General features: G+C 71.3%; 99 protein-coding genes, 3 rRNA genes, 1 pseudogene and 1 riboswitch (2 of these 104 only partly in view). Of the genes and pseudogenes, 34 read left to right on the top strand and 69 right to left on the bottom strand.

All coding sequences use genetic code 11. The annotated features are described in order from the left end of the window. Positions 1-291: the 5' portion of a 6-pyruvoyl trahydropterin synthase family protein gene (locus OIU81_RS32625; RefSeq protein WP_329153595.1), read on the bottom strand. 108 nt of this gene lie to the left of the window's left edge; 291 of the gene's 399 nt are visible here — the first part of the coding sequence; the start codon lies at positions 289-291; the stop codon falls past the left edge of the window. Positions 292-365: 74 nt separating this feature from the next. Then, positions 366-1,352 (bottom strand): zinc-dependent alcohol dehydrogenase, encoded by a 987-nt coding sequence (locus OIU81_RS32620; protein WP_329153593.1) that lies wholly within the window; start codon positions 1,350-1,352, stop codon positions 366-368. 166 nt (positions 1,353-1,518) lie between these two features. Here OIU81_RS32620 and OIU81_RS32615 point away from each other — a divergent pair, with 166 nt between their 5' ends. Continuing rightward, entirely contained in the window at positions 1,519-2,253 is a 735-nt protein-coding gene (locus tag OIU81_RS32615) for a CDP-alcohol phosphatidyltransferase family protein (RefSeq protein ID WP_329153592.1), read from the top strand. Here OIU81_RS32615 and OIU81_RS32610 read toward each other — a convergent pair. Continuing rightward, entirely contained in the window at positions 2,222-2,626 is a 405-nt protein-coding gene (locus OIU81_RS32610) for a hypothetical protein (RefSeq protein ID WP_329153590.1), read from the bottom strand. The genes OIU81_RS32615 and OIU81_RS32610 overlap by 32 nt on opposite strands. A 77-nt stretch (positions 2,627-2,703) precedes the next feature. Continuing rightward, positions 2,704-3,084, bottom strand: a complete 381-nt coding sequence (locus OIU81_RS32605; protein ID WP_329153588.1) for an ArsR/SmtB family transcription factor — start codon at positions 3,082-3,084, stop codon at positions 2,704-2,706. Positions 3,085-3,470: 386 nt separating this feature from the next. On the opposite strand from OIU81_RS32605, the gene OIU81_RS32600 reads away from it, so the two are divergent. From OIU81_RS32600 to OIU81_RS32590, 3 genes are all read left to right on the top strand, one after another. Then, positions 3,471-3,845: a VOC family protein gene (locus tag OIU81_RS32600; protein WP_329153586.1), complete on the top strand. Its 375-nt coding sequence runs from the start codon at positions 3,471-3,473 to the stop codon at positions 3,843-3,845. Between the two features lie 537 nt (positions 3,846-4,382). After that, positions 4,383-5,492, top strand: a complete 1,110-nt coding sequence (locus OIU81_RS32595; protein ID WP_329153585.1) for a right-handed parallel beta-helix repeat-containing protein — start codon at positions 4,383-4,385, stop codon at positions 5,490-5,492. A gap of 7 nt (positions 5,493-5,499) precedes the next feature. Then, entirely contained in the window at positions 5,500-6,528 is a 1,029-nt protein-coding gene (locus OIU81_RS32590; protein WP_329153584.1) for a methyltransferase, read from the top strand. Positions 6,529-6,641: 113 nt separating this feature from the next. Here the strand turns inward: OIU81_RS32590 and OIU81_RS32585 are convergent, their stop codons facing one another. From OIU81_RS32585 to OIU81_RS32555, 7 genes are all read right to left on the bottom strand, one after another. Continuing rightward, entirely contained in the window at positions 6,642-6,974 is a 333-nt protein-coding gene (locus tag OIU81_RS32585; RefSeq protein WP_329153583.1) for a TcmI family type II polyketide cyclase, read from the bottom strand. A 56-nt stretch (positions 6,975-7,030) separates the two neighbouring features. Then, positions 7,031-7,504 carry an SRPBCC family protein gene (locus tag OIU81_RS32580; protein WP_329153582.1) on the bottom strand — a complete coding sequence of 158 codons (474 nt, stop codon included), beginning with the start codon at positions 7,502-7,504 and terminating at the stop codon, positions 7,031-7,033. A 1-nt stretch (position 7,505) separates the two neighbouring features. Then, positions 7,506-7,775 carry an acyl carrier protein gene (locus OIU81_RS32575; protein ID WP_329153581.1) on the bottom strand — a complete coding sequence of 90 codons (270 nt, stop codon included), beginning with the start codon at positions 7,773-7,775 and terminating at the stop codon, positions 7,506-7,508. Between the two features lie 15 nt (positions 7,776-7,790). Next, positions 7,791-9,041 carry a beta-ketoacyl synthase N-terminal-like domain-containing protein gene (locus OIU81_RS32570; protein WP_329155520.1) on the bottom strand — a complete coding sequence of 417 codons (1,251 nt, stop codon included), beginning with the start codon at positions 9,039-9,041 and terminating at the stop codon, positions 7,791-7,793. Further along, entirely contained in the window at positions 9,041-10,306 is a 1,266-nt protein-coding gene (locus tag OIU81_RS32565; protein ID WP_329153580.1) for a beta-ketoacyl-[acyl-carrier-protein] synthase family protein, read from the bottom strand. Before OIU81_RS32565 ends, OIU81_RS32570 begins: the two co-directional genes overlap by 1 nt. After that, on the bottom strand, positions 10,303-10,737 hold the full coding sequence (locus OIU81_RS32560) for a cupin domain-containing protein (protein WP_329153578.1): 435 nt from the start codon (positions 10,735-10,737) through the stop codon (positions 10,303-10,305). Before OIU81_RS32560 ends, OIU81_RS32565 begins: the two co-directional genes overlap by 4 nt. A 66-nt stretch (positions 10,738-10,803) precedes the next feature. Then, on the bottom strand, positions 10,804-11,922 hold the full coding sequence (locus OIU81_RS32555) for a SchA/CurD-like domain-containing protein (RefSeq protein WP_329153576.1): 1,119 nt from the start codon (positions 11,920-11,922) through the stop codon (positions 10,804-10,806). An 867-nt stretch (positions 11,923-12,789) separates the two neighbouring features. Between OIU81_RS32555 and OIU81_RS32550 the strand changes: the two genes are divergently transcribed. After that, a complete protein-coding gene (locus OIU81_RS32550) occupies positions 12,790-13,101 on the top strand; it encodes a hypothetical protein (protein ID WP_329153574.1) in 312 nt (103 codons plus the stop codon). Further along, on the top strand, positions 13,061-13,549 hold the full coding sequence (locus OIU81_RS32545) for a glutathione peroxidase (protein ID WP_329153573.1): 489 nt from the start codon (positions 13,061-13,063) through the stop codon (positions 13,547-13,549). The genes OIU81_RS32550 and OIU81_RS32545 overlap by 41 nt, the downstream gene beginning before the upstream one ends. 92 nt (positions 13,550-13,641) lie before the next feature. Here the strand turns inward: OIU81_RS32545 and OIU81_RS32540 are convergent, their stop codons facing one another. Beyond that, a complete protein-coding gene (locus OIU81_RS32540) occupies positions 13,642-14,028 on the bottom strand; it encodes an STAS domain-containing protein (RefSeq protein ID WP_329153572.1) in 387 nt (128 codons plus the stop codon). A 630-nt stretch (positions 14,029-14,658) separates the two neighbouring features. Between OIU81_RS32540 and OIU81_RS32535 the strand changes: the two genes are divergently transcribed. After that, on the top strand, positions 14,659-16,107 hold the full coding sequence (locus OIU81_RS32535; RefSeq protein WP_329153571.1) for a GAF domain-containing protein: 1,449 nt from the start codon (positions 14,659-14,661) through the stop codon (positions 16,105-16,107). Between the two features lie 9 nt (positions 16,108-16,116). On the opposite strand, the gene OIU81_RS32530 is transcribed toward OIU81_RS32535, so the two are convergent. After that, positions 16,117-16,383 carry a mycothiol transferase gene (locus tag OIU81_RS32530; RefSeq protein WP_329153570.1) on the bottom strand — a complete coding sequence of 89 codons (267 nt, stop codon included), beginning with the start codon at positions 16,381-16,383 and terminating at the stop codon, positions 16,117-16,119. A gap of 209 nt (positions 16,384-16,592) precedes the next feature. Here OIU81_RS32530 and OIU81_RS32525 point away from each other — a divergent pair, with 209 nt between their 5' ends. The 3 genes from OIU81_RS32525 (at position 16,593) to lnt (ending at position 20,797) form a co-directional block, all read left to right on the top strand. After that, entirely contained in the window at positions 16,593-18,548 is a 1,956-nt protein-coding gene (locus tag OIU81_RS32525) for an ABC transporter ATP-binding protein (RefSeq protein WP_329153569.1), read from the top strand. A gap of 73 nt (positions 18,549-18,621) precedes the next feature. Further along, positions 18,622-19,107 (top strand): nuclear transport factor 2 family protein, encoded by a 486-nt coding sequence (locus tag OIU81_RS32520; RefSeq protein ID WP_329153567.1) that lies wholly within the window; start codon positions 18,622-18,624, stop codon positions 19,105-19,107. 118 nt (positions 19,108-19,225) lie between these two features. After that, on the top strand, positions 19,226-20,797 hold the full coding sequence (gene lnt, locus OIU81_RS32515; RefSeq protein ID WP_329153565.1) for an apolipoprotein N-acyltransferase: 1,572 nt from the start codon (positions 19,226-19,228) through the stop codon (positions 20,795-20,797). Here the strand turns inward: lnt and OIU81_RS32510 are convergent. From OIU81_RS32510 to fabG, 5 genes are all read right to left on the bottom strand, one after another. Then, on the bottom strand, positions 20,766-21,674 hold the full coding sequence (locus tag OIU81_RS32510; RefSeq protein ID WP_329153563.1) for a Gfo/Idh/MocA family protein: 909 nt from the start codon (positions 21,672-21,674) through the stop codon (positions 20,766-20,768). The two genes, lnt and OIU81_RS32510, sit on opposite strands and share 32 nt — an antisense overlap. A gap of 116 nt (positions 21,675-21,790) precedes the next feature. Then, positions 21,791-22,327: a hypothetical protein gene (locus OIU81_RS32505; RefSeq protein ID WP_329153562.1), complete on the bottom strand. Its 537-nt coding sequence runs from the start codon at positions 22,325-22,327 to the stop codon at positions 21,791-21,793. 191 nt (positions 22,328-22,518) lie between these two features. Continuing rightward, the gene (locus OIU81_RS32500; RefSeq protein ID WP_329155518.1) at positions 22,519-23,187 is read right to left on the bottom strand and encodes a uracil-DNA glycosylase; all 669 of its coding nucleotides are present in this window, start codon (positions 23,185-23,187) and stop codon (positions 22,519-22,521) included. 342 nt (positions 23,188-23,529) lie between these two features. Beyond that, on the bottom strand, positions 23,530-24,300 hold the full coding sequence (locus OIU81_RS32495) for an SDR family oxidoreductase (protein ID WP_329153560.1): 771 nt from the start codon (positions 24,298-24,300) through the stop codon (positions 23,530-23,532). Positions 24,301-24,329: 29 nt separating this feature from the next. Next, the gene (gene fabG / locus OIU81_RS32490; protein ID WP_329153558.1) at positions 24,330-25,091 is read right to left on the bottom strand and encodes a 3-oxoacyl-ACP reductase FabG; all 762 of its coding nucleotides are present in this window, start codon (positions 25,089-25,091) and stop codon (positions 24,330-24,332) included. Between the two features lie 524 nt (positions 25,092-25,615). Here fabG and OIU81_RS32485 point away from each other — a divergent pair. Further along, complete coding sequence (locus OIU81_RS32485; RefSeq protein ID WP_329153557.1) at positions 25,616-25,969, top strand: putative quinol monooxygenase; 354 nt, start codon at positions 25,616-25,618, stop codon at positions 25,967-25,969. A 44-nt stretch (positions 25,970-26,013) separates the two neighbouring features. Here the strand turns inward: OIU81_RS32485 and OIU81_RS32480 are convergent, their stop codons facing one another. Both OIU81_RS32480 and OIU81_RS32475 read right to left on the bottom strand, forming a co-directional pair. Further along, positions 26,014-26,622: a restriction endonuclease gene (locus OIU81_RS32480; protein ID WP_329153556.1), complete on the bottom strand. Its 609-nt coding sequence runs from the start codon at positions 26,620-26,622 to the stop codon at positions 26,014-26,016. A 127-nt stretch (positions 26,623-26,749) separates the two neighbouring features. Further along, entirely contained in the window at positions 26,750-26,959 is a 210-nt protein-coding gene (locus OIU81_RS32475) for a hypothetical protein (RefSeq protein ID WP_329153555.1), read from the bottom strand. A 318-nt stretch (positions 26,960-27,277) separates the two neighbouring features. Between OIU81_RS32475 and OIU81_RS32470 the strand changes: the two genes are divergently transcribed. Further along, on the top strand, positions 27,278-27,439 hold the full coding sequence (locus OIU81_RS32470) for a hypothetical protein (protein WP_329153554.1): 162 nt from the start codon (positions 27,278-27,280) through the stop codon (positions 27,437-27,439). A 57-nt stretch (positions 27,440-27,496) separates the two neighbouring features. Here OIU81_RS32470 and OIU81_RS32465 read toward each other — a convergent pair whose 3' ends face one another. Next, positions 27,497-29,254, bottom strand: coding sequence for a sensor histidine kinase (locus OIU81_RS32465; RefSeq protein WP_329153552.1), 1,758 nt, complete (start codon positions 29,252-29,254; stop codon positions 27,497-27,499). Between the two features lie 932 nt (positions 29,255-30,186). Between OIU81_RS32465 and OIU81_RS32460 the strand changes: the two genes are divergently transcribed. Both OIU81_RS32460 and OIU81_RS32455 read left to right on the top strand, forming a co-directional pair. Next, entirely contained in the window at positions 30,187-32,340 is a 2,154-nt protein-coding gene (locus tag OIU81_RS32460) for a prolyl oligopeptidase family serine peptidase (RefSeq protein ID WP_329153551.1), read from the top strand. A gap of 269 nt (positions 32,341-32,609) precedes the next feature. After that, the gene (locus tag OIU81_RS32455; protein ID WP_329155517.1) at positions 32,610-33,113 is read left to right on the top strand and encodes a Rieske (2Fe-2S) protein; all 504 of its coding nucleotides are present in this window, start codon (positions 32,610-32,612) and stop codon (positions 33,111-33,113) included. A gap of 106 nt (positions 33,114-33,219) precedes the next feature. Here the strand turns inward: OIU81_RS32455 and OIU81_RS32450 are convergent, their stop codons facing one another. Next, positions 33,220-34,572 (bottom strand): hypothetical protein, encoded by a 1,353-nt coding sequence (locus OIU81_RS32450; RefSeq protein ID WP_329153549.1) that lies wholly within the window; start codon positions 34,570-34,572, stop codon positions 33,220-33,222. A gap of 362 nt (positions 34,573-34,934) precedes the next feature. Further along, positions 34,935-35,708, bottom strand: a complete 774-nt coding sequence (locus OIU81_RS32445; protein WP_329153547.1) for a hypothetical protein — start codon at positions 35,706-35,708, stop codon at positions 34,935-34,937. A gap of 403 nt (positions 35,709-36,111) precedes the next feature. Between OIU81_RS32445 and OIU81_RS32440 the strand changes: the two genes are divergently transcribed. Further along, positions 36,112-37,125 carry an alpha/beta hydrolase gene (locus tag OIU81_RS32440; RefSeq protein ID WP_329153545.1) on the top strand — a complete coding sequence of 338 codons (1,014 nt, stop codon included), beginning with the start codon at positions 36,112-36,114 and terminating at the stop codon, positions 37,123-37,125. 643 nt (positions 37,126-37,768) lie between these two features. Further along, positions 37,769-38,389, top strand: a complete 621-nt coding sequence (locus OIU81_RS32435) for a class I SAM-dependent methyltransferase (protein WP_329153543.1) — start codon at positions 37,769-37,771, stop codon at positions 38,387-38,389. Positions 38,390-38,420: 31 nt separating this feature from the next. On the opposite strand, the gene OIU81_RS32430 is transcribed toward OIU81_RS32435, so the two are convergent. The 12 genes from OIU81_RS32430 to OIU81_RS32375 all read right to left on the bottom strand — a co-directional run bounded on the left by OIU81_RS32430 (position 38,421) and on the right by OIU81_RS32375 (position 50,595). Further along, positions 38,421-38,621, bottom strand: coding sequence for a hypothetical protein (locus tag OIU81_RS32430; RefSeq protein WP_329153542.1), 201 nt, complete (start codon positions 38,619-38,621; stop codon positions 38,421-38,423). Beyond that, positions 38,599-40,506, bottom strand: a complete 1,908-nt coding sequence (locus OIU81_RS32425; RefSeq protein WP_329153541.1) for a carbamoyltransferase family protein — start codon at positions 40,504-40,506, stop codon at positions 38,599-38,601. The genes OIU81_RS32430 and OIU81_RS32425 overlap by 23 nt, the downstream gene beginning before the upstream one ends. A 1-nt stretch (position 40,507) precedes the next feature. Continuing rightward, a complete protein-coding gene (locus OIU81_RS32420; RefSeq protein ID WP_329153540.1) occupies positions 40,508-40,693 on the bottom strand; it encodes a hypothetical protein in 186 nt (61 codons plus the stop codon). 11 nt (positions 40,694-40,704) lie between these two features. Continuing rightward, positions 40,705-41,622 (bottom strand): SGNH/GDSL hydrolase family protein, encoded by a 918-nt coding sequence (locus tag OIU81_RS32415; RefSeq protein WP_329153539.1) that lies wholly within the window; start codon positions 41,620-41,622, stop codon positions 40,705-40,707. Positions 41,623-41,743: 121 nt separating this feature from the next. After that, complete coding sequence (locus OIU81_RS32410) at positions 41,744-42,679, bottom strand: NAD(P)/FAD-dependent oxidoreductase (RefSeq protein WP_329153537.1); 936 nt, start codon at positions 42,677-42,679, stop codon at positions 41,744-41,746. A gap of 3 nt (positions 42,680-42,682) precedes the next feature. Then, complete coding sequence (locus tag OIU81_RS32405) at positions 42,683-44,023, bottom strand: MFS transporter (RefSeq protein ID WP_329153535.1); 1,341 nt, start codon at positions 44,021-44,023, stop codon at positions 42,683-42,685. Continuing rightward, entirely contained in the window at positions 44,016-44,918 is a 903-nt protein-coding gene (locus tag OIU81_RS32400) for a phytanoyl-CoA dioxygenase family protein (RefSeq protein ID WP_329153533.1), read from the bottom strand. The genes OIU81_RS32405 and OIU81_RS32400 overlap by 8 nt, the downstream gene beginning before the upstream one ends. A 151-nt stretch (positions 44,919-45,069) precedes the next feature. Beyond that, positions 45,070-46,968, bottom strand: a complete 1,899-nt coding sequence (locus OIU81_RS32395; RefSeq protein WP_329153531.1) for a carbamoyltransferase C-terminal domain-containing protein — start codon at positions 46,966-46,968, stop codon at positions 45,070-45,072. A 108-nt stretch (positions 46,969-47,076) separates the two neighbouring features. Continuing rightward, positions 47,077-48,660, bottom strand: a complete 1,584-nt coding sequence (locus tag OIU81_RS32390; protein WP_329153529.1) for a radical SAM/SPASM domain-containing protein — start codon at positions 48,658-48,660, stop codon at positions 47,077-47,079. 197 nt (positions 48,661-48,857) lie between these two features. Beyond that, positions 48,858-49,025 (bottom strand): hypothetical protein, encoded by a 168-nt coding sequence (locus OIU81_RS32385; RefSeq protein ID WP_329153527.1) that lies wholly within the window; start codon positions 49,023-49,025, stop codon positions 48,858-48,860. A 350-nt stretch (positions 49,026-49,375) separates the two neighbouring features. Next, positions 49,376-49,612 carry a hypothetical protein gene (locus OIU81_RS32380; RefSeq protein WP_329153525.1) on the bottom strand — a complete coding sequence of 79 codons (237 nt, stop codon included), beginning with the start codon at positions 49,610-49,612 and terminating at the stop codon, positions 49,376-49,378. Between the two features lie 248 nt (positions 49,613-49,860). Then, positions 49,861-50,595 (bottom strand): DUF4232 domain-containing protein, encoded by a 735-nt coding sequence (locus tag OIU81_RS32375; RefSeq protein ID WP_329153524.1) that lies wholly within the window; start codon positions 50,593-50,595, stop codon positions 49,861-49,863. 406 nt (positions 50,596-51,001) lie between these two features. Here OIU81_RS32375 and OIU81_RS32370 point away from each other — a divergent pair, with 406 nt between their 5' ends. Next, positions 51,002-52,531 (top strand): transcriptional regulator, encoded by a 1,530-nt coding sequence (locus tag OIU81_RS32370; protein WP_329153523.1) that lies wholly within the window; start codon positions 51,002-51,004, stop codon positions 52,529-52,531. A gap of 53 nt (positions 52,532-52,584) precedes the next feature. On the opposite strand, the gene OIU81_RS32365 is transcribed toward OIU81_RS32370, so the two are convergent. Further along, positions 52,585-53,112, bottom strand: a complete 528-nt coding sequence (locus OIU81_RS32365; RefSeq protein ID WP_329155516.1) for a GNAT family N-acetyltransferase — start codon at positions 53,110-53,112, stop codon at positions 52,585-52,587. Positions 53,113-53,279: 167 nt separating this feature from the next. After that, the gene (locus tag OIU81_RS32360) at positions 53,280-53,927 is read right to left on the bottom strand and encodes a cysteine hydrolase (RefSeq protein WP_329153522.1); all 648 of its coding nucleotides are present in this window, start codon (positions 53,925-53,927) and stop codon (positions 53,280-53,282) included. 190 nt (positions 53,928-54,117) lie between these two features. Between OIU81_RS32360 and OIU81_RS32355 the strand changes: the two genes are divergently transcribed. The 3 genes from OIU81_RS32355 (at position 54,118) to OIU81_RS32345 (ending at position 57,902) form a co-directional block, all read left to right on the top strand. Further along, positions 54,118-54,609: a pyridoxamine 5'-phosphate oxidase family protein gene (locus OIU81_RS32355; RefSeq protein WP_329153520.1), complete on the top strand. Its 492-nt coding sequence runs from the start codon at positions 54,118-54,120 to the stop codon at positions 54,607-54,609. A gap of 364 nt (positions 54,610-54,973) precedes the next feature. Beyond that, positions 54,974-56,434 carry an acyl-CoA synthetase gene (locus OIU81_RS32350; RefSeq protein ID WP_329153518.1) on the top strand — a complete coding sequence of 487 codons (1,461 nt, stop codon included), beginning with the start codon at positions 54,974-54,976 and terminating at the stop codon, positions 56,432-56,434. A gap of 49 nt (positions 56,435-56,483) precedes the next feature. Beyond that, positions 56,484-57,902 carry a carboxyl transferase domain-containing protein gene (locus OIU81_RS32345; RefSeq protein ID WP_329155515.1) on the top strand — a complete coding sequence of 473 codons (1,419 nt, stop codon included), beginning with the start codon at positions 56,484-56,486 and terminating at the stop codon, positions 57,900-57,902. Positions 57,903-57,933: 31 nt separating this feature from the next. On the opposite strand, the gene OIU81_RS32340 is transcribed toward OIU81_RS32345, so the two are convergent. Continuing rightward, positions 57,934-58,842: a LysR family transcriptional regulator gene (locus OIU81_RS32340; protein ID WP_329153516.1), complete on the bottom strand. Its 909-nt coding sequence runs from the start codon at positions 58,840-58,842 to the stop codon at positions 57,934-57,936. A gap of 74 nt (positions 58,843-58,916) precedes the next feature. Here OIU81_RS32340 and OIU81_RS32335 point away from each other — a divergent pair, with 74 nt between their 5' ends. After that, a complete protein-coding gene (locus tag OIU81_RS32335; RefSeq protein WP_329153514.1) occupies positions 58,917-59,993 on the top strand; it encodes a DMT family transporter in 1,077 nt (358 codons plus the stop codon). Between the two features lie 177 nt (positions 59,994-60,170). On the opposite strand, the gene OIU81_RS32330 is transcribed toward OIU81_RS32335, so the two are convergent. Beyond that, the gene (locus OIU81_RS32330) at positions 60,171-61,502 is read right to left on the bottom strand and encodes an aminotransferase class I/II-fold pyridoxal phosphate-dependent enzyme (protein ID WP_329153512.1); all 1,332 of its coding nucleotides are present in this window, start codon (positions 61,500-61,502) and stop codon (positions 60,171-60,173) included. Between the two features lie 35 nt (positions 61,503-61,537). Between OIU81_RS32330 and OIU81_RS32325 the strand changes: the two genes are divergently transcribed. Both OIU81_RS32325 and OIU81_RS32320 read left to right on the top strand, forming a co-directional pair. Then, positions 61,538-62,203, top strand: a complete 666-nt coding sequence (locus tag OIU81_RS32325; RefSeq protein ID WP_329153510.1) for a pyridoxamine 5'-phosphate oxidase family protein — start codon at positions 61,538-61,540, stop codon at positions 62,201-62,203. A 10-nt stretch (positions 62,204-62,213) separates the two neighbouring features. After that, positions 62,214-62,876 (top strand): FMN-binding negative transcriptional regulator, encoded by a 663-nt coding sequence (locus tag OIU81_RS32320; protein ID WP_329153508.1) that lies wholly within the window; start codon positions 62,214-62,216, stop codon positions 62,874-62,876. A 79-nt stretch (positions 62,877-62,955) separates the two neighbouring features. Here the strand turns inward: OIU81_RS32320 and OIU81_RS32315 are convergent, their stop codons facing one another. The 3 genes from OIU81_RS32315 to OIU81_RS32305 form a co-directional block, all read right to left on the bottom strand. After that, on the bottom strand, positions 62,956-63,942 hold the full coding sequence (locus OIU81_RS32315; RefSeq protein ID WP_329153506.1) for a DMT family transporter: 987 nt from the start codon (positions 63,940-63,942) through the stop codon (positions 62,956-62,958). 178 nt (positions 63,943-64,120) lie between these two features. Continuing rightward, positions 64,121-65,296, bottom strand: coding sequence for an EamA family transporter (locus OIU81_RS32310; protein ID WP_329153505.1), 1,176 nt, complete (start codon positions 65,294-65,296; stop codon positions 64,121-64,123). Positions 65,297-65,345: 49 nt separating this feature from the next. Next, positions 65,346-65,876 carry a Clp protease N-terminal domain-containing protein gene (locus OIU81_RS32305; RefSeq protein WP_329153504.1) on the bottom strand — a complete coding sequence of 177 codons (531 nt, stop codon included), beginning with the start codon at positions 65,874-65,876 and terminating at the stop codon, positions 65,346-65,348. Positions 65,877-66,169: 293 nt separating this feature from the next. Here OIU81_RS32305 and OIU81_RS32300 point away from each other — a divergent pair, with 293 nt between their 5' ends. Next, positions 66,170-66,598, top strand: coding sequence for a type II toxin-antitoxin system Rv0910 family toxin (locus tag OIU81_RS32300; protein ID WP_329153502.1), 429 nt, complete (start codon positions 66,170-66,172; stop codon positions 66,596-66,598). Between the two features lie 65 nt (positions 66,599-66,663). Here the strand turns inward: OIU81_RS32300 and OIU81_RS32295 are convergent, their stop codons facing one another. The 4 genes from OIU81_RS32295 to OIU81_RS32280 form a co-directional block, all read right to left on the bottom strand. Beyond that, entirely contained in the window at positions 66,664-67,290 is a 627-nt protein-coding gene (locus OIU81_RS32295; protein WP_329153500.1) for a PadR family transcriptional regulator, read from the bottom strand. A gap of 1,564 nt (positions 67,291-68,854) precedes the next feature. After that, positions 68,855-69,874, bottom strand: a complete 1,020-nt coding sequence (locus tag OIU81_RS32290; protein ID WP_329142837.1) for an ATP-binding protein — start codon at positions 69,872-69,874, stop codon at positions 68,855-68,857. Then, a complete protein-coding gene (locus OIU81_RS32285) occupies positions 69,871-71,955 on the bottom strand; it encodes a Mu transposase C-terminal domain-containing protein (protein WP_329331443.1) in 2,085 nt (694 codons plus the stop codon). The genes OIU81_RS32290 and OIU81_RS32285 overlap by 4 nt, the downstream gene beginning before the upstream one ends. Beyond that, positions 71,952-72,668, bottom strand: a complete 717-nt coding sequence (locus tag OIU81_RS32280) for a TnsA-like heteromeric transposase endonuclease subunit (protein WP_443073916.1) — start codon at positions 72,666-72,668, stop codon at positions 71,952-71,954. Before OIU81_RS32280 ends, OIU81_RS32285 begins: the two co-directional genes overlap by 4 nt. Before the next feature lie 265 nt (positions 72,669-72,933). On the opposite strand from OIU81_RS32280, the gene OIU81_RS32275 reads away from it, so the two are divergent. Then, positions 72,934-73,347 carry a hypothetical protein gene (locus OIU81_RS32275; protein WP_329153498.1) on the top strand — a complete coding sequence of 138 codons (414 nt, stop codon included), beginning with the start codon at positions 72,934-72,936 and terminating at the stop codon, positions 73,345-73,347. Between the two features lie 42 nt (positions 73,348-73,389). Here OIU81_RS32275 and OIU81_RS32270 read toward each other — a convergent pair whose 3' ends face one another. After that, entirely contained in the window at positions 73,390-74,808 is a 1,419-nt protein-coding gene (locus OIU81_RS32270) for a cellulase family glycosylhydrolase (RefSeq protein WP_329153496.1), read from the bottom strand. A 281-nt stretch (positions 74,809-75,089) separates the two neighbouring features. On the opposite strand from OIU81_RS32270, the gene OIU81_RS32265 reads away from it, so the two are divergent. Next, on the top strand, positions 75,090-75,911 hold the full coding sequence (locus OIU81_RS32265) for a PhzF family phenazine biosynthesis protein (protein WP_329153495.1): 822 nt from the start codon (positions 75,090-75,092) through the stop codon (positions 75,909-75,911). 69 nt (positions 75,912-75,980) lie between these two features. On the opposite strand, the gene OIU81_RS32260 is transcribed toward OIU81_RS32265, so the two are convergent. Beyond that, positions 75,981-76,790 (bottom strand): CPBP family intramembrane glutamic endopeptidase, encoded by an 810-nt coding sequence (locus tag OIU81_RS32260; protein ID WP_329153493.1) that lies wholly within the window; start codon positions 76,788-76,790, stop codon positions 75,981-75,983. Positions 76,791-76,998: 208 nt separating this feature from the next. On the opposite strand from OIU81_RS32260, the pseudogene OIU81_RS32255 reads away from it, so the two are divergent. Next, positions 76,999-78,756: pseudogene (locus OIU81_RS32255) on the top strand (substrate-binding domain-containing protein). A 30-nt stretch (positions 78,757-78,786) separates the two neighbouring features. On the opposite strand, the gene OIU81_RS32250 reads toward OIU81_RS32255, so the two are convergent. Further along, entirely contained in the window at positions 78,787-80,340 is a 1,554-nt protein-coding gene (locus OIU81_RS32250; RefSeq protein WP_329153492.1) for a glutamate-cysteine ligase family protein, read from the bottom strand. A gap of 566 nt (positions 80,341-80,906) precedes the next feature. On the opposite strand from OIU81_RS32250, the gene OIU81_RS32245 reads away from it, so the two are divergent. Next, on the top strand, positions 80,907-81,494 hold the full coding sequence (locus OIU81_RS32245) for a hypothetical protein (protein WP_329153490.1): 588 nt from the start codon (positions 80,907-80,909) through the stop codon (positions 81,492-81,494). Positions 81,495-81,859: 365 nt separating this feature from the next. After that, positions 81,860-82,051 carry a DUF5999 family protein gene (locus OIU81_RS32240; protein WP_329153488.1) on the top strand — a complete coding sequence of 64 codons (192 nt, stop codon included), beginning with the start codon at positions 81,860-81,862 and terminating at the stop codon, positions 82,049-82,051. Positions 82,052-82,127: 76 nt separating this feature from the next. Here OIU81_RS32240 and gcvP read toward each other — a convergent pair whose 3' ends face one another. Continuing rightward, positions 82,128-85,013 carry an aminomethyl-transferring glycine dehydrogenase gene (gcvP, locus tag OIU81_RS32235; RefSeq protein ID WP_329153486.1) on the bottom strand — a complete coding sequence of 962 codons (2,886 nt, stop codon included), beginning with the start codon at positions 85,011-85,013 and terminating at the stop codon, positions 82,128-82,130. A gap of 189 nt (positions 85,014-85,202) precedes the next feature. Continuing rightward, a riboswitch (glycine riboswitch) is annotated at positions 85,203-85,299 on the bottom strand. Between the two features lie 114 nt (positions 85,300-85,413). On the opposite strand from gcvP, the gene OIU81_RS32230 reads away from it, so the two are divergent. Then, complete coding sequence (locus OIU81_RS32230; protein WP_173909917.1) at positions 85,414-85,800, top strand: PRC-barrel domain-containing protein; 387 nt, start codon at positions 85,414-85,416, stop codon at positions 85,798-85,800. Here OIU81_RS32230 and OIU81_RS32225 read toward each other — a convergent pair. The 13 genes from OIU81_RS32225 to OIU81_RS32165 all read right to left on the bottom strand — a co-directional run bounded on the left by OIU81_RS32225 (position 85,707) and on the right by OIU81_RS32165 (position 101,156). Next, positions 85,707-87,167 carry a DNA polymerase IV gene (locus OIU81_RS32225; protein ID WP_329153484.1) on the bottom strand — a complete coding sequence of 487 codons (1,461 nt, stop codon included), beginning with the start codon at positions 87,165-87,167 and terminating at the stop codon, positions 85,707-85,709. The two genes, OIU81_RS32230 and OIU81_RS32225, sit on opposite strands and share 94 nt — an antisense overlap. 66 nt (positions 87,168-87,233) lie before the next feature. After that, positions 87,234-87,839, bottom strand: coding sequence for a MerR family transcriptional regulator (locus OIU81_RS32220; RefSeq protein WP_329153483.1), 606 nt, complete (start codon positions 87,837-87,839; stop codon positions 87,234-87,236). 187 nt (positions 87,840-88,026) lie between these two features. Next, a complete protein-coding gene (locus tag OIU81_RS32215; protein WP_006606439.1) occupies positions 88,027-88,500 on the bottom strand; it encodes a bifunctional nuclease family protein in 474 nt (157 codons plus the stop codon). 56 nt (positions 88,501-88,556) lie between these two features. Beyond that, on the bottom strand, positions 88,557-89,303 hold the full coding sequence (gene ftsR / locus OIU81_RS32210; protein WP_329153481.1) for a transcriptional regulator FtsR: 747 nt from the start codon (positions 89,301-89,303) through the stop codon (positions 88,557-88,559). A 17-nt stretch (positions 89,304-89,320) separates the two neighbouring features. Next, a complete protein-coding gene (locus tag OIU81_RS32205; protein WP_329153479.1) occupies positions 89,321-90,169 on the bottom strand; it encodes an FHA domain-containing protein in 849 nt (282 codons plus the stop codon). 118 nt (positions 90,170-90,287) lie between these two features. After that, positions 90,288-91,301 carry a DUF881 domain-containing protein gene (locus tag OIU81_RS32200; RefSeq protein ID WP_329153477.1) on the bottom strand — a complete coding sequence of 338 codons (1,014 nt, stop codon included), beginning with the start codon at positions 91,299-91,301 and terminating at the stop codon, positions 90,288-90,290. Positions 91,302-91,306: 5 nt separating this feature from the next. Next, the gene (locus OIU81_RS32195; protein WP_003984969.1) at positions 91,307-91,639 is read right to left on the bottom strand and encodes a small basic family protein; all 333 of its coding nucleotides are present in this window, start codon (positions 91,637-91,639) and stop codon (positions 91,307-91,309) included. Then, a complete protein-coding gene (locus OIU81_RS32190; RefSeq protein ID WP_329155514.1) occupies positions 91,636-92,568 on the bottom strand; it encodes a DUF881 domain-containing protein in 933 nt (310 codons plus the stop codon). Before OIU81_RS32190 ends, OIU81_RS32195 begins: the two co-directional genes overlap by 4 nt. Positions 92,569-92,643: 75 nt before the next feature. Beyond that, positions 92,644-95,139 carry a mannose-1-phosphate guanyltransferase gene (locus tag OIU81_RS32185; RefSeq protein ID WP_329153476.1) on the bottom strand — a complete coding sequence of 832 codons (2,496 nt, stop codon included), beginning with the start codon at positions 95,137-95,139 and terminating at the stop codon, positions 92,644-92,646. 121 nt (positions 95,140-95,260) lie between these two features. Further along, complete coding sequence (locus tag OIU81_RS32180) at positions 95,261-95,869, bottom strand: CDP-alcohol phosphatidyltransferase family protein (protein ID WP_329153475.1); 609 nt, start codon at positions 95,867-95,869, stop codon at positions 95,261-95,263. 146 nt (positions 95,870-96,015) lie between these two features. Beyond that, positions 96,016-96,132 (bottom strand): 5S ribosomal RNA (rrf, locus tag OIU81_RS32175). 74 nt (positions 96,133-96,206) lie between these two features. Beyond that, a 23S ribosomal RNA gene (locus OIU81_RS32170) occupies positions 96,207-99,325 on the bottom strand. A 302-nt stretch (positions 99,326-99,627) separates the two neighbouring features. Next, positions 99,628-101,156, bottom strand: a 16S ribosomal RNA gene (locus OIU81_RS32165). Together the 16S, 23S and 5S rRNA genes form the textbook arrangement of a ribosomal RNA operon. Positions 101,157-101,747: 591 nt before the next feature. Between OIU81_RS32165 and OIU81_RS32160 the strand changes: the two genes are divergently transcribed. Together OIU81_RS32160 and ptsP are read left to right on the top strand one after the other, a co-directional pair. Continuing rightward, positions 101,748-102,197, top strand: a complete 450-nt coding sequence (locus tag OIU81_RS32160) for a PTS sugar transporter subunit IIA (protein WP_329153473.1) — start codon at positions 101,748-101,750, stop codon at positions 102,195-102,197. A 77-nt stretch (positions 102,198-102,274) separates the two neighbouring features. Then, positions 102,275-103,945, top strand: a complete 1,671-nt coding sequence (gene ptsP, locus OIU81_RS32155) for a phosphoenolpyruvate--protein phosphotransferase (RefSeq protein WP_329153471.1) — start codon at positions 102,275-102,277, stop codon at positions 103,943-103,945. 99 nt (positions 103,946-104,044) lie between these two features. Here the strand turns inward: ptsP and OIU81_RS32150 are convergent, their stop codons facing one another. Together OIU81_RS32150 and OIU81_RS32145 are read right to left on the bottom strand one after the other, a co-directional pair. Next, positions 104,045-104,974 carry a hypothetical protein gene (locus OIU81_RS32150; RefSeq protein WP_329153469.1) on the bottom strand — a complete coding sequence of 310 codons (930 nt, stop codon included), beginning with the start codon at positions 104,972-104,974 and terminating at the stop codon, positions 104,045-104,047. Between the two features lie 155 nt (positions 104,975-105,129). Beyond that, complete coding sequence (locus tag OIU81_RS32145) at positions 105,130-107,163, bottom strand: acetoacetate--CoA ligase (protein WP_329153467.1); 2,034 nt, start codon at positions 107,161-107,163, stop codon at positions 105,130-105,132. A gap of 321 nt (positions 107,164-107,484) precedes the next feature. On the opposite strand from OIU81_RS32145, the gene OIU81_RS32140 reads away from it, so the two are divergent. Both OIU81_RS32140 and OIU81_RS32135 read left to right on the top strand, forming a co-directional pair. Then, positions 107,485-109,881, top strand: a complete 2,397-nt coding sequence (locus OIU81_RS32140) for a glycoside hydrolase family 31 protein (RefSeq protein ID WP_329153465.1) — start codon at positions 107,485-107,487, stop codon at positions 109,879-109,881. Positions 109,882-109,938: 57 nt separating this feature from the next. Continuing rightward, positions 109,939-110,751: a M15 family metallopeptidase gene (locus OIU81_RS32135; RefSeq protein WP_329153463.1), complete on the top strand. Its 813-nt coding sequence runs from the start codon at positions 109,939-109,941 to the stop codon at positions 110,749-110,751. Between the two features lie 177 nt (positions 110,752-110,928). Here the strand turns inward: OIU81_RS32135 and OIU81_RS32130 are convergent, their stop codons facing one another. From OIU81_RS32130 to OIU81_RS32115, 4 genes are all read right to left on the bottom strand, one after another. Continuing rightward, entirely contained in the window at positions 110,929-111,741 is an 813-nt protein-coding gene (locus OIU81_RS32130) for an ABC transporter permease (RefSeq protein ID WP_329153461.1), read from the bottom strand. Positions 111,742-111,764: 23 nt separating this feature from the next. Continuing rightward, entirely contained in the window at positions 111,765-112,613 is an 849-nt protein-coding gene (locus tag OIU81_RS32125; RefSeq protein ID WP_329153459.1) for an ABC transporter permease, read from the bottom strand. 13 nt (positions 112,614-112,626) lie between these two features. Beyond that, on the bottom strand, positions 112,627-113,805 hold the full coding sequence (locus OIU81_RS32120; RefSeq protein WP_329153457.1) for an ABC transporter substrate-binding protein: 1,179 nt from the start codon (positions 113,803-113,805) through the stop codon (positions 112,627-112,629). Between the two features lie 138 nt (positions 113,806-113,943). After that, positions 113,944-114,933: the 3' portion of an ABC transporter ATP-binding protein gene (locus OIU81_RS32115; protein ID WP_329153455.1), read on the bottom strand. It continues 111 nt past the right edge of the window; 990 of the gene's 1,101 nt are visible here — the last part of the coding sequence; its start codon lies beyond the right edge, outside the window; the stop codon is at positions 113,944-113,946.

Here is a 114,933-nt window from a genome sequence, read left to right as displayed (position 1 = left end):
GTCGGCGAGCCGGTCGGCGATGACCTTGGCCAGGGCCTCCGTCGAGGTGTTGATGCCGGCGAAGGCGGGCTCGTCGTCGAGGTTGCGGTAGTTCAGTTCCCCGACCACGGCGCCGAGTTCCCGGGTGGCCAGGCCGATGTCGACGACGATGTTGTCCTCGTCGAGCTCCGGCCGGCGGAAGGTGGCGTCCACGAGGAAGGTCGCGCCGTGCAGACGCTGCGCGGGGCCGAAGACCGCGCCACGGAAGCTGTGGGCGATCATCAGGTGGTCGCGGACAGTGATGCTGAACAAACCGTTCCTCCGGTGTGATGTCGGTCTCAGTGACGGTGTCGCAAGAGGGCGGATGCGGGCCGGCCCGGGGGCCGTCAGCCGTCCGCCGGGGTGTACCGGATGCGGTGGCAGAGCGCGGGGAGGTCGCCGGAGGCGAGCCGGGGCATCACCCGCGGCAGGTCCTCGAAGGCGGATTCACCGGTGATCAGCGCATCGAAGGCCGGGTCGGCGAGCAGGTCGAGGGCGAGCGCCAGCCGGTCGGCGAAGGTCCGGCGGGCGCGCCGGGCCGGCGAGACGGCGCCCACCTGGCTGCTGCGGACGACCAGCCGGCGGGAGTGGAAGGCCTCCCCCAGCGGCAGGCTGACCTGCCGGTCGCCGTACCAGCTCAGCTCGATGACGGTGCCTTCCGGCGCGAGGAGTTCGAGCGAGCGGGCCAGCCCCGCCTCGCTGGCGCTGGCATGCACGACGAGGTCGCAGTCGCCGAGGGCGTCCGGCGGCAGCGCGAAGTCCACCCCCAGCGCCGCGGCGGTGGCGGCCCGCGCCGGGTCGGCGTCGACCAGCTGGACCCGGACACCGGGGAAGCGGGCGAGGACCGCGGCCACACTGCAGCCGACCATGCCCGCGCCGACCACCGCGATCCGGTCCCCGACCAGCGGCGCGGCGTCCCACAGGGCGTTCACCGCGGTCTCCACCGTGCCCGCGAGGACGGCACGGGAGGCGGGGACGGAGTCCGGTACCGGGGTGACCGCGCTCGCCGGGACGACATAGTGCGTCTGGTGCGGATAGAGACAGAAGACCGTGCGGCCCAGCAGGGCGGACGGGCCCTGCTCGACGACCCCGACGTTGAGGTAGCCGTATTTGACCGGTGCGGGGAAGTCGCCATCCTGGAACGGTGCCCGCATCACGGCGTGCTGGCTCTCGGGAACGCCGCCACGGAAGACGAGGGTCTCTGTGCCGCGGCTCACACCGGAGCAGACCGTACGCACCAGAACCTCGTCCTCACGGGGCTCCGGCACCGGCACCGTCCGGATTTCGCCCTGGCCTGTAACGCTTAGCCAAAAGGCACAAGCGACGCGCGGCATGGGGATCCTCCTGGACGCTACACGGATGGTTCATCAATGCTGGGGATCATGGGGACGCCGTCACGATACGCAACACCCTTCGACTCCGCCACACATCACGGGAGGCCTGGTGGCCGTACAAGAGCGCTACGACACAAGGCCGTTCGGACCGGACATTACGGCAGGAATGGGCCTTCAGCTGTTGTTGCTGGAGGTGCTGTGCCGCGCGGTCGGCCTGAGCGTCGTGGGCTGGCTGACGGGTCTGGTCTTCGCGGTGGCCACCTGGGCCGTACTCACCGTCGCGGTGCGCCGGTCGTGGACCCTGACGTTCGGACCGGCCAATCGCGTCACGCTGGCCCGCACCATCCTGGTCGGCGGGGTGACGGCGATGGTCGCGGACTCCTTCGGCCGGCATGTCCCCGGCGCGGTGCTGATCGCCTTCGCCTCCGTGGCGCTGGTGCTGGACGGGGTGGACGGGAAGGTGGCGCGGCACACCGGAACGGCGAGCCCGCTCGGGGCGCGCTTCGACATGGAGGTCGACGCCTTCCTCATCCTGGTGCTCTGCATCCACCTCGCCGTGCCGCTGGGTGCCTGGGTACTGGCCATCGGTCTCATGCGGTACGCCTTCGTCGCGGCCTCCTGGGCGCTGCCGTGGCTGCGCGGGGCGCTGCCGCACAGCATGGCGCGCAAGACCGTGGCGGCGCTGCAGGGCGTCGTACTGGTGGTGGCTGCGGCCGGGATCCTGCCGAGGGCCTCGGCGGCCGCCGCGGTGGCGGTGGCGCTGGGGCTCCTGGTGTGGTCGTTCGGGCGTGACGTCGGGTGGCTGTGGCGGGTCCGGGAACGGGCGGGCGCGGCGGACGGCGGCGGACGGCATGTTCCCGCGTGGTCCGTCACGTCCCGGCGTGCCGCCCCAGATAGATGACCATCGCGAGGAAGAGCAGCAGGAGCTGGGTCACGACGATCTGGAGCAACACCCGTCGCCACAGGCTGCGTCGGGGGGTCCGGTGGGTGAGCAGCACCGCGCCGGGCAGCCGCGCCAGCTGGGCTCCGGGCCGGACCGCGGCCGTACGGGGGCGCAGGATGCCGCAGCGCGGCGAGGTGGTGTGACGGGTGGCGCTCTCCGGGCAGGCCCGGCCGTGGCCGGGTGCGGTGCGCAGCGGTCCCCGTCCGGGGGGCCGCCCGCGGCAGGGGTGGCCCCCCGGACGGGGACCCTGCCCGGAGGGCGTGGGTATGCAGGTACGGGAGCGGACCGCCCGCCAGGGCGGCGGTCCCTTACGCCTTGCTGCGCCCGACATCAGCGCTCACCCTTTTCCGGCACGTGACGAGCGGAGCGTTCCCGTCCGGCCACCGGGCCGGGAACGGCGCGGGCGGATCACGAGGCCGCCCCCACGCTTTCGGCCGCGGGCAGTGCGCCGGCCTCGGCCTGCCGCAGCTCGGCCAGCAGCGCGTGCTGCCCGCTGAGCACCTCGGTGAGGACCCGGCGGGCGGCCCGCAGCAGCTCCGCGACATCGCCGCCGGCCAGCTCGTAGACGACGGTGGAGCCGCTGCGGGTGGCCGTGACCATCCCCGAGCGGCGCAGCACCGCCAGCTGCTGGGAGAGCGCGGACGGCTCCACCTCGATCGCGGAGAGCAGGCCGCGCACCGGCATCGGTCCGCTCTGGAGGAGTTCCAGTACCCGGATGCGGACCGGATGGCCGAGCATCCGGAAGAACTCGGCCTTGGCCTGACACAGCGGAACCCAGGCGCCGTTCACCCTCGCACCCCGCCCCCGGGACGGGGCGCGGACCGCGTCACGCGCACTCGTTCCCTCACCGATTCGGCGAAACCGCCCACGCATGTCCTCCGCGTTCAGGCCGACCGGCCGTCGCGTCATCTGTTGAATTGCGGAATTCTGCAACTGTAGACGACGGGGACGGGCGATTTGAACGGGTGTACCGGACGAACCCCGTACCCGGGACCGTCCCGGGGCCCGGGTGCGCCCCCGCCGGGTCACCGTCGGCCACAGCCCGGCCCAACGGCTCCTGGCCCCATGGTAGTTGCGCAACGCGCACGCCGGAGCGCATTTCGGGGGGCGTTCGGCGGCGCCTGCCCGGAGACTCCGCGTGGACAGCGCCGCCCCTCAACCGCATAGTGACGTCCATGACTTCACGGGTACGGCACACCACCATCGACTGCGCCGACGCCTACCGCCTGGCCTGCTTCTGGGCACAGGTGCTGGACGGCTCGCTGGCCGGGGACGACCTGCCGGGCGATCCGGAGGCCCTGGTCACGGCCGCGGGCGGGGCGCTGCTGTTCGTCACGGTGCCCGATGCCAAAACCGTGAAGAACCGGATGCATCTGGACCTGCAGCCGCAGGACCGGACCCGGGACGAGGAGGTCGAGCGGCTGCTGGCGCTCGGCGCGACCCTGGTGGCCGACCACCGCAGGGCCGACGGGAGCGGGTGGGCGACGCTGGCCGATCTCGAGGGCAACGAGTTCTGTGTGGAGCGCAGTGCGGCGGAGCGGGCGGGCTGACCTGCGGGGCAGTGGCCTGCCGGGGCCCGGGCGGCAGTTGCCCGGCGTGCCCGGCCGCCGGGCGTGCCCGGCGGGGGCGGCCCCTCCCCCGCGGCCGTTGGGGTGATCAAGCGGCCCGCTGCTCCCGGGCCGGTGTCGTCCGCCGGGCCTGGCGCGTTGTTCCACCGTGACCGTCTTCCGTGCCCGACCGTGGTTTCTGCCGACCAGCCTCGCGGCATTCCTGACCGAGGCGTGGCCGGACGGGCCGGCTGATGCCCCGTCGGACCCCGCCCCCGAGGCCCGCTCCGACGCGCCGTCCGACACCCGGCCCGATACCCGGTCAGCTGATTCCGGGCCCGGCGCTTCCCGGCCGTGCGGCGGTCCCTCCCCCACGGGCGAGGCGAGCCCGCGCGGCCGCGCTGACCGGCCCTGATGGGCGGTCCGGTGCCCGGCCGGGCACCGGACCTGACGGCGTGTCGCACGCCGGCCGCCGTACGCACCGTCATCAACGGGTCACCACATGTGGCGAGTGGGCATGATCGCCCATAGCTTCGCCTCATGGCGCTACGACAGATGAAATACCTGAGCTGTGTCGCCGCGATGCTGGTCGGCGGACTGGGCGCGGCCGCACCGAGCGAACCGGCGGGACGCCTCGTCGTCCACCCCGGCGAATCGATCCAGCGGGCGGTGAACCGGGCCCGGCCGGGCGACACCGTCTTCATCCGGCCCGGTCACTACCGGGAGAGCGTGCTGATCACCAAGCCGCGGCTGCGCCTCATCGGCGCGGGCCGCCGCACGGTGATCGGGCCGTCCGGCAAGCGGGCCCGCAACGCCTGCGGGCGCAGCGGCAACGGCATCTGCGTCCTCGGCAGGCGGGGCAGGCCGCTGCGGGACGTCACCCTCCACGGGCTGACCGTCCAGGGCTTCGAGAAGTCCGGCATCTGGGCCTCCGGCACCGACCGGCTGACCGTGCACGACGTGACCTCGCGGAACAACGGCGTGTGGGGCATCGCCCAGGAGCGGTCCACCCGCGCCTCGATCCGGGACAACACCGTCACCGGGAACCGCGACTCCGGCATCTACCTCTCGAACGTCGTCAAGGAGGAGGGCGGCGCCACCGACAACCGGGGCGCCACGATCCTGGGGAACCGGCTCTTCCGGAACCGGATCGGCATCACCCTCCAGCGCGTCAGAAACCTGACGGTCGCCCACAACGACATCGGCGGGAACTGCGGTGGCATCTTCATCGTCGGCGACGAATCCCGGCCCCGGGCGGGCGCGCTGACGGTGCGGGACAACAGCATCATCAGGAACAACAAGCACTGCCGCGCCAACGGCCGCCTGCCGTTCATCCAGGGGGTCGGGGTCCTGCTCACCGGCACCGAGCAGGCGCTGGTACGGCACAACCTGATCCGTGAGAACCGCGGTGCCTCGCCGTTCTCCGGCGGCGTCGTGCTCTTCCCCAGCTTTGTGAAGTCGCTCAACGAGCGCAACGTCATCAGCGACAACATCGTGCTGCGCAACAAGCCCGTGGACCTGGCCAACCGGGACCGCGCCGGCCGGCACAACCGATTCCTGCGGAATGTGTGCCGCACCTCGCAGCCGGCCGGACTGTGCCCACGGCCGCACCGGGTGCACCGGGTGCACCCGTCGTCAACGGGAGAATAGAGGCGGAATGACCACCGTAAGTCCCACCCCCCAGCCGGCCATGCAGCTGCGTGAGCTGATCTTCGGTGCCGCGTGTGCGGCGGCCGTGCGGGCGGCGGCGCGCCTGGGCGTCGCCGACGCGCTCGGTGAGAAGCCCACCACCGCCGAGGAGCTGGCCAGCGCGGTGCGGGCCGAACCCCGGCCGCTGGACCGGCTGCTGCGCACCCTGTCCTGCTACGGAATCTTCGCGGAGACCGACGACGGGAAGTACGTCCACACGGACATGTCGCGGCTGCTGCGCGAGGACAACCCCCACAGCCTGCGCTACATCTCCCTGTGGTGCACCGAGCCGTGGACCTGGGATGCCTGGCCGCGGCTCGACGAGGCGGTGCGCTCCGGCAGCAATGTCTTCGACGGCCTCTACGGCAAGGGGTTCTTCCAGTACCTCCACCAGGACGCACCGGAGTCCGCCGAGGTCTTCGACCGGGCGATGACCACCTCCAGCAAGCAGTCGGCGCAGGACATCGCCCAGCTGCTCGATCTGACCGGGGCGTCGTCGGTGGCGGACATCGGCGGTGGCCAGGGGCACGTCCTCGCCGGCTTGCTGGAGAAGTACCCCTCGATGAACGGCACGCTGCTCGATCTGCCCACGGTCGTGGCGAACCCGGACCCCCGGCTGCGGGACGGCGGCGCGCTCGCCTCGCGGGTGCGGATCGTGCCCGGTGACTGCCGGCAGGAGATCCCCGTCCAGGCCGATGTCTACATCATCAAGAACATCCTGGAGTGGGACGACGAGAGCACCCGCCGCACGCTGCACAACGTCGTCGGGGCCGCCCGCCCCGGCGCCCGCGTCGTGATCATCGAGAACCTCGTCGACGACAGCCCGTCGATGAAGTTCACCACGGCCATGGATCTGCTGCTGCTCCTCAACGTCGGCGGCGCCAAGCACACCAGGGCCAGCCTGGTGAGCCGGATGACGGACGCCGGCCTGAAGGTCGGCGAGCTCCGGGTCGTCAACCCGTACCTGCACGCCTTCGAGTGCACCGTCCCCGAATGACCTCTGGGAGGCACGGCAGGTCGCCCGGTGAGGAGGCTCCTCCTCGCCGGGCGACCTTGCCCCTGCCCTGGCCGACGCGGAAGCCGGGGGGTCACCCCGGCTCCGCGTACGTGTCAGGCGCCGCTCTCGCGCTGCCAGCTGTAGAACTGCTGGGCCTGCGCGTCCTTGGGGCTTCGCCAGGTCTTCGGGTCGTAGGCGCTGACGAAGGCGGAGAGTCGCTCGCTGACGGCGCGGAACTCGGGGTGCTCCGCCACCTTGGCGATCTCCGGGCCGGGCGGCCGGTCGGATTCGATGAGGTGCAGATACACCTCACCGAACTGGAAGAGCGTGCGCCGCTTGACCCCGACCAGGTGGGGCAGCTCCGTACGGTCGGAGGCCTGGAAGACCTCGGCGATGTCCGGGGCGGAGCCGGGTGCCATGCGGGCGACGATCAGAGCGTGATGCATCAGGAGGGTCCCTTCGTTGCCGCCGGGTGGCGGTCCGGGCACGGCCTGGCGGGCCGTCAGCCGGCGGTGACGGAGCGGAGCTCGCGGTCACGCTGTTCGATCTTGTCCCGGATGAGCTCCATCTGGATCCGGGAGTTGCGGTTGATCAGCTCGGTCATGCCCTTGTCGTCGATCGGGGCATCGGGCTTCATCGCGAAGTCCTGGGTCCAGTGCATCGAGGTGCCGCCGGGGATCTCGGCATACTTCCAGTGGATGTCCATGTGCGCGAAGGGACCGGTCTCCACGCGGCGGGCGCGCACCGTGCGGCCCTGGCGGTCGACGGTCCGCTCGGAGACCCAGCTCCAGACGGTGCCGTTGTCGTCCGGGTGCATCGTCAGGCGGAAGGTGGTCTTGTCGCCTTCCCTGGACAGCACCTCGACCGAGGCGTACTCGCTGAACAGCTGCGGCCAGTTCTCGATGTCGTTGGTGAGGTCCCAGACGAGGTCGAGGGGCGCCGCGATGGTGATGTCGTTCTCGGTGTGGCCGGACATGTCAGGCTCCTGTCGTGGGAACGGATTCGGGGGCGGTGTTGACGAGGGCGAGGAAGTCGCGGGGCGTCTTGCAGCGCTCCGCGTCGGTGGGCATCGGCCGGCCCTGCCGGTTCTCCAGCTCGCCCACGATGCCGAGGAGGCCGAGCGAGTCGAGGCCGAACTCGGCGAAGGTCGCGTCGGGCCGGTTCGCCAGCTCCTTCGGGTCGACGGTGAGGCCGGCGGCGGACTTCATCAGCGCGGCCAGCTCAGTGAGCGTCAGTTGAGCGTTCATGCGGTGTTCTCCTTCTCACGAGGGGGACCCGGAGCCCTGCCGCAGCACCATTGCCGCGTTCGAGCCCATCAGTCCCCGGCTCAGCACCAGCGCCGTCCGCAACTCGCCGGGACGGGCCCGGCCGGTCACCACGTCCAGGTCATGGCAGACGTCGACGACGTTGGGGGTGGGCGGCACGACGCCGTGCTCCATGGCGAGCACCGCGGCCGCGGCGTCCAGAACGGGGGCACCGCAGTACGCCCGGCCGGTACCGGTCTTGGGTGCCGTCACCGGGACCCGCGCGGCGTGCCGTCCCAGGGCGTCCGCGAGCGCCAGCGCCTCGGCCCGGTCGGCCGCAGGCACACCGAGCGCATCGGCGAACACCACGTCTATCTCTTCCGGGGCGCACCGCGCGTCCTGCAGTGCGCCGCGGATCGCGTGCGCCAGCCCCTCCCGGGACTCCTCCCACAGGGAGGCCCCGGTGAAGGTCGCGGCGTGCCCGGCCAGTACCGCCCGGACGGACGCCCCGCGGTCGACGGCCGCCGTCTCCTCCTCGACGATCAGCATCGCGCCGCCCTCGGCGGGCACGAATCCGCACGCGGCGCTGGTGAACGGGCGGTAGGCGCGGGCCGGATCGTCGAGCCGGCTCAGATCGTCGTAGCCGAGCTGACAGACGACGGAGTAGGGGGCCAGCGGTGCCTCGGCGGCGCCCACGACGACGGCATCGGTGCCGCGCCGGATGGTGCGGGCGGCATGCGCCAGCGCGTCCAGGCCGCCGGCCTCGTCACTGGCCACCACGCCGCACGGCCCCTTGAAGCCGCCGCGGATGGAGATCTGGCCGGTGCTCGCCGCGTAGAACCAGGCGATGGACTGGTAGGGGCCGACGTACCGGGAGCCCTGGCCCCAGAGCCGTTGCAGCTCCCGCTGGCCGAACTCACCGCCGCCCGAGCCGGCGGCCGTGACGACGCCCACCGCGAACGGCGAGTCGTTGTAGTCGGCGCGGCCCATCCGGGCGTCATCCAGCGCGAGGTTGGCCGCCGCCATGGCGAAGTGGGTGAACCGGTCGGTCTGGACGAGGTAGCGCTCCTCGATCAGATCCGCCGGGTCGAAGCCGCGGACCTCGCCCGCGACCCTGAGCGGAAGATGCTCACACCCCTCGCGGGTGACGTGGTCGAGGACGCTGATGCCCTCGACCGTCGCCTTCCAGAAGGTCTCGGTGCTCACCCCGTTGGGGGCGATGACGCCGATACCGGTGACGACGGAGCGACGTTCCTTCGGGGAGCTCATCATGCCCTCCCACCCTGTCGGGTCAGTACCACCGCTGACTGGAAACCACCGAAGCCGCTGCCGACCGAGAGCACCGAACGCAGCGGTAGCTCCCGTGCCGTCTTGGGCACGTAGTCGAGGTCGCACTCCGGGTCCGGAGTCTCGTAGTTGGCCGTCGGCGGCACCACCTGATGGGTGAGTGCCAGCACACAGGCCACGATCTCGATCGCGCCGATGGCCCCCAGTGAGTGGCCGACCATGGATTTGATGGAACTCATCGGGATCTTGCGGGCGTGTTCGCCCAGCGACCGCTTGACCGCGGCCGTCTCGTGCCGGTCGTTCTGCTGGGTGCCCGAGCCATGGGCGTTGACGTAGTCCACCTGCGTGGCGTCGAGCCTGGCGTGGGCCAGGGCCCGGTTGATCGCCTCGGCCATCTCCAGGCCCTCCTGGGTCAGGCCGGTCATGTGGTAGGCGTTGCCGAAGGTGGCATAGCCACGGATCTCGCAGTGGATGTGCGCACCACGGGCGCGGGCGTGTTCCAGCTCCTCCAGTACGAGGACGGCGCCGCCCTCACCCATCACGAAGCCGTCCCGGTTGGCGTCGAACGGCCGTGAGGCATGGGCGGGGTCGTCGTTGTTGGCGGAGGTCGCCTTGATCGCGTCGAAGCAGGCGACCGTGATCGGGGAGATCGGTGAGTCCGACGCGCCGGCGATGCACACATCGGCCTTGCCCTCCTCGATGGAGTGGAAGGCGTAGCCGATGGCGTCGAGGCCGGAGGTGCAGCCCGTGGAGACGGTCTGCACCGGTCCGTGCGCACCGACCTGCTCGGCCACCGCGGAGGCGAGCGAACTGGGGGAGAACGCCCGCTCCAGATACCGGCCGGCCGGACGGTGGTCGACATCCCACCGCTGTCCGCGGCCGCTGACGGCGACATAGTCGTGTTCCAGACGCGTGGTGCCGCCGACGGCGGTGCCCAGGGACACCCCGATGCGCCAGGGATCCTCCGCCCCGGCGTCCAGCCCGGCGTCGCGCAGTGCCTCCTTCGCGGCGACCATCGCGAACTGGACGTACCGGTCCGAGCGGGCCACCTGCTCGCTGCTCAAACCGTGGGCCGCGGGATCGAAGTCGCACTCGGCGGCGATACGTGAGCGGAACCCCTCCGGGTCGAAGAGGGTGATGCCACGGGTCGCCGTGCGTCCGGCGGACAGCAGGTCCCAGAAGGCGGGCACCCCCACACCGCCGGGCGCGACGATACCGACGCCGGTGACCGCCACGCGGCGGGTCATGACACCGGCTCCGTGCGTTCGGGCGGTGCGGCGGGGGTGCTCTCCTCCGTGCCCTCGGTGTCGACGTGCCCGAGCTCGGGGCGCGGGGCAAGCGGACCGAGGTGGAAGACCATCCGGGCCTCCACGTCCCCCACATTGCGGAAGCGGTGCCGCATGTAAGGGGGAATCAGCAGTCCCTGGTCGGGACGCAGCGGGTGCGCCTCCCCGTCGAGGTCGACTTCGAGCGCGCCCTGGACGACGTACACGAACTCCTCGGAGTACGGGTGGTAGTGCTCGCCGATGCGCTCGCCGGGCTGGACGAGGGCCATGCCCATGAAGCCGCTCGTGGCGCCCACCGCGCTGGGTGTCAGCAGGGCGCGCAGATCACCTCCGCGCCGGCGATTGGGCTGGGTCTCGCTGAGGTCCACGATGCGTGGGCGGTGCGTGGTCATGGCTGTTCCTCCGGGGGCGTGAGGCCGAGGTTGACTGGGGATGGGACCCGCCGCGGGCGGGTGCGCTCAGGCGTCCGGCGATCGGCGGTCGGTGATGAGGGCCATGTCGGAGCGCTCCAGGAAGCGTGCGACCTCGCCGTCGTTCGACAGACCGCCGGCCACATCGGTGTCGAGGAGACGCCGCAGCACCGCCGTCTTGCGGGGACCGCGTACGCCGAGCGACAGCATGGGGTCGCTGTCGAGGGGCATCCGGAGATCGATGAGCCGGACCACCACGTCGTCGCGCTGGAAGACGGTGCTGCCGGTGATGGGGCACTGCGGGTCGTCCGCGGCCAGCTCGTCCTGGTGGGCCAGCATCCTGGCCAGGGCCATTCCGCACCCTTCCTTGGCCGGGTAGAACAGCGCGTGCCGCCGGACGCCGTCGGGCTGCTGCCCGCTCGACCCGACGTGGTGCACCGCGGGCAGCGCGGCGCGGGTGAAGAACACCCGGGCGGAGTTCGGGTCGGCCAGGTCCCGGTCCTGCTCCAGGTACGGGTTGACGGCCTCCTCGACGGCCCGGATCTCGGGCTGCTGGGAGATGTGGCGCAGCGCAGCGACGAGGTCGCCCTGGACCTCCACCGTGCGCACGACGCGGTTGCCGTGCATGAACAGGGAGGTGCGGCGCAGCCGCGTGGTGTCGTCGACCCGGGCTTCCGGAGAGGCGTAGCCGGCGAGGATCTCCGCGACCATCGATTCGCTGCCCGGCTTCACGGTGAAGGTCAGTGCGTGCCGGACGACGCCGTCGCCGACGCGGGGGGCGGCCTGCAGCCGGCCCTTGGGGGGCTCGGGGGCGAGGGTGGCGATGTTCGAGGTCTCGCGCAGGACGCTGAAGCGCAGCGACCGGGTGTCGCGCACACAGCTGTGCAGCGGCTGGACCATCTTGACGTGCTCCTCGCTGTTGACCCAGGCGAGGAAGGGGGGGGCGCTCTCCCACTCACTGGTGATGAGCCACTGCGAGGGGTTCTCGATGGACTGGCACAGTTGGTCGTTGATGTGCCCGGGGACGGACGCGACCTGGTTGCGCAGGTGCTCGTAGGCTTCCATGAAGCGCTGCTGGGCTCCCTCGTGGAGATCCAGGAGCAGCACGACCCGAAGCCGCGAGCCATCGAAGGCTGACTGGGATATTCGTTCCGACAGCGTGGTCATCGTCTACGCATCTCCTTCGGGGCCCGGTGGCCCCAGTGGTGCGTCGTCAGTTCCGGTGCGATCCGGTGACTGAGCCGGATGGTGGGACGGTCTGCCCGGTGTCCGGGGGCGTCCCGGATTCGATCGTGGCCGGGACCCACGGGCGGCGCGAGATCTGTGAGCCATGCAGGTGAACCGTGATCGAACAGCGCCGCGCCCGGGCACCCGTGCTCCATCTGCCGTACACGTGCGTGCCGCTGGAGCGGGCGAGGAACCCCGCCGCAGGGGGCCGGATCCCGGCCCCCTGCGAGCCGGATCCGCTGGTCGGCCCGCCCGCCCGGCCGTTCCCCGACGTCCGGGTGCCCGGCCTCCGCCTGCCGGGAAGCACGGAGCGCCCCGCCCTCGCGCGGGTGAGGGGAACCGCGTCCGCACGAGGGACGCTTCGGGCGGCCCGGTACCGAACAGCGGGTCCGCGGCGCGGCGTCGACCAGGGTCCGGGACCCGCAGCGGAGCGCGCCCCTGACGGACCACACCGGCGAGCGGGGCATCGGGCACCTCGGGCCGTCAAAAGGCTTACCAGGAGCGCAGGTTGAGGCCGCGGGCAAGGATCCGTGACCTGCCGCCGGGTGGGGCGCCGCCCGACACGCCGACGGACCGGGTCCTCCGCACGGGCGACCCGGCCGGCACGAGCCGTCCCCCCACCGGGCGGAATGCAGAGGCCGGACCGGTGGCGCACGAGCCCGCCGGCGCAGAGGGAACCGGCGGGGGTGTCCCCCGGCTCCTTCGCCGCGCGAACGTATCTTCTGCCCGTCACCACCGCAGGGGCATCTGAGAGCGGTCCCGGCCGCGTCCCGCAACTCGGGGACCGAATTCCGGTTGAGTCCGGACATGGACGCCAAGAAGCCCGCCACGCACCCCTTCCAGCGCATCTCCCTCCCCCACCGGCCGCCGGCGCTGCCGCCCCCCGCCCCGCAGGCACGCCGCCCGGCCGAGGGCGAGACACCGATCTTCGACCAGCTGCTCGAGGAGTGGCGCTCGGGGAAGCTCCGGCCGGCCGTGTCCTGGCCGGTCGACGATCCGGGGAAGATCAGGGCGGGCGCCGCTGTTGGGACGGGTGATGGCCGTCCCTATCCGCGGACCCGTAACGAGGAGCATGACCGTGAGCCTGTACGACATCCCGCTGCGCACCCTGACCGGTGAGCCCGCTTCCCTCGCCGACTACCGGGGCAAGGCCCTGCTGGTGGTCAATGTGGCGTCCAAGTGCGGACTGACCCCGCAGTATTCGGGCCTGGAGCGGCTGCAGCAGCGCTACGGGGACCGTGGTTTCACCGTGCTGGGCTTCCCCAGCAACCAGTTCGCGGGCCAGGAGCCGGGCACCGCGGAGGAGATCGCCACGTTCTGCTCGGCGACGTACGGCGTGAGTTTCCCGCTGTTCGAGAAGACCGATGTCAACGGCGCGGACCGGCACCCGCTGTATGCGGCGCTGACCGCCACCGAGGACGCCGAAGGGGCGGCCGGTGACATCCAGTGGAACTTCGAGAAGTTCCTGATCGGCCCCGAGGGTGAGGTCGCGGGCCGCTTCCGGCCGCGCACCGAACCGGAGGCCGAGGAGCTGGTCGGCGCCATCGAGGCGGCCCTTCCGGCCTGAGCCGGGGGCCGGACCGCGGCGGGGCGGGGCTTCGGCGCGGGGCGGGGCGGGGCGGGCAACAGCACGGGCGGGTCCGGCGGCGTCCGGCCGCGTCAGGCGACGGCGGTGCCGGCACCGTCCGTGACGCCGGCCGGCCCGGCGGCCCCGGCGAGGGTGTCCCTCGCGGCGTCGTCGGGGACGAGATCGAAGCTGCCCTCCAGGCCGGTCATGCGCAGCAGCCGCGCCACGCTCCCGCCCCCGCCGGCCCCGGTCAGCCGCAGCCTGCCGCCCCGCTGCCGGGTGCGCTGGCGGGCGCGGCTGAGCAGGGAGAGTCCGGCGCAGTCGATGAACGTCACCGCGCGCACGTCCAGCACGAGATCGACGCCCTGGGCGCCGGTGATGTCGTCCAGCCGGTCGGACAGCACCGACACGGCGAGGATGTCCAGCTCACCGCGGATTTCGAGAAGGGTGGTGCCGCCCGCCGCGCGGCTGGGTCCCACGAGTCTCGGGTAGAACTGACCTTCATCCATCGGCCCGGCCCACTTTCATGCCGAGGCGCGGGATATGGCCACGCGTCTGCGGCGGAGATGTTCGGAACGTGTGGGGGGCGCCCGGCGAGATCCGGGCGGGTTCGGCCCGTTTCCGGGTCGTCGGTGGTGTGGTGGTGTGTCGGCTGTGCCCGTGCGTTTGTGCAGCTGTGCCCGTAGTTGACTACGGCTTACCCGCAGCCCGGGGGCCTCAAGTCCCGGCACAGGCCACATCTCCAGGTTGTCTCAAAGTCGCCTATGGAGGGTCTGGCCGAGATAAGCGACCGAGGGACGGTCTCCCACCACGCCCCGCGCCCCGCCGGCCGAGGTGGCCTGCTCGGTCGCCCGCGCCGCCGGCCCGTTCCGGGAGGTCCGGACGGCATGGATCAGGCGCGCCGCGCGGGCCCGGAGCGGCCGGATCGCCGGCCCCGACCGGTGCGCCGCAGGTGAGGAGGTCTCCCCGCCTAACCGGAGACTTCATCCGTCTGGTACGAATAACACACTTTCGGCCGAATTAGACTGTCGGAACGGCCGGAAAGTGAGAGGTGTGCCCTGAAGCCGTCGGACCCCGCGAGAGATTGCCCCGACCGCACCGCGCGGAGCTTGCGCGCGCTGGCGGGCGGGCCGATCTCCCGTCTCCCACAGCTCCTGGAAGCGCTGGTCACAGTCGGTTCCGATCACGATCTGCGACATGCGCTGGACCGTATCGCCGAGACCGCCGCCGCGCTGACCGGAGCGCGCCATGCCGCGATCAGCACCCTCGACGAGGACGGCGACGGTCCCGGCGAGCTGATCACCCACGGCACCTCCCCCGGGGCCGGGCAGCCCGACGTAGCCCTGCTGGAGGTGCCCATACAGGTGCAGGGGGAGCTGTTCGGCACGCTGTGTGTGGCGGGGAAGGACGACGGCGGCACGTTCGGTGACGCGGATCTGCACCTGGCGCGGGTGCTGGCCACCGAGGCCGGTATCGCCATGAGCAATGCCCGGATGCACGCGGCCGCCCGGCAGCGCAGACGCTGGATCGACGGCACCGCCTCCGTGACCACGGCGCTGCTGGCCGGGCCCGAGACCCGCTCGACGACCAGCCACGCGCTGACCGTCGTCGCGGAGCGGGGCCGGGAGCTGGCCGAGGCGGCGACCGGTGCGGTGCTGCTGCCGGATGACGTGGGCGGTATGGAGATCGTGGCGATCTCGACCGTGCTGCCCGACGCGGTACGGGACGAGGCCTACCGCGCCCGGATCCCGCCGCAGAGCCCGGTCGTCCACCAGGTGCGCGTCGGCCTCGCGGTGTTCTCCGACGACTTCGGTGCCGACCCCCGCTCGATTTCCCCGATCTCCCGCCACTACGGCCCGATGATGCTGCTGCCGCTGCGCAGCAACGGGCGGGTCCTGGGCGCCCTCGCGCTGTGCCGCAAGCCCGGCGCCGGGCGCTTCAGCCACACCGAGCGGACCCTGGGGACCCAGTTCGCCTCGCAGGCCGCGGTGGCCCTCGTACTCGCCGACCGGCACCGCGACCGTGAGCGGCTCGCCGTCTTCGAGGACCGCGACCGCATCGCCCGCGATCTGCACGATCTGGTCATCCAGCGGCTGTTCGCCACCGGGATGCTGCTGGAGACCGCCCGGCGCAAGGCGCAGCTGCCGGAGGTGGCGGAGGGGGTCGGCCGGGCGGTCGACGAGCTGGACGCGACGATCCAGGAGATCAGGTCGGCGATCATCGCGTTGCAGCAGGGGCCGGCCGCGGTGCCCGGGCTCCGCACCCGTGTGCTGCGGGAGGCCGACGCCGCCACCACCGCGCTCGGCGGCCGGCCGTCGGTGCAGTTCGTGGGCCCGATCGAGGCACGCCTCGACGACGAGGGCGGCCGGGAGCTGGTGGCGACGCTGGCCAAGGCGCTGGCCGGGGCGGCGGCGTCGGCGTCCGCATCGGCCGGCCCGGTCCGCATCAAGATCGTCGTGGATGCCCTGGCCACGCTCCCCGACGGGCGGTCCGCGGTACGGCTGACGGTCAGCGGCGTCGGCGCCGAGGAGCCCACGGTCTGGGAGCGCCCGATCTGAGCGTGCGGCTCACCTGCCGACGGCGCCGTCGGTCTGCTCACGGAGGATGTCGGCGTGGCCCGGGTGCCGGGCGGTCTCCTCAGTCATGTGCACCAGCACCCGGCGCAGCGAGCGCACCACGTCCGCCGCGCCGTCCTCGTCGGTGAGCTCCCTCCCGAAGTCCGCGGGCGGGATGTCCTCGGCCGCGAAGGACCGGGCAAACCCGTACCGTTCCGCCGCGGTCAGGTGCTTGACCAGGCGCGGGCCGGTGCCACGGTGCGGGCGGGTCCGCGTCACCGGGGAACCGTGGCCCGGCGGTGTGCCGGCGGTCCGGCGAACGGCGGATCACGGGCCGGAATCCCGGGGGCCCGGGGGGCAGGGTGGCGGTCCGTGCGGGTGAGCGCAGGGGATTCAGTTGACCTCAACATTGCTTGAGGTTCTAGGTTTCTCTCATGTCGCCGGTCCGCACGGCGATCCCGTGACGACCCGACGGCTCGGAGGCCAACATGGACATGGAAGTCACCGCCTGGCATGCGCTGCACAGCACGATGACCGCCCAGCAGGGCCGGCGCCGCTTCTCCCGCGGCACCCTGCGCCGCATCATGGCGTTCGCCCGCCCGCACCGCCGCCGGCTGTTGTGGTTCCTCGTCCTGAGCACGCTGACCGCGCTGCTCGCGGTGGCCACTCCGCTGCTCGCGGGCCGGGTGGTGGACGCGATCGTGAGCGGCGACCCGCCGGACGTGGTCGTCCGCCTGTCCGGGCTGATCGCCGTCATCGCGGTCGCGGAGGCGGGGCTGGGGCTGCTGACCCGCTGGCTGTCGGCGCGCATCGGTGAGGGGCTGATCCTCGATCTGCGGACGACGGTGTACGACCACGTCCAGCGGATGCCCCTCGCGTTCTTCACCCGCACCCGCACCGGCGCGCTGGTCAGCCGGCTGAACAACGATGTGATCGGCGCCCAGCGAGCGTTCAGCGACACCCTGTCCGGCGTCGTCAGCAATATCGTGACGCTGCTGCTCACCCTCGTGGTGATGCTCGGCCTGTCCTGGCAGATCACCCTGATCGCGCTGGTGCTGCTGCCGGTGTTCGTGCTGCCCGCCCGCCGGGTCGGCCGCCGGCTGGCGGACCTGCGCCGGGAGGGGGCCGACCACAACGCGGCGATGGGCACCCAGATGACCGAGCGGTTCTCCGCGCCCGGCGCCACCCTCGTCAAGCTGATGGGACGGCCGGCCCGCGAGTCGGCCGAATTCGCCACCCGGGCCCGCCGGGTGCGCGACATCGGGGTCCGCTCGGCGATGGTCCAGACGTACTTCGTCACCGCGCTCACCCTGGTCTCCGCCCTGGCGCTGGCCGTCGTCTACGGGCTGGGCGGCTTCCTCGCCCTGCGCGGGCAGCTGGAGCCCGGCGCGATCGTCTCGCTCGCCCTGCTGCTGACCCGGCTCTACGCCCCGCTGACCGCGCTGTCCGGCGCCCATATCGAGGTGATGAGCGCGCTGGTCAGCTTCGAGCGGGTCTTCGAGGTGCTCGACCTCAAGCCGCTGATCACCGAGAAGCCGGACGCCCGCGCGGTGCCCGAGGGCCCGGTGTCGGTGGAGTTCGACTCCGTCCGCTTCGGCTACCCGGCCGCCGACAAGGTCTCGCTGGCCTCCCTGGAGGAGGTCGCCGCCCTCGACACCCGCGGCGGCGAAGAGGTCCTGCACGGCATCTCCTTCCGCGCCGAGCCGGGCCAGATGGTCGCCCTGGTCGGCTCCTCGGGGGCCGGCAAGTCGACCGTGGCACAGCTGCTGCCGCGGCTGTACGACGCCGATGCCGGTGCGGTCCGGCTGGCCGGGGTGGACGTCCGCGACCTGACGGCCGCCTCGCTGCGCGACGTCCTGGGCATGGTCACCCAGGACGGGCACCTCTTCCATGACTCGATCCGCGAGAACCTGCTGCTGGCCAGGCCGGAGGCAGCGGAGGCCGAGCTGTGGGACGCGCTGCGCCGGGCCCGGCTGGCAGAGCTGATCGCCCAGCTGCCCGACGGTCTGGACACCGTCGTCGGCGAGCGCGGCTACCGGCTCTCCGGCGGCGAACGGCAGCGGCTGACCATCGCCCGGCTGCTGCTCGCCCACCCCCGGGTGGTGATCCTGGACGAGGCCACCGCCCATCTGGACAACACCTCCGAGGCGGCCGTGCAGGAAGCGCTCACCGAGGCGCTCGAGGGCCGCACCGCCCTGGTCATCGCCCACCGGCTGTCGACCGTACGGGCCGCGGACGTGATCCTCGTCGTCGAGGACGGGCGGATCGTCGAGCGCGGGACGCACGAGACGCTGCTGGCGGACGGCGGGCGGTACGCGGAGCTGTACCGGACCCAGTTCACCGACGCGCCGGAGCGCCGGGAGGCCGGGCGGGCCGCCGGGAAGGAAACCGGCCGCCCGGACACGGGGCCGGATCTGCTGCCGGAGTCGGCGCTGGCGAACTGACACCCCGCCATTCGGACACGCCCTGGGCCCCCGCCTCTTGGCGGGGGCCCGTGCCATGCCGAAAACTGAGGCGATGACGCAGCGCGCGGAACACTCCACGGTCATGGACCGCCTGGCCCTCGACGATCTGATCACCGGCTACGCCCGGGCGGTGGACGACGGGGACTGGCCCGGCTATGTGGCCCTGTTCACCCCGGACGGGCGGGCCGACTACCGCTCGGCGGGCGGCATCGAGGGCGGCAGCGAGGAGATCGCGGCCTGGCTGGCCCAGATGCTGCGGCAGTTCACGATGCGCCAGCATCTGATCGTCAACCGCCGGATCGGCCTCGCCCGGCCGGACGGTGCACCCGGCGACACCGCCACGGTCCAGGCCGACTACCTCAACCCGATGCGGCTGGCCGGCCCCGCCGCGGAGGCCGGCGACGAGGAGTCGACCGCCCCCAATTACACCTGCGGCGGCCGCTACGACTTCACCGCCCGCCGCACCCCCGACGGCTGGCGGCTGACCGGGGTCGTGGTGCACGAGAAGTGGCGCCGGGCGCAGCTGGGCGGCGACTGACCGTCCCCGGCCCTTCCCGGCCCGTGATCGGCCGTTGCGGCGACACCCCCTTTTCTTGATCCGCCGACCCGCGCACACTGGCCGTCCGAGAGCCGGACACCGGGACGAGGGAGGCGGCATGGACAGACCGTTCGGCCACCGGGCGCGGTGGCTCGGCTCCCCCTGGGCGCGGGGCCCGGCCGCCGCCCTCGCCGGCGCGGTACCGGCCCTCGCCTTTCCCGCGCCGTCGTGGTGGTGGCTGGCGTATGTCGCCCTGGTCCCCTGGCTGCTGCTGGTGCGGTCGGCACCGACGTACCGGCGGGCGGCGCTGGACGGCTGGCTGGGCGGCACCGGTTTCATGCTCGCCGTCCACCACTGGCTGCTGCCGAGCCTGCACGTCTTCATCCTGGTGCTCGCCCTGCTGCTGGGAGCGCTGTGGGCGCCGTGGGGGCTGCTGGTGCGCGCACTGCTGGGCGACGCGCCCGGCCCGGACGGAACACCGGGCGGCGCGGGGCGGCGGGCGGCGGGCGGGCGGTACGCCGCCGCGCTGGTGCTGGTGCCCTCGGGCTGGCTGATGGTCGAACTGGTCCGCTCCTGGGAGTTCTTGGGCGGGCCCTGGGGGCTGCTGGGCGCCGGCCAGTGGCAGGTGCCGCCCGCGCTGCGGCTGGCGTCGATCGGCGGGGTGTGGCTGCTGAGCCTGCTGATCGTGGCGGTGAACACCGCGGTGGCGGAGCTGATCGCCCGCCCCGCGGCCTGGCTGCCCGCCGTCTCGGGACTGCTGGTGTGCGCGCTGGCGGTCACCGCGGCATGGCTCTGGGCGCCGGTCCCCCGCGGTGCGGGCACGGTGCGCTTCGCGGTCGTCCAGCCCGGCCCGACGGGCACCCCCGCGGCGCGGCTGACCCGCAGCGAAGCGCTCACCCGGTCGCTGGCGGGCCGCGGGGTGCGCCTGGTCATCTGGGGGGAGAGCAGCCTCTACCAGGATCCGGCGGACCGTCCGGCGCTCGCCGCCCGCCTCGCCGCCCTCTCCCGGGAAACCGGCGCCGAGCTGCTGATCAACGCCGACTCGTTGCGCGCCGGCCGGGCCGGGATCTACAAGAGCGCCGTCATGATCGGACCGCACGGGCCGACCGGGGAGCGCTACGCCAAGATGCGGCTGGTGCCCTTCGGCGAGTACATACCCTTCCGGTCCGTGCTGGGCTGGGCGACCCGGGTGGGCAAGGCGGCCACCACCGACCGGCTGCGGGGCACCCGTCAGGTCGTGATGCCGGTCGCCACCGCGGGCGGGCTGCGCATCGGGCCGCTGGTGTGCTTCGAGACCGCCTTCCCCGACATGAGCCGCCATCTGGCGCGCGACGGTGCGCGGGTGCTGGTCGCCCAGTCCTCGACCTCGACCTTCCAGGACAGCTGGGCGCCCGCGCAGCACGCCTCACTGGCCGCACTGCGCGCCGCGGAGACCTGGCGGCCGATGGTGCACGCCACGCTCACCGGCATCAGCGCGGCGTACGGCCCGCGCGGCGAGCGGATCGGCGAGCGGCTGGGCACCGCCCGCAGCGCGGCGGCCGTCTACGACCTGCCGCTGGCCGAGGGCACCAGCCCGTACACCCGGTTCGGTGACTGGGCGGTGTACGGGGCGATCGGCGCGCTGGTGCTCGCCGGCGGGTACGCGGGGCTGCGGGCGCTCAGCAGACGGCCTGCGTCAGAGCGTCGGTGATCACCCGTTCGCACAGTTCGTGGGTGCGCAGCGCGTCCCGGGCGGACGGCTGCCGGCCGGCCCGTACCTCGTCCAGGAACGCCAGGACGATCTGCTCGATGCCGCGCTGGCGGGCGACCGGCACCCAGTCGCCGCGGCGCCGGATGCTCGGCTGTCCCTTGTGGTCGATGACCTCGGAGAGATTGACGACCTGACGCCGGGTGTCCTGGCCGGAGACGTCGAGGACCTCCTCCGCCGAGCCGCTGAGGCGGTTCATGGTGCCGAGGGCGGTGAAGCCGTCGCCGGACAGCTGGAGCACCACGTGCTGCATCAGCCCGTCCCGGATCCTGGCGCGCACATCGATGTGGTCGATCTCGCCGGGGACGAGGAACCGCAGGGTGTCGACGACATGGATGAAGTCGTCCAGCACCAGTGTGCGCGGGTCCTCGGGCAGGCCGATGCGGTTCTTCTGCATCAGGATCAGATCGCGGGCGTGCTCGCGGCACTGGGCGTAGGCGGGCGCGAAGCGGCGGTTGAAGCCGACGGTCAGGCCCACGCCGTGGTCCTCGGCGAGCGCGACGAGGCGCTGGGAGACGGCGAAGTCGTAGGAGAGCGGCTTGTCGACATAGGTCGGCACGCCGGCTTCGAGCAGCCGGGTCACCAGCTCGGGGTGCGCGGCGGTGGCGGCGTGCACGAAGGCCGCGTCCAGGCCCGTGGCGAGCAGCGCGTCGAGGTCCGTGTGGAGCTGTGCGGGACTCAGCCGGAGGGTGTCGCCGACGCGTTGGAGGGTGGCCGGGGTGCGGGTGTGCAGATGCAGTTCGAGGCCCGGTTGTGTGCCCAGGACGGGGAGGTACGCCTTCTGGGCGATGTCGCCGAGTCCGATGCAGCCGACCTTCACTCGTGCTCCCTGGGTTGTGCCGCGTTGCCGGCGCCTGGCGTGCCGGAAGCATACGTGCCGGTCGGCGGGGGTCGGTCGGCGAGGCGGGCGGGGACGGACCCGCCGGCCCGGCCGCCCTACGGCGTGTGTCCCGCCGCCCGGTCGATCCGCAGCTGGAGCCGGTCGATGGCGTCCCGGAGGCCCTGGCGGTACTCACCGTCGGCGAGGGCGTTGACCGATGTCCTGGCCCGCCGCAGCTGGGCGCGGGCATCGGCCGGACGGTCGAGAGCGGCGTAGTCGGCGGCGATGTTGAGATGGAGCGAGGGGAAGAACGCCCGGAGCGCGACGAGGGGGTGGCGGGGCCCGGGGCCGTCGGCGACCTTCGGTTCGGCGGAGGCGGCGGTGCACCCGGGCCGTTCGGTGACGAAGCCCTCGGCGGCCTCCAGGGCTCTGAGGTCCCAGTCGAGTTCGTCCCGGGGGTCGTCCTGGGTGTCGGCCATGTAGTGGGCGAGGGTGCAGCGGTGGAAGGCGTCTCCCTGCGGCCCGATCTCGTGCCACAGTGCCGTGAGGCGGTTGCGTGCCTCTTCCCGGTCGCCGGCGCGGTGCAGCATGATCGCCTGGCCGATCCGGGTCAGCACCCCGTCCTCGGACGTCGCCTCCCGCCGCTTCTCCATCACCGCGCACTCCCGGATCCGTTCACCACCGCCATGTCGTTGCCTCGACGCTAACCGCCGGACGGGACCCGCGCGCGGTGTGCGCGACGCGCCCGGGCGACGGGCCGGGCCGGCCCCGCCGCCCGCCGGCCCTGCCCGGTCGCTCACCCCAGGACGGGTCCGGTGGCTCAGCCCAGGTCGGGTCCGGTGGCTCAGCCCAGGTCGGGGATGCGCCAGTCGATCGGCGCATGGCCCTGGGCGGCGACAGCCGCGTTGATCTGGGTGAAGGGGCGGGAGCCGAAGAACTTCTTCGCCGACAGCGGGGAGGGGTGCGCGCCCTGCACCACGGCGTGCCGCTCCTCGTCGATCAGCGGCAGCTTCTTCTTGGCGTAATTCCCCCACAGCACGAAGACCGCCGGATCCGGCCGGGAGGCCACGGCGCGGATCACCGCGTCGGTGACCTTCTCCCAGCCCTTGCCCTTGTGTGAGTTCGCCTCGCCCTCGCGGACCGTGAGGACGGCGTTCAGCAGCAGCACACCCTGCTGGGCCCAGGGCATCAGATAGCCGTTGTCCGGAACCGGGTGGCCCAGCTCCTCCTTCATCTCCTTGTAGATGTTCCGCAGCGACGGCGGTGTCTTGACGCCGGGCTGCACGGAGAAACACAGACCGTGGCCCTGGCCCGCGCCGTGGTACGGGTCCTGGCCCAGGATGAGCACCTTCACCTGGTCGAAGGGGGTCGCCTCCAGCGCCGCGAAGACCTGCTCGCGGGGCGGGTAGACCGGGCCGCTCGCCCGCTCCTGCTCGACGAAGTCGGTGAGCTCCTTGACATAGGGCTTCTCCCACTCCTCGCCGAGGACCTCGCGCCAGGACTCGGGCAGCATGTCGGTCTCCACGTCAACAACCTCCGGTATGCGTTGCGTTCTCACTCACAGAACCTACCGGCGGCCACTGACAATGCGGTCCGCGGGCCGGTCACCGCTCCCCCGCCGGCGGACGGCCCGTCCCGGGCCCGCTGCCGGAGCCGACCCGGCCGCAGCGCACGATCCGCACGGGAGCGGCAGCGGCAGCACGCGCCCCCACGGCAAGGTGCCCCACCAGGGTCCCACGCCTCCCCGTCGGGCCCGCCGACGCACGTGGTGCCGGCCCCCTGCCAGAGCCGGCACCACGGATTCGTCCCGGAGCGCACACCGGGGCACGGCCTCCCCGGGCCCGCCCCGGTGCCGTCAGACCCCGGCGTTGAGGAACAGCCCGCCGTCGACGACCAGGTTCTGGCCGGTGATCCAGCCGGCGGCGTCGGACAGCAGGAAGGCCGCGGCCCCGCCGATGTCCTCCGGGACGCCCAGCCGCGCCATGGGGTATCCGGCCGCCGCCTCCTCCTCGCGGTTCTCGTACAGCGCGGCGGCGAACTTGGTCTTGATCACCGCAGGCGCGATGGAGTTGACCCGTACCCCCGGCGCGAACTCGTGGGCGAGCTGGAGGGTCAGGTTCACCATCGCGGCCTTGCTCATCCCATACGCCCCGATGAAGGGCGAGGGGGCGATGCCGGCGATCGAGGCGATGTTGACGATCGCGCCGCCGTGGTCCTTCTGCCAGGCGTGCCAGGTGCGCTGCGCGAAGCCGAGCGCCGAGACGACATTGGTCTCGAACACCTTGCGGGCGACGCCCAGATCGAGGTCGGCGATGGGGCCGAACACCGGGTTCGTCCCGGCGTTGTTGACGAGGTAGTCGACGCGCCCGAAGGTCTCCATGGCGCGCTCGACGGCCACCGCCTGATGGGCCTCGTCATGTGCCTTGCCGGCGACGCCGAGCACCCGGTCGGCACCCAGCTTCTCGGCGGCTTCCTTGAGGGTGTCCTCGTTGCGGCCGGTGATGACGACCCGGTCGCCACGGGCGACCAGGGCCTCGGCGATGCCGTAGCCGATGCCGCGGCTGGCGCCGGTGACCAGCGCCACCTTGCCGGACGGCGCGGGCAGGCCGCTGTTCTGCTCGGTCATGTCCAGAACTCCTGAAGTCGGTGGGGCGGTCAGTTGAGCGGGCCGCCGGCGACGTACATGACCTGGCCGGAGACGAAGCCGGCCGCCTCGCCGGTGAAGAAGGCGATGGCGTTGGCGATGTCCTCGGGACGGCCGACCCGCTGCACGGGGATCTGCGTGGCGGCCGCGGCCTGGAACTCCTCGAAGCCCATACCGACGCGCTCGGCGGTGGCAGCGGTCATGTCGGTGACGATGAAGCCGGGGGCGACGGCGTTGGCGGTGACCCCGAACTTGCCGAGCTCGATGGCGAGGGTCTTGGTGAAGCCCTGGAGACCGGCCTTCGCCGCCGAGTAGTTGACCTGGCCGCGGTTGCCGAGCGCCGAGCTGGAGGAGAGGTTGACGATCCGGCCGAACTGGGCGTCCACCATGTGCTTCTGGCAGGCGCGGGACATCAGGAACGCGCCGCGCAGATGCACGTTCATGACGGTGTCCCAGTCGGTCTCGCTCATCTTGAACAGCAGATTGTCGCGCAGCACTCCGGCGTTGTTGACGAGGACCGTCGGCGCCCCCAGCTCGGACGCGACCCGGGCGACGGCCGCGTCGACCTGCTCCGCGTCGGAGACGTCGCAGCCGACCGCGATGGCCTTGCCGCCGGCCGCGGTGATCTTCCCGACGGTGTCCTTGCAGGCCGCCTCGTCGAGGTCGAGTACGGCGACGGCACGGCCCTCGGCGGCCAGGCGTACGGCGGTGGCCGCGCCGATGCCGCGGGCCGCGCCCGTCACGATGGCGACGCGCTGCTCGGTGGTGGACATGCGGGTTCTCCTCACCCTAGAAACCTCGACAAGCGGCCCGCCCCACCGATCCCTGGGTGAGCAACCGCTTAGTAGCCTGAGCAGGGCTGACGCTAGAAGCCCGGCCGGGCGCTGTCAACGCCCCACCGCCGCGCCGTTGCCCACCTCACCGCGCGGGGGCCCGGGACCCGGTGGAATCGCGCCGGTCGATGGAGATGTATGGAGGTCCTTCGGTGCAGTGCGGTGCGGGATCGTGGGGGTGTGCGGGGGCGTGCGGGGGTGTGCAGGGGCGTGCGGGAGAGGTCCCAGTGCGGCGGGTACCGGGCCCTCGTTGCGCCGGACGGTGGCGCGCCGCTCGTGGGCGAAAACAGGTCCGCCACCGCGTGGGCGACCCGCGGGCCCACCAGGGGTGGTCGCCCAGCGGCCCTCCAGCAGGCCGGCCGGCGCGAGGAGCACCGAGCCCCCGCACACGGACGCCACCGTCAGCCGCGGGTGGTCCGCGCCCCGGCTGCGGGGAAGGCCGGCCGGTCTGGTGGAGTGTGCGCATGAGCATCTTCGTACGCGCGCGCTTCGACGTCCGTGACCAACGGCAGGCCGAATTCGAGGAGTTGGCCGTGGCCCTGAGCGATCAGGCGAAGGAGGAACCCGGGACCCCTACCTACCAGTGGTTCTCGGCCGGCGCCGGGAGCTACCTGGTACTGGAGGAGTACACCGACACGGCGGCGGCCATGGTGCACCAAGAACGCGCGGCAGAACTGCTGGCACGCGTGGGGCAGTGCGCGGAGCTGGTCCACGCGGAGCTCTACGGAGCCATCGGTCCCGAGCTCCGCGCATGGGTCCGGTCGCATCCGCAGGCCTCCGTGTTCGCGGACTTCCCCGAGCGCGACGCCGAAGGCTGAACCGCGCCGCCCGGGGGCCGGCCGCCTGCTGAACGCCCCGCCCTTCAGGCACCCCAGGGCGGACGGCCACCGCAGACCCAGCGGCTGAGGGCGCGGCCGTCGACGAGGCGCAGGGGGTGGTCCAGTTCGGCGTTGGCACGCTGCGCGGCCGGGGTGAACGTACTGGTCGTGACGATGAGGGCCTGGTCGCAGCGGTGGTAGGCCCGGTAGGTGCCGTTGACGGCGTAGATGACGGGGGCTCCTACGCGGTTCGACGGCGCGTAGCGCTTGCACTGGACGGCGATGCGGCGGCCGTCGGTGAGCCGGAGGAGGACGTCGAGGGCGCGGTCGTTGGCGCCTCCGGAGACGGTGGCGGAGCGGACGGCGGGGTCGCGGCGGGCGAGATCGGCGATGGCGTGCTCGAACTGGGTGCCCGTCATGTGCTGGTAGGCGGCGATGCTGTGGGTGAGGTCGGCCCGGGCGGCGGCAGGGCGCGCGGGCAGCTGGAGGCGACCGGTGCGGACGAGGAGCACGGCAACGGCGGCGACCAGCGCGAGCGCGGCCAGGACACCGGTGGTGACGGGGTGTTCACGAGCCACTGCGACGGCGATGACCAGGAGGAAGCCGACGGCGACGGAACGGCTGGTGGCAGACTGCCGGGTCCGGCGCCGCACGGTGCGGGTCCGCGACCTCGTGGCGGGACGGCGGGTACGGGCGGATCGTCGTCGTGCTGGTGCGGCCATGCGTCCCCCGAGTGAAGAACCTGGTGAGGCCGGGAAGGGGCCGGGCGTCCTTCGGTGCTCACTGGCCGGCGCGCGAGAAGCCGCTCGCGAGCTGGGTCAGGAAGTCCAGGATTCCGTGCCCTACCCCTGTCGGGGCGATCAGCACCCCGAGCGCCAGCACGATGATCACGGTCAGCTTCTCGTCGTTCCGGCTTCTGGGCTGCGTACGGCGGCGCAGCCGCAGGATGACGATGACGGTGAGCAGGACCGCCACGTTGATCGTCAGCAATCGCCCAGACCTCCCCCGGCCACAGCTCTCTTTGCCCCGGGGCGGTCGATGGCCGCCCCTGTCCTCATGTGTAGCCCCGGCGCGGCGGTGCTGTGTCCGAGTTGGCGGCGATTGGCAATAAAGCGCTGCCTTGGCTGAATTCCGCAGGTGGGCGGCTTGCGCTGCCCGTCGGGGGTGCCCGTCGGGCGGGAGGGATCCGCATCCGCCTCGCGTGTCGCAGCGGCCGCTCCGAGGGCCGGGTGCGCCCGCAGCCGTACGGCCTGCGGTGGGTACACCTTGCCCTGGGGCCGTGCACCCGGCCCGTGGGCCGCCTCGGGCGTGTTCTCCCTCGAGACGTTCAACTACGCCCCGCTCGCGCTGATCGCGGTGCTGGCGCCGGCCTGGATCTGGTGGCGGTGCGCGGGTGAGCGGTCCTACGACGTGCCCGTCCCCGGCTCGGGCCGGTCCGTGGAGCGTGGCGGCGAACGGGAGGGCGTGTGAGGTCCTTCGTCGGCGGCGGCCGTTCCCGAGGGGGCTGTCCCGGGGCGTCGGTCCCGTTCAGCGGCGGTCGAGCGGGACCGTGGCCTCGAGGGCGAATCCGCCACCCGGCAGACCCCCGGACGTGAAGCTGCCGCCGAGGGTGCTGACGCGTTCGCCCAGGCCGACGAGTCCGCGGCCGCCGCTGGGCAGTTCCGTGCCGGACGGGCCCTGCGGGGCGTCGTTCGCCACCCGTACCCGCACCGCGTCGGTGAGGTGGCGCACCTCGACGCGGACCGGAGCCCCGGAGGCATGCTTGCAGGCGTTGGTCAGGCCCTCCTGGACGAGGCGGTACAGGGTGCCGCCGAGGTCGGCGTCCAGGTCACGCGGGGTGCCGGTGATGTCGAGGTCGATGCGGGTGCCGGTGCTGCGGGACTCCTCGACCAGGGTGGTGACGTCGTCGAGCGTCGGCAGCGACGGTGCCGGGGCCTGGTCGTCGGGGTGGTCCATCCGCAGCACATTCAGCACATCGCGCAGTTCGTTGAGCGCCTGGCGGCCCATCTGGCCGATCAGTGCGCCGGTCTTCCGGGCGACCTCGTTGTCGCCGCCGGCCCCGGCTTCCAGGGCGCCCGCGTGCACCACCATCAGGGTCACCCGGTGCGAGACCACATCGTGCATCTCGCGGGCGATCCGGGCGCGTTCCTGCATCCGCGCCTGCGCCTCCTTGAGGTGCTGCTCGCGCTCCAGACGCTCCGCCCGCTCCCGCAGGTTCACCAGCAGACTCTGCTTGGTGCCCCGGTACATGCCGAGCAGCACGGGGACCACGATCATCGAGACCAGCAGGAACATCGCCATGGGGGTGATCCCCGGCAGGTCCATGATGTAAGACCAGGCGAGGAGCATGGCCGCGGCCGCCCCGGAGATCGTCAGCAGCTGGCGGCGGGAGCGCCCATATTTGGCCACCGTGTACAGGCAGACCGGCAGGGTGCTGAGGGGCGGCAGGACCAGCGGCAGCAGTGCGATGGATGCCACCGCGACGCCCGCGGGGTAGCGGCGGCGCAGGACGACGGCCAGGCCCCCCAGGACCGCGAGCGCGGCGACCACCGGCGCCGGAAGCCCCAGCGGGCTGCCATGGACGACGTTGACGAGGAGTACCGCCGGGTTGGCCAGTGGGAACAGCACCACCAGCGACACGTCGAACAGCATCGCCCGCCGGGTCTCCCACCAGCCCGGGTGCCGGCCCAGCGGGCGGAGCCCGGCGAGCACGGGCAGCACGACGGCGGCCAGCGCCACCATGAGCAGCAGCACTCCCTGGAACGAAGCGGTGAGCCCGTGACGGGGGGCGAGACGGTGCAGGTGTACCAGGGCGACGGCGAGGACGGTGGCGAGCCCGAGCGACGCGGTCACCACCACGGTGCGGATCCGCCGGGCCGGGCCGGCATGGCGGGCGAGTGAGTAGTACGCGACGGAGAGGGTCAGCACGGACCCGGTGCCCAGCAGCAGACCGCCGGTCACGGCGGCGGCGACCGCGACCGGAAAGCGGCGCCGGAACAGCAGGAGCCCGGCCACCCCGGCCGTCAGCCAGCCGGATGCGGACGGCGACAGCGGGCTGTAGATCTCGCCCGGCGCGAAGCCCTCCCGGATCTGGGGGTCCACCAGGGCACAGCCCAGCGCGAGCACCGCGTCGACCACCACGGTGTACCACGGGCGCATCCGGAACAGCGTCCGCAGCCGGCTCCGCAGGGCGTCCAGCGTGGCCGCCTCCACCGAATTCACGGAATGGGAGGGTGACTTCTCCGTGGTTTCGGTGAACGGTGCGGAGCTTTTCTCAAGGGTCATGGGAATAACCAGACGGCCGGCGGAAGTGTCCGCAGATTGTAGGGCAGTTCCGCCCGGTCCGGCAGCCGGACTTCTTCATGGCGCGATGTGACACGGCAATGACTTTGCGTTATCGCGCACCGGGCCTGCGGCATTACCGCCGGTCCTCGCCATTCGGCCGCGGACAGGCATCGGCGAGGCCGTCGCGATGGCCGCTGCGGTCCTGTGTACGGCCGCGAGAACCCCCGTCCCCGGCACCTCATTTGTCTGGCGTCGTGACCACGAGGGATTTCCGGTTCCCACGGCAAAGGGATGAGGAACGATGGGCAACGCGCATGGCGGGGACAACGGGGCGTGGAAAGCGGGTGAGCTGGACACCTGCGGGGGACATCGAGAATCCGGGATCTCCGATGTACGGCTCGGCTCACTTCATTTCCAGCAAGACGCTTTCCGGATTCGGCGGGTTCCCGATGCCGGATTCGTATGCGGACTATCCGCCGCACAAGGACACCCTCGCGTGTCTGCGGTCGTTCGCCGAGGCGTACCGGCTGACCGAGCGGGTGGAGTGCGGGGTCGAGGTGAAGAGCCTGCAGAAGCGGACCGAAGATTCCTGGCTGGTTACCCCTCCCCTCCCGGCTCAACGGCTTCCACCACGCCGGTGTGGTCACCGGCGGCGCACTCAGCGGCCTCCTGGGCTCCGGCGGCCACTTCCCGCCTGGCCTACGCCCTCCCGGCGTGCGCGGCCGTGCTGCTGCCGCTCGCCGCCCCGGGTTTCGCGGTTCCGGGAGATCGCCTCCGCCCGGCCGGTCCGGGCGGCAGCGGCGAGGGGTGAGGGAGCCGGGCCGCGGCCGGGTCTTCCGCCGGCCTCTTCGATGTGCCTAGTTTCCCTTCAGAGATCGTCATCCCCGGACGGCACCGTCGTCCGGGTCCCTCACCCTCTGGAGGACAGCACCGTGGACAGCGACCGGAACACCGGGCACACCGTGGACTCCGCTGCGTTCCCCCGACAGTTCGCGCGCACCCGCCGCTTCTCCCTCGGCGTGCCCCGGCAATTCACCGTCTCCCCCGACGGCTCCCGGGTCCTGTTCGTCCGCACGGGCTCCGGCACCGATCCCGTGGGCCGGCTGTGGCAGTACGAGGACGGCACGGAGCAGCTGCTGGCCGACCCGGCGCTCCTGGTGGGGAACGGCTCCGGGGAGATCCCCGAGGAGGAGCGGCTGCGCCGGGAGCGCGCCCGGGAGCGCTCGGTGGGCGTGGTGTCGTACGCGGCGGACGACGCGGCCCGTCTGGTGGCGTTCGCGCTGTCCGGAGCCCTGTGGGCGGTGCGGACCGACGGTGGCGCGCCGTTCTCCGTCCCCGCGGCGGGGCCGGTGGTCGACCCCCGGCCCTCCCCCGACGGCCGGCACCTCGCCTATGTGAGCCGCCGCTGCCTCCACGTCGTCGATCTGGCCGGCACCGACCGGCAACTGGCCCGCGCCGAGGGCCCGGAGGTTTCCTACGGGCTCGCCGAATACGTCGCCGCGGAGTCCATGCACCGGATGCGCGGCTACTGGTGGGCGCCGGACAGCCGCCACCTCCTGGTGGCCAGGGTCGACACCGGCCCCGTGGAACGGCGTTACACGGCGGATCCGGCCGACCCGACGAAGCCGCCGCGGGCGGTTGCCTACCCGGCGGCCGGCACCCCCAATGCGGAGGTCACCGTGCAGCTCCGCTCCCTGGAGGGCGGGCGGATCGACGTGCGGTGGGACCGCAGGGCCTATGAGTACCTCGTCGCCGCCGGCTGGGACGCACAGGGCCCCTTCCTCACCGTACAGAGCCGTGACCAGCGCATACTGCGGACGCTCGCGGTCGATCCGGCGACCGGGGCCACCGAGGTGCTGCACGAGCGGACCGATCCCGCCTGGGTGGAGATCGTCCGCGGCACCCCCGCCCGTACGGCGTCGGGTGCCCTGGTGCTCCCCGAGGACGACGGCGACACCCGGTATCTGACCGTCGCCGGCCGACGGGTCACCCCCAGGGGGCTGCAGCTGTGCGAGGTCCTCGGGGTCGAGGGCGAGCAGGTGCTGTTCACGGCGAGCGAGGACCCCCTGGAGACCCATGTGTGGCGCCATGAACCGGGCCGCGGCAACCGGCGGCTGAGCCAGGGGCCGGGCAGATTCACCGGTGTGGGGCGGGGCGGCACGGTCGTCGTGTCCGGGGAGACGCCACGGGGCGACGAGGCGCGCGTCCTGCGGGCGGAGCCGGCGGACGGTACGGGGACGGACCAGGACGCGCCGTGCCAGGTCATCCGCTCCCTCGCCGAGGAGCCGTCGGTCACCCCGCGCCCCCGCCATCTCATCCTCGGCGAACGGCAGTTGCGCGGCGCTCTCTTCCTGCCGTCCTGGCACGAGGAGGGCACGGGGAAGCTGCCGGTGCTGCTCGATCCGTACGGCGGGCCGGGAATGCAGCAGGTGGGGCGCGCCCGCGAATGGCCCACCTGTGTGTCGCAGTGGTTCGCCGAGCAGGGCTTCGCGGTGCTGGTCGTCGACGGCCGCGGGACACCGAACCGGGGCCCGGCCTGGGAGAAGACCATCCACGGTGACCAGCTCACCCCTGCCCTGGAGGACCAGGTCGACGGGCTGCGGGCGGCCGCGGAGCAGTGCGGCGCCCTCGATCTGGCGCGGGTGGCGATCCGCGGCTGGTCGTTCGGCGGGTTCCTGGCCGCCGGCGCGGTGCTGCACCGCCCCGAGGTCTTCCATGCGGCGGTCGCCGGTGCGCCGCCCACCGACATGCGGCTGTACGACACCCACTGGAAGGAGCGGTTCCTGGGCCACCCCGAGGAGCAGCCGGAGAACTATGCGCGCTGCTCCCTGATCGGCCACGGCCATCTGCTGAGCCGCCCGCTGCTGCTGGTCCACGGGCTCGCGGACGACAATGTCGCGGCCGCGCACACCCTGCGCTTCTCGGCGGAGCTGCTCGCCGCGGGCAAGCCGCACAGCGTACTGCCGCTGCCCGGCGCCACCCATCTGCCCGCCGATGACACGGTCAACGAGCAGCTGCTGCACTTCCAGCGGGACTTTCTGCGGGAGGCGCTGGAGGGACGCACCCAGGAGGCCGAGGGGGACTGAGGGGCGTCCCCCGAACGGCCCTCAGCCGTTCGTGCCACCACTACTGCCCCAATGCATGGCGCTGTTCCGCCGCCGTTTTCCACCGCCGTTTCCTGCCGTCGTTCGTACCTCTGCGAAAGGAACATGTGCGTGTTGAACGCCCCGGGCCGTCGCTCCGTATGGACCTTGTGCAACGCCCATGGAGCAGAGCGCGCACCGAAGGCACCACCATGAACCGGAGGCACACCATGGCTCGACAGGCAGCGTCGGAGCGGACGGAGACCGCGGCGATGACGGCGACGGAAGAGACCGGCACGGCACCGGCGGAGCGCGGGGCGGGGCGGCGGGCCGTGGTCGCGGCGGTCGGCGCGGCCGGACTGACGGCGGCGCTCGCGGCCTGCGGCGGCAGCAAGATGGACGCGGGGAGCGGCGACTCCAACGACGCGGCCGGCGAGCAGTCGGCCTCCGGGTCGAGCGGCGGGGGCAGCGGCAGCGGTGGAGCCGGCGGCACCGCCCTCGCCAAGACCTCGGAGATCCCCAAGGGCGGCGGCAAGATCTTCAAGGCCGAGAAGGTGGTCGTCACCCAGCCGCAGGACGGCGAGATCAAGGCGTTCTCCGCGATCTGCACACACGCGGGCTGCGTGGTCGGCGAGGTCTCCGGCGGCACCATCAACTGCATGTGCCACGGCAGCAAGTTCGACATCAACGACGGCAGCGTGAAGAAGGGCCCCGCCACCAAGGCGCTGGCGCCCGCCAAGGTGGACGTCAAGGGCGGCTCGGTCACCCTCGGCTGACGGCGCGGCCGCCCAGCCGCCCGCCGGGGCCGCAACCCCGGCGGGCGGGTGTCACCCGAGAAGACCGTGCGCCACTACGTTTCCGCGGTCTTCGCGCAGCTCGGCGTCACCGACCGCGTCGCCGCGATCGTCCGAGCCAGGAACGCCAGGTTCGGCGCCGATCGGGAATGCCAGCCGGAATGACGGCGTCTGGGGCGGACAGACGCAGCGATATGCGGTGGCGTGCGACCATGCCGGCCGCGATCAGCAGCAGGAACGGCAACCAGGCGATCGCGTATGCGACACCGTAGTGGTGGACGTCCAGGATCGACCGGCGCGGGTCCACGTCGCTGCTGTTGACGCCGAAGAACGCGAGCAGCAGCGCGGGCGGGAGCGCGATGACCGAGCCGGCGGCAATCGCCGCGGCCAGCACCCGGTCGCGGCGCTCGGCGTACTGCTGGGACGCCGTCTCCAGGTCGACGCGTCGCGTCGCGAGGACGGCGTCCACGCGCTCGACGGTGCGGGATGTGTTGGCCAGCGCGTCCGCCAGCGCCGAGACCCCGCGCAGCGACGAGTGGAAGCCTTCGACCAGCAGCTCCGGGATGAGGGTCGTGTCGGCGTACGCCTCGACGCTGAAGCTCAGGTCGAGCTGGAGATCGCTGAGCCGGCGCGAGAGCCGCGCGACCAGGGTGCGGGCATCGTCCGCCGTCTCGACCACCGCGGCCCGGTCGAGCTCCAGCGCCTCGAACGCCTGCCGCCGGATGCGGTGCACGGCCGCGACCGCGTTGAGGATGCCGGCCGCGGCCAGCCCGAAGGCGTTCTCCACCGGCGGCGCGTAGCCGACGATCAATGACACGCCCCTGCCGTGCGCGACCATGGTCTGGCCGGGGTTGTTCAGCGTCTCGGGCCGGCGTATGCCCAGCGTGGCGCCGGTGCTGCCGTCCAGCGTGCCGCGGAGCGCGATCGTCACCACGTCCGGGCCGACCGCGTCGCCGGGCACGTGCTCAGCGAGCAGCCCTCGCGCGAGCGCCGCTCCGGGGAAGACGCTCTGGTGGACGTTCCGGCCGAACTCGAGCGGCGGCTGGTCGGCGGGCCGGTCCGTGACGCCGTACGCACGCAGGCGCCCGTCGAGCCACTCGGTCAGCGGCGCCCCGCCGACGCACGTCGCGGAGCGGTCCTGCCAGGTGGCGTAGAGGGTCTCGGCAATCGCGTCCGAGCCGTCCGAGCCCTCCGCGATCTCGACGTCCACGAAGAGCAGCGGGTCCCGGCGAGGCGTGACGGCCAGGGTGATTGCCGCACCGTCGACCCGGCCCGCACTCGGCGGCAGCGTGATCTCGGGGACGCGCTCGTGCAGCACCAGCCGGGGCAGCAGCCGCCCGGCGGCCTCGACGTGGGCGGCGAACCGGCCGAGGTCAAGCGCCTCGGTCAGCGGGCGGAGCATGTCGTCGGGCACCCGCACCTGCTGCGTGAGGTTGTACATCAACAGTAGGCGGGTACGAGCCCTGACCGCCGTGTCGGACCGTGGCACAACGTCCTCCTTCGACTGACTCGCGTGGGGCAGCAGCCTAGTGCTCGATTCCTCTTTGGCGGGGTGGTCACTGCTCACTCAACTCCGCGCCCTCTACCCGCAGTTCGGCCACCCGCTCCCGGATCGCGGCCTCACGTGGCTCCCATTCCTCCAGCAGGGACACCGTCACCACATCCCCTTACTCCCTGCTCGAAACGGTAGAAGCGATCGGCACCCACTACCGAGCCCCGCACAAACCCCCAAGTCAGCGGCAGGTGGCGCCTCGTGGCAGCCGCCGGAGCCTCCCCACCGCCACACGGGGTGGCGCTGTGCGGCTACTTCAGGATGTTGACCGCGCGGGCGACGACCAGGACAACGGTCAGCAGCGAGACCGCCGACTGCACCAGCATGAGCATCTTCGCCCAGCGGCTGAGCGGCATCACATCAGTGGGACTGAACGCCGTGGCATTGGTGAAGGACAGATACAAGTAGTCCGGGAACGCGGGCTCCCAGTGCTCCGGCACGAGTTCGGCCGCCTGCATCTGCGGGAAGAGGAAATCGGGATACACCCGGGTGGCGTGTATGCGCGCGATGGGCCCGCCCCGGTCCCACTCCCAGTACCACAGCGCGAAGACGATGACATTCGTCAGCCAGATGGCACCGCCGGTCGTCAGCAACGGTCCGGCATCGGTGCCTCCGGCCCCCTGCACCAGCCCGATCACCAGATGCACCGCGGACCAGCCGTTCGCCGCGCTGATCATCGCGATCAAAGCCAGCCCCGCCAACCGGTACAACCGCGAGGCCCGTTCGATCCGGTACGGATTCGCAGCGACGAGCGCGATCAGCAGCGCGGTCTCCAACGACGGCAGCAACCACTCCGGATGAATCGTCAGCCGCTCGGGCAGCAGCCACTGCAGCCCGATCGCAGCCAGCACCGCGACCGTCGAGGGCCAGCGCGGCTCACCACGGGTCACCCGCCGCCACGCCGGCAGCAACCGACGCTCCGTCTGTCCGGCCTCTGACCGCGCGGGCACCAGCAGCGCCTCGATACGGGCGAGCCGCTCGGACAGAGCCTCGCCCATTTCACCGGGCTCCGGTTGCTCAGACATGCGGCTCATGCTCGCTGCCGGCGGGCGGGGTGTCCACCTGCGGCTCGGCCCGTCGGGGCACCGTACAGGTCACGTACTGCGGTGAGCCGTGCGGCCAGGGCCTCGGCAACGCCGCCGAGGCCACGGCGGCTGCCGGTGGGCCGGCCGTCCGGTGACGGTACTGCGGCCGGCGGTGTTGCCCCACGCCCTCGCTTGCGGACCGCATGCGTCGGCCGACGACACGATGAAATGCATTTCATGGTCCGGGGCCGGAACCCCTCCGCCCGCTTCACCCATCAAGCAGCAGGGAACCGTGAGTCCTGCCCTTCGGGGCAGCAGCATCCGAAGGGACATGATGAACCATTCTTCCCGGGGAGCCCACCGCTCCCGCGGCCGTCGGCGGGCCTCTCGGGCCAAACTCTGGTTGATCGGGATCGCCGCCCTGGCGACCCTCGGCGTTCTCGCATGGCCCATGATCGACCACTCCACCGTTCACCCGGCCCAGAGTGACCACGTGACCTACGGCCAACAGACATCGGGATCCGGCGGGAACCAGGGCGGGGGTGGCGCCACCCCGGCCAAGACGTTGATGCCGACCGGCCCCCAAGCCGACTTCCGGGTTCAAAATCGACTGTCCGATGGCACCACGATCGGCGTGGTGACGCTCAAAGGCCCCAAATCCGGTTTCACCGGCAAGGTGTGGGTGTGGGCGCCGAAGCAGTACAGCGAGCCCAAGTATGCAAAAAGCGGTTTCCCCGTGATGGTGGCGCTGCCCGGCGGCGAGGGCTTCCCGTACAACTACTGGATGGGAACCGACCTCAAGCTGCAGGCGACCATCGCCAAGTTGTCGAAGGAGGGCAAGAGCCTGCCTTTCCTGCTCGCCATGCCGGTGCTGAACCCGAATGCCAAGAACTACTACGACGGTAGCGACATACCCGGCCAGCCCAAGATGGGCACCTGGCTGACCGAGGATGTCCCCAATCTGATGAAGGCCAATTTCCGCACCCTCAAGTCGCGCGACGGCTGGGCCTTCATGGGCTCCTCCTCCGGTGGTTTCTCGGGGCTGAAAGCCGTACTCAAGTACCCGGACAAGTTCAAGGCCGTGATTGCCTCCGGACCGGACATCGTGCCGGACTCCCCGCTGTGGGCGGGCTACGGAGCAGCCGAGCAGGCGAACAACCCTGAGAGGCTGGCCCGGAAGCTGATTGCCAAGAAGGGCCCCGACGTCTTTGTCGAATTCCAGGTCGGCACCCTTGAGCGAACGGTGATGCCGAAGGTCGACAAGTTCATCGCCCAGTACGGCCACGGCCCCGTCAAGACACACCTGTTGAAAATCCCGGGCGGCCAGCACGACGCCAAGAAATATGTGCAGGGAATGGCTGACAGCAGCTTGCAATGGATCAGCGCGCATATGGAGGGGCCAACCGCCGCGTCCTGACGGCAACTGTGCCTGCTCTCCGGCAGGCACCTGCGGTGCGCTCTCGAGCTCAGGGCGCACCGCTGCCACTCGGGCCCGCCCGGGTGCCGAACAACAGCTTCTCTCCGGAGCGGGGGGCACTCCGTTCCTGCCCTCCGCGGAACGTTCGCGGGCCCCCTTGTCCACTCCGGAGCCGCCGACGGACGCCCTCTCGTCGCACAGAAGACGACCCACCGGCACGGTGACAACCACGGCGGCCGTCGCCACTTCGGTCGCGGCAAAGACCGCACGACCACACGACTGCACTCCCCCGACCGCACCCGATCCAGACCGACAGGGCCTCCCTCCGTGCTCAGCGGTTGGTAAAGCCGGGCGCATCCCGCACACGACGTTCGACATACCGGGAGCGGGATCCGGCGCTTACTGGTGTGGTGGCTTGAGCAACAACGGATCGCATGACAAGCCGGAATGCACACCCCGCAGAACGACGGCAGTGTGAAGAGGGGCCCCGCCACCAAGGCGCTGGCGCGCGCCAAGGTGGACGTCAAGGGCGGCTCGGTCACCCTCGGCTGACGGCGCGGCCGCCCAGCCGCCCGCCGGGGCCGCAACCCCGGCGGGCGGGTGTCCACGGCCGTCGCGGCCCGGCGGCTAGGATCGGACGGTGATGCAGAGCGCAACTCTGGCCGGGGCCTTCGACGAGCTGGCCGACAGCTACGATCACCGGCACCACGAGGAGATCGCGCGGGCCCTGATCGCGTGGGTGTCCCCTGGTGCGGCCGACGCGGTCGCCGACGTGGCGTGCGGCGCGGGAGCCGTCGCCCGGCAACTCGCGCGGAGCCGGCCCGACACCGCCCCGCCCGTCCTGGCCGTCGACCTGTCTCCCGGGATGGTCGCGGTGGGCCAAGCCCGCGCCGCTGGTCCGGCACCGGAGACGGCGATCGACTGGCGGGTCGCCGATGCCGTCCCGCTGCCGGTCGCCGAGCACTCCCTCGACGTCGTGCTCTGCGCGTCCTCGCTGCACTTCCTGGGGCGCCGGGCACTGGCCGACTGGCGGCGCGCCCTGCGTCCGGGTGGCCGGGTGGGTTTCACGCTGCCGCTGGCCACGCACTTCCGGCCGTCGGAGCGCTTCTCGGGTCACCTCGCCGCCGACGTGCCGCTGCCTCACACCGCGCAGGAGGCGAGCCGCTGGGCGACGGCGTGCGGATTCACCGAGGCCGATTCCCGCGTCCATGTCCTCGGCACGCGCCGCGTGGTGGTGACCTCGGCGCGCCGGGACGGCCGGTGAGCCCGCGCGCCCACGGGCTGCCGCCGTCCACTCAGGGGGCCCGGCGGAAGGTGGCGAAGCGGCGACGGGTAGGAGCCGGGCGGTCCAGATAGCTCGCCCGGCGGCCGTCCCAGGAACGCCGCAGCGGGTCCCGCACCGCCCGCGCGCACAGTCCGGCCGGGGTGACCACCGCGAAGTACAGCACTGCCGGGCCCAGGCGCCGCAGCCGCTCAGTCCATCGGGATCGTGGCACGCCAGTCGACCTCCTCCCGCCACTCGGGCTGCTCCCGCTTGTCCAGCAGGTAGTCGCCGAGGACCAGCAGATCGATCCGGGTGCGCATGAAACAGGCGTACGCCTCCTCGACGTCGCGCACGATCGGCTCCCCGCGCACATTGAACGAGGTGTTCACCAGCACCGGGCAGCCCGTGCGGTCCCGGAAGGCGGTGAGCAGCGCGTGGAAGCGCGCATGGTGCTCGGCCGACACGGTCTGCACACGAGCCGAGCCGTCGACGTGGGTGACCGCCGGGATCGTCGAGCGCGGCACCCGCAGCAGCTCCGGGCCCGTCGCCCCGTCCGCCGCGGTCCCGCACTCCCGGCGCTGGGCCGCGGCGACCTGCGCGGTCAGCAGCATGTACGGGCTCTCTTGTGGCAGGTCGAACCAGTCCTTGGCGTCCTCGGCGAGCACCGCGGGCGCGAACGGGCGGAAGGACTCCCGGAACTTGGTCTTGAGGTTGAGGGTGGACTGCATGGCGGGATCGCGCGGATCCGCGAGGATCGACCGGTTGCCCAGCGCCCGCGGCCCGAACTCCATCCGCCCCTGGAACCAGCCCACCACCCTTCCCTCCGCGAGCTCCGCCGCGACACGCTCGGCCATCTCCCGCTCCGGCAGGCGCACGGCGGGGTAGCCGCCACGGGTCAGGAACTCCTCGGTCTCGCCGTCGGAGCAAGCGGGGCCGAGCAGCGCCCCCGCCATCGCGTCCGTGCCGCGCCCCACATGAGGGCGGGGCGCCCCCCGGCGGTGCGACTCGGCCAGCGCCGCGCCGAGCGCCCCGCCCGCGTCCCCGGCCGCCGGCTGCACCCACAGCTCGTCGCAGACCCCGTCGGCCAGGACCCGGCCGTTGGCCACGCAGTTGAGCGCCACCCCGCCGGCCAGGCACAGCCGTCGCTCCCCGGTGCGTTCCAGCGCCGTCCGGGCCAGCCGCAGCATCACCTCCTCGGTCACCTGCTGCACGGAGGCCGCCAGGTCGAACTCCCGCTCGGTGAGCGGGCCTTCCGGTGTCCGGCGCGGCCCGTCGAACAGCTCCTCGAAGGCCCGGCCGACCATGGTCTGTCCATACTGGAAGGTGAAGTGCCGCAGATCCAGGCGGAACGAGCCGTCCGGCTTGATGTCGATCAGCCGCTCCCGGATGAGCGGCGCGTAGCGCGGCGTCCCGTAGGGCGCCAGGCCCATCAGCTTGTACTCGCCCGAGTCGACCTTGAAGCCGCAGAAGTACGTGAAGGCCGAGTACAGCATGCCGAGCGAGTGCGGGAAGCGCAGTTCCGCGAGCGGGACCAGTTCGGTGCCCCGGCCGTGCCACAGCGTCGTCGTCGCCCACTCCCCCACGCCGTCGACACACAACACCGCGGCCGACGGGTACGGGCTCGGGAAGAACGCCGACGCGGCGTGCGAGGCGTGGTGCCGGTGCGCCACCACCGGCGGCAGCACCTGCCCCGGGGCCAGGACGCGCAGCCGCGCCCGCACGTCGTCCAGGGCCCGCCGCTTCCAGCCGGCCCACTGCGGGAACGCCCGGCGGAACACCGGGAGACCGTGCGGGGCGGTGGCCAGCCAGGTCGCCAGCACGCGGCGGAACTTCAGCGCCGGGTCCTCGTAGAACGCCACGGCCGCCAGCTCGTCGAGGCGCAGCCCGGCCTCGCGCAGACAGCAGGCGACGGCGTGCGAGGGGAAGCCGGGATCGTGGCGGCGCCGGGTGAAGCGCTCCTCCTGCGCCGCCGCGAGCGGGGTGCCGCCGGCCACCACGGCGGCCGCGCTGTCGTGGTAGTAGGCGGAGATGCCCAGGACCGGGCGGTCCGGCCCGCCGGGGCCCCAGCGGTCGGCGCGCGCACCGCCCTTGCCGGTCCCCCTGTCCGACCTCCCCATGTCAGAACAGGGGGTAGACGGATGCGTCGTCCTCGGGCTGCGGCCGCAGCGGGGACGGCGGCGCGGGCGGATCGGCGGGCCGGTCCGCCGGGGCGTCGGGGGCGGGCCCCGGACGGCCCCGGTGCCGCAGCCAGGAGGCGAGGCGGCGGACCGCCGACGCGGGCGCCGCGCTGCTGTCGTCGTGCATGGCGGGGCTCCTCACACCAGGTCCAGGCGGTCCGCCAGCTGCCGGGCCACCAGGTCGTATCCCAGATCGGTGCAGTGCACGCGGTCGATGAACAGCCAGTCCGCCGGCTTCGCGGCCTCGGCCAGCGCCACGTTCAGGTCCAGGAACGGCACGTCGAGCCGGGCGCATCCGGCGGCCAGCCGGTCCGCGTAGGCGCGGCCCACGGCCATGGTGGAGATGTCGTTGTGGAAGCGGCGGAAGTTGGACACCTCGTCCAGCTCCTCGAAGAGCAGCTGCTCGCGGGGCAGCGGCTCCTCGCGCACCCAGGGCGCGAGCGGCTGGAGCGCGAAGACCAGCCGGGCGCCCAGGCCGTCCGCGAGCAGCTTCCAGGCGCCCAGGTGACGAATCGTCAGCTCGCTGGCGTGCGCGACCCGCTGGTCCGACGGCGGTACGACGTCGGGGGCGGGCCCGCAGTCGAAGAAGGCGCCGTGCCGGCCCTGCTTCTCCTCGGGCAGCCGGCTGAGCACCAGATTGTTGACCCCGGAGAGCAGCACGATGTCCTCGACCGGCGGGAGTTCGTGCTGGAAGAGGGTGAACAGCAGCAGTTCCTGGGCCGAGTTGTGACTCTGCCCGGCGATGTTCAACCAGGGCAGCCGGGGCGCGTGGGCGTTCCACAGCCGCGCCGAGATCGTGGCCGCGTCACCGGTGGCGCCCACGCCGAAGACCGCGGAACTGCCGGCGAGCACCCGCACCGGGCCGTCGGGCCGGTCGTCGCCGACCGTCGCCCGGAGCCCGCCGGGGCCCGGGGTGACCCGGAAGCCGTGCCGGTCGGTGGTGTGGACGGGGCTCTTCTCGTTGCCGTACTGGAAATACCCGAGATAGGGCTGGTCCTCCAGGACGAAGGTGTAGTGCTCCATGTGCGGGGTGAACTCGGCACGGGGTGACGTCATCGCGAAGGGGCTCCCGTCGGTGCGCTGTGCGTGGCTGTCGTGCCTTGCGTGGTGCCCGGCCGCCCTGCCGTGCGCGGTGGGACCGTCGGGCACGGCAGGGTGCGGGGTGGGCGGCCTGCGCTCAGCGGGCCGGGGTCGGGGGCGGCGGTTCGGGCAGCGAGCCGGGGCGGTCCTCGCGGATCAGGTCGGCGTTGATGGCCATGCCCGCCAGCCCTCCGCTGGCGGCGGCCATCGCGGCCTGCTGCATGTTCCGGCCGAGGTCACCGGCCACGTACAGCCGGGGCAGGCTGGTGCGGCCGCGCTCGTCGGTCTGCACGGACTCCAGGTCCGGGGCCTGCAGCCAGGGGCGCAGCGGAGCCACCCGGGGCTCGATGTCCAGGTGCAGGAAGAGCGCCCCGTAGCCGGCGGACCGGCCGTCCTTGAACACCACCTCGACGCCTTCGGGATGCGGCTTCACCTCGCTGACCGTGTCGGTGACGACGGGCACGCCGGCCGCGGTGAGCCGGTCCCGCTCGTCCTGGGGCAGCTCGCGCCGGTCGGTGAGGTAGGTGATGCGGTCGGACCACACCGTGAGGGTCGCGGCCAGGCACTCGCTCGCCACGACCCCTCCGTACACGGCGAAGCTGCGTTCGCGCACCTCCCAGGCGTGGCAGTACGGGCACTCCAGGACGGTCGTGCCCCACAGGTCCGCCAGGCCCGGGACCGGCGGCAGCACCGAGCGCACACCGGCCGCGTACAGCAGGGTGCGGGCCCGGACGGTGCCGGACTCCTTGGTGGCGACCACCACGTGAGCACCGTCGTGTTCCGCCGAGACCACCTCGTCGTCCCGGAACGTCACGTCGTACGCGGCGAGTTGGGCGCGCGAACGGGCCCGGAAGTCCGCGATCGTCGCCCCGTCGTTGGTGAGGACGTTGTGCATGACGCCCGCCGCCATGTTGCGGGCGTCACCCGAGTCGATCAGCAGCACCCGGCGGCGTGAACGGCCCAGGTAGAGCGCCCCGTTGAGGCCGGCCGGGCCGCCTCCGACGATCACCGTGTCGTAGAGCTGTGTAGCCAATGGTCACCCCTTGTCGAGAAGGTCACTGTGCGCAGGCGGGTCGGAGGGCGGCGCACCGGAGGACAGCGGTGGTGCGCAGGGCGCCGGGAGTGCGTCGCCGGGCGCGGCGGGGTCCTCGCGCAGGGGTGCGAGCAGCACCAGCGCGCCCACGGCCAGGACGGTCCCGCACACCACGAACACCGCGGGCACGGACAGGGCTTCGGCGAGCAGTCCGCCGAGCGTCGCGCCGACCGGCATGGTGCCCCACGCGCACAGCCGGGACACGCTCATCACCCGGCCCTGGAGATCCTCCGGCGTGAGCCGCTGGCGCAGCGACATCACCGGGATGTTCCAGCCCATCATGAAGACGCCGTTGGCGGCGAGTGCCAGCGCGGCCAGGACCGGATGGCGGCCCAGGCCCAGCGCGGCGTACGCGGCCCCGGACGCCACCAGGGACCAGCGGGCCAGCCGTACGGTGGGCAGCCGGTCGGCGGCCCGGGGCGCCAGCCAGCTGCCGGCGACGGCGCCCAGCGAACCGACGGCGAGCAGCAGTCCGTACCCGGTCGCGCTCAGCCCCAGCGTGCCCTCGCTCAGCAGCACCAGCATCGAGAACGTCGCCGAGAACACCAGGCCGTAGAGGGCGCTCGCGGCCAGTGTGCGCCGCAGGGTGCGATGGCCGAGGACGAAGCCGAGCCCGGCCCGGATGTCGCGGAGCACCCCGCTGCGCGCCCGGCCCGGTGCCGCCTCGCGGGTGGTGGTGCGGGCGAGCGGGGCGAGTCCGAGGAGCAGCAGCGCGGCCAGTGCGTACAGCACCCCGCCGGTGGCCAGCGCCGCGGCGGCGGTCAGGCCCACCAGCAGGCCCGCCACGGGCGGTCCGGCCGTCTCGTTGAGCACGATCTGCGCTGCCATCAGCCGCCCGTTGGCGCGCTCCAGGTGCCGCTCGTCGACCAGGCGCGGCAGCATCGCGGGCGCCGCGGTGTCGGCAAGGGTCTCGGCGATGCCCAGCAGGAACGCCAGCGCGTACAGCAGGCCCAGCGGACGGTTGCCGGCGAGCAGCAGGGCCGCGCCGAGCAGCGCCGCCCCGCGCACCAGGTTGCTGCCCAGCACGATCCGGCGCCGGTCCACCCGGTCCACGAGGACGCCCGCGGGGAGCGCGAACAGCAGCCAGGGCAGCATGTTGACGGTGGTCAGCCCGGCGACCACCGCCGGGTCGGGGTGGTGCGCGACCACCAGCAGCGGCAGCAGCGTGCGGGTGATGCCGTCGCCCGCGTTGGAGGCGGCCGTCGAGGCCCACAGCCAGCGGAACGGGCGGCCCAGGTCCGCCCGGACGGCCGGGCGGGCCCCGGAGGGGGCGGTGCTAGCCAACAATGCTCCCCTCGGACCATGCACGCAGGCCCAGCAATCGCTCGCCCAGTGGGGTCAGCGTCGCCGGCCCGTACAGTGCGGCCTCGTCCTTGCGCACCCCGCCCTGCGGCGGATGCGGCGGGATCCGGTCCCGCCAGAACCGCACCCGGGCCTCGCGGAGGCCGGCGTTCTCCTCCCAGGCGGGCGCCATGGTCAGGTACTGGGCCATGCGCACCCGGGCCTCGGAGACGTTGGGGTGCACCCCGTGCGGCAGCAGGCTGTTGAAGATGATCAGGTCGCCGGGCGCGACGCTCGGCGTGGTGATCCGGTAGCCGGTGATGTCCGGCGTGAACGGGTCGCGGTCGGCGGGCCGGCCGCTCACCCACTTCTCCCAGTCGGTGAAGATCTCCGGCACGCACTGGAAGCCGCCGATCTCCTCGTCGCCGTGGGTCAGCGAGAGCACCGCCTGGCAGCTGACCTGCAACGGCTCGGCGGAGGTGTCCACGTCCCAGTGGATGAACCCGTCGAAGGCGCGCGGTCCCCGGTTGGGCGGGTTGACGTTGGCGAAGTCAATGGTGACCCACAGGTCGGCGCGGTCCCAGATGTCGGCGAAGGCCCCGTGGACCCGCGGGGTCTGCCGGACGTCCCACTGGGCCTGGTGGTTGTACATCTCGACCAGGCCGCTGTGGCCCGGCAGCCGGTCGTTGCCGGTGTGCGGCGAGCCCCAGGTCGAGGGGTCCTCGGGGTGCATGTCGAGGAAGGAGTACAGACCCTCGGTGAGGGCGGTGACCGTCTCCGGCGCGACCGCCTGACGGATGATCACATAGCCTTGGGTGATCCACTGTTCCCAGTCCGCGGGGGACAGGACGCGCAGTGGTTCCGTCTTGTGGATGTCTCGCAGTGGAATGGCGGCCACGGGCACTCTCCAGGGACACGACGCCTGCACATGATCGGGTGGGACCGGCCGGCCCCGACATCGCCGTTTCGGCCAAACTTCACCGGGTCGGGCCGGGCCGGGGTGCCGGGGGAATCGGGTAAGGGGCGCTGGGCGGGGGCGGGGGCGGGGGTCACTCGACGATCAGGCGGCGTTCGGGCAGCACCACGGCGTCCAGCTCGGTCCCGGTGAGCAACTCCAGTGCCTCGTCGAGGTGGTTGAGGAGGGGGCGGCCGCCGCCGTTGGCGCTGGTGTTGATGAGCACGGGCAACTCCGTGCGGGCGGCGACCGCGTGGCACAGCCGGTGCAGCAGCGGCTGCGCGTCGGGCCGTACGGTCTGCAGGCGCGCCGTACCGTCGATGTGCCGTGCCTCGGCGAGCCGTTGGGCCCGGTCGGGCCGCACCCGCACCGCGAACAGCATGGTCTCGGTGTGGTCCAGGGGCCCGGTGAAGAACTGGTCGGCCAGCTCCTCGGGGCAGATCGGCGCGACCGGCCGGAACCACTCCCGGTTCTTGATCGTCTGGGAGACGTAGCGGCGGGCGCCGCTCCAGTGGGCCGAGACCAGCAGCGAGCGGTGGCCCAGCGCCCGCGGTCCGGTTTCCAGGCCGCCCTCCAGCCAGGCCACGCACCGCCTCTCGGCCAGCAGGTCGGCGACGGCCTGGACGAACTCCTCGTCGTCGGCCGGGCGGCGCAGGGACAGCCCGAGGCCCCCCAGCCGCCGTCGCAGGCCGTCGGCCGTGGAAGCGTCGTCGCCGTCGTCACCGTCGTCGTCCACCGCCTCCAGGCCCTCCAGCGGCGGTCCGGCGTAGGCCAGCGGCGCCCATCCCGAGCGGCCCAGCAGGGCCGGGCGATCGGCCGGGTCGGCGACGGCCAGCGCCGCGCCCAGCGCGATCCCCGAGTCGTCGCAGCAGGTCGGGATGGACACCCGGGTGAACTGGGCGCATTCGGCGAGGCGGCTGTTGGCGGTGATGTTGAGCGCGCAGCCGCCCGCGTAGCAGAGCGTCGCGTAGCTGGGGAAACGCCGGCTGATGCCGGTGACCAGCGACGTCAGGTCCCGCTCCACGGCGGTCTGCAAGGTGGCCGCCAGGTCCCTGCAGATGCGCGCGCCGGGGGAGGTCCCGACGGGGGTGCTGCGTCCGTCCGCGGTGCGGATCTCGTCGGGGAAGACCGAGCCGAAGGAGTGCACGACGTCGTCGTCCGAGGAGTCGGCCAGGCCCGCGTCCAGATATCCGCCGCTGTGCGGGTCGTACTCCCACCAGGTGTCGGCGTAGCGCAGCGCGGTGCCGGTCAGCCGGTCCTCGTCGAGCCGCTCGTACAGGTCCGGCGAGGCGCGCCGGGTGGACTGCGGGACGAGCATGGCGCGCAGCACCGGCAACAGGGCGTCATCGGTCTCCCCGGTGGCCGACAGCCCGAGCAGCTTGCCGGTGTCGAACTGGCTGCCGTGGACACGCCGGGCAAGCGCCTCGTAGACCAGGCCGAGGCGCGGGCCGGTGCGGTTGGTGAAGGACATCACCGGGGTGAGCTGGTCGCCGTCGCCGAGACAGACCATGCCGCACTCGGCGTAGTTGCCCGTCCCGTCCAGCGCCAGCACCAGGGCCTTGCGGGCCCCGGAGGTGTAGTACGCGAGGGCGGCGTGCGCGTAGTGGTGGCGTACCGCGGTCAGGGTGAGGCCGCCGAACCCCTTGGCCAGCGGCCAGTCCACGGGTTTGATCACGCGGGTCACCGCATCGGCGAGACCCGTGCCGCCGGTGGCCGTCCAGCGGGCGTCCTCGTTGACGAGTTCCACCAGGGCCGGGGGCAGTACCTGGCACACCGGCGTGTACCAGTCGGCCACCGCGATCCCGGTCACCGGGCCCGCCGCCCGCTCCCGTAGCTCCGCCAGCCATGCGGCGGCGGCCCGCGGGAAGCCGCCGTTGCCGCCGCACACATGGCGCAGCCCCAGGCGGCGCTCGGCCTCGATGACGCGGTAGCCGCCCGCCTCGGTGAGCGCGGCCCCCGCGTCGTGGCCGAAGTGCATCCCAATGATTGCCATGGAACCAATCACCCTTCCTCGGCCCGGACCGGGGTCGTGGGGCCGGGTCGTGGATCGGCGGCCCGCCTCGCGCGGGGCGGGCCGTTGCGGAGAGCGTCGGGGACCGGCTCAGGACAGCGTGGCAAGACTCTGGGCGTGATGGCGCTCCAGGAGGCCCTGCACCACCTCGCGCATGTAGGAGCAGTAGCCGGGCGACATCACCTGGATCGAGCCGTTCTCCTCCTCCAGCGCTCCGGCGGAGCCGCCCGAGCAGGTGCCCTGGAGCTCGCAGCCCTGGCAGCCGGGGCCGTTGGTGTAGGCCCGCATGCCGTAGTCCTGGTAGGCGGGAGAGGAGAAGATGCCGCGCCAGTCGTCGATGGTGCCCAGCTTGCGGGCGGTGGCCTTGCAGGCGAAGACGCTGCCGTTGGGCTCGATGGAGAGCTGGCGGCCCACCGCCGGGCAGGTCTTGTAGTCGGCCTGCTCGGCCCACTTGGCCTCGTCGATGATCATCTGGAAGGTCTGGTACCAGTAGCCGCTGAGCTGCACGCCGCGCGCACGCCCGTAGTCGACGGCGGCCAGCAGCCGCCGCGCCACGTCGTGCGGGCTGTGCTTCTGGAAGAACTCCTTGGCCTGGAAGGACACGATGACGTCCAGGCTGTCCAGACCGGCCTCGGCGACGAAGTCGATGAGCGGGGTGCCCCACTTGTCCCAGGTGAACTGGGAGAGCACCGAGGTGATGCTGACCGGGACGCCCGCGGCCTTCATGTCGAGGATCGCCTTGCGGATCACCTCCCACGAAGTGCGCTGCTGCTGCCCGCCGCGGAACTCACCGGTCTCCGGGACCAGGTAGTCGATGGAGACGGTGGTGTCGACGCGGTGCCTGGCGAGCGCCGCCAGCAGCTCGTCGTCGATGCGGGAGCCGTTGCTGGTCAGGTCGTAGGAGAGGGTGACCCCGTCGTGGCTGTCGCCGAAGGTGCGCAGCACGTGCAGGATGGTGCCCCGCGCCAGGGTGGGCTCGCCGCCGAAGAACGACACCGTCAGATGGCCGCCACCGTTGGCCTTGCGCAGCTCGATGGCCTCCTTGACGGTCTTCTCGGCCACCTCGCGCGACATGTGCATCGAGGGGTTGCGGACCTCGTCCGAGCCGTGGTTCCAGTCGCCCTCGGCGAACGTGGGGCCCGAGTCCTGGCGGGTGGGGCCCGTGACCTCACGCGTGCGGCGCAGTTCGACCAGGACCGGGCCGGGTTTCACCGACTCGCCGGAGGTGTTGCGCTCCTCGACGCCGCCGTCGAAGTTGTACGCGAAACAGCCCTGACAGGAGAAGTTGCAGGCGTTGGTGAGCACGAGCTGGATGGAGGAGTGGAACACCCCGCTTCCGAGGGCGCTCCGCCGGCTCTCCAGCAGGCCGTCGATCTCCGCGGCCTCGTCGTGCCCCGCCTCGACGAGGAACCGGGCCTCGACGAGGTCACGCAGTGCGTCGTCGTCGGCCCGCTCGCGCAGTCGGTCCCAGCTGGTGCCCTGGGAGGCCTCCTTGAGGAGTTCGACGATGTCCCGGTCGATCAGCCGAGCATTTCCGAAGAGTGCGTGAAAAGCCATGGTCCGCTCGTCGCCCTCATAGGAATCGAGCCGGCCTCCGAACGACGTGAAATCCCGGTTGCCCGCGGCACGCAGGGTGCGGACGTAGCGCGAGGACTGGTACATCGAATTCTGCATGGCTGAAGACTTCTCCCTGCGTCTGACGACTTCCGACGCGACATACGACGCGGCCCTGGGCGCGGCGTGCGGCACTGCGTCGGTGAAAAGGGCCCCGGGCGCGGAGCCGTGGACGCGGACCGGCTCCGGCCCTCGGCCCGGCCCGCGCGACAGACCGGGGCCCGGCCGGTGGGCGGGGCCCCGGGGAACCTCAGCCCTTAGGCCGACGCACGCTCGTTCCGCTGCTCAGCGGGGGCCGGGACGGCCTCCGCCTGCTTGTGGGCGGGCGTAATGGTCGGGGCATTGCCCTTGTCCGGGGAGACGAACGCACACGGACGGGACGACGCGGTGACCGCGGGGCGGGCGACCTTCTTGACTTCGGCCATATGGCCTCCTCAGTAGGTGCGAAACAACGCGTTCCACTGAAGCAGAAGAAAACCACACGCAATAAGCCTTCAACCGGACACGGTTGGAAAAGCGCGGCACTCCGGGGCACACCAATGGGAATTGATCCTTCAGCATTCGGCGCATGCCACTCCATCTGCCGATTCACCCGCGCACCACCGCGTGATCCGCCGCGGGGTGATCACCGCCGGCCGCCTTTCACCTGCCCTCGCACGGGGTGAATTCCGGCCAGGAACGGGATGGCGCGGTGCACGACCTGGCAGGCGCTACCGCGTGGTGGAGCGTCTCGCCGGCAGGGGGCGCGGGCGCAGGCCGGGACCCTGCCGTCCCTTCAGCCGGCTTTACCGGCCGCGGAGAGCACCGTGAGCACCCCGGCGGACAGGCACAGCTGGAGGATCGCGCCCGACAGCCCCATGCGTTCCTCCAGTTGACGAAATCCGGTGGGTGGAATGACGAACGCGTCCAGCACCCAACCGCCGAATTCGAGGAGCACGGTTCCGAAGGCCGCCCTGAAGGCGATCTCCACCTCGTTCGGGGGCTGGATGCGACCTGCCGTGGCGCGGATCATTCTTTCCCTCTCCTGGAGGCGTGAGGGCCGGGGTCCCCTTGCGTTCCCCTTACGGTCGGTAGCCAAGACGGTGGGCATCGGTTGCGGGTTCCACCGGTCGCCCCGCGGCCCGTACGGAGATCCCGTACGGAGATCCCGTACGGGCCGCATGCAACTGATGGCGCGTCAGGGTCTTACCTGTGCAGGGTGATTGGCTCGTGTGCCGGCTCCGACCCGCGCTCTTCGGCCCCACGCCCCTCCGAAATCGGTCAGAACTGCAGCGCGTCGGCCGCCGAGTTCTGCCAGTAGGTGACCGAGGCGTTGTCGTCCTTGTGCGTACCGGTGGGCAGGCTGAGGGTCACCGGTGCACCGGTCGAACCGGAACCGCTGCGCGGCGTGAAGTACACCGTCAACTTCCGGGCGGTGCGGCCATGGGTTCCGCCGGCCGCGCTGCTGAGCAGGACGGACGCGTACACGGACCGGCCCGGGGCGACCGTCGCCACGGCCTGCGGCTTGCTGTCCTCGTTGACCTGCGTGGCGGACTGTTCGTCGTCGAAGCGCAGGGACGGCGCGAAGTAGGCGTTGCAGGAGCGGGAGCCCTTGTTGGTGATCGTCAGCAGCAGGTGGTTGAGGGGGCGCGGCACCTTGGTGATCACGGCCGTCACGTTGTCCCCCGTGCAGGCATCGGACGAACCGGACGCCTGGCCAGGGGCCTTCCCCGCGGCCGGACTGTTCGCCGGGGCCGAGTTCTTCCCTGCGCTGGAGGACGAGCCGCTGCCGCTTTCCTTGCCGCTGCCGTTGTTGTTGCTGCCGTTGTTGCTGCCGTTCTCCTTGCCGTCGGCGTTGTCTCCCGGGCGCGCAGTGGCCGCGTCGGCGGCGGCGTGCCCCGGGGAGCGGGCGTCCGACGACGAGCCGTCACAGGCGCTCAGGGACAGCGCGGCCAGGACGGCAGCGGACGCGGCGACGGCGGTACGGGGGCGGATGCGGATGCGGATGCGGAGCATGATGATCTGCGTTCCTTTCCCTCCACTTGTGGAGGTGTGGTGCTGAATGTGGTGCTGGGTGTGACGCTCGGGGAGCTGGGTTCGTGTGTGAGGGGGGAGTCGGTTCGTGTGTGTACGGGGCGACTGTCCTTATCGGAACGGTCTCAGTTCCCGTCGAGCAGAGAAATGACGATCGCAGCGCAGGCGATCAGCACAGCGAGGGCGACAACATCACTGAGATACGGGCGGGTTCGCATGGCTCTTCCGGTCTCGGTGGCACTGCGTACAGCCTGCGAGGCGGTCGGCGCCGCGCCAACCGATCCGCGACAATGAGAGAAGCTGGAACGCCGGCAAGGGGTTTGACCAGGGGAATTGACCCTTCCCTGGAACAGCGTCCTGGAACGGCGGAATGAACAGGGGGATCAGGGTGGCCACAGAAACCGAAGGGTTCGCGCGCCTGCTGCGCCGGCTCAAGGAGCGCTCCGGGCGCAGCTACGGCGTCCTCGCCGGGCAGTTGCACATGAGCGTGTCCACGTTGCACCGCTACTGCAACGGCGACGCCGTACCCGTGGACTTCGGCCCCGCCGAACGCCTCGCCAGGCTGTGCGGGGCGAACCGCGAGGAAATGGTGGAGCTGCACCGCCTGTGGATCGTCGCGGACGACGGGCGCCGCCGCGGCCGCTCGGCGTCGGCCGCGGCGGCAGCAACAGCAGAGACGGCAGCGACAGCAACGCATTCGGCACCGCCTCGCGGCGCCGGGTCGGACACGGCAGCGGGCGCACCGGCACGCTCCGGAACATCGGCACCCGCTGCGCCCGAGCCGAACTCCCCGGAATCGGAGGGCCCGTCAGACCGCCCGGACCACGCGTGCGATCCGGCTCCCGTCACCCCCGACACCGCCATCGCCCCCGGCGCGCCCCGTTCAGCCGCCGCCACAACCCCAAACACCTCGCCCCCCACCACAACCGCCCCCACCGCCCCCACCGCCCCCTGCACCGAAGGGGACACCAAGGCCGCCGCCGTCTCCCCCACCCGCAGCCGCCTCCGCTTCGCCCTCGCCGCCCTCGCCCTGGTCTCCCTCGCCGTACCGGCGGCCCTGGCCTTCGAGGGGGGAACGGGGGCTGACAGCGGCAGGGACCCGCGTGCCGCCGCAGGCCCGCCGTCCGCCGGCGGCGATCCCGCCGCGACCGCCAAGAAGGCCCCCGCCCCCGGACCTTCCGCCTCGAAGCACTCCCCCGCCCACGGCGACAAGCGCAAGCACGGCCCCACCACGTCCGCCCGCCCGGAAGCCTCCGACGCGAGCCGCCCCTCCACGGGAGACGATGAGGACGCAAAGGGCAACGGCTCCGCCCCGCACGTCGGCGTCAGCTCGTACAACTGGGACGAGCCGTGCAGCGTCAGCTACCTGCTCCAGCAGGATCCGGAGCACGTCCCGCCGCCACCCGCGCCGCAGGACAGCCGTGGTTGGGCACGCGCCATGGGCGGCATCGACGGCGGCAGTCTGCCGCTCCAGCTCACGGCGACCGGCACCTCGGACGAGGCCGTCGTGCTGACCTCGCTGCACGTCCGGGTGGTGAGCACGCATACCGCGCTCCCCTGGGCCGCCTATTCGATGGCCGACGGCTGCGGCGGGGGTATCACCCCACGCCGTTTCGACATCGACCTGGACAGCGAACGGCCGACAGCGAAACCGGCGGCCGGCCAGGATGGCGACATCAAGGTCCCCGCGAAGGACTTCCCCTTCAAGGTCTCCGCCCATGATCCGCAGGTCCTCAACCTGGACGTGCACACCGAGGGCCACGACGTCAGCTGGTACCTGGAGGTCGGCTGGAGCAGCGGCGGCCGGCAGGGAACCCTGCGTGTCGACGACGGCGGAAAGCCCTTCCGCACCAGCGCCATCGAGGGCCACGACCAGCTGACCTACTGGACGGGGGAGCGCAAGTGGGTGCCCAAGTAGGGGTTCACGAGCTTGTCAGCACCGCGGTCTTTCCCAGGACAGCGCGCGGACGATCAGACCCTGCCGACGGGTGACTGCGTCGCCGGACACTCCCATCTGATCTCGCCTTCGTGCCAGTGACCGGTGGGGGCCAGGCCGGCAGCGGCGGCAACGGCAGCGGATGCGTGATGATCCGGATGAATGTGGGCACGGATCACCTCCACGCCTTGCTCCCGCAGCCAGGAGGCCAATCCTCGTGCCGCCTCAGAGGCAATCCCGCGCCCTTGCCACGGGGTCCCGACCACCCAGGCAACCTCCGCCACACACCCGCGCCCCTCAGCAGTGATCCTTGCCTGCACCGTCCCGGCCAGGCACTGCTCCTCACGGACCCGGATCAGCCAGTTCCACCACGTCTGCGAGGGCTCGGGAGAGCCGGCCACCAGGCGTTCATACCGTGATCGCAACGCCGGCGCAGAGTGCGGAACACCGCCGATGAAGACATGAAGGGCCGGGTCGGAGAGCACCTCGGCCATCTCGTCCGCGTGCTCCACGGCGAGCGGCACGAGGCGCAATCTCCCGGTCTCGACGGCCCCGATCTTCATGGCGTCCACGCAGTCTCCTGTCCCGCCACTCCGGCAGCTGGCGCCCATCCGACACTACGGTGCCGGCAGAACTCGGGAACACTCCCGGGCCGCGCTGATCACCACGTGCTGTCCCAACTGACCGACAAGCGCTGTCCCCAGAAAGTGAACAAAGCCGGCCGTCCCGCTCAGCGGTCGCGGTGGGGTCGTCGCCAGCTGGTCAGGACCTCCTCCGTGGTGGTAACCGTGGCGACCAGGGAGAGGGTGTTGGAGAGCATTGCGGCGGTGTATTCGGCGGGGACCCCCGCGATGGCGTCCGCGGGGACCACGGCCGTGTAGCCCAGGTTGACCGCGTCGAACACGGCATTGGGGATCGCCACATTCGCCGATACCCCGGTGATGACGAGCGTGCGGCACCCGGCGTTGCGCAGCAGTGCGTCCACCTCGGTGCCGGCGATCGGCGAGAGGCCGTGCAGCCGGCGCACCACCAGGTCGTCCTCCGTCACGGGAATCGGATCGGCGACCCGTACCGCCGTGGACCCGGCGAGCTGCTGGACGGGCAGCCGCTCGGCCGCCCTGAAGAGGCGGGCGTTGTGGCTGGCGCCGCGGCCGTCGGGACGGCATTCGGCGATCGCGTGCAGCACCTGGACACCGGTGTCATGGGCGGCCGCCACCAGGCGCGCGACGTTGGCCAGCGCCCCCGACGCGCGGGCCACCTCGGCCAGTTCGGGCAGGGCGCTGTCCGGGCCAACCACGCCGCGCTGGCACTCGACGGTCAACAGCACGGTAGAGGCCGGGTCCAGTTGCGCGGCGCGTCGCGCGGCGTCCGAAGGCATCGCATTCCCCTCTGGCGGATCCGGTTCCCTGACGGGCCCGTTCACGGCGGGTGAGGGTAGCGGGCATTGCGTACGTCAGGAAGAGCCCGCATGATTTCTGACACCCAGTCAGTTGAGGATCGGACGGACCGGGTGTCGGGGCAACGGGTCAGTGCTCCCTGGGCGGGCACACGGCGGAGGGCGGGGTCGGATGGCCGGCACACAGCGGCGCGGGCGCCGGATCATGATGACGCGGGGCGAGCTCGATGCGTTCCTCGGGACGCAGCGCACCTGCCGGGTCGCGACGGTCGGCGATGACGGCACACCGCACGTCGGGGCGCTGTGGTTCGTCTGGGACGGCACGGCGCTGTGGCTGTATTCGATCACTCGCAGCAAGCGGTGGGCACAGCTGCGCAAGGACCCGCGGCTCGCGGTGGTCGTCGACGACGGGCACGAGTACGGCGAGCTGCGCGGCGCCGAGCTGTCCGGCCGGGTGGACTTCGTCGGGGAGGCCCCGCGCACCGGCGAGCACTGCCCGGAACTGGACGCCCCGGAGCGGCTCTTCGCCGAGAAGTACTTCGGGATGCCCCGGATGCCGCACGACGGCAGGCATGCGTGGCTGCGTCTGACGCCCGGGTCGGTGGCGTCATGGGACTTCGCCAAGATCCCGGGGGAGCGTGATGGCCGGGCCGAGGGAGCGTGAAGGCCGGATCCGGGAGGGCGTGGACGCCGGATCCGGGGGGCGTGGACGCCGGATCCGGGGGGCGTGGACGCCGGATCCGGGGGGGCGTGGGTGAAGGCCGCACCCCGGGGGCGCAGGTGAACACCGCGGGCGGATGACGTGATTACCGTGACCTGATCACCGTGACCTGATCATCTGCCGGAACGCAGGTGACCGCCGCGAGGTGCAGGCCCCGCCGAGCCGAAGTTGATCTCCGTCCACAGATCGCGTTGTCGGTGGTCTCTGCGAGAGTGGTGTCCGTCAGCCCGATCCGCGCCGGCAGGGGTGCGGAAGCGGGACGGCCGGTCGTGACGGGCCGGACGCCGACGAGGACGAAGGAGATCCGGTGAACGTGCTCTTCCCCGCGCTGCGCGATGCGTCGCCCACCCCCGCGCTGCGCTTCGGCGACCGCGCGCTGAGCCATCAGCAGCTGGCGTCGGTGGCGGGCGCGCTCGCCGAACGGATCGCCGGCGAATCCCGTATCGCGCTGTGGGCGACGCCGACCCTGGAGACCTCGATCGGTGCGGTGGCCGCACTCCTCGCGGGGGTGGCCGCGGTACCGGTGAACCCGAAGATCGGCGAGAGCGAGCTGGCGCACATCGTGGCGGACAGCACGCCCTCGCTCGTCCTGGCCGAGCCGGGCGCCGATCTGCCGGGGCCGCTCGCCGCGCTCCCCCGTGTCGACATCGAGGCCGCGGAGCCGCCCGCGGGAGCCGGCCCGGCCCCGCTGCCGGCCGAACCGGGCGACGAGGCACCGGCCTTGATCGTCTACACCTCCGGCACCACCGGGCCGCCCAAGGGCGTCGTGCTCCCCCGGCGCGCCCTCGTCCACACCCTGGACGCCCTGGAGGACGCCTGGCAGTGGACCGCCGACGACGTCCTGGTCCACGCCCTGCCGCTGTTCCACGTCCACGGCCTGATCCTCGGCATCCTCGGGCCGCTGCGCCGCGGCGGCAGCGTCCACCACCTGGGGCGCTTCAGCACCGACGCGGTGGCCCGGGAGCTGTCCGCGGACGGGACCATGCTGTTCGGCGTCCCGACGATGTACCACCGCCTGGCCGCGGAGGCCGGCCAGGATCCCGTGCTCGCCAAGGCGCTGGCCCGGGCCCGGCTGCTGGTCTCCGGCTCGGCCGCGCTGCCCCGGACCGATCATGAACGGATCATGGCCGCCTGCGGCCGGCGGGTGATCGAGCGCTACGGCATGACGGAGACGCTGATGAACACCAGCGTGCGGGCGGACGGCCCGGATGCCGTCGGCACCGTAGGGGTGCCCCTGCCGGGGGTCTACGTCCGCCTGGTCGACGACGCGGGCCAGGCCATCGAGGCGGACGACGCGGAGACGGTCGGCGAGATCCAGGTCCGCGGCCCGAACCTCTTCGTCGAGTACCTCAACCGTCCCGATGCCACCGCCGCCGCCTTCGACGGCGGATGGTTCCGCACCGGGGACATGGCGACCCGTGACGCCTCCGGGAACTACCGCATCGTGGGCCGCAAGGCGACCGACCTGATCAAGAGCGGCGGCTACAAGATCGGCGCGGGGGAGATCGAGAACGCGCTCCTGACGCACCCCGGGGTCGCCGAGGCCGCCGTCACCGGCGCCCCGGACGAGGACCTCGGCGAGCGGATCGTCGCCTGGATCGTGCTGCGGACCGGTCCGGACGCGGAACCGGCGCCCTCCGGCGAGGAGCTCGCCGAGCATGTCGCCCGTCAGCTGGCGCCCCACAAGCGCCCGCGCACCGTGCACTTCCTGGACGCCCTGCCGCGCAATGACATGGGCAAGATCCTCAAGCGTGAGCTCCGTGTGTGAGGACGGGCGCGGCGAGGCCGAGGAGCGCGCCGGCCCTGCCACCGAGCCCATGCCCTGTACGCGGCTGACGGCCCGGCAGGCCATCGCCGCGGTCTCGGAGGCGTACACCGAGCTGACCGTGCCGGAGGGACCCGGCGCACCGGCCGCGGCACCGTTCGCACCGGACGGCCCGCTCGGCTGGCGGGGCTACGACGACATGCGCGCCCGCGCCCACGCCCGGACCGGCGAGCACGAGTCGGTGGTCACCGCCCTGGCCACGATGGGCGGCACGGAAGCGGTGGTGCTCTCCTTCGAGTTCCGCTATCTGGGCGGCTCCCTGGGCGAGCGCACCGGCGACCGCCTTGAAGCCGCGTACACCCTGGCGCGCGAGCGGGGTCTGCCCGTGGTCTCGCTGATCGCCACGGGCGGCAGCCGGATGCAGGAAGGAATGCGCGCGCTGACCCAACTCCAGCGGGTGGCCGCCCAGTCGGCGCGCAACCGCGCCGCGGGCCTGCCGCAGATCGCCGTGCTGCGCGATCCGACGACCGGCGGCGGCTGGGCCACCCTGGGCGCGGCCGCCGATGTCATCCTCGCCCTCCCCGGGGCGCAGGTCGGCTTCGCGGGCTCACGGGTACGCCCCGCGGACGCCGATCCGTACGCCTACTCCGCCGAGGGCCAGCTGGCGTCCGGGCACATCGACGCCGTGGTCCCGCCCGACCGGCTGCGCGCCACGGTCCAGCACTGGCTGCAACTGCTGTGCGGAGCAAGCGGACCGGACGGGGCGGACGAGGCGGACGAGCCGAACGGTGCGGGCGAGCCGGGCGAAGAAGCGGGGGCGCCGGCGCCCTTGCCGTATGCGCGCGGCGTTCCGGGACTGCCGGAGACCGGCTGGGGTGCGGTGGCCCGCGCCCGCGAGCCCCGGCGGCCGCGCGCCGAGGCCTATCTGCGGGCCTACTTCGACGACCGGGAGGAGATCAGCGGCGACCGCTGTGGCGGTGTCGACCCCGGGATGCGGTGCGGATTCGGCCGTCACGAGGGGCGCACGATCGCCTTCGCCGCCCAGTGCGGCACGGCCACCCGCCCGGCCGGATTCCGTACCGCCGCCCGCCTCATCCGGCTCGCCGACCGCCTGGGCATACCGGTCCTCACTCTCGTCGACACCCCGGGGGCCGCCAATGACGCGGCGGCCGAGCGCGCCGGGGCCGGCGCGGCCATCGCCGACACCTTCGCGGCGCTGGCCACCGCCCGCGTGCCCGTCACGTCCCTGCTCATCGGGGAAGGCGGTTCGGGCGGCGCGCTGGCCCTGGCCGCACCGGACCGGCTCTGGGCCACACCGGACAGCTACTTCTCCGTGATCGCCCCGGAGCTGGCCGCGGCCATCCTCAAGCGCGACCCGGCGCAGATCCATGACACCGCCGACCAACTCCGTATCCGCCCACAGGATTTGCTCGACCTCGGCGTCATCCGCGGTATCGCCCCACCGGCCTGAAAAATCTGCTGCGGCCGGCGCCGCTCCCGCCTCAGCAGCCCTCCACCCTCTTGCCGGCCGCCCGGAGCGCCTTCACGGCGGCCCGGATCGAGGGCCGGCGGTCGGCATCGGCGCGCCAGATGGCATAGACATGGCGGCGCATCGTATGGCGTACGGGTACCACGCTCACGCCTTCCGGCACCGGCCCGCGGCCGAGCCGCGGGGCCACCGCGATCCCCAGCCCGGCCGCGATCAGGGCGAGCTGGGTGTGATGCTCCTCGGCCATGTGCGCGATGCGTGGCTCCACCCCCTTGCTGCGCAGCGTGAACATCAGCCAGTCGTGGCAGAACTCCCCCTGCGGCCAGGAGATCCACTCGTCGTCCGCGAAGTCCTCCAGCTCCACGGACTGCCGCCCGGCCAGCGGATGGGTGGACGGCATCGCCACATCGGCCGGATCGTCCAGCAGTGGCGCCTTGGCCAGTCCCTCGGGCAGGGACAGCGGCCGGTTGTACCAGTCCAGTACGACCGCCAGGTCGAGATCGCCGCGCACCACACCGCGCACCGATTCGTCCGGCTCCATCTCCGTCAGCCGGGCACGCAGCTGGGGATGCTCGGCGGCGAGCGTGACGAGCGCGGCCGGGAAGACCCCCCGCGCCGCGGTGGGAAAGGCGCCCAGCCGCAGCTCGCCCACCGCCTGGCCGCGATGCGCCTCCAACTCGGCCTGCGCCAGCTCGACCTGGGAGAGGATGCGCGTGGCATGGTCGGCGAGCAGCCGCCCGGCGTCGGTCAGCCGCACCCCGCGCCCGTTCCTCGCCAGCAGCTGCTGACCGGTCTCCCGCTCCAGCTTGGCGATCTGCTGCGAGACGGCCGAGGTCGTCACATGCAGTCCGTCGGCGGCCGCACTCACCGAGCCGTGGCGGGCGACCGCACTCAGCGTTCGCAGGCGATCAAGGTTCAACATATAAGCAATGCTAAGCGATACCCGACAAGAATTCTCGCTTGTGCTACGAAGTTGCACCCCCCATCGTGAACACCATGAGCACCACTCCCGGCGCACCCACCGCCTCCGCCACCGCCTCAACCCCCCAGCCCAGGCCCACCGAGCCCACCGAGTCCACCGCCGACCAGAACGCCGCGCCGGCTCCGGCCGCGGTGCCCCGCACCGCCGCTTCCGTACCCGCCACGAAGCCCGCCGGCCGGGCCGGCGGCTGGCCGTTCCGCTTCGCGGTCCTCTCCCTGATCTGGGGCTTCAGCTTCCTCTTCATCAAGGTGGGCACCCAGGGCTTCGCCCCGCTGCAAGTCACCCTGGGCCGGGTGGTGTTCGGTGCGCTGGTGCTGCTGACGATCCTCGCGATCAAGCGTGAGCGGCTCCCCCGCTCCGTGCGCACCTGGGGGCATCTCGCCGTGGCCGCGCTCTTCCTGAATGTGCTGCCGTTCTCCCTCTTCGCATACTCCGAGCTGACCATCCCCTCCACGCTGGCCGGGATCTGCAACGCCACCTCCCCGTTGTGGGGCATGGCGCTGTCGGTGGTCGCACTGTCCGAGGACCGCCCCACCCGGCGCCGGGTCGCGGGGCTGGGCATCGGGTTTCTGGGCGTGCTCACCGTGCTCGGCGCCTGGCAGGGCTTCGCCGGCACGGATCTGACGGGTACCGCGATGGCCCTGGGCGCCTCGCTCTGCTACCCCATCGGCTGGATCTACGTCCGCCGCACCCTGGCGGGCAGCGGGCACTCCCACCTCTCGATGTCCAGCGCCCAACTGCTGCTGGCCGGCGCCCAACTCGCTGTACTGACCCCCCTGTTCACGACCGCGCCGACGAGCCTTCCCCTCCTCCCGCTGCTCGCCGTCTTCGCGCTCGGCGCACTGGGCACCGGCCTCGCCTTCCTCCTCCAGTACGGGCTGGTCGCCGAGGTCGGCCCCACCACCGCGCAGATGGTCACCTACTTCGTCCCCGTGATCGCCACCGCGGCCGGAGTGCTGCTCCTGCACGAGCAGCTGAGCTGGAACACCCCGGTCGGCGCTCTCATCGTGCTGGCCGGCGCCGCCCTCACCCAGAGCAAGCCCCGCACGCGCCGCTCACCGGCCGCACGGTCCCGCTCCACGGCCGGCTGACCCCCGGCCGGCCGCCACGACGCAGGGGTGCAGGGGTGCTCAACGCAGGCACACCACTCCGAGCACCACTCCGAGCACCGCATACGGCAAGAAAGCCAGCCGCTGACGCCGACACGGAGGACAGGGGGGGCGGCGGGGGCGGCGGGCAGTTCCGCCGCCCCCCCTGGCCCGCCCCCCTCATTCGTACCGCCGCGCCTCCCCCGGCCCCGTCGCCGCGGCCACGGCATCCGCCATGGGAACGATGTCGTCGTCGGAGAGGCAGGAGACGGTGATACGGATGCCGGGCGGGGAGTGCAGCCGGAAGCGCGCGCCGGGGGCCACCGCCCAGCCGGCATGCAGGAGGCGAGCCACCGCGCCGGTCTCGTCCGGGACCTGCACCCAGACGTTCATACCGCTGCGGCCCCGTGCGCGGACTCCGCGCTCCGCCAGCGCCCGTATCAGCGCCTCCCGCCGCCGGTCGTACGCACCGGCCACCGCAGTCGGGTCGATCGCGGACGTCCGCCACAGGTGGGTGACCGTGTCCTGGAGGAGATGACTGATCCAGCCCGGGCCGAGGCGCTGCCGGCCGGCCACCCGGTCGACGGTCAGCGCGTCCCCGGTGAGCACCGCCAGGCGGAGATCGGGGCCGTACGCCTTCGCCGTCGACCGGACCAGAGCCCAGTGGTCGGTGACGCCGGAGAGCGGATGGAGCGGGAGGCCGACGATGCCATGACCATGGTCGTCCTCGATGAGCAGGACGCCGGGATGCCCGGCCAGGAGGGCGCGGAGTTCGGCGGCGCGGGCACGGCTGACGGCGGCACCCGTGGGATTCTGCGCCCGGTCGGTGACGACGACCGCACGGGCGCCCTCCTGGAGGGCACGCGTCAGCTCCCCGGGCAGCGGCCCCTCGTCGTCCACCCCGACCGGCGCGGGACGCAACCCGAGCGCCGGGATGAGATCCAGCAGACTGCCCCATCCGGGATCCTCCACCGCCACGGTGTCACCGGGCCGCAGATGGGCGGCGAGCACCCGCTCGATGGCGTCCAGCGAGCCGCTCGTGACGGCAACCGGCCCCGCCGTCACACCATCCGCGGCGAAGGCCGCGCGGGCCAGCGCCGCCAGCTCCTCGTCCACGGCCGGTGTGCCGTAGAGCGCGGGGCGCCGCGCGCTGTGGGCCGCGGCCTCGGCCAGCGCCCGTTCCAGCGGGGGCAGCAGGGCGGGGTCGGGGTTTCCGTCGGAGGCGTCCCGGACGCCGGGCGGCGCCTCCACCCGCAGGGTCTCGCGCGGCGCACTCGCCGGCCGGGGGCGCACCCGGCTGCCGCGCCGGCCCGCGGTTTCGATCACTCCCCGGTCACGGAGCGTGCGATACGCGGACGCGACCGTATTGGGATTCACCTCCAGATAGACCGCCAACTCCCGTAGCGGGGGCAGGACTTCGCCCGGCTGGAGCTCGCCCGCACCGACGGCCCGCTCGACACTGGCGGCAATCTCCGATGCGCGCCGCCCTTCGATCCGATACTCTCCTAGCACAAACACGATTATGCACTAGCGCAATGGAGTTCGCAATGTCCCGAGCCGCGTCGTACGAACCGACCGCGCGCACGACCCCCACCCGCGCCCGCGACCGCGCCGCCTACGACCACGAGACGGTGCACGCGATCCTCGACGCCGGCTACGTCTGCCATCTCGGCTTCGTCCGTGACGGCTCCCCGGTCGTCCTGCCGACGCTCTACGGCCGGGTCGGCGAGCGCCTCTATCTGCACGGATCAACGGGGTCCCGCCCGCTGCGGATGGCCGGTGCCGCGCCGGACCCCGGGCTCGAGGTGTGTGTCACGGTCACGCACGTCGACGGTCTGGTCCTGGCCCGGTCCGCGTTCCACCACTCCCTCAACTACCGCTCTGTCGTGGTGCACGGCACCGCGCATCAGGTCACGGACCCGCAGGAGAAGACGGCCGCGCTGGACGCGCTCGTCGACCATGTGGTGCCGGGGCGCGCCGCGGACTCCCGGCCGGGGAACGACAAGGAACTGGCCGCCACCTCCGTGATCCGCCTCGACCTGCGCGAGGTCTCCGCCAAGATCCGCACGGGCGGCCCGAACGACGAGCCGGAGGATCTCGCCCTGCCCTACTGGAGCGGCGTCCTGCCCGTGGCGCCGGTGTACGGCGCCCCCATACCGTCCGACGACCTCGCGCCCGGCATTCCCGAGCCGGCGTATCTGACCGCGCGCTGAGGAGCCCACCGTGCTGATCCACCCCTGGGACGCCCCCACGGACGACGCCGAGTGGCAGCGGTGGCTCGCCGCGCACGACTTCGGCCAGCTCGCCGCCAATGGGCCACCCGGCGAACCGCCGCTGCTCCAGCCGCTGCACTTCGCCTACGACCCGGCCCGCCGCGAGGCCGTCACCCATCTGGCCCGCCCCCACCCCCTGTGGAGCGCACTGGAGCAGCGGCCCACGGTGGTGCTGAGCGTGGTGGACGACTACACCTTCATCCCCGGCCCCTGGCAGGCGGCCGAGGACCAGCCGCCCGAGCACGGCGTCCCCACCAGCTTCTATGCCGCGGTCCAGCTGATCTGCACCGCCCACATCGTGGACGATCCGGAGGCGAAGGCGGCCCTGTTGCAACGGCAGACGGGCCACTTCCAGCCGGACGGCGGCTCGGCCCCGGTGGCCGCGGGCGAGGCGCCGTACGGGCGGCTGCTGTCCGGCATCCGTGGCCTGCGCCTCGAAGTGCGGGACGTCCGCGCCAAGTTCAAGTACGGGGGCAAGCGGAGCGAGGCCGTCCAGCAGCGTGTCTCGGCGCGCCTCGCCGAGCGGGACGGCCCCGGAGATGCCGCGGCCCGCGCCCACCAGCAGCGCCGCCTGGCGACGGCCGAGGGGTCCGCGGGACCGCCCGGGACCTGAACGACGCCCCGGGCCGGTCATCCTTGGCTCCGACCGGCCCCGTGGGGGCCAGGCCCGGCAGCGCGGGCCGGGCGCCTCCTCAGCCGGCCGCCGGCGCCCCGGACCGTGCGGCCGCCATCGCTCCGCGCGCCTCCGCCACCGCCAGCGCGGCAACGGCCGTCAGCAGCACCCCGGTTCCGGCCGCCGTCGCCGTCGTCAGCCGCTCCCCCAGGAACGCCACCGCGAGGACCGCTGCCGACACCGGCTCGATCAGCGAGAGCACGGACGCGGTCGCGGCACGGACGGCCGCCAGCCCTGCGAAGTACAACCCGTAGGCCAGCGCCGTCGGCACCGCCGCGATATAGCCCAACAGCAGGAGACTGCGGCCCAGATCGTGCGCCTGCGGCCACAGCCCCTCCGCCGCCGCAAGCGGCAGCAGACACAGTGCGCCCACCGCGAAAGCGCCGACCGTCGAGGCGAACGGATCGCCGCCCCCGGCCCTGCCCAGCCGCCGGGTGGCCAGCGTCATCGCGGCGCACCCGGCCGCCGACAGCAGGGCCCAGCCGACACCCGCGGGTCGGACGGTCGTACCTCCCTCGCCGCCGAGAACCAGGATGGTGAGCCCGGCCAGCGCCCCCGCGACCGCCAGGAACCCGCCCAGCCCGAGCCGTTCCCCCATCGTGACGCGCGCCCCGATGGCGATGAGGACGGGGCCCGCGCCCATGGTGACGACGGTGCCCACCGCCAGGCCGGTGGCCTCGACCGCGGCGAAGTAGGCGGCCTGGAAGACGGCGAGGGCGACCCCGGTCACCACGACCCGGGTCAGACGCCGGCGCAGTGGCTCACACGGGGCCGGCACGGCGGGCGCGGCGGCCGGGCCCGAGCGGCGGCGCCGCAGCGCCAGGACGGCGAGCAGAAGGAGCAGCCCGCCGAAGGTGCGCCAGAAGGTGAGGGCGACGGGGCCCAGTCCGCTGCCCCGGTAGAGGAGGGCGGCCGCCGCACCGGCGGTGCCCCAGGCGGTCGCGGCGAGTGTCACGTACAACAGCCCCCGGCCCACGGGCAGGGCGGAGGGAGCAGTGGCATGCATGAGAGTGGTGCTCCGGGAAATCCAGGACGGCGCAGGACGCCGTGGAGTGGTCGCGTGGTCCGGTGTGCAGACAGCGACGATCGGCTCGGGAACCTGCCCGAGCCGGGATTTTCTCGGAGGCCGCCGCCCGCGTTACGCGGCGGGAGGGGGCAGCACGGTCGAATGCATGATCGACACCCTACGTCGCCCGGGATCCGGCCGACAAGTCGTCCCCGCAACCGCTGTCGGACGCCGGGGCGGTCGGGAGCCCCAGGTACACGGCATCCCCCGCAGCGCCGGCGCCGTCCCCCGCCCCGGCGGCCCCGGCGGCCCCGGCCACCCGTACCGTCTCACTCGTCCGCGACTTGGCCGACTGCGCGATGAAGGCGCCGGTCAGCACCACCAGCCCACCCACGAGCTGCGGCGCGGACAGGTGCTCGCCGAGCAGGAACCAGGCCAGGACCGTCGCGATGACCGCCTCCAGGCAGGCGACCACCCCGGCCACCTGGGGCGAGAGCCGGCGGATCGACACCACGCCGGTGAGATAGGCGGCCACCGTCGCCACCAGCACGATCCAGGCGAGCAGCAACAGAGCGGGCACCGGGGTGCCGTTCATGTCCGCACCCCCGCCGAGCAGGTGCCAGTCCATGCCCCAGGGGCGGGCGATCGGGGTGAGGATGACGGTGCCGATCAGCAGACCGTAGGCGGTCACGCCGAGCGGGTCCGCCGCATCCTCGCCGTCGGTGCCGTGATCGGAGAGCACGAAGTAGCCGACCTGGCAGCAGGCCGCGCCGAGCGCGAGGGCCAGGCCGACGGCATCGAAGCTCAGCCCCGACCAGATCTCGACCACGCACGCCAGGCCGCCGACGGCCAGCACCACGCCGACCGCCGCCGCCCGGGTCACCGGCCGCTTCTGCACGAACCGGACCCAGCCCAGCACCAGCGCGGGGGCCAGATATTCGACGAGGAGGGCGACCCCGACGGGGATGCGGGACAGCGCGGCGAAGTAGCAGGCCTGCACGCCGGCGACGGCGAGCAGCCCGAAGCCCGCGAGCAGGGCGGGCCGGCGGCGCGGCAGTTCGCGGTGGCGCCAGGCGAGGGGCAGCATGACCAGCGCGGCGCCGGCCACCCGCAGCCAGGTCACCTGCAAGGGTTCCAGGCCGGCGGATATCAGGGGTTTGGCGGCGACGCCCGAACCGCCGAAGGCCAGGGCGGACAGCAGGGCGGTGCCCAGGCCGGCACCGCGCCCGCCGGCCGCACCCCTGCGGCCGCCCGCCCCGGGGGCGGACGACGGCTGCCCGGTCACCCGGGACGCTGAAGTGGTCTGGCCGTGCCCGGTCGAGGGACCTGCCGGGCTCTCCGAAGAGGCGTGCATCGGGTCATCATGACAGCCCACGTCAGGAGCGCCACCCCCGATACCCCTGTCATTCCTGGCCGGAGGTCTCCCCGTCCAGGCGGGCGGCCAGCGGGCCGGTCTCGACACCGGCCCGGCGCAGCACCTCGACGGCCCGGGATTCGGGGTCGTCGACCAGGGCGGCGAACAGATCGAGGCAGCCCGCGCGGGTGGCATAGCGCGCGTGCGCCCGGTCCAGGGCGCCGTCCATGGCGGCGGCCGCGGCCGGTGACCAGCCGGGGACGCCGCCCTCGACGACGGTCGGAACCGCTCCGGAGTCCTCGACGGCACCGTGCCACCGCAGGCCGTAGCCGATGCTGCGCTGGACGAGATAGCCGAGCAGCCGGGCGACCTGCGGTCCGCCGTCGAAGGCCGCGCGTACGGCGGGATCCGATTCCAGGAGGCCGTGCAGCAGATGCGCGGTGTCGACCTGCCGGTCGCCGTCGCGGGAGGCCCGCCTGCGGGCAGCGGAGACGACCGACGCGAGCTCCACGGTGAGCCGGTCGCCGGGGCCCTCCGGAGTGGAGCCGTCGCCGGCGCTGTACGCAGTACGGTTTTGCACAGTATCCACCCCACCAGCCGCCGGGCGCCGGAGCATCACCGGCGGGAAGCATGTATGCATCCCACGCTGGTTGGGCATGTCCGTACCTCGCCTCATCCTCACGGAGGAGAAGAGTGGGAAAGGTGAAGGCCGGACACGACAGGCAGGGCGTGCCCCCGGTCTCCCGCCGCGGGGCGCCCGGGCGCCCCACCTGACGGGGTATCAGAATTCGGCGACGCCGGTATTGAACCTTCGCCCCCGCCCCGCTACGTTCCGCGGCAGCAGCCAGGGACCGTCACCGAAGGGGTGATCGCATGGCCGAAGTCACCGCACAGGCTCGCATCGAAGCGCCGGCCGATACGGTCTGGGACCGGCTCACCGACTTCGACGCGTACGGCGAGTGGAACGCCACCCACACCGCCTTCCCCCGGGGCGGCCCCGCCTCGCTCGAGGTGGGCGCGGGCTACGAGGAGCACATGAAGCTGATGGGCTTCCCCGCGGAAGTCGCCTGGACCGTGCGGGAGCTGGAGCCGGGGCGCCTGCTCGGCATCGAGGGCAAGGGCCCGATGGGCGTCACCCTCACGATGCGCTACGCCCTCACCCCGGACGGCCCGGCGACGGCGGTGCGGATCGACGGGACGTTCACCGGCGCCGCGGTCTCCCTGATGGCCGGCAAACTCAAGGACTCGGCGGGCGCCGCACTGCGCGAATCGCTGCGCGGCCTCGCCGCCCTGGTGACCTGAGCCTTCGGGGGCCACGGTCCACCCCCGGCCCCCGAAGGCCGTCCACCAGGCCCTTCACCGCACACTCAGTCCTCTTCGGCGAGGATCAGATACAGCTCCTTGCGCGCCTTGTTGACCACCGCCATGGCCTTCTCCCGCTGTTCGGGACTGCCGGTGGCCCACACCTGCCGGAACGCCTCTACCAAGCCGCCGCCCGCCTTGCGGATCTCGTTCATCGCCTCCCAGTCGACGCCGCGGCCGGCCTCCTCCCAGGGGGCGTCCGAGCCGCTGTCGGCCTCGGTGCGCCCGGCGTCGGTGAGCGAGAACAGCTTCTTGCCGCCCTCACTGGCGCTGGCGATCAGCCCCTCGTCCTCCAGGAGCTGCAGGGTCGGGTAGACCGAGCCGGGGCTGGGCTTCCATGCCCCGCCGCTGCGCTCGGCGATCTCCTGGATCATTTCGTAGCCGTGCATCGGACGGTCCTTGAGCAGCGCCAGGATCGAGGCGCGCACATCGCCGCGCCGCGCCCGGCCGCGCGGTCCGCCGCGCCCCCGGCCGCCTCCGAAGGGCGGGCCTCCGAAGGGCGGCCCGAACGGGCCGAAGGCGGAGCGTCGCCGCTCCCAGCCGCCCGGGGCCTCGCCGTGGCCGCCGTGCCGGCCGGGTCCGCAGTGCTCATGCCGACGCTCATGTCCGTGTTCATGTCCTTGGGAACGCATGGTGACGTCCTCTCTTTCTCTATCTTTGATCGGTCGCGATGCCTCAACGATATATCGGGACTGTTCGCCGAAGCAAGTCCTTGAGGGAAGTCGGGGTGACCTGTGACAGTGAAGATGGGCCGTTTGCCGCCGAAGTTGGACCGACGGCTATTTGTGTCATCGAAGATGGGTCACTGCATGGTTTGTGCCAGTGAAGTTGGGCCGATGGTGACCCGCGTTGTGCGGTCGCGGAGCTCCGCTCGCCAGCGGACCGCCTTTTGCCGACAGGTGCCCGAGCACCACTTGCGAGTGGGAACTGGCTTGCGGTGGGCCATGGAGGTTCCGCAGGCTGCGCATTCCTGCTGGTCGGATCGAGCGAGGACTTCCTGGTCAAAGCACTGGTCCGAGCACCAGGGGTTGGGTCTGAGGGGCTGGTAGCTGCGGTGGCAGCCCCGGCAGGTCGGCGGGCGGTGCTGCTCCGGATCTGGCTGGCGTTCGTCGCCGCTGATCACCAACTGCGCTCGGGCCCGAAATTCCGCGTTCCAGCGGGTGGTTCTCTGACGACATGCGATCGAGCACCAGATGCGGCCAGTGATCGGCTTGCGGTGGGCCATCGAGGCCCCGCAGCCCCCGCATTCCTGCAGTTCAGCGCGTGTCAGCACCTCCCGCTCCAGGCAGTGGCGAGAGCACCAGGGGTTAGTCCTGAGAGGCCGGTAGCGCCGCTCGCAGCCCCGACAGGTCCTCGTGCCGAAGGGGCCAGAGGTCTCCGGTCCAGCCGGATCGAGCTCGGCTTCCGTTCCTTGGGACGGGATCGCGGCTGCGACCGGGGTCCGCTGTCCGCGCAGTTCCTGGGTTCTGCAGTCGATCGAGCACCACTCGCGGGGCCGGCCGTCGGCTCTGGGAAGGAGTGGTTCCTGGCAGTGGCGGCAGGTTGCGGTCGGCGGGAGCGGGCTGCGGGTCCAGTGGGCGATCCTGGCACTGCAGCGTCTTGAGCACGCCTTTCGCCTGGTGGCGATGTTCATCGGTCCTTCGCAGACCGGGCAGAGGCCGGTGAGTTCGTCCTCGCCGAAGGGCACGGCGTCGGCCTTGGAGTTCGGCGGCCGCGGCAGTGGTTCACCGCGCTGGCGGAACTGGAAAGCGACCCGGCGGCAGTGCGAGGAGCACATGTGGCGGCGTTGTCCAAGCCGGAGCCTCATCGCCTGCCCGCAGACGCGGCAGGGGACCTTCTTCCAGTCCGCCGCTGGGATGCGTCGGCGGTATCTCTTCTGCCGACATGCCTTCGAGCAGGTTCGCGGCTTGACACCGAAGCTCGCCATCGGCCGCATCGGGGCGCCGCACTCCTCGCACTCGATGGTCTCCAAGACCTGCCGCAGTTCGACCGGATCGCGCCCAGCGGCCGCGGCGATGCGGTCCCAGCTCGGACTACCGTGGTGCAAGGGCGGCTCGGCGAGGTATTTCCGCAGGTAGGCGGGCGGAAGACAGTTCGCATGGGCGAGCCGGGTGATGAACAATCGGGCTCCTTCGCCGCTCTGCGGACGGACCTGGAACGGCAGCCGGACGACGGGGCTTTCCCCGGCCGGCGGGATCACCGGCCTGCGTCCGGGCGCTGACGGCGGGACGCGATGTCCAGGTCGACGGCCAGCAGGCCCGCCTTGTTGATCTTCTCGGTGCGGCCGAGGATGGCGTCGACGGCGGCTCCGCGGATCTGGTGGGAGAGGGTGCCGATCATGCCGCCGGTGCGGGTGTGGATGAAGCGGTCCAGGCGGGTCAGGGTGCCGCGTTTGTGCTCGTGCAGCACGAGGTTCGCCTCCATCTGAGCGACCAGCGCCTTCCACTCGGTGTTGTAGGGGAAGGGGTGGGTGGCCATCGGGGTGAAGCGGGCGGCGATCTGGTCTCCTCGGGTGCCGGAAAGCAGGCTGCCGGACTCAACGTCGATGCCCGCGTAGGCAAAGGTCGCTGGGATGCGCTCGGAGAAGTACTTCAACGTGTCCGAGGCTTCGGCTCCGTGACGCGTCATCAGCGAAATGTTGTGGATCTCGTCCACCAGAATCAGCCCGGTCCGGGCCTTGGTGCAGACGCCGACGACGGCCTCGGTGAGGTCGGTGATGTTCGAACTCCGCAGGACCGGCAGGCCCAGGAAGCGGGCGAACTCGGCGGCGATCATGCGGGGTGTCGCGGCAGGCGGGACGGTGATGTAGATGACCGGGATGCGGTCGTCCTGTCCGGGGTGCCGGCGCCGGTCCTGCAGCTCGTGGGCCAGGCCGAGTTGGGTGAGAGCGATCGTCTTGCCGGTGTTGGCGGGCCCGGAGACGATCAGGCCGCGGCGAGCGCTGATCGCCCCGCGGTTGAGGATGATCAGACGGCGCCCGCAGGTGACGGTGGAGCGGACCGTGGAGGTGGCGACCACCTGGAGGCGGGCATGGTGGTCAAGCCGATCGTCGTCGTAGGCATTCTGGCCCTCCGCCTCCAGTGCGCCGTACTCGGCCTTCGTCAGCGTGACCATGGGCTCGCTCAGGGACGCGCCGACGAACTCACGCCAGCCGGGCAGAGTGGTCAGCTGCCGTCCGAAGTCCTCATCAGGATCGTCGGCAGGCAGCGTGGTCACGAGCGCCCCCAGGGGTCTTCGAGCGGGTTGAACAGTCCGAGCGGGATCACCTCGGCGAGATCATCGTCTTCGGCGGATGCTTCGACCTCAGGTTGCCGCGGCGGTTCCGGTGGCGGGGCGGGGACGGTGGGCGGGGCGGCCTTCGTCCGGGCTGCGACCCGCCGCTCGGCCTTGACCACCTTGGCCGACCTGGCCTTCCTGTCCTTCTTCTTCGCAGCCGGCCGGTCGGGGCCAGCGTGGGCGCGAGTCAGCAGGCCGGCGACGGCCTGGGCGAGCTCCTCCTCGGTGGCCCTGGGCAGTTGGTGGCTGATGTGGTCCCAGGCCAGGTCTCCGAAGGGGACCGGGGCTCGGTTCAAGTACTTCCAGGTCGCCTGGACCCAGCCGCCGTCGCCGCGGTGGTCGCGGACCCAGACCCTGGAGGCGTCGTAGGGATCGCGGTGGACCTCCCAGAGCCCCCGCTTGGCGGTGACGCCGGAGTCGCGCATGCGCATCGGCCCCAACTCGGGGCTGTCGTAGGTGCGGTTGTTGATCCGGATGCCGTAGGAGTTGACGGCCCGCCAGGCTGCGGGCAGCAGCTCGACGTAGTCCTGCCCACTGAGCGCGACCGGGACGTAACCGCATGCCTCGACCAGGGCGGCGTACTTCTGGTTCGGGGTGAACAGCCGCCCCGGGTGGTCGGGGTCGCGCAGGCCCTCGTGGGGGCGGTTTTGCCAGTGCGCGATGATCCACTCGTCCAGCAGGTCCTGCAGTTCGGGCAGCGACCACAGGTTCTCCTGCTCGGGGTGCCGGCCGCGCTGGTCGGTGCTGCGGCCGGTATGACCCGGCAGGAACTGGGCGAACATCGTGGCCACCGAGCCCAGCATCTTCTCGATGTGCCCCTTCTGAAAAGGCGCCCCCTTGTGGGTCGGCTGGAAGTCGATCTCAAGGAACCGGCAGGAGGCCCGGAAGTTCCGGGAGATGAACGCCTTGCCGTGGTCGCAGACGATCATCTCCGGGACGATGACCGGCTTGGCCGCCGCGTGCTCCAGACGCTCGTCCAACGTCAGCAGCCTGCGGTGCGGCAGCACCGACCGGGACATCCTCAGCGCCTCGACCCAGCCCGGCCGCATCAGCTCGGGAGTGACGGTGCGGGCCAGCAGCACGCTCGCGTCCACCGACTTCGTCGTCGGCCGCAGCACCGCCGCCGACAGCGTCCGGGACGCGACGTCGATCATCCCGGTGAGCTCGACCTTGCCGACGACCCCGTTGTCGAGGCGGACCATCACATCCAGCGGGGTGGAGTCGATCTGCATGACCTCTCCGAAAGCCGACACCGTCAGCTCGCCGAACGGGGCCGCCGCCCCGTGGGCCTTCGAGCGGCGCGTGACCGCCGATCCGGTCGCGTGGGTGCCCTTCGTCAGCTTCGCCAGCAGCCGGTAGAGGGTCCGCCGGGCCGGCGGTTCGACCGGCTCACTGCCCGATTCCCGCAGGATCTCCCCGGTCCGCCAGATCAGGTAAGCCCCGTTGCGGGTCGAGGTGTCGACACCCTCCTTGATCGCCTTCCGCATCGCCTCGACGACGGCCTCGGGCACCGAGCCGAACTCCGCGCGCTTGCGGACCGGGCGGTGGTCAGCCAGCCCGACCAAGCCCTGTTCCTGGTAGCGGCGACGCCGGTTGCCAATCGTCTTGGCCGCGACATCGTGGCCGGCGACAGCCAGCTCGGCCGCCTTCACCCGCTGCCGCGACGTCACCGACGAGCCCGGTCCGTAACCCGGCCGCGGTTCCGAGCCGGGCTCCACGCCCGGCGCAAGCCCATGCAGGACCTCCAGGATGTGCCCCTCCCACCACAGCGCCTGCTTCACCGCCTCGGGCGGGAATGCCTCCAACAGCCCGACTGCGGGCAGCGGCATCCGCTCAGGCTGGAACAGGACCTCGAAATCCACCGCGTCGAACAGGTCGATCAAGGCGACCACCCGGTGCGGAGTCTCCGCGTCCTCCACCACCGCCGCCTGAGCGGTGACCTCGAGAACCCCCCTGACCTGGCCCTCGAACCGGACCCTGTGACCGACCGCCAAAGCCGGCGGCCGCCTCAACCCGCTCATCCGCTTCCCTCCGTCCAGACCAGGCTGTCGGTCTGCATCAAGCCGCCCACCAGGTCCGTTCCCAAGGCACCGGACCACAGCAGGTGGAACAGCACCGGCAGAACCCGCAACCGGTCCCCGACCAGACCGGCGCCCTCCCACAACCCCTTCGGCTCGCGGAAGACGTCCAACAACCGGTCGGCCACCACTGCGGGCCGACCGCAGCGCACTCGTCGGTAACGGGCCAGCCAGCGGATGTTCGCCATGAACACCGGATCGGGCCGCCCAACCCAGGCGAACTCCCAGCCCACCGCCTCGCAAGCGCGCTCGGTCGCGGTAAAGGACTCCCGGGTGTCCTCGTCCATATCGTCCTCGGCACGGACGTCGACCACGCGGGCCCGCCCGTCGGCGAGCCGGACGAAGTAGTCGGGAGCATGCCGGCGCTTGCGGACACCGTCGTGCCAGTGCAGCCAGAACGGCTGCGAGGCGATAGCCGTGACCTGCGGATCCCGGTCCATCAGGACCAGCCGGTCCCGCTCCAGCCACGACTCGTAGCCGACGTGATCCCGTACGGTCACCGAGTAGTACCAGCCCGCGAAGCCCCGACCGTACTTGTGCCAGGTGAACTCACGGACGGGCTCCACCCCCTCGAACCGAACATCCCAACTCGTCTGCAGCAGCCGACGCCTACGCACCCCGTCGACAGAAAAGTCCAGCTCAAAGCCCGCGAGCACAGCCTGATCGACTGCACGGACAGGTAACCCCACCGCATCCCCCGCCTGACGACTTCCCCATCGGTCCAACTTCGCTGTCACAAACTAGCGTTGGCCCAACTTCAGTGACAAACGGCCCATCTTCACTGTCACAGGTCACGGGGAGCGTCCTGTCCCATCGGACCCTGACCGGTCCCGCCGAAGTGCGACGACCGGCCCTGTGCGGCTCATCGAAGCCGGGTCACCGCAGAGGGGCTTGTGAAGCAGCCCGCGTACGATTGGCTTCGTGCCCCGCCATCCGAAGAGGCCCCGTCGGCTCATCGCCGACGGGCGTGCCTATCTGTGGACACTCAGCCACAGCCACGGCGTGGCGGACAGCGGCCGGTCCTGCTGCGAGACCGTCACGCTGTACCCGCAGCCGGCCGGCAGCAGCGGCTCACTGCGCATCGTCTTCCCGGCGGGCCCGGGCCGCTATGTCCCGGGCGGGGCTCCCCTGGGCTCCGGTGACGTGGGATACGTCCTGGGCGCCTGCCTGAACCTGCACGAACCCGGCGCCGTCCGGGCCCTGCTCGACGCGGCGTCGGCCCGCGGGTGGCGGCCGGAGGCGCGGCGGGTGGTGAAGATCGACGGCTGGTCCCTGCTGGAAGCGGCAGCCGCCGCACGGGCCGGGACCGGCCCGTGCGGGCCGACAGTCACTTGATGCGGGGGCCGCGGGCCGCAGCCCCCGAGCGGATCGGGTGGGCTACCTCGGGCTGATCGTGACCCGGTAGGTGGCTCCGGCCCTGCCGTGGGTGCACACGCTGACGGTCTGGCCGTGGTCGTCCCAACTGGCCTTGCTGCCTTGGACATCGACGCGGTAGCCGCCCGGGTACGTGTCCCTGGGCACGGTGATCAGGGTGGGCCCCTCTGCGTTGTCGCGGGTGCGGAAGGTGAGCGTGTAGATGCGGGTAGCCGGGTCGTATGCGAACGTGAGCGGGTTGCCCGCGACGGCCCGCGCATACGGCTGGACGAGCAGCTGGGCGTTGGGCTTCGCGGCGCCCTTCTGGTCGAGGAAGCAGTAGCCGCCGCCCCGGCACCACTGCCACCACGTCCAGCCACTGGAGAAGCGGTCCAGGGAGGCCGTCATGTCGGTGACGAACTGGCTTGCGTGCGGAACGTAGGGGTTGCCGCCCCACTCCCCCACGATCACCGGCATGCGGTGACGGGTCGGGTAGTCGCTGATCGCGGCCTCGTAGGCGGGGATGAAGGTGCCGTTGGGGTCGTAGTCGGCGCCGGTTTCCATCGCGGTCTCGTAGAAGTGCGGCGCGTAGCCGGCGTGCGGGTCGTCGATGTGGCCCATCCGGGTGGGGACGCCGACACCGACGATGACAGTTGGTTCGACGAATACCCACGACCTGTGGTCGACCAGGCGGATCGCCCGGGCAAGGCGGTTCCACAGCTCGGTGAGCTCGGTGGCCTCGAAGCGGGCCGCGGCAGAGGGGAGGTCTTCGCCCTCGAGGAACTTCGCGAACGGCTCATTCATCAGGTCGTAGCCGAGCAGCGCCGGGTGCCGGCCCAGGGCGGAGGCGACCGTCATCCACATGCGCGCGTGCGCGGCGCGGAGGTCGGCGTCCTTGTACAGGTGGTCAAAGGCGGTCTGTACGGATGGCTCGAAGTACTCGGAGAACCAGTCGTCGGGTATCTGCGAGAACGGCAACCCCTCGTCGCGGGTGGCCCAGTCGGGGATGCCGCGGGAGCCGAAGTGGGGGCCGTATACGTCCTGGTGGGCGTCGAGGATGACCTTGATGTGGTAGCGGCTGGCCCAGTCGAGGATGCGGCGCATCTTGGTGAGGTAGCCGCGGTCGTAGTGCCCCGGGGTGGGTTCGAGATCGTCCCAGAAGAACGCGAGGCGCGCGAGGTTGAAGCCCCGGGCGGCCATGTCTTTGAGGTCGCTTTCATGGATGTCGGCGAACGCGTGGGTGCCTCGGCTGCTCTTGTCGGCGAGGTTGAAGCCGCGCCACTGGAGCGCGCGGCCCTGGCCGTCGGCGATGAAGGTGCGCTCACCGACCGTGACCCGGTCGGGGGCGCGGTCGGGGTGGGCCTGGGCCTGCGCGGGGAGGACGCCGAGCAGGAGGGCGGCCACGGCGAGGGCGGCGGGGGCGACACGGGAGATCAAGCGCATGCAGGAGACCCTTTCGAGGGTGGCTGCTTGGGCGACGTGCTACCGGCCGGTCGGATGCTACTGGCGGGTGGGTTGAGTGCACAGGAGTTCGCGGAGGTTGGCGGGAGTTGGCCGGAGTTGGCGGGGCTTCCCCACCGGCTCGCCGAACTGGTGCGGCAAATCCCGCCTCGACCGTCTCGCGCTCCTGACGGGGACGGCCGCCGGCGCGCCGCACCGGACCCGTCCAGTTCTCTCGGATTGGCCTTGGCCTGCGGCTTTGCGGCACCTCTACGCTCGCGGGCATGAGGATTCGTATCGTCGACGCTTTCAGCACGCGTCCGTTCACCGGCAACCCCGCGGGAGTCGTGCTCCTCGACTCCGGTGCCTTTCCCGATACCGCCTGGCTTCAGCAGGTCGCCACCGAGGTCAATCTCTCCGAGACCGCCTTCGCCCACCCGCTGCCCCGGGGCGGCGACGCCGACTGGGCGCTGCGCTGGCTCACCCCCGCCGCCGAGGTGAACATGTGCGGGCACGCCACTCTGGCCACCGCGCATGTCCTGCACACCACGGGTACGGCCACCGGCACGGTCCGCTTCCGCACCCGCAGCGGGGTACTGACCACCACGGCCGACCCCGACGGGGCAATCACCATGGACTTCCCGACCGCTCCGCTCACCCCCGTCGAGGTGCCGCCGGCCGTCGCGGAGGCGCTGGGCTGCGAGATCCGCTCCGCGTACGACACCGGCCCCGATGTCGGGGACCTGCTGGTCGAACTCGCCGATGAGAAAACCGTCCGCGCCCTGTCGCCCGACCTCAAGGCGCTGGCCGGGCACGGCGGCCGCGGCGTGATCGCCACGGCGCGCGCGGAAGACCCCGCCGGCGGCCATGACTTCGTCTCGCGCTGTTTCTTCCCCGCGGTGGGCATCGACGAGGACCCGGTCACCGGCAGCGCGCACACCGCGCTCGCACCGTTCTGGTCGGCGCGCCTGGGCCGGGCCGCGCTGATCGGTCTGCAGGGCGCCGCCCGTAGTGGCCACGTACGGACCGAGCTGCGCGGCGACCGGACGCTGCTGACCGGCTCGGCGGTCACGGTCATCGACGGCGAGCTGCTGGTCACCGGCTGAGCGGGCGCACGCGCCGGAGGGTTCGGGAGGCGCGGCAGGCACCTGTGGTGCCGCCGCGTCACACCCGTCTCACCCCGTCGGCAGCCACCCCACCCGGCCCGCGAGCACCGCGTAGCCCACGAACGCCACGATGTCGATCAGGGCGTGCGCGGCGACCAGCGGCCCGACCCGGCCCCACCGCCGGTAGAGCAGGACGAACAGCACGCCCATCACCATGTTGCCGAAGAAGCCGCCGATGCCCTGGTAGAGGTGGTAAGAACCGCGCAGCACCGCGCTGGCCGCGAGCGCCGCCATCGGCGCCCAGCCCAACTGGCCCAGTCTGCGCAGCAGATATCCGACGACCACGACCTCCTCCAGGACGGCGTTCTGCACCGCGGAGGCGATCAGGACCGGAATCTTCCACCACACCTCGGGCAGAGCCTCGGGCACCACCGTCAGATTCGCTCCGGCCGCCCGCGCGCCCAGGTAGAGCAGCAGCCCGCTGCCGCCGATGACGGCCGCGACCCCCACCCCACGACTCAGGTCGAAGCCGGGCCGACGGCGGTCGAAGCCGATCGCCCGCAGCCCGCCGGCCCGCTCCCGCAGCAACAGGTGCGCCACCAGCACCACGGGCACCAGCGCCGTCGCGATCCCGAACAGCTGCCAGGCCAGATCGAGCCACGGCCGGCCGGGCGCATGGGAGGCATTGAGCGTCGCCGCCTGGTGCTTGAGGCCGCCCGGCTTGGTCACCGACCCGAGGAAGCTGATGAGCGCCGACAGCGCGCTGGCACCCAGCGAGAGCGCCAGCACGATCAGCGTCTCGCTCCGCAGGATGCTCCGGGACGGCGCCCCGTCCGTCCCCGTACCGGCACCTTGGCCCGGAACATCCGCATCGGCCACGGGACTTGTATCCGACTGCACGCTTCCTCCACTTCCGCATTACCGCCGCTTCGTCACCACCGCCCCGCTAGGGTCTCGACAGCAGGTACGAAGATCGCGCGCGACAGGCCGGGGAAGGCGCCCTCCGCAGGGCGTGCTTCCCTCTCTCCCCCTCGCGTGCCGATCGAGCCCGAGCAGGAGAGGCGCTACCGCAAGGGGACAACACAGCTTGCCCGACGGCTTCGCACCGGCGATCACGGGGTCCCGCCCGCCGGCCCGCCGGCGCACTCTCGTCCTCGCCTGCGGCCTCGCGCTCGCCGTCGTGGCGGGCTCGGTCGTGGCGCTGCGCAGCGGTCTGCTCCCGTTCGGCGGGCCCTGCGACGGCAACTCGACGCGGCTGGCGGTGGCCACCGCGCCCGATATCGCCCCGGCGCTCGAACGGTGGCCCGGACGGCCCGCGACGGTGCGATACGCACCGACGGCGCATGTCTGGACGTCGAGATCACCGCACGCGCCGCCCATGACCTCGCCGACGCCTTCGCCCAGCGGCCGGCCGACCCCGAATTCCAGGTCTGGATACCGGATTCCAGCCTGTGGACAGCTCGCGTCGGCGCCGAGCGCGGCACCCCCTGACCATCGCCGCCACCCTCGCCTCGTCCCCGGTCGTGCTGGGCGCCGTCCCCACGGCCGCCACGTCCCTGGGCTGGCCGGCCAGGACCTACCGCTGGGCGGAACTGACCCGGGCCGCGGCCTCGGCCGGCGCGCTGCGGCTGGGCATCGCCGACCCGGCCCGCAGCGCCACCGGGCTGCTCGCGCCGGCCCGCACCGGCGCCGCCGACGGCACGGAAGGCGCCCCCGGCACCCGGGCCGCCGCGGCCGCGAAACTCCTCCACCAGCGGGTCGCGGACGGCGACAGAGCGGTGACGGCCACCCTTCCGCGGGACGGCTCGGCCGCCGCCCGGAAGAATCCGCGCCGCAACCGCTCGCTGCTGCTGTCCGAGCCGGCGGCGTACGCCCACAACACCGCGTCGGCCGGCAGCCCCCGTCTCGACCTGTTCTACCCGCGGGACGGCGCGGCCCGCCTCGACTACCCCTACGTCCTGGTCGACGATGAGGAGATGGGACCCGGGCAGAGCCGCGCCGCCAACCGCTTCATGACCCTGCTGGGTGAGGCCGAAGGGCAGCGCGTTCTGCGGGCACACGGCTTCGGGGACGGCAACGGCAGCGCCGACCCCACCGTGGTCCGCAGGGCCGGCGGCCACGCACCCCAGCCCGCCTCCGCCGGCCCCGCCGATCCGCCGACGGGCAAGGAACTCCAGGCGCTGATGGGCATGTGGACGGTCACCGTGCAGAGCACCCGGCTCACCACGGTCGTGGACGCCTCGGCCTCGATGGGCACCCCGGTCCCGGGCCGGGGCGGCCGGACCCGGATGGAACTCGCCAGGAACGCGCTGCTCCGGACGCTGGCCACCTGCACGCCCGACGACGAGTTCGGGCTGTGGACGTTCGCCACCTTCCTGGACGGCGCCAGCGACTACACCGAGGTGTCACCCACCGGCCGCCTCGGCGACCGGGTCACCGGCGGCGGCACCCACCGCGACACGCTCACCGCCGCACTCCACTCGCTGACCCCGGTGGCCCGCAGCGGCGCCGGCCTGTACGACACCACACTCGCTGCCTACGAGCAGGCCCGCGCGACGTATGCGAGCGGGAAGGTCAACGCGCTGGTCCTCGTCACCGACGGCGCCCACGACGACGCGGGCAGCATCGGCCTCGGCTCCCTGGTCGCCCGGCTGACGCGTCTCGCCGACCCCGAGCGGCCGGTGCCGCTGATCGCCCTCGGGCTCGGTCCGGACGCCGACCTCTCCGCGCTGGACCGCATCGTGGCCGCGACCGGCCGCTCGGCCCACCGGGTCGACGACCCGTCGCAGATCCAGCGGGTGATCCTCAAGCCGTCGTCACCGCGGGCGGCAAGGGACCCCGCTGAGCCCGCCCCCCCGCTCGCCCTCCCGCTCCGCTATGCCCCCTCGGTCGCCGCCTGCCGCGGCCCCGGCACGGCGGACCGCCCGCCGACCGCCCAGGCGACCGGCCAGGTGTGCACCGGTGTCCCGGTGTGCATCAGCTCGCCGTAGCGCCGGGTCATCGCGGCGAGCGCGGCATCCCGGTCCAGGCCCTGACGCCGGGCGTGATGGAAGGCCGCGGCCTGCCAGGACGCCCCGTTCACCCGTCGCCGGCAGCGCTCCTCGATGATGCCGAGGTAGTGGTCACGGTCGGCCGGCTCCACTCCCCAGGCATCCAGCCCCCGGGCGGCCAGCGGCAGCAGCTCCGTACGCACCAGCCGTACGGCCGGGATGCCGGTGAGGCCACCGGCCCGCCCGGGACGGGGCCAGTCCAGGGTGGCGTCGATGCCGTGCCGGCAGGCCACGTCGAAGTTGCGGGCCGCGGCGGCGAACGGCAGCCGGCTCCACACGGGGCGCGGCTCCTCGGCCAGGGTCCGCACCAGTCCGTAGTAGAAGGCGGTGTTGGCGATGACGTCGTCGACGGTGGGGCCGGCCGGCAGCACGCGGTTCTCGACTCGCAGGTGCGCGACACCGTCGGCGACCGCGTAGACGGGACGGTTCCAGCGGTAGACGGTGCCGTTGTGCAGCGACAGCTCGGCCAGGTCGGGCACCCCGCCCTCCTCGAGGACCCGCAGCGGCTCCTGCGGCCCGCACACCGGCAGCAGCGGCGGGAAGTACCGCAGGTTCTCCTCGAACAGGTCGTATGCGGAGTCGATCCAGCGCTCGCCGAACCAGGTACGGGGACGCACCCCCTGGGCCTGCAACTCCGGCGAGCGGGTGTCGGTGGCCTGCTGGAACACCGGCGGCCGGGACTCCCGCCACAGCTCACGGCCGAAGAGGAACGGCGAGTTCGCACCGACCGCCACCTGCACCGCGGCGATGGCCTGGGCCGCGTTCCAGACGGCGGCGAAGCGGCCCGGTGTCACCTGGAGGTGCAGCTGGACCGACGTACAGGCGGCCTCCGGCGCGATCGAGGGCGAGCGGGAGACCAGATGCTCCACACCCCGGATGTCGAGGGCGAAGTCCTCCCCCCGGGCCGCCCGCATCTGGTCGTTGAGCAGGACGTAGCGGTCGTTCTCGGAGAGGCTGGCGGCCGTGAGGTCGTTGGCGTGCAGGGTCGGCAGAATGCCGATCATCACGATCCTGGCGGCGACCTCGCGGGCTTTTCGTTCCGCATAGGCGAGGCCCGTACGGAGTTCCTCGGCGAGCTGGTCCAGCACCCGGCCGCTCAAGCGGTGCGGCAGGATGTTGACCTCGAGATTGCACTGGGCGAGTTCCGTCTGGAAATCACGGCTGGCGATGCGTTCAAGGACTTGAGAGTTCATCATGCGGGGCAGCCCGTCGGCGCCGGCGAGATTGAGTTCGATCTCCAGGCCCATGAGATTTCTGGGCCGGTCGAACCTCTTCTCCCTCAGGAGTCTCTGCAATCCCTCAAGGCACTCGTGGAGCTTTCTTCGATAACGCTCCCGGTCCGCGAGGTCGATCCCGTCCGCGGCGACCTTCTCCCCCATCGAAGGGTCCCTCCTCGAGTGAACGGCCCGCGACCACGGGCTGCTTGGGGCCGTCCCCGGCACCGCCGGGGCTCGCGCTACGGTCGATGATGCCCCGGCAATCTGATCGATAACGCGTCCGGCGCGGGCGGGTAACGATAGGCTCGAAGTGATGCAGCCTCCGGCATGCCCGCCAGGCATATCCGGGCGGCGCGCGCCGCCCGCATTTCTCCGGCGGAAAAAGCCGACGAGATCCGGCCTACCGCGTCGGCCGGGGAATGCAAGGTGGCCGCGGAAACCTCCGTACAAAGCGGCGGAAAACACCTCGCGCAGCGGTCTGGATTTCACCTTGCCGAAAATCCACAAGGCCGCTAGCCGAAACTCTTTCAGAACATACGTCGTATAAACTCCGCTGACGAGGCAGAGACTTGGCGCCCAGTGTCCCGGTGTTTCCACCGGCACGGGGGCACCGCGGCCGACCCCGCCGCGCCGCAGCCCCGGCCGGCCACGCTCTGACCCCGCCCGCAGACAGCGCCGTTTGCACCCGCCGCGCTCCACCGTGTCTCCGAAGTGAGAGGCGACCCACCATGCCGCTGCTCCTCGCCCCTGCCCCTGCGCCCGCCCTGCGCAGCGTCCTCGGCGCCCTCGGCTCCCCCACCGCGGTCCGCGAGGCCCCGGTCTCCGCGCTCCGCACCCATCAGGGGCCGCTCAGCCCCGATCACCCGCTGCCGGTGCACGTCTGGGACGACATCAGCCGGCCCGGCGGCACCCCGCACACCCGACTGGCGGGCTGGCGGTTCCTGGTCCGTGGCGGAGAGCGTGCCGTGGCGACCGCCGAGGCGCGGCTCACCCCGGACGGCTGGACCTTCGCACGCTTCTGCGGCGGCCCCTACGTCGCCGCGACCGAGCAGGCACTCGCCCAGGCCGAGGCCCTCACCGCGCCCCTCCAGCCGCGCCTGCTGTCCGTCCCCGAGCTGTACATGCTCACGCTGTGGCTGCATCACGACACCGCCTCCGACGGCACCGAGGGCCTGCCCGCGGCCGGTGACCTGCTGGTACCGCTGGCACCCGCCCCGCCGGGGATCGCCGCGCACCGCCCGCAGCGCCTCGCCGATCTGCTCCCCCGGCTGACCCTGCGGCTGGCCCCCGCCCCGCTCCTGCGCGAACCCGCCTGACCCCACCCCATCGGCTCCACTCCACCCCCTGCATCGGCTCCCGCCCCACCCGGACACCGGCGCCCGCCGTCCCGCCGGTCCGTGCCCCGTGGCCCCTTCCGGCCACGGGGCACGCTGTCGCGCTCACCCACGCGGACTAGCCCGTGGACGCCACGGCCAACCCTCTTGGGGAAGCGTGCAATTGAGAGCAACCGCCCGCACGGGTGACGCGTCAGTACCGAGTGAGTACCGCTGCCGCGAAATCCCTGCGGAATCCCGTCCGTGGGGCAACACTGGGACCGACCGAAGGAAACGGGGGAGCGGCCATGAACACCTCATCGCGCCGCACGACGACGTTCACCACTCCGCAGCGAAAGACAACTTCCATGTGTCAGCACCAACCGCCCTGCCCGTCAGCGGATTCCACCGACCGGGAGGCCGCCCATCTTGTGGCACACCACCCGGAGCAGGGCTGGAGCCTGCTCTGCAATGGCGTCCTGCTCTTCGAGGACACCGGTGAACTGCTACCGGACGGGCAGGTCATCGCCCCGCACCGCACCCGGGCCACCGCCGCCTGACCGGCGACCGTCCGGCACGCGACACACCAGGGCCCCCGGCACACCTGCCGAGGGCCCTTGATGCTGTCTGCGGGGATCAGCTGTCGTACTCGTCCAGCGGCGGGCAGGAGCAGACGAGGTTACGGTCACCGAAGGCGCCGTCGATGCGGCGCACCGGCGGCCAGTACTTCTCGGCGGCATCGACGCCGGCCGGGAAGACGGCCTCCTCGCGGGTGTAGGGGTGCGTCCAGTCGCCGCTGAGCGTGGCCGCCGTGTGCGGGGCGTTGCGCAGCGGGTTGTCGCCCTTGTCCCACTCCCCCGAGCCGACCTTCTCGATCTCCGCCCGGATGGCGATCATCGCGTCGCAGAAGCGGTCCAGCTCGTCCAGGTCCTCGCTCTCGGTCGGCTCGATCATCAGCGTGCCGGCCACGGGGAAGGACATCGTCGGCGCGTGGAAGCCGTAGTCGATCAGCCGCTTGGCGACGTCGTCGATGCTCACGCCGGTCGCCTTGGTCAGCGGCCGGACGTCGATGATGCACTCGTGGGCGACCAGGCCACCAGGACCGGTGTAGAGCACCGGGTAGTGCGCCTCCAGCCGCTTGGCGATGTAGTTGGCACTCAGGACCGCGACCTGGGTGGCGCGCTTGAGGCCCTCGCCGCCCATCAGCCGGACGTACGCCCAGGAGATCGGCAGGATGCCGGCCGAGCCCCAGGGAGCCGCGGAGATCGGCCCGACGCCCGTCTCGGGGCCCGCGGCGGGCTGCAGCGGGTGGTTGGGCAGATAGGGCGCAAGGTGGGCACGGACGCCGACCGGGCCGACACCGGGGCCGCCGCCGCCGTGCGGGATGCAGAAGGTCTTGTGCAGGTTGAGGTGCGAGACATCGCCGCCGAACCTGCCGGGCTCGGCGAGCCCGACCAGCGCGTTGAGGTTCGCGCCGTCGACGTAGACCTGGCCGCCGGCGTCGTGCACGGCCGCGCAGATCTGGGTGATGTGCTCCTCGAAGACGCCGTGCGTGGAGGGGTAGGTCACCATCAGGACCGCGAGCTCGTCACGGTGCTTCTCGATCTTGGCGTGCAGATCGTCGGCGTCGACCTCGCCGTCCTCGCCGGTCTTGACGACGACGACCTTCATCCCGGCCATCACGGCGCTGGCGGCGTTGGTGCCGTGCGCCGAGGAGGGGATCAGGCACACCGTGCGCTGCTCGTCACCGTTGGCACGGTGGTAGGCGCGGACGGCCAGCAGACCGGCCAGCTCGCCCTGCGAGCCGGCGTTCGGCTGGAGGGAGACCTTGTCGTAGCCGGTGACGATGGCCAGCCGCTCCTCCAGCTCCTGGATGAGCGTGAGGTAGCCCTCGGCCTGGCCGGCGGGCGCGAACGGGTGGAGCTGGCCGAAGGCGGGCCAGGTGACCGGCTCCATCTCCGTGGTGGCGTTCAGCTTCATCGTGCAGGAGCCGAGCGGGATCATGCCGCGGTCCAGCGCGTAGTCCTTGTCGGCGAGGGTGCGCAGGTAGCGCAGCATCGCGGTCTCGGAGCGGTACTGGTGGAACACCGGGTGGCTGAGGTAGTCGTCGCCGCGCAGCAGCGTCTGCGGCAGCGCCTCGGCGACGGCCGCGTCGAGCTCTTCGATGTCGCCCCGCACACCGAAGGCATCCCAGACCCCGGCCAGCTCGGCGCGTCCGGTGGTCTCGTCGCAGGCGATACCGACCAGGTCGGCGTCGACCTGCCGGAGGTTGATCCCGGCCGCGCGGGCGGCGGCGACGACCTCGGCGGCCCGGCCCGGCACCCGCGCGGTCAGGGTGTCGAAGTAGGCGCCGTGCACGGTCTCCACCCCGCCGGCCCGCAGGCCCTCGGCGAGGATGGTCGCGTAGCGGTGGGTGCGGCGGGCGATGGTCCGCAGGCCCTCGGGGCCGTGGTAGACGGCGTACATCCCGGCCATGACGGCGAGCAGCACCTGCGCGGTGCAGATGTTGCTGGTGGCCTTCTCGCGGCGGATGTGCTGCTCACGGGTCTGCAGCGCGAGGCGGTAGGCCTTGTTGCCGTCGGCGTCGACGGAGACGCCCACCAGGCGGCCGGGCAGGCTGCGGGCGAACTGGTCGCGCACGGCCATGAAGCCGGCGTGCGGGCCGCCGAAGCCCATCGGGACGCCGAAGCGCTGGGTGGTGCCGACGGCGATGTCCGCGCCGAGCTCACCGGGCGAGGTCAGCAGCGTCAGGGCCAGCAGATCGGCGGCCACGGTGACGATCGCGCCCAGCTCGTGGGCCTGCTCGATGACGCCGCGCGGGTCGCGGACCGCGCCGGAGGCACCCGGGTACTGCAGCAGCACACCGAAGACACCGCGCTCGGCGACCTCGGCGGGGATCCCCTCGCTCAGGTCCGCGACCACGACCTCCACGCCGGTCGGCTCGGCGCGGGTCCGGATCACGGCGACGGTCTGCGGCAGACAGTCGGCGTCGATCAGGAAGACGCCCTGCTTGACCTTGCCGACCCGGCGGGACAGCGACATGGCCTCGGCCGCGGCGGTGCCCTCGTCCAGCAGGGAGGCGCCGGAGGTGGGCAGCCCGGTCAGCTCGGCGACCATGGTCTGGAAGTTCAGCAGCGCCTCCAGGCGGCCCTGCGAGATCTCCGGCTGGTAAGGCGTGTACGCGGTGTACCAGGCCGGGTTCTCCATCACGTTCCGCAGGATCACCGGCGGGGTGAAGGTGCCGTAGTAGCCGAGTCCGATCATGGACGACAGCACCTGGTTACGGTCCGCGAGGTCGCGCAGCTCCGCCAGGACCTCGGCCTCGGTACGGGCCTGCGGCAGGCCGAGCGCCTCCGTGCTCTTGATCACGTCGGGTACGGCGGTGGCGGTCAGTTCGTCCAGCGAACCGAAACCGACGTGCGCGAGCATCTTCGCCTGCGCCTCGTGGTCGGGACCGATGTGCCGGCGCGCGAAGGGGGTGCCGCTTTCCAGCTCGGTCAAGGAGATGCGATTGGTGGTCATCTGCGGGGGCCTCCTGGTCGGTGCGACCTACGAGGGGCACCACGAGGCGGGTGCCCGGACGGCCCTCCCCCTCTGTCATCTCAACCTGAGAGCTTCACCGGCCCGCGCGAGGCGGCCCGGCTTTCACCGTCGGTGAGGAGGGGTCCCGGAGCTGTGCCTTCCGAGGCCCGCCCTGCTTTCCAGAGTGACCTCGTCCATGCGGTACGTGTGCCTGAGAGATTCCGGGGAGGATTTGCTCCTTCGGCGCCCTGGTCGCGAACGACAAGGACTCTCCCGCACGGGGTCTACGGCCATTCGCCAGCCTACCAGCGCAGCAGTCGAAGGATCCTTCGAGTGGCCAGGGCATGAAATGTGCCGTTTGGTAGTTGTCACAGGGCAGTTGCGACCAATTGGAGGGGCCGTGCAAACCGATATCGATCCCCGGAGCCTGATCGGCCGCAAAGCGTTCGACCGGAACGGCGCGAAAATAGGCACGATCGACGAGGTCTACCTCGACGACGCGACGGGGGAACCGGAGTGGGCGGCCGTGCGCACCGGACTTTTCAGCCGGGACGCGTTCGTCCCCCTCGAGCCCAGCAAAATGGTCGGTGAGGGCCTGCACATTCCCTACGACCGCAAGCTGATCAAGGACGCGCCGGACTTCGGCGTGGGCCGCCATCTCTCCCCCGAGCAAGAACTCCAGCTCTACCACCACTACCGGCTGGATATCTCCTCCCCGACCGATCCGGTGTCCTCACCCGGATCCGGCGACAGCGACTTCGGCAAGATCGCCGGCTCGGACGACTGAGCATCCGCCGGCCCCCCGCCCACCAGCGGCAGGGGCTCCCCCGGCCGCAGCGCCGGGTCCTCGACAGCAAAGGTCCGCACCCTTCCCGGTGCGGACCACGGCGTTTCGAAGCGGATGGTCACTCTCCCCACTCCGCTCCCCTGCACCCAGCCGGCACCGTACTCCTCGTGCACCACGTCCAGGCCCGGGTGCCAGCGCCGCGGCAACTCCTCCTGGGCCTCCTGCGCCCGCCCGCCGCCATCGGCCGGCTCCGCCGCCCCCGCGGCCTCCTCGGCCTCTCGCGCCTCCCGCTCCGTCGCCAGCTGGGCGAACAGATCCTCCTGTGTGAAGTCGGCCAGCCCGCTGACCCCCACGCCCAGCAGCCGCACCCCGCCCGTGGTGTCCACCATCTCCAGCAGCCGCACGGCGGCCTCCCGTATCACCGCCGGGTCATCGGTGGGCCCGCGGAGCGTCTCGGAGCGGGTCAGCGTCGAGAAGTCGTAGTTCCGCACCTTGATCACTACCGTGCGCCCGGAGCGCCCGGCCGCCCGCAGCCGCTGGACACAGCGGTCGGCCAGCCGCAGCATCTCGCTGCGCACCCGGGTCCGGTCGGTCAGATCGACCTCGAAGGTGTCCTCGACCGAGATCGACTTCGCGTCCCGCTCGGCCACCACCGGGCGGTCGTCCCGGCCCAGCGCCATCGCGTACAGCCCGGCGCCGTGCGCCCGGCCCAGCAGCCGGACCAGCTCGGCCTCGCCGGCCTCCGCGGTCTCCGCGACCGTGTGGATCCCGGCCCGGCGCAGCGTCTCGGCCGTGGCCGGACCCACCCCGGGCAACGTCCGCACCGGCAGCGGATCCAGCAGCTCCCGCTCGGTGCCGGGCTCGATCACCACCAGGCCGTCCGGCTTGGCCGCCTCGGACGCGATCTTCGCCAGCATCTTGGCGCCGGCGAGCCCGACCGAGCCGGTCAGCCCCGTGGTGGACCGGATATCGCGCCGCAGCCGCTCCCCCACGGCCCGTACGGCAGCGGTCCGGGCCGGCACCCCGCCGGCCTCCAGATCGACGAACGCCTCGTCCAGGCTGAGCGGCTCCACCAGCGGCGACAGGGCGTGCAGCAGCTCCATCACCGCCTCACTCACCTGGCGGTACAGCGTGAAGCGAGGGGCCAGATAGGCCGCGTTGGGGCACAGCCGGCGCGCCTGGGCCGTGGGCATCGCCGAGCGGACGCCGAACACCCGGGCTTCGTACGAGGCCGTGGAGACCACTCCGCGCACCCCGATCCCGCCGACGACCACGGGCTTGCCCCGCAGACTCGGCTTGGCCGCCTGTTCGGCGGCCGCGAAGAACGCATCCATGTCCAGATGCAGGATCGTCGGCGCAGGTCTCACATCTCCGATGCTGCCCCATGCCACTGACAATCGGCCCGATGCCGGGCCGCGCACCTTGCCGGGGACTCAGCCGGCCCGGTTGCGCCGTCGCGCCAGCTCGTCGTGCGGGTTCTTCCCGATCAGCGTCTCGCCGGTGTCCACACGCTCCCCATGGAGCTGTGACAGCACGCCCTCCACGTCCCGCCACACCACGCCCACGGCGATCCCGAAAACGCCCTGGCCGCCCTGGAGCAGATCCACGACCTGGTCCGGTGAGGTGCACTCGTAGACGGTCGCCCCGTCACTCATCAGCGTCATCCGCGTCAGATCCGCCAGCCCCCGCGCCCGCAGGTGCTGCACGGCGGTGCGGATGTTCTGCAGCGACACCCCGGTGTCCAGCAGCCGCTTGACGATCTTGAGAACCACGACGTCCCGGAAGCTGTACAGCCGCTGGGTGCCGGAGCCGTACGCCGGCCGGATGCTCGGCTCCACCAGGCCGGTACGCGCCCAGTAGTCGAGCTGCCGATAGGTGATGCCCGCTGCCGCACAGGCGGTCGGGCCGCGATAGCCGATGTTCTGCGCCTCGCAGTCCCCCGACACCGCCGCGGCCGGTGCCGGGGCATGGTTCGCTGCCGCGCCCGAGTGGAGCGGCAACGCCCCTTCCGCCGCCATACCGTCGCCGGTGATTGCCACGCCGCCCTCCGTCCTCCACGTCCCGGACGGGACCTGCCATATCGACGGTATGCAGTCACTCGGGGTGCGTCAACGATCGCCGCGCTCGCCACGCCGAGTGATAATCACCCTACGAGTGGTTTCTCGTGACCCGAAACGGGGAACGGCTCATTGTTTGGCCGAAAACAGATGGTTCGACCGGCCGGAATCACTGGCTGTTGGTACCGAAGTCCTCGGGCGAGATCTGGTCGAGGAACTCGCGGAACTTCTCCACCTCGTCCTCCTGCTCGTCCGGGATGGCGATCCCCGCGTCGTCCAGCACACCGTCGGTACCGAAGATCGGCGTACCGGTGCGCAGCGCCAGCGCTATGGCGTCCGACGGACGCGCGCTGACCTCGACTCCGCTCGCGAAGACGAGTTCTGCATAGAAAACCCCCTCGCGCAGATCCGTGATGCGGACCTGCGTCAGTTCCTGGCCCACCGCTTCGAGCACGTCCTTGAAAAGGTCGTGCGTCAGCGGCCTGGCAGGGACCATGCCCTGCTGGGCAAAGGCGATGGCGGTGGCCTCCCCTGGCCCGATCCAAATGGGCAAGTAACGATCGCCTCCCACCTCCCGCAGGAGCACGATCGGTTGGCTGGAAGGCATTTCCACCCGGACACCCACGACGTCGAGCTCGTTCACACAGCAACCCTAGGACGTGCCCGGCCGGTTTGGGTAGTCGGGCAGTCGTTTGCCCGCTACAGCCGGACCCGCAGAGCGGTCTGCAGAAGGGCCGCGTGCAGCCGTACGGACAGCGTTGCCAGCTCCCTGGCGGTCGCCTCGGCGTGCGCCCTGGTCTGTGGGTTACGGTGCCGCCGAAGGGGTGCAACGACCTGTTCGACCAGGCCCGCCTCGCGCTCGGCGCCCGCCTTCACCGCCCGCAGATGCCGCGGTTCGAGACCGAAGCGGCCCAGGTCGGCGACGAGTTTGGCCACCGTGACGGCCTCGATGTCGTATCCGCCCTCCGCGTGGGAGACGATGAGTCCGTAGGACTCCCAGTCGGCGAGTGTCGCCTCGTCCACCTCCGCGGCGGCCAGCAGCTCGGCCCGGCCGATCCGGGCAGCCGTAGGACGCTCCGCACCCGGCTCGGACACGCCCTCGACCAGGTCCCGGGACGGAGTGGCCGGAGCGGGCAGCTGCACCTGCTCACCGCGCTCCAGGGCGTCCAGGTGCTCGCGGATGACCTTCAGCGGCAGATAGTGGTCCCGCTGCATCCGCAGGACGTTCGCGAGCCGCTCCACGTCCGCGGGCGTGAATTTGCGGTATCCGGAAGGCGTGCGCTTCGGCTCGACCAGCCCCTCGGCCTCCAGGAAGCGAATCTTGGAGATGGTGACCTCGGGAAACTCCTCGCGCAGCCGGGTGAGCACCGTGCCGATGCTCACCGGCTTGCCGTCCGAGGAGGCGGTGCCGGACGGGCCGGCACCGCCTTTCGGTGTATGGCGCATATGCCTTCCCCGGCCGGTCAGATACCGGCGCCTCGCTGGCTCGCGTAGAAGACCAGGCGGAACTTGCCGATCTGGACCTCGTCGCCGTTGGCGAGGACGACGGAATCGATCCGCTCACGGTTGACGTAGGTGCCGTTCAGGCTGCCGACGTCGGCGACCGTGAAGAGACCGTCCGGGCCGCGGCGGAATTCCACGTGGCGACGCGAGACCGTCACGTCGTCGAGGAAGATGTCGCCCTGCGGATGCCGGCCCGCCGTCGTCAGCTCGCCGTCCAGAAGGAAGCGGCTGCCCGAATTCGGACCCCGGCGGACGACCAGCAGCGCCGACCCCAGCGGGAGGGCGTCGACGGCCGCCTGGGCCTCGGGGGACAGCGAGGGCGACAGATTCTGGCCCGTCGCCTCGGAGTCGTAGGCCTCCAGCCCCGAAATGGAGATGGTCGAGGTCGTCTCGGAAGCCCGCTCGGGCTGGGCGCCCGGTCGCAGCGGCGCACCGCAGTTGGAGCAGAACCGGCTCGCCTCGGCGTTCCGGCTGCCGCACCTCGTACAAACCGGCAAGGCTGACCCTCCACCCGTGCGTGCGGCCGATGATTCCTGGGAACCTATGCGGCCGGGCACGGAGGGGTCAACAGAACCCGCGCCGTGCCCCCCGGACGGCCCGCCGACCTCGTCACGGAAGAGCGGACGGTCCTCGGCCGCGCCGCTCTCATCGGGCTGGCGCGGAGCACGGTGCCGCGCGGAGCCGCTGCCGCCCTCCTGGCGTGCGCTCTTGCCGAACAGCTTTCCAAACAACTTCACGGGCGATTCCCCTTGAACGAAACAGACCCGCCCGTGGGGCAGGACGAACCCTCGATGCACACACCGGCCCATCCGGACATCCTGTGAACGTCCGTGGCCTTCAGACAGTTTCCACCACACACCACACGCACGGTGCGTCGACCCCCCGCTACCTCATGCCCTCGCCGGACACTCGACATACCTGTACGCCTCACTGCGACGACGACCGAGCGTAGTCAGGCCGCTTCGCCTCTCGCAAGGCGTCCACAATGATCTTCTTTTCACGGGTCACAGACACCTTGGCCTGCTCCTTTTCCAGAGTCTGGACCACTCCGCCGGGGATGTTCAGCGCCGGTTCCAGATCCTCCGGCTTGCCGATCACCTTGAAGCGGTACGGCTGAGTGACCCGCTTGCCGTCGATCCCCACACCACCACGGACGTCCGACAGCGAAGTGTTCGCGACGACCCGGACATCATTGACCTGGATTGCTTCGGCGCCGGCCGCCCGCAGCTCCTGGATGGTGTCCAGCAGTTTGTCCGCCTCGACGGAATGCGCCGGGTCGTCGATGGTCAGGGTGATGCCGGGCCCTTGCGCCGCGACGGTCCCGGCCAGCACGCCCAGCTGCTGTTCCTTCTCCACGGTCTGCTTACGGGCCTCCTCGGCCTGGTCCGAGCTGTTCGCCAGCTCGGTCTTCTGCCCTTCCAGTCGCCGCTGTTCGTCGGTCAACCGCTGGGAGCGGTTGTCCAGCTCGTCCAGAATGCGCACCAAGTCCTCCTGGCGCGCACCTCGCAGCGCGCTGCTGTCACTCGTGGAACGTACCTGAATCGCCAGGCCGAGGCCGAGAATGAACAGCAGCAGCGCAACGATCAGTTGAGCCCGGGTCAGGCGGGGCGGCCACAGACTCGCGACAAGCCGCTCCCGACCGGATGCCGGGCGTGCCGCGCTCCCGTTCTCCGCAACCGCGTCCGGAGTCGAGGAGTCTGCCCCTTTGTCCTGCTTCTGTCCAGCACTGTCCGGTTCTTGAGGCTCGGGCGTCTCGTCGGCCTCCGCCCGCTCGGCGGCGCCGGGGCTCTCGGGCGGCATCGGCCGCCGGCCGGCCGGGCCGTGGTCCTGGCCCTGTTCCGTCTCCGGCTGCTCCGGCTGCTCGGGCTGCATTCCCGGCTTCTCCGGCTGTTCCGACTGCTCCGGCTGCTTCTCCGGCTGGGGGTTCTCGTCCGGTGTCATCCGTCTCACGCCCTGAAGACGTGCCGGCGGATCGCCGCGGCGTTGGAGAAGATCCGGATGCCCAGCACCACGACGACACCCGTGGAGAGTTGGGCGCCGACGCCCAGCTTGTCGCCGAGGAAGACGATCAGTGCGGCGACGACCACGTTCGACAGGAAGGAGACCACGAAGACCTTGTCGTCGAAGATGCCGTCCAGCATCGCGCGCAGACCGCCGAACACGGCATCCAGCGCCGCGACGACGGCGATCGGCAAGTAGGGTTCGACCACCGTCGGCACCACGGGACGGACGACAAGTCCGACCACGACTCCCACGATGAGGCCCAGTACGGCGATCACGATGTGCCCTTCCCTGTGTCGGCGCCGTCCGCCTTGGCGGCACCGGCCTGCGGCTTTGCGGTACGAACGATCAAGCTGGGCGCGGGCGGCAGCGTGATCTCGCTCTCCGCGGAAATCCTGGTGCGGACGCCGTAGTTCTCCTGCAGCACATGCAGGTACTGGCCGTCGGCGCTGTCCTGGAACGCCGTGCTCAGCCGCTGCCCGTCCCCCACCGCCAGCACCGTGTAAGGCGGCACCAGCGGCTTGTTGTCGACCAGTATGGCGTCTCCTGCGGCTCTGATCGCCGAGAGTGACGTAAGCCGCTGTCCGTTGACGGAGATGGCTTCCGCACCGGACGCCCACAGGCCGTTGACGACGCGTTGCATATCCCGGTCGCGTACCCGCCCGGTGTCCGAGAAACCACTGCTCTCACGCGGTCCGCCGCCGCTGGACTCCGCCCCCTTGGCATCGTCCACGACGAGCTTCACCCCCGGCCCGGTGACCTGCGTCGAACCGGCCAGCAGCCCCAGCAGCTCGGCCTTGCCCCCGCCGTGCTGCTTCAGCGCCTCGCGCTGCATCCGGCTGACGTCGTCGCGCAGCGCGTCGACCCGGTGCTGCTGCTTGTCCGCCTCGCCGGTGCCCGTCTGGATGCGGTGGATGAGCTCTTCGCGCTCCTTGGCGAGCGTCGGTGCCGATATCTGCGCCTGCGCCGCCCCGACCGTCACCACGACCGCGGCGAGCACCAGTCCGGCGGCGAGCCCCAGCTTCGCGCGCAGGGTACGCGGCAGACCGCGCACCCCGGTTTCGGACTTCCGCGCGGCGGCCTCGGCATATCCCTCGTCGAGGCTGTGATCCATCACGTTGGTCAGCAGCGACATGGACGCATCGGGGCGCGCGGCGGACGCTTTCGGGCTGCTCCGATCGGGGCGCTGCTGCGACATGCCGCACATCGTCGCACGTCGGCCCGACAGTCTCCCAATGGCCCCACCGGCGTGCCGGTTCACGGCGCGCCGGTGGGGTCCGGGTCAGCGTCCCGCGCTGTCCACCACTGCGGACCACTCGTCCAGCAGCTGCTGGGCGGAGGCGTCATCGGGCCCCTCCGCCCACAGGTGGGTGACCGCCTCGGCGGGGTCGGGCAGCACCAGCACCCAGCGGCCGTCGCTCTCCACCACACGGACACCGTCGGTGGTGTCGACATCCCGGTCGCCGGCCGCCTCGACGACGTGCCGCATGACCAGACCCTTGACCGCCCACGGGGTGGCGAGGTCGCGGCGCTGGACGTGTGCCCGCGGGATCCGTGCGTCGATCTGGCTGAGCGTGAGCTGCGTGCGGGCCACCAGGCCGATCAGCCGGACGAACGCGGCCGAGCCGTCGAAGACGCTGCTGAACTCGGGGATGATGAAGCCGCCCATGCCGTCCCCGCCGAAGACGGTGCCGTCGGCACGTCCCACACGGGTCAGATCGTCGGGCGAGGTCGTCGTCCACTCCACCTGCGTCCCGTGGTATGCCGCCACCTGCTCGGCGATCCGGGTCGTGGTCACCGGCAGCGCCACCCGGCCGGTGCGCCGTTCCGCCGCGACCAGATCCAGCATGACCAGCAGTGCCCGGCCGTCCTCGATGATCCGGCCGCGCTCGTCCACCAGGGACAGCCGCTCGCCCACGGGGTCGAAGCGCACACCGAAGTCGGCCCGCGCCGAGGCCACGATCTCGCCGAGCCGGACGAGCCCGGCCCGCCGGGCGTCGGCGGTCTCGGTCGGCCGGGATTCGTCGAGCCCGGGGTTGATCGTCAGCGCGTCGACGCCGAGCCGTCCCAGCAGACTGGGCAGGACCAGTCCGGCGCTGCCGTTCGAGGCGTCCACGACGACCTTCAGTCCGGAGTCGCTGACGCCTGTGGTGTCCACGGCCCGCAGCAGGGACCCCGTATAGGAGTCGAAGACGCTGGCGGGAAAGATCAGATCACCGATCTCGCCGGGGAAGGCGCGGCGGTACTCCTGCCGGGCGAAGACGCGGTCGAGCTTGCGCTGTCCGGCCTGTGAGAGGTCCGCGCCGCGCTCGTCGAAGAACATGATGTCCACGGAGTCCGGCACGCCGGGCGTCGTACGGACCATGATGCCGCCGGCACTGCCGCGGGCGGTCTGCTGGCGGGCGACCGGCAGCGGGACGTTCTCCAGGTCGCGTACGTCGATGGCGCTGGCCTGCAGCGCGGAGATCACGGCACGCTTGAGCGCCCGGGCACCCCGGGAGTGGTCCCGCGCGGTGGTGACCGTGGAGCCCTTCTTGAGCGTGGTGGCATACGCGCCCGCGAGCCGCACGGCGAGCTCCGGCGTGATCTCGACGTTGAGGATCCCGGACACGCCCCGGGCGCCGAAGAGATGCGCCTGACCGCGGGACTCCCAGATCACCGAGGTGTTGACGAACGCACCGGCCTCGATGGTCTTGAACGGGTAGACCCGCACATTCCCCTGCACGATCGATTCTTCGCCGATCAGGCACTCGTCGCCGATGACGGCGCCGTCCTCGATCCGGGCGGCCCGCATGATGTCGGTGTTCTTGCCGACCACACAGCCGCGCAGATTGCTCTGCTGACCGATGTAGACGTTGTCGTGCACGACGGCCCGGTGCAGGAACGCACCGCTTTTCACCACGACGTTGGAGCCGACGACAGTGTGCTCACGTAGCTCCACATCCGCCTCGATCTTGGCGTAGTCGCCGATGTACAGCGGACCGCGCAGCACCGCGTCGGGGTGTACTTCGGCGCCCTCGGCGACCCACACGCCCGGTGAGATCTCGAAGCCGTCGATTTCGACATCGACCTTACCTTCGAGCACATCGGCCTGGGCCTTCACATAGCTCTCGTGGGTGCCGACGTCCTCCCAGTAGCCCTCGGCGATATAGCCATAGATCGGCTTGCCTTCCTTCATCAGCTGCGGAAAGACATCGCCGGACCAGTCGACCGACACATCGGGCTCGAAGTAGTCGAAGACCTCCGGCTCCATGACGTAGATGCCGGTGTTGACGGTGTCCGAGAAGACCTGGCCCCAGGTGGGCTTCTCCAGGAAACGTTCGACCTTGCCGGCCTCGTCGACGATGGTGATGCCGAACTCGAGCGGATTGGGGACCCGGGTGAGACAGACGGTGACGAGGGCGCCCTTTTCCTTATGGAACCGGATCAGATCGGTGAGATCGAAGTCGGTGAGGGCGTCACCGGAGATGACGAGGAAGGCATCGTCCTTGAGCGCTTCCTCGGCGTTCTTCACACTTCCCGCGGTACCGAGCGGCTTTTCCTCATTGGCATAGGTGAGCTCCATTCCGAGCTCTTCCCCGTCGCCGAAGTAATTCTTGACGAGCGAGGCAAGGAATTGCACGGTCACGACGGTCTCATTGAGACCATGCCGTTTCAGCAGCCGGAGTACATGCTCCATGATCGGCCTGTTCGCGACCGGGAGCAGCGGCTTGGGCATGCTGGACGTCATGGGGCGAAGGCGTGTTCCTTCGCCGCCGGCCATCACAACGGCCTTCATGTCGGAAGCGTCCTCCTCTAAGAGACGACGGTCTTGCCGACTTCACTTGTCCAGAGCGCCCACCGCTCCTGCTTTCACGTACGGGCGCCGGCCCTTGGCACAAGCTGCCGTTTCGGAGAGCTCAGTCGGCGGTGGCGTCCGCCCGGATGAGTCGGCGGACCTGGACCACGTAGAGGATCCCTGCCCACCAGTAGAGCGCTGTACCCCATCCTGCGAACGCCCATCCGAAAACAGCAGCGAGCGTGTGAAGCCAGCCGCTTCCGTCGCTCAGCAGGAGCAACGGGAAGGCGTACATCAAGTTGAACGTAGCCGCTTTGCCCAGGAAGTTCACCTGGGGAGGCCCGTAGCCGTGGCGTCCGAGGAATCCGACCGCGATCAGCAGCATCAGTTCCCGTGCCAGCAGGGCCGCGGTGAGCCAGACCGGCAGGATCTCGCGCCAGGTGAGACCGACGAGGGTGGAGAGGATGTAGAGGCGATCGGCTGCCGGGTCCAGGATCCGTCCCAGGCTGCTGATCTGGTTCCAGCGCCGGGCGAGATGGCCGTCCAGATAGTCGCTGACGCCGCTCAGCGCCAGGACCAGCAGCGCCCAGCCGTCGACCTTCGGGCCCCCGAATTCCGGCCACAGGACCAACCACAGGAACACGGGCACGCCGAGGAGGCGAGCCATGCTCAGAATATTCGGGATGGTGAGGACACGATCCGTCTGGACCCGCGTCTCCTGGACCTCCACGCGAGGCCTCCTGTGGGGAAATGTACCAACGATGCCCCTTGACCTTACCTGCCCGGTCGGCCACGACGTACCGCGGGTCCCCAAGATCACGGAAGCACAAAAAAGCCCCGTGGGAACCGAAGTTCCCACGGGGCTTTTCACAATTTGTTCGGCGGCGTCCTACTCTCCCACAGGGTCCCCCCTGCAGTACCATCGGCGCTGAAAGGCTTAGCTTCCGGGTTCGAAATGTAACCGGGCGTTTCCCTAACGCTATGACCACCGAAACACTATGAAGTTAACCAACCCGGCATGGACACAGGTCATTACTTCAGAACCTACACAGTGGACGCGAGCAACTGAGGACAAGCCCTCGGCCTATTAGTACCAGTCAACTCCACACCTTACGGTGCTTCCATATCTGGCCTATCAACCCAGTCGTCTACTGGGAGCCTTAACCCCTCAAGGGGGTGGGAGCCCTCATCTCGAAGCAGGCTTCCCGCTTAGATGCTTTCAGCGGTTATCCTTTCCGAACGTAGCCAACCAGCCATGCCCTTGGCAGGACAACTGGCACACCAGAGGTTCGTCCGTCCCGGTCCTCTCGTACTAGGGACAGCCCTTCTCAAGACTCCTACGCGCACAGCGGATAGGGACCGAACTGTCTCACGACGTTCTAAACCCAGCTCGCGTACCGCTTTAATGGGCGAACAGCCCAACCCTTGGGACCGACTCCAGCCCCAGGATGCGACGAGCCGACATCGAGGTGCCAAACCATCCCGTCGATATGGACTCTTGGGGAAGATCAGCCTGTTATCCCCGGGGTACCTTTTATCCGTTGAGCGACGGCGCTTCCACAAGCCACCGCCGGATCACTAGTCCCTACTTTCGTACCTGCTCGACCCGTCAGTCTCACAGTCAAGCTCCCTTGTGCACTTACACTCAACACCTGATTACCAACCAGGCTGAGGGAACCTTTGGGCGCCTCCGTTACTCTTTAGGAGGCAACCGCCCCAGTTAAACTACCCACCAGACACTGTCCCTGATCCGGATCACGGACCCAGGTTAGACATCCAGCACGACCAGAGTGGTATTTCAACAATGACTCCACAACCACTGGCGTGGCCGCTTCAAAGTCTCCCACCTATCCTACACAAGCCGAACCGAACACCAATATCAAGCTATAGTAAAGGTCCCGGGGTCTTTCCGTCCTGCTGCGCGAAACGAGCATCTTTACTCGTAATGCAATTTCACCGGGCCTATGGTTGAGACAGTCGAGAAGTCGTTACGCCATTCGTGCAGGTCGGAACTTACCCGACAAGGAATTTCGCTACCTTAGGATGGTTATAGTTACCACCGCCGTTTACTGGCGCTTAAGTTCTCAGCTTCGCCATGACGAATCATGACTAACCGGTCCCCTTAACGTTCCAGCACCGGGCAGGCGTCAGTCCGTATACATCGCCTTACGGCTTCGCACGGACCTGTGTTTTTAGTAAACAGTCGCTTCTCGCTGGTCTCTGCGGCCACCACCAGCTCACACTGCAAAAGTGATCACCAGCAATGGCCCCCCTTCTCCCGAAGTTACGGGGGCATTTTGCCGAGTTCCTTAACCATAGTTCACCCGAACGCCTCGGTATTCTCTACCTGACCACCTGAGTCGGTTTAGGGTACGGGCCGCCATGAAACTCGCTAGAGGCTTTTCTCGACAGCATAGGATCATCCACTTCACCACAATCGGCTCGGCATCAGGTCTCAGGCACATGCTGTCCGGATTTGCCTAGACAGCGCCCTACACCCTTACCCCGGGACAACCACCGCCCGGGCTGGACTACCTTCCTGCGTCACCCCATCGCTTACCTACTACCACCTTGGATCGGCGGCTCCACCACGTCCCTTTGTCCGAAGACTCCAGGCCGGCTTCACGGCCTTAGCATTAATGGATTCGATACTGGGCGTTTCAAAGCGGGTACCGGAATATCAACCGGTTGTCCATCGACTACGCCTGTCGGCCTCGCCTTAGGTCCCGACTTACCCTGGGCAGATCAGCTTGACCCAGGAACCCTTAGTCAATCGGCGCACACGTTTCCCACGTGTGTATCGCTACTCATGCCTGCATTCTCACTCGTGAACCGTCCACAACTCGTTTCCACGGCTGCTTCACCCGGCACACGACGCTCCCCTACCCATCACAACGGACGTTGGTCCACATGTTGCAATGACACGACTTCGGCGGTGTGCTTGAGCCCCGCTACATTGTCGGCGCGGAATCACTTGACCAGTGAGCTATTACGCACTCTTTCAAGGGTGGCTGCTTCTAAGCCAACCTCCTGGTTGTCTCTGCGACTCCACATCCTTTCCCACTTAGCACACGCTTAGGGGCCTTAGTCGATGCTCTGGGCTGTTTCCCTCTCGACCATGGAGCTTATCCCCCACAGTCTCACTGCCGCGCTCTCACTTATCGGCATTCGGAGTTTGGCTAAGGTCAGTAACCCGGTAGGGCCCATCGCCTATCCAGTGCTCTACCTCCGGCAAGAAACACACGACGCTGCACCTAAATGCATTTCGGGGAGAACCAGCTATCACGGAGTTTGATTGGCCTTTCACCCCTAACCACAGGTCATCCCCCAGGTTTTCAACCCTGGTGGGTTCGGTCCTCCACGAAGTCTTACCTCCGCTTCAACCTGCCCATGGCTAGATCACTCCGCTTCGGGTCTTGGGCACGCTACTCAACGCCCTATTCGGACTCGCTTTCGCTACGGCTTCCCCACACGGGTTAACCTCGCAACATACCGCAAACTCGCAGGCTCATTCTTCAAAAGGCACGCAGTCACGACACAGAGACAAGTCTCTGTGCGACGCTCCCACGGCTTGTAGGCACACGGTTTCAGGTACTATTTCACTCCGCTCCCGCGGTACTTTTCACCATTCCCTCACGGTACTATCCGCTATCGGTCACCAGGGAATATTTAGGCTTAACGGGTGGTCCCGCCAGATTCACACGGGATTTCTCGGGCCCCGTGCTACTTGGGTGGTTCTCAAACGAGCCGTTAATGTTTCAGCTACGGGGGTCTTACCCTCTACGCCGGACCTTTCGCATGTCCTTCGCCTACATCAACGGTTTCTGACTCGTCTCACAGCCGGCAGACTGCAAAAGAGAACTCCCACAACCCCAACCACGCAACCCCTGCCGGGTATCACACGTGACTGGTTTGGCCTCATCCGGTTTCGCTCGCCACTACTCCCGGAATCACGGTTGTTTTCTCTTCCTGCGGGTACTGAGATGTTTCACTTCCCCGCGTTCCCTCCACACTGCCTATGTGTTCAGCAGCGGGTGACAGCCCATGACGACTGCCGGGTTTCCCCATTCGGACACCCCCGGATCAAAGCTTGGTTGACAGCTCCCCGGGGCCTATCGTGGCCTCCCACGTCCTTCATCGGTTCCTGGTGCCAAGGCATCCACCGTGCGCCCTTAAAAACTTGGCCACAGATGCTCGCGTCCACTGTGCAGTTCTCAAGCAACGACCAGCCACCCACCACCCCAACCCGAAGGCTGAGTTCACTGGGGCCGGCATCGCGAAGGTCCAGACAACAGTCCGTACCCTCAGATACCCAACAGCGCGCCCGGCACGACCAGTCGAATCCTGTGTTCCACGCCGAAGCAGTACTAACAGTCCTCATCTGACCGTGCCGAATAGTCAACGTTCCACCCATGAGCAACCAGCATCAGACATTCGCTGATGTACTGGCCTCTGACCAACCAAAGGTTGGTAAGAAGTGCTCCTTAGAAAGGAGGTGATCCAGCCGCACCTTCCGGTACGGCTACCTTGTTACGACTTCGTCCCAATCGCCAGTCCCACCTTCGACGATTCCCTCCCACAAGGGGTTGGGCCACCGGCTTCGGGTGTTACCGACTTTCGTGACGTGACGGGCGGTGTGTACAAGGCCCGGGAACGTATTCACCGCAGCAATGCTGATCTGCGATTACTAGCAACTCCGACTTCATGGGGTCGAGTTGCAGACCCCAATCCGAACTGAGACCGGCTTTTTGAGATTCGCTCCACCTCGCGGTATCGCAGCTCATTGTACCGGCCATTGTAGCACGTGTGCAGCCCAAGACATAAGGGGCATGATGACTTGACGTCGTCCCCACCTTCCTCCGAGTTGACCCCGGCAGTCTCCTGTGAGTCCCCATCACCCCGAAGGGCATGCTGGCAACACAGAACAAGGGTTGCGCTCGTTGCGGGACTTAACCCAACATCTCACGACACGAGCTGACGACAGCCATGCACCACCTGTACACCGACCACAAGGGGGCGCCTGTCTCCAGACGTTTCCGGTGTATGTCAAGCCTTGGTAAGGTTCTTCGCGTTGCGTCGAATTAAGCCACATGCTCCGCTGCTTGTGCGGGCCCCCGTCAATTCCTTTGAGTTTTAGCCTTGCGGCCGTACTCCCCAGGCGGGGAACTTAATGCGTTAGCTGCGGCACGGACGACGTGGAATGTCGCCCACACCTAGTTCCCAACGTTTACGGCGTGGACTACCAGGGTATCTAATCCTGTTCGCTCCCCACGCTTTCGCTCCTCAGCGTCAGTATCGGCCCAGAGATCCGCCTTCGCCACCGGTGTTCCTCCTGATATCTGCGCATTTCACCGCTACACCAGGAATTCCGATCTCCCCTACCGAACTCTAGCCTGCCCGTATCGAATGCAGACCCGGGGTTAAGCCCCGGGCTTTCACATCCGACGTGACAAGCCGCCTACGAGCTCTTTACGCCCAATAATTCCGGACAACGCTTGCGCCCTACGTATTACCGCGGCTGCTGGCACGTAGTTAGCCGGCGCTTCTTCTGCAGGTACCGTCACTCTCGCTTCTTCCCTGCTGAAAGAGGTTTACAACCCGAAGGCCGTCATCCCTCACGCGGCGTCGCTGCATCAGGCTTTCGCCCATTGTGCAATATTCCCCACTGCTGCCTCCCGTAGGAGTCTGGGCCGTGTCTCAGTCCCAGTGTGGCCGGTCGCCCTCTCAGGCCGGCTACCCGTCGTCGCCTTGGTAGGCCATCACCCCACCAACAAGCTGATAGGCCGCGGGCTCATCCTTCACCGCCGGAGCTTTCCACACACAGACCATGCGGTCGTGTGTCATATCCGGTATTAGACCCCGTTTCCAGGGCTTGTCCCAGAGTGAAGGGCAGATTGCCCACGTGTTACTCACCCGTTCGCCACTAATCCCCTCCCGAAGGAGGTTCATCGTTCGACTTGCATGTGTTAAGCACGCCGCCAGCGTTCGTCCTGAGCCAGGATCAAACTCTCCGTGAATGTTTACTCGTAATCGAGTGAAACACACACGAGAGCGGAACGACCAGACGGAATAGGTCCGGTCGTTCACAGCGTCCTCGCTGTGTGTGCCATCCGCACCACATGGGCGCCGATGGACTTTCAAAGGAACCTCATCCACCGAGGTGGACGGGGTATCAACATATCTGGCGTTGACTTTTGGCACGCTGTTGAGTTCTCAAGGAACGGACGCTTCCTTTGGATTCCCTCTCGGGTTTCCTCCGGGCGCTTCCCTTCGGTGTTTCACACTCTATCAGGCCTTTTCCGGCTTTCGAACCGCTGCTTTTCTGCAGGCATGCAGAAGCGCGCAATTCTTGAGTCGCGATCAAGACGCTGGGAGTGCTGCCCGCCTCAACCTGACGCGGTTCATTGCGTCGTGGCCGTCCGGGGCAGATCTCAGACAGTACAGCTCTGCCGGGGGCGAGGCAAATCGATTCGGCGGGGCGCGCGGTCAGCATCCGGCGTCTCTCATGCGGAACCGTCAGTTCTTATGACTTACGCTTCTGAACGGTGCGCCGTCCAGGACAGGTAGTGACGGCGGCCTGATGAATCTCCACCCCTGGGAGGCTTCCCATGACCACCGTGACGTCCCCTCTTGCTGGACGCGCCATCGGACTCGCGGCCGTGCCCGACCCGGTGTTCTCCGGAGCGATGGTGGGTCCCGGTACCGCCATCGACCCCGTTCGTGAGCCGTCTGCCGCGGTTTCACCCGTGGACGGCGTTCTCGTCTCGCTGCACCCGCACGCGTTCGTCGTCGTCGATGCCGAAGGGCACGGCGTGCTCACCCACCTCGGGATCGACACCGTTCAGCTCAACGGCGAGGGCTTCGAGCTGCTCGTGAACAAGGGCGACACCGTCACCCGCGGTCAGGAGATCGTGCGCTGGAACCCGGCGGCGGTCGAGGAGGCCGGTAAGTCGCCGGTGTGCCCGGTCGTCGCGCTGGAGGCCACCGCCGACTCGCTCGGTGAGGTTCGCGAGGACGGCGATGTCAAGGCCGGCGACCAGCTCTTCTCCTGGCAGTAGCCGGGCGCCGTCCCGTACGGCAGGTACGACATCCATCGCGGCGGCCGGGCCCGCCGCATCAAACCGGAGCGGGTGCAATGGAGACAACGCTGCGAGGCGTCGGCGTGAGCCACGGTGTGGCGATCGGCGAGGTGCGGCACATGGGGACGGCGGTCCTGGAGCCGCCGGCCAAGCAGATTCCGACGGACGAGGCGGAGCGCGAACAGGGGCGTGCCCGCCAGGCCGTGGAAGCTGTTGCTGCGGACCTGATAGCGCGGGGAAACCTGGCGGGTGGTGAGGCGCAGGCCGTGCTGGAGGCACAGGCCCTGATGGCTCAGGATCCCGAGCTGATGGCCGATGTCGAGCGGCGGATCGCCGTGGGGAGCACCGCCGAGCGCGCGGTGTACGACGCGTTCGCGGCCTATCGGGCGCTGCTGGCCGGTGCCGGTGAGTACCTCGCGGGCCGGGTGGCCGACCTGGACGATGTGCGCAACCGCATCGTCGCGCGGCTGCTGGGTGTGCCGATGCCGGGTGTGCCGGACAGCGACGAGCCGTATGTGCTGATCGCGCGGGATCTGGCGCCGGCGGACACCGCGCTGCTGGACCCGACGCTGGTGCTCGGCTTCGTGACCGAGGAGGGCGGGCCGACCAGCCACAGTGCGATTCTTGCGCGGGCGCTGGGGGTGCCGGCGGTCGTCGCTCTCCCGGGTGCCGGTGAGCTGGTCGAGGGCACGGTCATCGCCGTCGACGGCAGCACCGGGGAGATCTTCGTCGAGCCGAGCGCCGAGAAGCGTGCGGAGATGGAGCGGGCGGCCGCGGAGCGGAAGGCGGCGCTGGCCTCTTCGTCCGGTCCGGGTGCCACCTCCGACGGGCACAAGGTGCCGCTGCTGGCGAATGTCGGCGGTCCCGGTGATGTGCCCGCGGCGGTCGAGGCCGGGGCGGAGGGTGTCGGCCTCTTCCGCACCGAGTTCCTGTTCCTGGACGACAGCAAGCAGGCGCCGTCCGCGGAGAAGCAGGTCGCGGCCTACCGCACGGTGCTGGAGGCGTTCCCCGAGGGGCGGGTGGTGGTGCGGGTGCTCGACGCCGGTGCCGACAAGCCGCTGGAGTTCCTGACGCCGGCCGACGAGCCGAACCCCGCGCTGGGTGTACGGGGACTTCGGACGCTGCTCGATCACCCCGAGGTCCTGCGCACCCAGCTCTCGGCGCTGGCGACGGCGGCCGAGGGGCTGCCGGTCTACCTCGAGGTCATGGCACCGATGGTGGCGGACCGGACCGATGCCAAGGCGTTCGCGGACGCCTGCCGGGAGGCCGGGCTGCGGGCGAAGTTCGGCGCGATGGTGGAGATTCCGTCCGCTGCTCTGCGGGCGCGGTCGATTCTGCAGGAGGTGGAGTTCCTTTCGCTGGGGACCAACGACCTGGCGCAGTACACCTTCGCGGCGGACCGCCAGGTGGGTGCCGTCTCGCGTCTGCAGGACCCCTGGCAGCCGGCGCTGCTGGACCTCGTGGCGATGTCGGCCGAGGCCGCGAAGGCCGAGGGCAAGAGCTGTGGTGTCTGTGGTGAGGCGGCCTCCGATCCGCTGTTGGCGTGTGTGCTGACGGGGCTCGGGGTCACCAGCCTGTCGATGGGTGCGGCGTCGATTCCCTATGTGCGGGCGACGCTGTCCAAGCACACGCTGGCGCAGTGCGAGCGCGCGGCGGCCGCGGCACGGGCCGCGGACACCGCCGAGGACGCGCGGGCTGCCGCGCAGGCGGTGCTTTCCGGGGAGTGATCCCGTGCGGCGGTGTGCCGCAGGAACTTTGACGGCCGTCCCGCCCCTTGCGGCGGGGCGGCCGTCGACGTGTGCGGGGCGGGTGTGGTGGTCCGGTCTTCAGCGGTGGTCGTGGGGGTCGGGTGGCGGGAGCAGGGGGAGGCCGGATGCGTAGTCGACGCCGTGCTCGGGCGGGATGGGTTCGCCGGTGTCGGCGTCGGTGCAGTAGGCGGTGAAGAGCTCGGCGGCGCTCAGCGGGCGGAGCCAGGAATCGCGCAGGGACCAGCCGCGGACCGTGTCACGGGCGGCATCGTCGGTGGTGTCGCGGCCGGTGGGGCCGGTGGTGGTGCGGGAGACGAGGCCGCCGGGGGTGCGCAGGGCGAAGCCGGCGGCCAGGACCGTGCAGAAGACGAGGGTTTCGTGTTCGGCGAGCTGGAGACCGGGGCCGTCGCCGGCGGTGGTGTGCAGCACCGCCAGGAGGGACGGCTCGCCGGCGGCGAGGGAGCAGACGAGGTGGTGGGTGCCTTCGCCTAGGGAGGTCAGGAGCTGCCGGACGGCGTGGGTGGCGCGGGTGAAGGCGGCGCGGGAGAGGTCCTCGCCGCACTCCTCGCAGGTGCCGGCGCGGGCCAGCAGGGCGGAGGCGCGGTCCCCGTGCGCCCGGCGGTCGGCGTCTTCGAGGAGGAGGGGCAGCAGCCGGTTCAGTGGTCCGCCCTCGTAGAGCAGGGTGGTGCCGGTGCGGGCGGCTTCGGCCGTATAGCGGCTGCGGCTGTCGGGGCGGTCCGGGTCCAGGGTGAGCCGGGCGCAGTATTTCTCGTAGGCGACCGGGTCGAAGAGGCCGACGGTCGTGACCACGCCCTGGGCGGTGAGACCCCGCAGCAGGGTCTCCATCTGGCGGAGGTAGCTGCCGTGGTCGTCGAACGGGAAGGTGCGGTAGCGGCGCATGGTCGTGAAGTCCTGTTCGTCGGCCAGGATGGCCGCGGTGCTGGGGACTTCGCGGCGCAGGCCGCGGCGGGCGGCGGACCGGTCGGTGGGCCGGGATGTGAAGGTCATGACTCCCCCTGGGTGTTCGGGTGGGTGCGTCGGCCGCACTCCACTCGTCACTGAGAGTAATCGGGGGGTCTGACAACGGGTCTCCGGCGCCGGAGAGCACCGGAGTTCCGCCCGGCCGGCGCCGGCCGGCCCTGCGTACCCGCCTGCCTGCCTGCCTACGAGGGGGCGCCGTCGGCGGCGCGGTCGCGGGCCACCCGCTCGTAGAAGTGGAGCAGTTCGAGGTTGTCGACGGAGCCGGGGTTGACGGCCTTGTCGAGCGGGGTGCCCTGCAGAAGGCGTTTGACGGGGACCTCGATGCGCTTGCCGGTGAGGGTGTGCGGCACGCCGGGGGCTTCGATGATGTCGTCGGGGACGTGCCGCGGGGAGAGCTCGGTGCGGATGATGCGCTTGATGCGGTCGCGGAGGTCGTCGTCGAGGGTGGCACCGGGGGCGAGGTGCACGAAGAGCGGCATCCAGTAGCCGCCGTCGGGGAGTTCCAGGCCGATGACGAGGGATTCGCGGATCTCGGGGAGCCGTTCGACGGCCTCGTAGATGTCGGCGGAGCCCATCCGGACGCCCTGGCGGTTGAGGGTGGAGTCGGAGCGGCCGTGGATGACGACGCTGCCGCGGGAGGTGAGGGTGATCCAGTCGCCGTGCCGCCAGACGCCGGGGTACATGTCGAAGTAGCTGTCGTGGTAGCGGGTGCCGTCGGGGTCGTTCCAGAAGCGGGTGGGCATGGACGGCATGGGGCGGGTGACGACGAGTTCGCCGACCTCGTCGGTGACCGGTTTGCCCTGGGGGTCCCAGGCCTGGAGGTCGGTGCCCAGGCAGGCGGCCTGGAGTTCGCCGATGTGGACGGGGAGGGTGGGGACGGCGCCGGCGAAACAGCTGCAGACGTCGGTGCCGCCGCTGACCGAGGCCGTCCAGAGGTCGGCGCCGCTCTCCGCGAAGGAATCGTGCAGCCAGCGGAAGCCGTCCGGCGGGAGCGGGGAGCCGGTGGTGGCGACGCAGGTGATGGCGGAGAGGTCGAGGTCGCGGGCCGGGTGGATGCCGGCCTTGCGGCAGGCCATGACGTAGGCGGCGGAGGTGCCGAAGACGGTGGCGCGGGTGGTTTCGGCGACCCGCCACTGGGCGGAGACGTCGGGGTGGCCGGGGCTGCCGTCGTAGAGCACGATCGTGGAGCCCACCAGGAGGCCGGCGACGAGGAAGTTCCACATCATCCAGCCGGTGGAGGTGTACCAGAAGAACCGGTCGTCGGGGCCGAGGTCGCAGTGCAGACCGGTCTGCTTGAGGTGTTCGAGCAGGATGCCGCCCTGGGACTGGACGATGGCCTTGGGCAGGCCGGTGGTGCCGGAGGAGTACAGGACCCACAGGGGATGGTCGAACGGGACCTGATCGAAGACCGGTTCGGTGTCGTGCGTGATCAGGTCCGACCAGTTCAGGGCGCCTTCGGGGGCGGGAGTGCCGAGCAGCGGGATGTGGACGACGGCCCGGAGGGTGGGAAGTTCGGCGCGGAGTTCGGCGACGGTGTCGCGGCGGTCGTGCTCCTTGCCGCCGTAGCGGTAGCCGTCGACGGTGAACAGGACGACCGGTTCGATCTGCTGGAAGCGGTCCAGCACGCTGCGGGCGCCGAAGTCGGGGGCGCAGGAGGTCCACACGGCGCCGACCGCGGCGGTGGCCAGCAGCGCGACGACGGCCTGCGGGATGTTGGGGACATAGGCGCTGACGCGGTCGCCGGGGCGGACGCCGAGCCGGCGGAGTGCGGCGGCCAGCGAGCCGACCCGGTCGCGCAGCTCCCGCCAGGTCACGGGCGTGGGTTCATGGGTCTCGTCGACATGGAGCAGCGCGGGGGCGTCGGCGCGGGACGGGTCCTCGGCGGCGCGCAGGGCGTGCTCGGCGTAGTTGAGGGTGGCGCCGGGGAACCAGCGGGCGCCGGGCATCGCGGGGTCGGCGAGCACGGTCTCGTACGGCGTGGCGAAGCGGACGTCGAACCACTCGGCGGTGGCCCGCCAGAAGGCGGGGAGGGCGTCGACGGACCAGCGGTGCAGGTCGGCGTAGCTCGTCGCGGGGTCGCCGGGGGTGGGGGCGGGTGCCCCGTGGTGGGCGGCCGCCCAGGTGTGGAAGCGGGTGACCTGTGCGCCGGCGATGCGGTCCGGGCCGGGCTGCCAGAGGGGCTCCGGCTGTGGGGCGGACTGCGGTGCGGTGGTCATGATGCGGCTCCCGGACGGTACGCGTCGTGTGCGTCGGGCGCACACGACGGTGGGTCTCCCCCGCTCCGGCGTGTGCGCACGACACGGTTTGCCTGGACGATGCCATGTGATCGACTCCGGCACCAGGGTGGACTCCCCACATTCGCCGGGTGGTGGACAGGGTCCGGCCACGGGGCGCGGAGCGGGTGCCGGGGCGCGTGGCGGGATCCGGCCAGAGCGGGGCGAGCCGCGGGCCTGAAGGTGGCCGAGGGTGACCCGGTGCAGGTGAACGGCAGTTGAACGGTGCCCGCGCACCCGGCCGTCAATGGCAGGCTGACCGGCATGGACGGGCGGGAACTGGTGCGGTCGGTACGGATGATCAAGACGGTCGGGCCGGCGCAGGGGCTGCGGTCCGTGCGCGCGGCGTGGCGGGCGCGGCGGGCGGATGCGCTGGCGCTGCCGCGGCGCGGGGCGGAGCGGGCGCGGGTGCCGGGGGCGGCGCGCGGCGCGGAGCCCCAGCCGGGCGGCGGGGTGATCCATTTCGCGCGGTCGTCGCTGCGGGTGCGGGTGGCGGCGGGCGGTGCGGTGTTCTGCGGCTGGGACGGCGCCGCGCCGGAGCCGTCGTACGCGCTGGCCGGCGCGTGTCCCGAGGTGGATGCGCGGGCGGTGCTGGAGCCCGATACGGAGGGCGGCTGGCGGGTGGTCTCCGAGCGGGTGCTGGTGGTGGTGTCCCGGCACGGCGCGGTGGAGGTGCGCACACCCGGCGGGGCGGTGCTGCGGCGGGAGTTGCCGCCGCGCTGGTGGGAGGGGGCGGGCGCGGACGGTGCGGACGCCGCGTCGGGCCGGTCCGGGGGCGGCGGCACCGCGCGCTGGGTGCAGCGCGCGGAGGTCGCGGCCGATGCCCGGTTCTTCGGGCTGGGCGGCCGGGCGCACGGGCCGCGGCTGCGGGACGGGGTGTACCGGCTGTGGAACACCGACCCGGGCGGCACCTTCGGGCCGGGTGACGATCCGCTGTCGCTGACGATGCCCGTACAGCTGGTGGTGGCGGACGCCGGCACCCATCTGGTGTTCCACGACAACTCCTGGGACGGCCGGGTGACGCTGCGCGAGGGCGCGGAGGGGGCGGGCTCGGGTCATGACCGGCCGGGCACCTGTGAGCTGCGGATGGACGGCGGGCCGCTGCGCTACTGGGTGCTGGCCGGCACCCCGGCCCGGGTGCTGCAGGGCTGGACGGCGCTGACCGGGGCGCCCGCGCTGCCGCCGCTGTGGGCGCTGGGGCCGCAGCACGCCCGGTGGGGCTTCGCGGGCCAGGACGACGTGCGCGAGGTGGCCGCCGGTTACGCGGAGCGGGGGCTTCCGCTGTCCGCCGTCCATCTGGACATCGACCACTTCGACCGGCACCGGGTCTTCACCGTCGACCCGGAGCGCTATCCGGATCTGCCGGGTCTGGCGCGGGAGTTGCGCGCGCAGGGCGTACGGCTGGTCTCGATCGTGGATCCCGGGGTGCGGGCGGAGCCGGGGGACGCGGTGTACGAGGGCGGGGCGGCGGCGGACGCCTTCGTGCGGGACGCGCGGGGGCGGGAGGTGCGCGGGGAAGTGTGGCCGGGTGAGTCGGTGTACCCGGACTTCACCGATGCGCGGGTGCGCAAGTGGTGGGGCGGGCTGTACGCGGAGCGGCTGGCGCAGGGCTTCGCGGGCTTCTGGCACGACATGAACGAGCCGGTCTCGTTCGCCGCGTTCGGGGAGCGGACGCTGCCGCGCTCGGCGCGGCATGCGCTGGAGGGGCGGGGCGGCGACCACCGGGAGGCGCACAACGTCTACGCCCTGGCGATGGCGCGGGCCGGTTTCGACGGGCTGTGCGAACTGCGCCCGGACGAGCGGCCGTTCCTCTTCTCCCGCTCGGGCTGGGCGGGGCTGCAGCGCTACGGCGGCACCTGGTCGGGCGATGTGGCGACGGACTGGCCGGGGCTGCGGGCCTCGTTGTCGCTGGTGCTGGGGCTGGGGCTGTGCGGGGTGCCGTACAGCGGTCCCGATATCGGCGGGTTCTCCGGGCAGCCGTCCCCGGAGCTGTATCTGCGGTGGTTCCAGCTGGGCGCCTTCCTGCCGCTGTTCCGTACGCACTCGGCGTGGGGGGCGGGGCGGCGGGAGCCGTGGGAGTTCGGGGCCGAGGTGCTGGAGCACGCCCGTACGGCGTTGTGTGCACGGCGGCGGCTGCTGCCCTACTTCGGGACGCTGGGCCAGTTGGCGCGGCTGACCGGGGCGCCGTATGTCCGGCCGGTGTGGTGGAACGCGCCGCGGGACCGGGCGCTGCGGGATTGTGAAGACGTCTTTCTGCTGGGGGATGCGCTGTTGGTGGCGCCGGTGCTGGCGGCGGGCGTGACCCGGCGGCCGGTGCGGCTGCCGCGCGGCCGGTGGTACGACACCGCGACCGGCCGGGCCTACGAGGGGCCCGGGCAGGTGTGGGTGGAGGCGCCGCTGTCGCGGATTCCGGTGCTGGCGCGGGCCGGTGCGGTGGTGCCGGTGGCGGGTGCGGACGGCGGGACGGAGCTGGAGGCGTGGGCGCCGCCGGCCGGGCGCGGCGGCAGCGGGCTGGTGGTGCCGGATGCCGGGGACGGCTGGCAGCGGCCGGCCGTGGAGCGCTTCGTCTCGCGGTGGGAGGGCGACCGGGTGGTCGTGGAGCGGCGGGACGGGGAGGCGGTGGGATACCCGGTGCGGGTGCGGGGGCTGACGGACGGGTAGCGGCCGGGCGCGCACGGGGCTTCCCCTCCGGCTGCCGGGCCTGGTAGACGGAGGGCCATGCCGAGACTTGCTGCCGCGCTGCGCGGCCTTGCCGTCGCTGCCGCCGCCCTGATGACCGTCACCGTGGTGCCGTCGCCCGCCGCCGCGGGGGCCGCCCACCGGCCGGTGCCGCCGTCGGGACCGGCGTCGGTGCCGAAGGAGTTCGTGGCGCTGCGCGAGGTGGACCCCACGATCATCCAGGAGATGCGCTACCCCACCCCGCACAACTTCACGGGAGTGCCGGTGGACGGCTACCGCAGGCCGGTGTGCCTGCTGACGCGGGACGCCGCACGGGCCCTGCACCGGGCTCAGCGCTCCTTCCTGCGGCGCGGGCTGTCGCTCAAGGTCTACGACTGCTACCGGCCGCAGCGCGCCGTGAACCACTTCGTGCGGTGGGCCGAGGACCTCGGGGACCAGCGGATGAAGTCCGAGTTCTACCCGCGGGAGGACAAGTCGAAGCTGTTCGACGACGGCTATATCGCGGCCAGGTCCGGTCACAGCCGGGGCAGTACGCTCGATGTGACCCTGGTGCGGCTGCCGGCCCTGCCGACCCGCCCGTATGTGCCGGGCGAGCCCCTGGCGCCCTGTTACGGGCCGAAGGCCGGACGGTTCCCGGACAACTCCCTCGACATGGGGACCGGCTTCGACTGCTTCGACACGCTCGCGCACACCCTCGACCCGCGCATCCACGGGCGGCAGCGGGCGAACCGGCTGCTGCTCGAGCACGGGCTGGAGCGGGCCGGATTCGTGAACCTCCCGGAGGAGTGGTGGCACTTCACCTTCACCCCGGAGACGTTCCCGGACACCTACTTCGACTTTCCCGTGCAGTGAGGCGTCGGGGCTTTGCCGGCCGCCGGGGGACGTGCGGCTCCCCCGGGTCCGGGCACGGAACCACCCCCGTGGATCCCGTGCCCGGACCCTGCCGGGAGGGACGCGGGCCGGCCGCGTCCGGTTGACCGGAGGAGGGTGACGTCGTCCCTTCGGCTGAGAATGCTCTCCCCGGTGCCCTCAGAGGCGGCCGCCGGCCGGGTCCGACGAGAGTCGCTGGGCCGCGCGGACGGGGAGGACGGACAGGGCGATCAGCAGCGCGGCCACCACGTCGACGACCGGGGCCTGGTGCGGGCGGGCCAGATTCTCGTAGATCCAGAGCGGGAGGGTTTTGGTGCCCGCGCCCGCCGTGAAGGTGGTCACCACGACCTCGTCGAAGGAGAGCGCGAAGGCCAGCAGGGCGCCGGCGAACAGCGCCGGCCGCAGAGCGGGAAAGGTGACGTGGCGCAGGGTCTGCCAGGGGCGGGCGCCCAGGTCGGCGGAGGCCTCGGCCAGGGACGGTCCGATCCGGCGGAGCCGGGCGGCGACGTTGTTGAAGACGATCACGACGCAGAACGTGGCATGGCCCACGACGACCGTGAACAGGCCGAAGCCGATGCCCAGCGGCGCGAGGACGGTGCGGAACGCGGCGTTGAGGGCGATGCCGGTGACGATGCCGGGCAGCGCGAGCGGCAGCACGATCAGGAACGAGACCGTCTGCCGCCCGAAGAAGCGGTGGCGGTGCACGGCGAAGGCGGCGAGCGAGCCGAGGACCAGGGCCAGCGCGGTGGCGCCGAGGCCGGCCGTGAGCGAGGTCCACAGCGCGTCGCGGGCGCCCGCGCTGTGCAGGGCGCGCCGCCACCACTCGCCGGTCAGCGCGCCGGGCGGCCAGGCGAACGAGGGGTCGGCGTTGAGGGAGTTGAGCAGGACCAGGAGCAGCGGGAGGTAGATCAGGGCCAGTCCGGCGGCCGTGACGCAGCCGAGGACGATGCGGGCGGTGCGGGTGAGATGCATCCGGCTGCCTCCTGCGCGACCGGTCAGAGCGAGTCGAGTGCGCCGGCCCGGCGGACCGCGGCGAGGTAACAGACGACGAGGACGACGGGGACCGCGGAGAGCGCCGCGGCGAGCGGCAGATCGAGGGTGACCTGGGAGGCGATGACATTGCCCAGCAGCTGGGTGCGGCCGCCGACGATCTGCACGGTCAGGTAGTCGCCGAGGCTGAGCGAGAAGGTGAAGAGCGAGCCGGCCAGGAGCGCGGGGCGGACGGCGGGGGCGACGACGGAGCGCAGGGTGCGCGCGGTGCCCGCACCGAGGTCGGCGGACGCCTCCAGCTGGTGTGCGGGCAGCCGCTCCAGGGCCGCGTGCAGAGGCAGAATCATGTACGGCAGCCAGAGGTAGGCCAGCACGATCACGACGGCGGTCGTGCCGTAACCGGGTCCGTGCAGCCCCAGCGGGGCGAGGGCCGCGTTGACGATGCCGTGCTCGCCGAGCATCACCCGCCAGGCATAGCCCTTGACCAGATAGCCCGCCCACAGCGGGGTGAGGACGGCCACCAGCAGGGCGCGGCGCAGCCGGCCGCTCGCCACCCACGCCATGAAGAAGGCCATGGGCAGTGCGAGCAGGGCGTCGAGGAGGGTGACGACGAGGGCGATGCCGAGCGTGCGCAGGGCGACGGTGCGGTACACGGGGTCGGCGACGATCTCCCGGAAGTTGTCGGCGGTGAAGGAGTGCACGACGTCGGAGGTGAAGGGGTCGGTGGTCCAGAAGGCCGAGAGGAGGAGGACGGCGAGGGAGCCGAGGTAGGCGAGGATCAGCCAGAGGAGGGGCGGGGCGAGGAGGGCGGCGAGCCGGGCCCGGGCGCCCCGCTCGCGTGCCGTGACGGACACCGGCTGCCCCGGTTCAGCCCTTGATCTCCGTCCAGGCGCGGGTCCATTGCGCATAGTCGGTGCACGTGACGTTCTTCCGCCCGTCCAGGCACTGCGGGACGGGGGTGGTCCAGAAGTGGACGCGGCGGTAGTAGGCCTCGTCGTCGGCGTGGAAGACGGCGCAGTGGTGGGGGTCGGCGGTCTCCCGGCAGGCCCTGGCGTTGGCGGGTGCCTCCCCGAAGAACTCGGCCACCTGGGCGTTCACCTTCGGTGAGACGATCCAGTTGAGCCACTTGTAGGCGCAGTTGGGGTGGGCGGCCCTGGCGGAGATCATCCAGGTGTCGGACCAGCCGGTCGCCCCCTCCTTGGGGAGGACGGCCTTGACGGGGGCCTTCTCCGCGGCGGCGGTGTTGGCGATGACCTGCCAGGTGGTGCCGATGACGCTGTCGCCGCCCTTGAAGGCCGTGACTTCCTTCTGGTAGTCGCTCCAGTATTCGCCGATGTGCTGCCGCTGCTTCTTCAGCAGGGCGACGGCGGCGTCGAGTTGGGTGCGGTCCAGGGCGTAGGGGTCCTTGATGCCGAGCGCCGGGCGGGTCTTCATGAGGTAGAGGGCGGCGTCGGCGATGTAGATCGGTGAGTCGTAGGCGGTGACCTTGCCCGAGTATTTCGGGGCGCCGTCGAAGACGGCCTTCCAGGAGTCGGGGGCCGGGGAGACCTTGTCGGTGCGGTACATCAGCAGATTGGCGCCGCGGCCGTGCGGGATGCCGTACATCTTTCCGTTCCTGGAGTTGAACGGGCGCATCTTGAGGCCGCTGAAGATGTCACGGTAGTTCGGGACCAGACGGGTGTTGACCGGCGCGACGTCCCCCGCGGCGATCAGGCGCAGGGTGGCGTCGCCGGATGCGGACACGGTGTCGTACTGGCCGGTCTTCATCAGCGAGACCATCTCGTCGGAGGTCCCGGCGATCTTGGTGTTTACCTTGCAGCCGGTCTGTTTCTCGAAGGGGTGCACCCAGTCGGCCTTGGGATCGTTGGAGCCGTCCTCGGCATAGCCGGCCCAGGCGATGAGGTCGACCCGGCCCTCGCCCTTGCCGACGCTCTTCCGCTCGGCGGCTCCCCCGCCGCCGGTCCCTCCGCCGCCGGAGCCGCAGGCGACGGCCAGCAGCAGCACTGCGGCCGTCACGGCGGCCTTCCACGGATTCGCGTTGCGCATGGTGAACTCCCGCTGTCGCACACGGCTGTCGAGCACCGCCAGTATCCGGAAGCTGACCGTCTGCCACCAGTGCGCCTCGGGCGGCGGATGCGGCGGACGGTGTCCGACGGCCGTTCAGCGGCACCGCGGACGCGTCGTTCAGCCGGGCACCGCGGACGCGTCGTCGAGGCGCCACAGCAGGTGCACGGCGGCGCCAGGGTGCAGCGCCGGCGGCAGGGGCGCGGAGTTCAGCCGCAGCGCGGTGAGCCGGTCGTCGCCGCCGTCGAGGCGGACCACGCAGCGCAGATGGGCGCCGGCGTGCACGATCTCGGTGATCCGGCCGGGCACACTCCGCTCCCCCGGTCCCGGGGTGCCGTCGGGGCCGTCGGGTGCGGCGAGGCGGATCCGCTCGGGGCGGATGCTGTACGTGCCCGGCGCGCCGATGACACGGACCGCGGCCGGGCCGCTCAGCAGGTTGGTCGTGCCGACGAATCCCGCGACGAAAGCGGTGGCCGGGCGCTCGTAGATCTCCCGCGGGGTGCCGGTCTGCTCGATGTGGCCGCGGTCGAGGACGGCGAGGCGGTCGCTGAGGGTCAGCGCCTCCTCCTGGTCGTGGGTGACGAGGAGGAAGGTGACGCCGGTGGCCCGCTGGACGCGCTGGAGTTCGCGCTGCATTTCCTGGCGCAGTTGCAGGTCGAGCGCGCCGAGGGGCTCGTCGAGCAGCAGCAGCCCCGGGCCGTCGATCAGGGCACGGGCCAGGGCGACGCGCTGTCGCTGGCCGCCGGAGAGCTCGGCCGGGCGGCGCGGGCCGTGGTCGTCGAGCCGCACGGTGCGCAGGGCCTCGCGGGCGCGGGCGAGGCGTTCGGGCTTGCGCACCCCGGCGACGGTCAGCGCGTAGGCGACGTTCTGCTCGACGGTCATGTGCGGGAAGAGCGCGTAGTCCTGGAAGACGGTGTGTACGTCGCGCCGGGCGGCCGGGAGTGCGGTGACCTCGCGGCCGGCGAGTTCGATACGGCCCGAGGTGGGCCGCTCGAAGCCGGCGATCAGCCGCAGCAGGGTGGTCTTGCCGGAGCCGGAGGGGCCGAGGAGGGAGAAGAACTCCCCCTGCTGGATCGTGAGTTCGGCATGCTCGACGGCGCATAGCGTGCC

Origin of the sequence: Streptomyces sp. NBC_01454, assembly GCF_036227565.1 — a bacterium.
In the GTDB taxonomy this organism is placed as follows: Bacteria; Actinomycetota; Actinomycetes; order Streptomycetales; family Streptomycetaceae; genus Streptomyces.
The sequence above is the reverse complement of the archived record's forward strand: the minus strand, read 5'-3'. Positions and strand labels throughout refer to the sequence as shown.

Coding starts and splice junctions, on each gene's coding strand:
- OIU81_RS32335 (WP_329153514.1), top strand. CDS start 58,917: ATGAGCACCACTCCCGGCGCACCCACCGCCTCCGCCACCGCCTCAACC.
- OIU81_RS32465 (WP_329153552.1), bottom strand. CDS start 29,254: ATGACCCTTGAGAAAAGCTCCGCACCGTTCACCGAAACCACGGAGAAG.
- OIU81_RS32485 (WP_329153557.1), top strand. CDS start 25,616: ATGAGCATCTTCGTACGCGCGCGCTTCGACGTCCGTGACCAACGGCAG.
- OIU81_RS32620 (WP_329153593.1), bottom strand. CDS start 1,352: ATGCCGCGCGTCGCTTGTGCCTTTTGGCTAAGCGTTACAGGCCAGGGC.
- OIU81_RS32240 (WP_329153488.1), top strand. CDS start 81,860: ATGTGTCAGCACCAACCGCCCTGCCCGTCAGCGGATTCCACCGACCGG.
- OIU81_RS32570 (WP_329155520.1), bottom strand. CDS start 9,041: ATGAGCTCCCCGAAGGAACGTCGCTCCGTCGTCACCGGTATCGGCGTC.
- ptsP (WP_329153471.1), top strand. CDS start 102,275: ATGGAGACAACGCTGCGAGGCGTCGGCGTGAGCCACGGTGTGGCGATC.
- OIU81_RS32315 (WP_329153506.1), bottom strand. CDS start 63,942: ATGCATGCCACTGCTCCCTCCGCCCTGCCCGTGGGCCGGGGGCTGTTG.
- OIU81_RS32270 (WP_329153496.1), bottom strand. CDS start 74,808: ATGCGCTTGATCTCCCGTGTCGCCCCCGCCGCCCTCGCCGTGGCCGCC.
- OIU81_RS32600 (WP_329153586.1), top strand. CDS start 3,471: ATGACTTCACGGGTACGGCACACCACCATCGACTGCGCCGACGCCTAC.
- OIU81_RS32575 (WP_329153581.1), bottom strand. CDS start 7,775: ATGAACGCTCAACTGACGCTCACTGAGCTGGCCGCGCTGATGAAGTCC.
- OIU81_RS32555 (WP_329153576.1), bottom strand. CDS start 11,922: ATGACCACGCTGTCGGAACGAATATCCCAGTCAGCCTTCGATGGCTCG.
- OIU81_RS32295 (WP_329153500.1), bottom strand. CDS start 67,290: ATGCGTTCCCAAGGACATGAACACGGACATGAGCGTCGGCATGAGCAC.
- OIU81_RS32395 (WP_329153531.1), bottom strand. CDS start 46,968: ATGGCAATCATTGGGATGCACTTCGGCCACGACGCGGGGGCCGCGCTC.
- OIU81_RS32310 (WP_329153505.1), bottom strand. CDS start 65,296: ATGCACGCCTCTTCGGAGAGCCCGGCAGGTCCCTCGACCGGGCACGGC.
- OIU81_RS32415 (WP_329153539.1), bottom strand. CDS start 41,622: ATGACGTCACCCCGTGCCGAGTTCACCCCGCACATGGAGCACTACACC.
- OIU81_RS32500 (WP_329155518.1), bottom strand. CDS start 23,187: ATGCTGCCCGAGTCCTGGCGCGAGGTCCTCGGCGAGGAGTGGGAGAAG.
- OIU81_RS32450 (WP_329153549.1), bottom strand. CDS start 34,572: ATGTACAACCTCACGCAGCAGGTGCGGGTGCCCGACGACATGCTCCGC.
- lnt (WP_329153565.1), top strand. CDS start 19,226: ATGGACAGACCGTTCGGCCACCGGGCGCGGTGGCTCGGCTCCCCCTGG.
- OIU81_RS32135 (WP_329153463.1), top strand. CDS start 109,939: ATGCCGAGACTTGCTGCCGCGCTGCGCGGCCTTGCCGTCGCTGCCGCC.
- OIU81_RS32520 (WP_329153567.1), top strand. CDS start 18,622: ATGACGCAGCGCGCGGAACACTCCACGGTCATGGACCGCCTGGCCCTC.
- OIU81_RS32190 (WP_329155514.1), bottom strand. CDS start 92,568: ATGTGCGGCATGTCGCAGCAGCGCCCCGATCGGAGCAGCCCGAAAGCG.
- OIU81_RS32610 (WP_329153590.1), bottom strand. CDS start 2,626: ATGTCGGGCGCAGCAAGGCGTAAGGGACCGCCGCCCTGGCGGGCGGTC.
- OIU81_RS32420 (WP_329153540.1), bottom strand. CDS start 40,693: ATGCACGACGACAGCAGCGCGGCGCCCGCGTCGGCGGTCCGCCGCCTC.
- OIU81_RS32435 (WP_329153543.1), top strand. CDS start 37,769: ATGCAGAGCGCAACTCTGGCCGGGGCCTTCGACGAGCTGGCCGACAGC.
- OIU81_RS32565 (WP_329153580.1), bottom strand. CDS start 10,306: ATGACCCGCCGCGTGGCGGTCACCGGCGTCGGTATCGTCGCGCCCGGC.
- OIU81_RS32120 (WP_329153457.1), bottom strand. CDS start 113,805: ATGCGCAACGCGAATCCGTGGAAGGCCGCCGTGACGGCCGCAGTGCTG.
- gcvP (WP_329153486.1), bottom strand. CDS start 85,013: ATGACCACCAATCGCATCTCCTTGACCGAGCTGGAAAGCGGCACCCCC.
- OIU81_RS32340 (WP_329153516.1), bottom strand. CDS start 58,842: ATGTTGAACCTTGATCGCCTGCGAACGCTGAGTGCGGTCGCCCGCCAC.
- OIU81_RS32560 (WP_329153578.1), bottom strand. CDS start 10,737: ATGACCACGCACCGCCCACGCATCGTGGACCTCAGCGAGACCCAGCCC.
- OIU81_RS32245 (WP_329153490.1), top strand. CDS start 80,907: ATGCCGCTGCTCCTCGCCCCTGCCCCTGCGCCCGCCCTGCGCAGCGTC.
- OIU81_RS32375 (WP_329153524.1), bottom strand. CDS start 50,595: ATGCTCCGCATCCGCATCCGCATCCGCCCCCGTACCGCCGTCGCCGCG.
- OIU81_RS32365 (WP_329155516.1), bottom strand. CDS start 53,112: ATGAAGATCGGGGCCGTCGAGACCGGGAGATTGCGCCTCGTGCCGCTC.
- OIU81_RS32185 (WP_329153476.1), bottom strand. CDS start 95,139: ATGAAGGCCGTTGTGATGGCCGGCGGCGAAGGAACACGCCTTCGCCCC.
- OIU81_RS32390 (WP_329153529.1), bottom strand. CDS start 48,660: ATGCAGAATTCGATGTACCAGTCCTCGCGCTACGTCCGCACCCTGCGT.
- OIU81_RS32595 (WP_329153585.1), top strand. CDS start 4,383: ATGGCGCTACGACAGATGAAATACCTGAGCTGTGTCGCCGCGATGCTG.
- OIU81_RS32205 (WP_329153479.1), bottom strand. CDS start 90,169: ATGGGCCGGTGTGTGCATCGAGGGTTCGTCCTGCCCCACGGGCGGGTC.
- fabG (WP_329153558.1), bottom strand. CDS start 25,091: ATGTCCACCACCGAGCAGCGCGTCGCCATCGTGACGGGCGCGGCCCGC.
- ftsR (WP_329153481.1), bottom strand. CDS start 89,303: ATGCGCCATACACCGAAAGGCGGTGCCGGCCCGTCCGGCACCGCCTCC.
- OIU81_RS32550 (WP_329153574.1), top strand. CDS start 12,790: ATGGACGCCAAGAAGCCCGCCACGCACCCCTTCCAGCGCATCTCCCTC.
- OIU81_RS32130 (WP_329153461.1), bottom strand. CDS start 111,741: ATGCATCTCACCCGCACCGCCCGCATCGTCCTCGGCTGCGTCACGGCC.
- OIU81_RS32495 (WP_329153560.1), bottom strand. CDS start 24,300: ATGACCGAGCAGAACAGCGGCCTGCCCGCGCCGTCCGGCAAGGTGGCG.
- OIU81_RS32585 (WP_329153583.1), bottom strand. CDS start 6,974: ATGCATCACGCTCTGATCGTCGCCCGCATGGCACCCGGCTCCGCCCCG.
- OIU81_RS32265 (WP_329153495.1), top strand. CDS start 75,090: ATGAGGATTCGTATCGTCGACGCTTTCAGCACGCGTCCGTTCACCGGC.
- OIU81_RS32445 (WP_329153547.1), bottom strand. CDS start 35,708: ATGTCTGAGCAACCGGAGCCCGGTGAAATGGGCGAGGCTCTGTCCGAG.
- OIU81_RS32145 (WP_329153467.1), bottom strand. CDS start 107,163: ATGACCACCGCACCGCAGTCCGCCCCACAGCCGGAGCCCCTCTGGCAG.
- OIU81_RS32285 (WP_329331443.1), bottom strand. CDS start 71,955: ATGAGCGGGTTGAGGCGGCCGCCGGCTTTGGCGGTCGGTCACAGGGTC.
- OIU81_RS32425 (WP_329153541.1), bottom strand. CDS start 40,506: ATGGGGAGGTCGGACAGGGGGACCGGCAAGGGCGGTGCGCGCGCCGAC.
- OIU81_RS32250 (WP_329153492.1), bottom strand. CDS start 80,340: ATGGGGGAGAAGGTCGCCGCGGACGGGATCGACCTCGCGGACCGGGAG.
- OIU81_RS32140 (WP_329153465.1), top strand. CDS start 107,485: ATGGACGGGCGGGAACTGGTGCGGTCGGTACGGATGATCAAGACGGTC.
- OIU81_RS32590 (WP_329153584.1), top strand. CDS start 5,500: ATGACCACCGTAAGTCCCACCCCCCAGCCGGCCATGCAGCTGCGTGAG.
- OIU81_RS32355 (WP_329153520.1), top strand. CDS start 54,118: ATGGCCGGCACACAGCGGCGCGGGCGCCGGATCATGATGACGCGGGGC.
- OIU81_RS32525 (WP_329153569.1), top strand. CDS start 16,593: ATGGACATGGAAGTCACCGCCTGGCATGCGCTGCACAGCACGATGACC.
- OIU81_RS32505 (WP_329153562.1), bottom strand. CDS start 22,327: ATGGAGAAGCGGCGGGAGGCGACGTCCGAGGACGGGGTGCTGACCCGG.
- OIU81_RS32325 (WP_329153510.1), top strand. CDS start 61,538: ATGTCCCGAGCCGCGTCGTACGAACCGACCGCGCGCACGACCCCCACC.
- OIU81_RS32615 (WP_329153592.1), top strand. CDS start 1,519: ATGGGCCTTCAGCTGTTGTTGCTGGAGGTGCTGTGCCGCGCGGTCGGC.
- OIU81_RS32580 (WP_329153582.1), bottom strand. CDS start 7,504: ATGTCCGGCCACACCGAGAACGACATCACCATCGCGGCGCCCCTCGAC.
- OIU81_RS32455 (WP_329155517.1), top strand. CDS start 32,610: ATGACGGCGACGGAAGAGACCGGCACGGCACCGGCGGAGCGCGGGGCG.
- OIU81_RS32345 (WP_329155515.1), top strand. CDS start 56,484: ATGCCCTGTACGCGGCTGACGGCCCGGCAGGCCATCGCCGCGGTCTCG.
- OIU81_RS32385 (WP_329153527.1), bottom strand. CDS start 49,025: ATGGCCGAAGTCAAGAAGGTCGCCCGCCCCGCGGTCACCGCGTCGTCC.
- OIU81_RS32360 (WP_329153522.1), bottom strand. CDS start 53,927: ATGCCTTCGGACGCCGCGCGACGCGCCGCGCAACTGGACCCGGCCTCT.
- OIU81_RS32150 (WP_329153469.1), bottom strand. CDS start 104,974: ATGACCTTCACATCCCGGCCCACCGACCGGTCCGCCGCCCGCCGCGGC.
- OIU81_RS32200 (WP_329153477.1), bottom strand. CDS start 91,301: ATGACACCGGACGAGAACCCCCAGCCGGAGAAGCAGCCGGAGCAGTCG.
- OIU81_RS32300 (WP_329153502.1), top strand. CDS start 66,170: ATGGCCGAAGTCACCGCACAGGCTCGCATCGAAGCGCCGGCCGATACG.
- OIU81_RS32160 (WP_329153473.1), top strand. CDS start 101,748: ATGACCACCGTGACGTCCCCTCTTGCTGGACGCGCCATCGGACTCGCG.
- OIU81_RS32380 (WP_329153525.1), bottom strand. CDS start 49,612: ATGATCCGCGCCACGGCAGGTCGCATCCAGCCCCCGAACGAGGTGGAG.